Annotated in this window: 99 protein-coding genes, 2 tRNA genes, 2 pseudogenes and 1 riboswitch (2 of these 104 cut by a window edge); of the genes and pseudogenes, 55 read left to right on the plus strand and 48 right to left on the minus strand. The window is 68.1% G+C overall.

The window, feature by feature from the left end; genetic code table 11:
* Positions 1-465, minus strand: partial view of a 16S rRNA (uracil(1498)-N(3))-methyltransferase gene (locus DA69_RS00325; protein ID WP_025977736.1) — the 5' portion only. Its footprint begins 255 nt before the window's first position; the window shows 465 of its 720 coding nt (coding positions 1-465); its start codon is at positions 463-465; its stop codon lies off the left edge, out of view.
* A gap of 95 nt (positions 466-560) precedes the next feature.
* Here DA69_RS00325 and DA69_RS00330 point away from each other — a divergent pair, with 95 nt between their 5' ends.
* Positions 561-2,075 (plus strand): ABC1 kinase family protein, encoded by a 1,515-nt coding sequence (locus tag DA69_RS00330; protein WP_025977735.1) that lies wholly within the window; start codon positions 561-563, stop codon positions 2,073-2,075.
* On the opposite strand, the gene DA69_RS00335 is transcribed toward DA69_RS00330, so the two are convergent.
* The 5 genes from DA69_RS00335 to DA69_RS00355 all read right to left on the minus strand — a co-directional run bounded on the left by DA69_RS00335 (position 2,076) and on the right by DA69_RS00355 (position 8,098).
* Positions 2,076-3,206, minus strand: coding sequence for an acyl-CoA dehydrogenase family protein (locus DA69_RS00335; RefSeq protein ID WP_064108259.1), 1,131 nt, complete (start codon positions 3,204-3,206; stop codon positions 2,076-2,078). It abuts the gene before it with no gap.
* 203 nt (positions 3,207-3,409) lie between these two features.
* On the minus strand, positions 3,410-5,191 hold the full coding sequence (locus DA69_RS00340; protein WP_025977733.1) for an acyl-CoA dehydrogenase C-terminal domain-containing protein: 1,782 nt from the start codon (positions 5,189-5,191) through the stop codon (positions 3,410-3,412).
* A 4-nt stretch (positions 5,192-5,195) separates the two neighbouring features.
* Positions 5,196-5,684, minus strand: a complete 489-nt coding sequence (locus DA69_RS00345) for a MerR family transcriptional regulator (RefSeq protein ID WP_025977732.1) — start codon at positions 5,682-5,684, stop codon at positions 5,196-5,198.
* 180 nt (positions 5,685-5,864) lie between these two features.
* A complete protein-coding gene (locus DA69_RS00350; protein WP_025977731.1) occupies positions 5,865-6,278 on the minus strand; it encodes a DoxX family protein in 414 nt (137 codons plus the stop codon).
* 353 nt (positions 6,279-6,631) lie between these two features.
* Positions 6,632-8,098 carry a protein adenylyltransferase SelO family protein gene (locus DA69_RS00355; protein ID WP_025977730.1) on the minus strand — a complete coding sequence of 489 codons (1,467 nt, stop codon included), beginning with the start codon at positions 8,096-8,098 and terminating at the stop codon, positions 6,632-6,634.
* Between the two features lie 222 nt (positions 8,099-8,320).
* Between DA69_RS00355 and nhaA the strand changes: the two genes are divergently transcribed.
* Together nhaA and DA69_RS00365 are read left to right on the plus strand one after the other, a co-directional pair.
* The gene (gene nhaA / locus DA69_RS00360) at positions 8,321-9,532 is read left to right on the plus strand and encodes a Na+/H+ antiporter NhaA (RefSeq protein WP_025977729.1); all 1,212 of its coding nucleotides are present in this window, start codon (positions 8,321-8,323) and stop codon (positions 9,530-9,532) included.
* A 232-nt stretch (positions 9,533-9,764) separates the two neighbouring features.
* Positions 9,765-12,413, plus strand: a complete 2,649-nt coding sequence (locus DA69_RS00365; RefSeq protein WP_025977728.1) for a TonB-dependent receptor — start codon at positions 9,765-9,767, stop codon at positions 12,411-12,413.
* A 336-nt stretch (positions 12,414-12,749) separates the two neighbouring features.
* On the opposite strand, the gene DA69_RS00370 is transcribed toward DA69_RS00365, so the two are convergent.
* The 10 genes and pseudogenes from DA69_RS00370 to DA69_RS15080 all read right to left on the minus strand — a co-directional run bounded on the left by DA69_RS00370 (position 12,750) and on the right by DA69_RS15080 (position 25,562).
* Complete coding sequence (locus DA69_RS00370; RefSeq protein WP_025977727.1) at positions 12,750-15,839, minus strand: efflux RND transporter permease subunit; 3,090 nt, start codon at positions 15,837-15,839, stop codon at positions 12,750-12,752.
* Positions 15,840-15,848: 9 nt separating this feature from the next.
* On the minus strand, positions 15,849-17,012 hold the full coding sequence (locus DA69_RS00375; RefSeq protein WP_025977726.1) for an efflux RND transporter periplasmic adaptor subunit: 1,164 nt from the start codon (positions 17,010-17,012) through the stop codon (positions 15,849-15,851).
* A gap of 181 nt (positions 17,013-17,193) precedes the next feature.
* Positions 17,194-17,694: a DUF6491 family protein gene (locus DA69_RS00380; RefSeq protein WP_025977725.1), complete on the minus strand. Its 501-nt coding sequence runs from the start codon at positions 17,692-17,694 to the stop codon at positions 17,194-17,196.
* Between the two features lie 30 nt (positions 17,695-17,724).
* Positions 17,725-19,551 carry an FAD-dependent 5-carboxymethylaminomethyl-2-thiouridine(34) oxidoreductase MnmC gene (mnmC, locus tag DA69_RS00385; RefSeq protein WP_051582110.1) on the minus strand — a complete coding sequence of 609 codons (1,827 nt, stop codon included), beginning with the start codon at positions 19,549-19,551 and terminating at the stop codon, positions 17,725-17,727.
* Positions 19,552-19,682: 131 nt separating this feature from the next.
* The gene (locus DA69_RS00390; RefSeq protein WP_025977723.1) at positions 19,683-19,958 is read right to left on the minus strand and encodes a hypothetical protein; all 276 of its coding nucleotides are present in this window, start codon (positions 19,956-19,958) and stop codon (positions 19,683-19,685) included.
* Between the two features lie 157 nt (positions 19,959-20,115).
* Positions 20,116-20,418 (minus strand): hypothetical protein, encoded by a 303-nt coding sequence (locus tag DA69_RS00395; RefSeq protein WP_025977722.1) that lies wholly within the window; start codon positions 20,416-20,418, stop codon positions 20,116-20,118.
* A 96-nt stretch (positions 20,419-20,514) separates the two neighbouring features.
* Entirely contained in the window at positions 20,515-21,384 is an 870-nt protein-coding gene (gene motA / locus DA69_RS00400) for a flagellar motor stator protein MotA (protein WP_003170169.1), read from the minus strand.
* 331 nt (positions 21,385-21,715) lie between these two features.
* On the minus strand, positions 21,716-23,515 hold the full coding sequence (locus tag DA69_RS00405; RefSeq protein WP_025977721.1) for a long-chain-acyl-CoA synthetase: 1,800 nt from the start codon (positions 23,513-23,515) through the stop codon (positions 21,716-21,718).
* A gap of 152 nt (positions 23,516-23,667) precedes the next feature.
* Entirely contained in the window at positions 23,668-24,981 is a 1,314-nt protein-coding gene (locus tag DA69_RS00410; RefSeq protein ID WP_025977720.1) for a PQQ-dependent sugar dehydrogenase, read from the minus strand.
* Positions 24,982-24,991: 10 nt separating this feature from the next.
* Positions 24,992-25,562, minus strand: a pseudogene (locus DA69_RS15080) (lipocalin family protein).
* 137 nt (positions 25,563-25,699) lie between these two features.
* On the opposite strand from DA69_RS15080, the gene DA69_RS00420 reads away from it, so the two are divergent.
* The 3 genes from DA69_RS00420 (at position 25,700) to DA69_RS14475 (ending at position 28,577) form a co-directional block, all read left to right on the plus strand.
* Positions 25,700-26,641, plus strand: a complete 942-nt coding sequence (locus tag DA69_RS00420; protein WP_025977719.1) for an ABC transporter ATP-binding protein — start codon at positions 25,700-25,702, stop codon at positions 26,639-26,641.
* Positions 26,641-27,408 carry an ABC transporter permease gene (locus DA69_RS00425; protein ID WP_025977718.1) on the plus strand — a complete coding sequence of 256 codons (768 nt, stop codon included), beginning with the start codon at positions 26,641-26,643 and terminating at the stop codon, positions 27,406-27,408. Before DA69_RS00420 ends, DA69_RS00425 begins: the two co-directional genes overlap by 1 nt.
* A gap of 92 nt (positions 27,409-27,500) precedes the next feature.
* Positions 27,501-28,577 (plus strand): hypothetical protein, encoded by a 1,077-nt coding sequence (locus DA69_RS14475; protein ID WP_064108260.1) that lies wholly within the window; start codon positions 27,501-27,503, stop codon positions 28,575-28,577.
* Here the strand turns inward: DA69_RS14475 and DA69_RS00435 are convergent, their stop codons facing one another.
* The 3 genes from DA69_RS00435 to DA69_RS00445 are packed head-to-tail and all read right to left on the minus strand — an operon-like array spanning position 28,578 to position 30,345.
* A complete protein-coding gene (locus tag DA69_RS00435; protein ID WP_025976862.1) occupies positions 28,578-29,123 on the minus strand; it encodes a hypothetical protein in 546 nt (181 codons plus the stop codon).
* Between the two features lie 21 nt (positions 29,124-29,144).
* Positions 29,145-29,528 carry a hypothetical protein gene (locus tag DA69_RS00440; RefSeq protein ID WP_024354541.1) on the minus strand — a complete coding sequence of 128 codons (384 nt, stop codon included), beginning with the start codon at positions 29,526-29,528 and terminating at the stop codon, positions 29,145-29,147.
* A gap of 46 nt (positions 29,529-29,574) precedes the next feature.
* A complete protein-coding gene (locus tag DA69_RS00445; protein WP_025976861.1) occupies positions 29,575-30,345 on the minus strand; it encodes a ribonuclease T2 family protein in 771 nt (256 codons plus the stop codon).
* Between the two features lie 93 nt (positions 30,346-30,438).
* On the opposite strand from DA69_RS00445, the gene DA69_RS00450 reads away from it, so the two are divergent.
* Positions 30,439-30,723: a hypothetical protein gene (locus DA69_RS00450; protein ID WP_025976860.1), complete on the plus strand. Its 285-nt coding sequence runs from the start codon at positions 30,439-30,441 to the stop codon at positions 30,721-30,723.
* Between the two features lie 117 nt (positions 30,724-30,840).
* On the opposite strand, the gene DA69_RS00455 is transcribed toward DA69_RS00450, so the two are convergent.
* On the minus strand, positions 30,841-31,503 hold the full coding sequence (locus DA69_RS00455) for an aspartate/glutamate racemase family protein (protein ID WP_025976859.1): 663 nt from the start codon (positions 31,501-31,503) through the stop codon (positions 30,841-30,843).
* Positions 31,504-31,668: 165 nt separating this feature from the next.
* Here DA69_RS00455 and DA69_RS00460 point away from each other — a divergent pair, with 165 nt between their 5' ends.
* From DA69_RS00460 to thiC, 3 genes are all read left to right on the plus strand, one after another.
* Positions 31,669-32,229: a DUF11 domain-containing protein gene (locus tag DA69_RS00460; RefSeq protein ID WP_025976858.1), complete on the plus strand. Its 561-nt coding sequence runs from the start codon at positions 31,669-31,671 to the stop codon at positions 32,227-32,229.
* Between the two features lie 339 nt (positions 32,230-32,568).
* Positions 32,569-33,132, plus strand: coding sequence for an IPTL-CTERM sorting domain-containing protein (locus DA69_RS14175; RefSeq protein WP_167349620.1), 564 nt, complete (start codon positions 32,569-32,571; stop codon positions 33,130-33,132).
* Between the two features lie 44 nt (positions 33,133-33,176).
* Positions 33,177-33,285: riboswitch (TPP riboswitch) on the plus strand.
* Positions 33,286-33,355: 70 nt separating this feature from the next.
* Positions 33,356-35,290 carry a phosphomethylpyrimidine synthase ThiC gene (gene thiC / locus DA69_RS00470; RefSeq protein ID WP_235599182.1) on the plus strand — a complete coding sequence of 645 codons (1,935 nt, stop codon included), beginning with the start codon at positions 33,356-33,358 and terminating at the stop codon, positions 35,288-35,290.
* Positions 35,291-35,374: 84 nt separating this feature from the next.
* Here thiC and DA69_RS14180 read toward each other — a convergent pair whose 3' ends face one another.
* Entirely contained in the window at positions 35,375-36,421 is a 1,047-nt protein-coding gene (locus tag DA69_RS14180) for a hypothetical protein (protein WP_201105625.1), read from the minus strand.
* 461 nt (positions 36,422-36,882) lie between these two features.
* Here DA69_RS14180 and DA69_RS00475 point away from each other — a divergent pair, with 461 nt between their 5' ends.
* On the plus strand, positions 36,883-37,740 hold the full coding sequence (locus tag DA69_RS00475; RefSeq protein WP_025976868.1) for a hypothetical protein: 858 nt from the start codon (positions 36,883-36,885) through the stop codon (positions 37,738-37,740).
* A gap of 110 nt (positions 37,741-37,850) precedes the next feature.
* On the opposite strand, the gene DA69_RS00480 is transcribed toward DA69_RS00475, so the two are convergent.
* Entirely contained in the window at positions 37,851-38,519 is a 669-nt protein-coding gene (locus tag DA69_RS00480) for a DsbA family oxidoreductase (protein WP_025976867.1), read from the minus strand.
* Positions 38,520-38,623: 104 nt separating this feature from the next.
* Here DA69_RS00480 and DA69_RS00485 point away from each other — a divergent pair, with 104 nt between their 5' ends.
* Together DA69_RS00485 and DA69_RS00490 are read left to right on the plus strand one after the other, a co-directional pair.
* Positions 38,624-39,406, plus strand: coding sequence for an RNA methyltransferase (locus DA69_RS00485; RefSeq protein ID WP_025976866.1), 783 nt, complete (start codon positions 38,624-38,626; stop codon positions 39,404-39,406).
* On the plus strand, positions 39,403-39,726 hold the full coding sequence (locus DA69_RS00490; protein ID WP_025976865.1) for a YnfA family protein: 324 nt from the start codon (positions 39,403-39,405) through the stop codon (positions 39,724-39,726). The genes DA69_RS00485 and DA69_RS00490 overlap by 4 nt, the downstream gene beginning before the upstream one ends.
* A 134-nt stretch (positions 39,727-39,860) precedes the next feature.
* Here DA69_RS00490 and DA69_RS00495 read toward each other — a convergent pair whose 3' ends face one another.
* Positions 39,861-40,562 carry an NAD-dependent deacylase gene (locus tag DA69_RS00495; RefSeq protein ID WP_025976864.1) on the minus strand — a complete coding sequence of 234 codons (702 nt, stop codon included), beginning with the start codon at positions 40,560-40,562 and terminating at the stop codon, positions 39,861-39,863.
* Positions 40,559-41,443, minus strand: coding sequence for a LysR family transcriptional regulator (locus DA69_RS00500; RefSeq protein WP_064108261.1), 885 nt, complete (start codon positions 41,441-41,443; stop codon positions 40,559-40,561). Before DA69_RS00500 ends, DA69_RS00495 begins: the two co-directional genes overlap by 4 nt.
* Before the next feature lie 173 nt (positions 41,444-41,616).
* On the opposite strand from DA69_RS00500, the gene DA69_RS00505 reads away from it, so the two are divergent.
* From DA69_RS00505 to DA69_RS00535, 7 genes are all read left to right on the plus strand, one after another.
* Positions 41,617-42,723, plus strand: coding sequence for an S-(hydroxymethyl)glutathione dehydrogenase/class III alcohol dehydrogenase (locus tag DA69_RS00505; RefSeq protein WP_025977977.1), 1,107 nt, complete (start codon positions 41,617-41,619; stop codon positions 42,721-42,723).
* An 81-nt stretch (positions 42,724-42,804) separates the two neighbouring features.
* Complete coding sequence (locus tag DA69_RS00510; RefSeq protein ID WP_025977976.1) at positions 42,805-43,191, plus strand: VOC family protein; 387 nt, start codon at positions 42,805-42,807, stop codon at positions 43,189-43,191.
* 11 nt (positions 43,192-43,202) lie between these two features.
* Complete coding sequence (locus DA69_RS00515) at positions 43,203-43,760, plus strand: hypothetical protein (RefSeq protein WP_025977975.1); 558 nt, start codon at positions 43,203-43,205, stop codon at positions 43,758-43,760.
* An 18-nt stretch (positions 43,761-43,778) separates the two neighbouring features.
* Entirely contained in the window at positions 43,779-44,627 is an 849-nt protein-coding gene (fghA, locus tag DA69_RS00520) for an S-formylglutathione hydrolase (protein ID WP_025977974.1), read from the plus strand.
* A gap of 5 nt (positions 44,628-44,632) precedes the next feature.
* Positions 44,633-44,860: a hypothetical protein gene (locus DA69_RS00525; protein ID WP_025977973.1), complete on the plus strand. Its 228-nt coding sequence runs from the start codon at positions 44,633-44,635 to the stop codon at positions 44,858-44,860.
* A 113-nt stretch (positions 44,861-44,973) separates the two neighbouring features.
* Positions 44,974-46,797: a DUF885 domain-containing protein gene (locus DA69_RS00530; RefSeq protein WP_025977972.1), complete on the plus strand. Its 1,824-nt coding sequence runs from the start codon at positions 44,974-44,976 to the stop codon at positions 46,795-46,797.
* A gap of 95 nt (positions 46,798-46,892) precedes the next feature.
* Entirely contained in the window at positions 46,893-48,692 is a 1,800-nt protein-coding gene (locus DA69_RS00535) for a DUF885 domain-containing protein (RefSeq protein ID WP_025977971.1), read from the plus strand.
* 70 nt (positions 48,693-48,762) lie between these two features.
* Here the strand turns inward: DA69_RS00535 and DA69_RS00540 are convergent, their stop codons facing one another.
* Positions 48,763-49,326 carry a DUF4189 domain-containing protein gene (locus tag DA69_RS00540; RefSeq protein WP_082891397.1) on the minus strand — a complete coding sequence of 188 codons (564 nt, stop codon included), beginning with the start codon at positions 49,324-49,326 and terminating at the stop codon, positions 48,763-48,765.
* A 3-nt stretch (positions 49,327-49,329) separates the two neighbouring features.
* Positions 49,330-50,451: a DUF1176 domain-containing protein gene (locus tag DA69_RS00545; protein WP_029972631.1), complete on the minus strand. Its 1,122-nt coding sequence runs from the start codon at positions 50,449-50,451 to the stop codon at positions 49,330-49,332.
* Positions 50,452-50,644: 193 nt separating this feature from the next.
* Between DA69_RS00545 and DA69_RS00550 the strand changes: the two genes are divergently transcribed.
* Together DA69_RS00550 and DA69_RS00555 are read left to right on the plus strand one after the other, a co-directional pair.
* Complete coding sequence (locus tag DA69_RS00550; protein WP_025977968.1) at positions 50,645-51,865, plus strand: NADP-dependent isocitrate dehydrogenase; 1,221 nt, start codon at positions 50,645-50,647, stop codon at positions 51,863-51,865.
* A 404-nt stretch (positions 51,866-52,269) separates the two neighbouring features.
* A complete protein-coding gene (locus DA69_RS00555; RefSeq protein WP_025977967.1) occupies positions 52,270-52,821 on the plus strand; it encodes a DUF2939 domain-containing protein in 552 nt (183 codons plus the stop codon).
* A 187-nt stretch (positions 52,822-53,008) separates the two neighbouring features.
* Here the strand turns inward: DA69_RS00555 and alaS are convergent, their stop codons facing one another.
* The 3 genes from alaS to recA all read right to left on the minus strand — a co-directional run bounded on the left by alaS (position 53,009) and on the right by recA (position 57,975).
* A complete protein-coding gene (alaS, locus tag DA69_RS00560) occupies positions 53,009-55,654 on the minus strand; it encodes an alanine--tRNA ligase (protein WP_025977966.1) in 2,646 nt (881 codons plus the stop codon).
* A gap of 131 nt (positions 55,655-55,785) precedes the next feature.
* Positions 55,786-56,268, minus strand: coding sequence for a ribonuclease E activity regulator RraA (gene rraA / locus DA69_RS00565; protein WP_025977965.1), 483 nt, complete (start codon positions 56,266-56,268; stop codon positions 55,786-55,788).
* 627 nt (positions 56,269-56,895) lie between these two features.
* Positions 56,896-57,975: a recombinase RecA gene (gene recA / locus DA69_RS00570; RefSeq protein WP_025977964.1), complete on the minus strand. Its 1,080-nt coding sequence runs from the start codon at positions 57,973-57,975 to the stop codon at positions 56,896-56,898.
* A gap of 221 nt (positions 57,976-58,196) precedes the next feature.
* Here recA and DA69_RS00575 point away from each other — a divergent pair, with 221 nt between their 5' ends.
* Positions 58,197-59,768: a bifunctional GNAT family N-acetyltransferase/carbon-nitrogen hydrolase family protein gene (locus DA69_RS00575; protein ID WP_025977963.1), complete on the plus strand. Its 1,572-nt coding sequence runs from the start codon at positions 58,197-58,199 to the stop codon at positions 59,766-59,768.
* Between the two features lie 143 nt (positions 59,769-59,911).
* Here DA69_RS00575 and DA69_RS00580 read toward each other — a convergent pair whose 3' ends face one another.
* From DA69_RS00580 to DA69_RS00590, 3 genes are all read right to left on the minus strand, one after another.
* Positions 59,912-60,970, minus strand: coding sequence for a CaiB/BaiF CoA transferase family protein (locus tag DA69_RS00580; RefSeq protein ID WP_025977962.1), 1,059 nt, complete (start codon positions 60,968-60,970; stop codon positions 59,912-59,914).
* 196 nt (positions 60,971-61,166) lie between these two features.
* Complete coding sequence (gene acs, locus DA69_RS00585; protein WP_025977961.1) at positions 61,167-63,104, minus strand: acetate--CoA ligase; 1,938 nt, start codon at positions 63,102-63,104, stop codon at positions 61,167-61,169.
* Between the two features lie 36 nt (positions 63,105-63,140).
* Positions 63,141-64,493, minus strand: coding sequence for a DcaP family trimeric outer membrane transporter (locus DA69_RS00590; protein WP_025977960.1), 1,353 nt, complete (start codon positions 64,491-64,493; stop codon positions 63,141-63,143).
* Positions 64,494-64,675: 182 nt separating this feature from the next.
* Here DA69_RS00590 and DA69_RS00595 point away from each other — a divergent pair, with 182 nt between their 5' ends.
* On the plus strand, positions 64,676-65,290 hold the full coding sequence (locus DA69_RS00595; protein WP_025977959.1) for a response regulator transcription factor: 615 nt from the start codon (positions 64,676-64,678) through the stop codon (positions 65,288-65,290).
* A 170-nt stretch (positions 65,291-65,460) separates the two neighbouring features.
* Here the strand turns inward: DA69_RS00595 and DA69_RS00600 are convergent, their stop codons facing one another.
* From DA69_RS00600 to DA69_RS00620, 5 genes are all read right to left on the minus strand, one after another.
* A complete protein-coding gene (locus tag DA69_RS00600) occupies positions 65,461-68,835 on the minus strand; it encodes a PAS-domain containing protein (RefSeq protein WP_025977958.1) in 3,375 nt (1,124 codons plus the stop codon).
* A 289-nt stretch (positions 68,836-69,124) separates the two neighbouring features.
* Complete coding sequence (locus tag DA69_RS00605) at positions 69,125-70,780, minus strand: MFS transporter (protein ID WP_419177562.1); 1,656 nt, start codon at positions 70,778-70,780, stop codon at positions 69,125-69,127.
* Positions 70,781-70,957: 177 nt separating this feature from the next.
* Positions 70,958-72,403 (minus strand): NAD-dependent succinate-semialdehyde dehydrogenase, encoded by a 1,446-nt coding sequence (locus tag DA69_RS00610; RefSeq protein ID WP_025977956.1) that lies wholly within the window; start codon positions 72,401-72,403, stop codon positions 70,958-70,960.
* Positions 72,404-72,494: 91 nt separating this feature from the next.
* Entirely contained in the window at positions 72,495-73,097 is a 603-nt protein-coding gene (locus DA69_RS00615) for a response regulator transcription factor (protein ID WP_025977955.1), read from the minus strand.
* Positions 73,094-74,416, minus strand: a complete 1,323-nt coding sequence (locus DA69_RS00620) for a two-component system sensor histidine kinase NtrB (protein WP_025977954.1) — start codon at positions 74,414-74,416, stop codon at positions 73,094-73,096. Before DA69_RS00620 ends, DA69_RS00615 begins: the two co-directional genes overlap by 4 nt.
* A 361-nt stretch (positions 74,417-74,777) precedes the next feature.
* Between DA69_RS00620 and DA69_RS00625 the strand changes: the two genes are divergently transcribed.
* Genes DA69_RS00625 through DA69_RS00685 form a run of 13 tightly spaced genes read left to right on the plus strand, consistent with a single transcriptional unit; the run spans position 74,778 to position 85,265 of the window.
* On the plus strand, positions 74,778-75,497 hold the full coding sequence (locus DA69_RS00625; protein ID WP_025977953.1) for a TorF family putative porin: 720 nt from the start codon (positions 74,778-74,780) through the stop codon (positions 75,495-75,497).
* A gap of 50 nt (positions 75,498-75,547) precedes the next feature.
* A complete protein-coding gene (locus DA69_RS00630) occupies positions 75,548-77,548 on the plus strand; it encodes a methyl-accepting chemotaxis protein (RefSeq protein ID WP_025977952.1) in 2,001 nt (666 codons plus the stop codon).
* On the plus strand, positions 77,548-77,829 hold the full coding sequence (locus DA69_RS00635) for an STAS domain-containing protein (RefSeq protein WP_025977951.1): 282 nt from the start codon (positions 77,548-77,550) through the stop codon (positions 77,827-77,829). The genes DA69_RS00630 and DA69_RS00635 overlap by 1 nt, the downstream gene beginning before the upstream one ends.
* Complete coding sequence (locus DA69_RS00640; RefSeq protein ID WP_003169188.1) at positions 77,826-78,191, plus strand: response regulator; 366 nt, start codon at positions 77,826-77,828, stop codon at positions 78,189-78,191. The genes DA69_RS00635 and DA69_RS00640 overlap by 4 nt, the downstream gene beginning before the upstream one ends.
* A gap of 20 nt (positions 78,192-78,211) precedes the next feature.
* Complete coding sequence (locus tag DA69_RS00645; RefSeq protein WP_025977950.1) at positions 78,212-80,524, plus strand: chemotaxis protein CheA; 2,313 nt, start codon at positions 78,212-78,214, stop codon at positions 80,522-80,524.
* Between the two features lie 28 nt (positions 80,525-80,552).
* Positions 80,553-81,014 (plus strand): chemotaxis protein CheW, encoded by a 462-nt coding sequence (locus tag DA69_RS00650; protein ID WP_369822400.1) that lies wholly within the window; start codon positions 80,553-80,555, stop codon positions 81,012-81,014.
* Entirely contained in the window at positions 81,011-81,877 is an 867-nt protein-coding gene (locus DA69_RS00655; protein WP_025977949.1) for a CheR family methyltransferase, read from the plus strand. Before DA69_RS00650 ends, DA69_RS00655 begins: the two co-directional genes overlap by 4 nt.
* Complete coding sequence (locus DA69_RS00660; RefSeq protein WP_025977948.1) at positions 81,874-82,911, plus strand: protein-glutamate methylesterase/protein-glutamine glutaminase; 1,038 nt, start codon at positions 81,874-81,876, stop codon at positions 82,909-82,911. The genes DA69_RS00655 and DA69_RS00660 overlap by 4 nt, the downstream gene beginning before the upstream one ends.
* 8 nt (positions 82,912-82,919) lie before the next feature.
* Positions 82,920-83,309, plus strand: a complete 390-nt coding sequence (locus DA69_RS00665) for a response regulator (RefSeq protein WP_025977947.1) — start codon at positions 82,920-82,922, stop codon at positions 83,307-83,309.
* Positions 83,306-83,851, plus strand: coding sequence for a chemotaxis protein CheD (locus DA69_RS00670; RefSeq protein ID WP_025977946.1), 546 nt, complete (start codon positions 83,306-83,308; stop codon positions 83,849-83,851). Before DA69_RS00665 ends, DA69_RS00670 begins: the two co-directional genes overlap by 4 nt.
* Positions 83,851-84,225, plus strand: coding sequence for a hypothetical protein (locus DA69_RS00675; protein WP_025977945.1), 375 nt, complete (start codon positions 83,851-83,853; stop codon positions 84,223-84,225). Before DA69_RS00670 ends, DA69_RS00675 begins: the two co-directional genes overlap by 1 nt.
* 3 nt (positions 84,226-84,228) lie before the next feature.
* Entirely contained in the window at positions 84,229-84,816 is a 588-nt protein-coding gene (locus DA69_RS00680) for a response regulator (protein WP_025977944.1), read from the plus strand.
* On the plus strand, positions 84,813-85,265 hold the full coding sequence (locus DA69_RS00685) for a hypothetical protein (protein WP_025977943.1): 453 nt from the start codon (positions 84,813-84,815) through the stop codon (positions 85,263-85,265). Before DA69_RS00680 ends, DA69_RS00685 begins: the two co-directional genes overlap by 4 nt.
* Before the next feature lie 201 nt (positions 85,266-85,466).
* Here DA69_RS00685 and DA69_RS00690 read toward each other — a convergent pair whose 3' ends face one another.
* Together DA69_RS00690 and DA69_RS00695 are read right to left on the minus strand one after the other, a co-directional pair.
* Positions 85,467-86,750 (minus strand): D-amino acid dehydrogenase, encoded by a 1,284-nt coding sequence (locus DA69_RS00690; RefSeq protein WP_419177563.1) that lies wholly within the window; start codon positions 86,748-86,750, stop codon positions 85,467-85,469.
* 153 nt (positions 86,751-86,903) lie between these two features.
* Positions 86,904-88,607 (minus strand): MFS transporter, encoded by a 1,704-nt coding sequence (locus DA69_RS00695; RefSeq protein WP_025977941.1) that lies wholly within the window; start codon positions 88,605-88,607, stop codon positions 86,904-86,906.
* Positions 88,608-88,816: 209 nt separating this feature from the next.
* Here DA69_RS00695 and DA69_RS00700 point away from each other — a divergent pair, with 209 nt between their 5' ends.
* Entirely contained in the window at positions 88,817-89,830 is a 1,014-nt protein-coding gene (locus tag DA69_RS00700) for a rhodanese-related sulfurtransferase (protein ID WP_025977940.1), read from the plus strand.
* 195 nt (positions 89,831-90,025) lie between these two features.
* Complete coding sequence (locus DA69_RS00705; RefSeq protein ID WP_025977939.1) at positions 90,026-91,642, plus strand: acyl-CoA dehydrogenase family protein; 1,617 nt, start codon at positions 90,026-90,028, stop codon at positions 91,640-91,642.
* A gap of 61 nt (positions 91,643-91,703) precedes the next feature.
* Here DA69_RS00705 and DA69_RS00710 read toward each other — a convergent pair.
* From DA69_RS00710 to DA69_RS00720, 3 genes are all read right to left on the minus strand, one after another.
* A tRNA-Ala gene (locus DA69_RS00710) sits at positions 91,704-91,779 on the minus strand.
* Positions 91,780-91,870: 91 nt separating this feature from the next.
* A tRNA-Ala gene (locus DA69_RS00715) sits at positions 91,871-91,946 on the minus strand.
* Positions 91,947-92,079: 133 nt separating this feature from the next.
* Positions 92,080-92,544 carry a TIGR02300 family protein gene (locus DA69_RS00720; RefSeq protein ID WP_025977938.1) on the minus strand — a complete coding sequence of 155 codons (465 nt, stop codon included), beginning with the start codon at positions 92,542-92,544 and terminating at the stop codon, positions 92,080-92,082.
* A 136-nt stretch (positions 92,545-92,680) separates the two neighbouring features.
* On the opposite strand from DA69_RS00720, the gene aroA reads away from it, so the two are divergent.
* The 5 genes from aroA (at position 92,681) to mscL (ending at position 97,504) form a co-directional block, all read left to right on the plus strand.
* Entirely contained in the window at positions 92,681-94,021 is a 1,341-nt protein-coding gene (gene aroA / locus DA69_RS00725; protein ID WP_025977937.1) for a 3-phosphoshikimate 1-carboxyvinyltransferase, read from the plus strand.
* Positions 94,018-94,662, plus strand: coding sequence for a (d)CMP kinase (cmk, locus tag DA69_RS00730; RefSeq protein WP_025977936.1), 645 nt, complete (start codon positions 94,018-94,020; stop codon positions 94,660-94,662). Before aroA ends, cmk begins: the two co-directional genes overlap by 4 nt.
* A 184-nt stretch (positions 94,663-94,846) precedes the next feature.
* Positions 94,847-96,544: a 30S ribosomal protein S1 gene (rpsA, locus tag DA69_RS00735; protein WP_025977935.1), complete on the plus strand. Its 1,698-nt coding sequence runs from the start codon at positions 94,847-94,849 to the stop codon at positions 96,542-96,544.
* 233 nt (positions 96,545-96,777) lie between these two features.
* A complete protein-coding gene (locus tag DA69_RS00740; RefSeq protein WP_025977934.1) occupies positions 96,778-97,068 on the plus strand; it encodes an integration host factor subunit beta in 291 nt (96 codons plus the stop codon).
* A 22-nt stretch (positions 97,069-97,090) separates the two neighbouring features.
* Complete coding sequence (gene mscL / locus DA69_RS00745; protein WP_025977933.1) at positions 97,091-97,504, plus strand: large-conductance mechanosensitive channel protein MscL; 414 nt, start codon at positions 97,091-97,093, stop codon at positions 97,502-97,504.
* 43 nt (positions 97,505-97,547) lie between these two features.
* Here mscL and DA69_RS00750 read toward each other — a convergent pair whose 3' ends face one another.
* Complete coding sequence (locus tag DA69_RS00750; RefSeq protein ID WP_025977932.1) at positions 97,548-98,714, minus strand: GNAT family N-acetyltransferase; 1,167 nt, start codon at positions 98,712-98,714, stop codon at positions 97,548-97,550.
* Positions 98,715-99,064: 350 nt separating this feature from the next.
* Between DA69_RS00750 and DA69_RS00755 the strand changes: the two genes are divergently transcribed.
* Positions 99,065-100,915, plus strand: coding sequence for a peptide MFS transporter (locus DA69_RS00755; protein WP_025977931.1), 1,851 nt, complete (start codon positions 99,065-99,067; stop codon positions 100,913-100,915).
* Positions 100,916-101,054: 139 nt separating this feature from the next.
* Here the strand turns inward: DA69_RS00755 and DA69_RS00760 are convergent, their stop codons facing one another.
* Positions 101,055-103,118: a TonB-dependent receptor plug domain-containing protein gene (locus DA69_RS00760; RefSeq protein WP_025977930.1), complete on the minus strand. Its 2,064-nt coding sequence runs from the start codon at positions 103,116-103,118 to the stop codon at positions 101,055-101,057.
* A 170-nt stretch (positions 103,119-103,288) separates the two neighbouring features.
* Here DA69_RS00760 and DA69_RS00765 point away from each other — a divergent pair, with 170 nt between their 5' ends.
* Positions 103,289-104,206, plus strand: coding sequence for a TraB/GumN family protein (locus tag DA69_RS00765; RefSeq protein ID WP_235599183.1), 918 nt, complete (start codon positions 103,289-103,291; stop codon positions 104,204-104,206).
* A 16-nt stretch (positions 104,207-104,222) separates the two neighbouring features.
* Here the strand turns inward: DA69_RS00765 and tldD are convergent, their stop codons facing one another.
* The 4 genes and pseudogenes from tldD to DA69_RS00785 form a co-directional block, all read right to left on the minus strand.
* Positions 104,223-105,653 (minus strand): metalloprotease TldD, encoded by a 1,431-nt coding sequence (gene tldD / locus DA69_RS00770; RefSeq protein ID WP_025977928.1) that lies wholly within the window; start codon positions 105,651-105,653, stop codon positions 104,223-104,225.
* Positions 105,654-105,759: 106 nt separating this feature from the next.
* Positions 105,760-106,539, minus strand: coding sequence for a GIN domain-containing protein (locus DA69_RS00775; RefSeq protein WP_025977927.1), 780 nt, complete (start codon positions 106,537-106,539; stop codon positions 105,760-105,762).
* A 22-nt stretch (positions 106,540-106,561) separates the two neighbouring features.
* Positions 106,562-107,128, minus strand: coding sequence for a DUF1700 domain-containing protein (locus tag DA69_RS00780; protein ID WP_025977926.1), 567 nt, complete (start codon positions 107,126-107,128; stop codon positions 106,562-106,564).
* Between the two features lie 116 nt (positions 107,129-107,244).
* A pseudogene (locus tag DA69_RS00785) lies at positions 107,245-107,556 on the minus strand (PadR family transcriptional regulator); the annotation flags it as partial.
* 275 nt (positions 107,557-107,831) lie between these two features.
* On the opposite strand from DA69_RS00785, the gene coxB reads away from it, so the two are divergent.
* From coxB to DA69_RS00830, 9 genes are all read left to right on the plus strand, one after another.
* The gene (gene coxB, locus DA69_RS00790; protein WP_025977924.1) at positions 107,832-108,791 is read left to right on the plus strand and encodes a cytochrome c oxidase subunit II; all 960 of its coding nucleotides are present in this window, start codon (positions 107,832-107,834) and stop codon (positions 108,789-108,791) included.
* Positions 108,792-108,814: 23 nt separating this feature from the next.
* Complete coding sequence (gene ctaD / locus DA69_RS00795; RefSeq protein ID WP_025977923.1) at positions 108,815-110,461, plus strand: cytochrome c oxidase subunit I; 1,647 nt, start codon at positions 108,815-108,817, stop codon at positions 110,459-110,461.
* Positions 110,462-110,524: 63 nt separating this feature from the next.
* Complete coding sequence (cyoE, locus tag DA69_RS00800; RefSeq protein ID WP_082891398.1) at positions 110,525-111,502, plus strand: heme o synthase; 978 nt, start codon at positions 110,525-110,527, stop codon at positions 111,500-111,502.
* Between the two features lie 6 nt (positions 111,503-111,508).
* On the plus strand, positions 111,509-111,766 hold the full coding sequence (locus DA69_RS00805) for a hypothetical protein (RefSeq protein ID WP_025977921.1): 258 nt from the start codon (positions 111,509-111,511) through the stop codon (positions 111,764-111,766).
* Positions 111,763-112,326: a cytochrome c oxidase assembly protein gene (locus DA69_RS00810; RefSeq protein ID WP_025977920.1), complete on the plus strand. Its 564-nt coding sequence runs from the start codon at positions 111,763-111,765 to the stop codon at positions 112,324-112,326. The genes DA69_RS00805 and DA69_RS00810 overlap by 4 nt, the downstream gene beginning before the upstream one ends.
* Before the next feature lie 54 nt (positions 112,327-112,380).
* Positions 112,381-113,259 (plus strand): cytochrome c oxidase subunit 3, encoded by an 879-nt coding sequence (locus DA69_RS00815; protein ID WP_025977919.1) that lies wholly within the window; start codon positions 112,381-112,383, stop codon positions 113,257-113,259.
* 59 nt (positions 113,260-113,318) lie between these two features.
* Complete coding sequence (locus DA69_RS00820) at positions 113,319-113,684, plus strand: DUF983 domain-containing protein (RefSeq protein ID WP_051582113.1); 366 nt, start codon at positions 113,319-113,321, stop codon at positions 113,682-113,684.
* The gene (locus DA69_RS00825) at positions 113,681-114,391 is read left to right on the plus strand and encodes an SURF1 family protein (protein ID WP_025977917.1); all 711 of its coding nucleotides are present in this window, start codon (positions 113,681-113,683) and stop codon (positions 114,389-114,391) included. The genes DA69_RS00820 and DA69_RS00825 overlap by 4 nt, the downstream gene beginning before the upstream one ends.
* Before the next feature lie 65 nt (positions 114,392-114,456).
* Positions 114,457-114,551: the beginning of a M16 family metallopeptidase gene (locus DA69_RS00830; protein ID WP_145915937.1), read on the plus strand. Its footprint extends 1,126 nt past the window's final position; only the first 95 of its 1,221 coding nucleotides appear in the window; its start codon is at positions 114,457-114,459; its stop codon lies beyond the right edge, outside the window.

Genomic DNA, 114,551 nt, shown 5'->3' on the forward strand with positions numbered 1-114,551 from the left:
CTCCCACCCGTCCAGCAGGGCGTCCAGCTTGACCGGATCATCCACCACCGGCACGTCCAGACGACCCGTCTGCTCGGCGGCCTCCTCGGCGATGGCGTCCAGCCGGTCCAGCCGCAGCCGGTCGGCGTTGGTGCGATGGGTCAGCGCCAGCCGCACCCGCTTGGCACCCAGTTCGGCGGCCTTCTCGACAATGGTCTCGACGCGGGCCTTCTTCACCACGGCGACGATCAGCTCCAGATCGGGACCATAGGTCTGGGGCCGCATCTGCTCCTCGGCGCGCAGGATGACGCCCTTCTTCAGCACCTCGGCGACGCTGACGCGCCACTCGCCGTCGCGACCGTTGAAGACCAGCAGTTCGTCGCCCGCCTTCAACCGCATCACCTGCGTCAGATAGCGCGACTGGTCGAGCGTGGGCGCCACGGCGGCGCCGGGGGCGAGGTCGCCCTGAACGTAAAGACGGATCATGGCGCCTGCATATCGCGCTTTCACGGCGACGACCAACCTCGGCGATCGACTGAGCTTGGCGGGAACGCCGGGTGTTCGGTCCGCGTTCGTCTGTCATGTTCACAACCTTGGCCGTTGCGGCGCGCGATCGAAAACGTCTGGCCGAGATTTCCGGCGTCGCCGCCCGCTTTGGCCTTGAGGCCGTGCTGCTGCGTCTCGGCCTGGGCGGCGGCGAGGCCGAGGCGGGCGGGCCTGAGCCCCTGCCGCGCCGCACCCGTCAGGCGCTGGAGGCGCTGGGCCCCACCTTCGTCAAGCTGGGCCAGATCCTGTCCACCCGCTCGGACCTGCTGCCCGCCGACTGGATCGCCGAGTTCGAACAGCTCCAGAGCGCTGGACCGACCCTCGACTTCGAGACGCTGCGGCCCGAGGTCGAAGCCGCCCTGGGCGGGCCGCCGGAACAGGTCTTCGCCCGTTTCGATGCGACGCCGCTGGCCGCCGCCTCCATCGCCCAGGTGCACCGCGCCGCCCTGCACGACGGGACCGAGGTGGTGGTCAAGATCCGCCGCCCCGGCGTGCGCCCGCGCGTCGAGGCCGACCTGCGCCTGATCGCCGAACTGGCCCGCCGCGCCGAACAGTCCAGCGCCGAGATCGCCCGTTATCGCCCGCGCGCCCTGATCGCACAGCTGACCGAGGCCATGCTGGACGAGCTGGATTTCACGACCGAGGGCCGCAACGTCGACCGCTTCGCCGCCGACTTCGCCAAAAATCGCGACGTGGTCATCCCCGCCGTCTATTGGCAGCACACGACCGACCGCGTGCTGGTGCAGGACTATCTCGACGGCGTGGCGCCCATAGACGCCGCACGGCTGAGGGCGGCGGGCGTCGATCCGCACCGACTGGCCCGCGTCGGCGCCGAGGCGGTGCTGGACATGGTGCTGGTCAATGGCCGCTTCCACGCCGACCCGCATCCCGGCAACCTGCGCGGCCTGCCCGGCGACCGGGTGGGACTGCTGGACTTCGGCATGGTCGGGACCGTCACCCCGCGCCGCCGCGCCGAACTGATCAGTTTCGTCCAGTCGCTGGCCGCCGGCGACGGCGCGCGCATGGCCGAGGTTCTGGCCGACTGGACCGAGGGGACGGACGTCTCGCGCACCAGCCTGACCGCCGGGGCCGAGCGGCTGATCGCCCGCCACGGTCAGGGCGTGGTCGACCTGCCCGCCATCGTCGCCGACCTGATGGGGCTGATGCGGCAGGAGCGGGTGGCCGCCCCGCCCGATCTGGTGCTGATCCTCAAGGCGCTGGTGACGATCGAGGGGGTGTTGTCGCGCGTCGACCCAGACTTCGATCTGGTCAAAACGATGAAGGGCGCCTGGAGCCGCGCCCTCTTCTCCAGCCGCAGCCCGGAAGACCTGCGCAACCGTCTGATCGGCGCCCTTTTGGACCTGTCGGCGGCCAGCGACGACCTGCCCCGCCTGATCCGCGCCGCCTCGCGCCGCCTGACGGCCGAGCCCGCCGCGACGGCGACTGCGGACAAGGAAACCGCCCGGTCGATCCTCTCGGCCGGGCGGTGGATCGCCGCTTCGATTGTCGTTTCAGGCGCCCTGATCGCAGGCGCCCTGCTGCTGCGCTGATTACAGCGTCCGCGCGATCAGCAGCTTCATGATCTCGTTCGTCCCGCCGTAGATGCGCTGGACGCGGGCGTCCTTGTACAGCTGGGCGATCGGGTATTCGGTCATGTAGCCGTAGCCGCCGAACAGCTGCAGCATCTCGTCGATGGTCTCGCCCTGGATGTCCGTGACCCAGTATTTGGCCATCGAGGCCGTGGCGGCGTCCAGCTGGCCCTTCAGGTGCAAGCCGATGCAGTGGTCGACGAAGACCTTGGCCACGGTCAGCTTGGTCTTGATCTCGGCCAGTTTGAACTGGGTGTTCTGGAAATCGATGACCCGCTTGCCGAAGGCCTTGCGCTCCTTGACGTAGGCCAGCGTCGCCTCCAGCCCGCGCTCGGCGGCGGCGACGCCCTGAACGGCGATGTTCAGCCGTTCCTGCGGCAGCTGCTGCATCAGCTGGACGAAGCCCTGGCCCTCGGTGTCGCCGATGACGTTCTCCAGCGGCACCTTCACATCGTTGAAGAACAGCTCGGAGGTGTCGTTCGCCTCCATGCCGATCTTGTGCAGGTTGCGGCCGCGCTCGAAGCCTTCTGCGCCGTCCGTTTCGAGGCAGATCAGGCTGGTGCCCTTGGCGCCCTCGGCCGGGTCGGTCTTGGCGACGACGATGATGAAGTTGGCCAGCTGACCGTTGGTGATGAAGGTCTTGGAGCCGTTCAGGACATAGTGGTCGCCCTGCTTCACGGCGGTGGTCTTGACGCCTTGCAGGTCGGAGCCTGCGCCCGGCTCGGTCATGGCGATGGCGCCGACCAGTTCGCCCGACTGCAGGCGCGGCAGCCAGCGCGCCTTCTGCTCGGCCGTGCCGTAGTGCCAGATGTAGGGCATGACGATGGCGTTGTGCAGGCTGATGCCGAAGTGGTCCGCGCCCTTCCAGCCCAGCTGGCGCATCAGCACCACTTCGTGCCGGTAGTCGCCGCCGAAGCCGCCGTCCTCTTCCGGCAGCGACAGGCCCAGCAGGCCTGCGTCTCCGGCCGCGTTCCACAGCTCGCGCGGCACCGAGGAGGCGGCGATCCACTGCTGGAACTTCTCTTGCGGGGCGTGCTCGTCGATCCATTTGGCGACGGAGTCGGAGAAGAGGACGATCTCCTCCTCGCGCATGAAATCGGGTCGGGGCTGCCTAGGACGTTCATCTCATCTCTCCTCCCCACTCCGTGGGGAGGGGGACCGCGAAGCGGTGGAGGGGCTGCATCCATCGCAAGGGGTTACTGTCGCGCGACGGAAAAAGAGCCCCTCCGTCTCGTCGGCTGCGCCGACGATCCACCTCCCCATCAGGGATGGGGAGGAGATCGAAAGCCTCGCGCTTAAAACGCCTCGGCGGGCATCTGCATCAGCACCTCGGCGCCGGACTTCAGCTTCTTCAGGTGCGCCCCGGCGTCGGGCAGAATGCGCTCGACGAAGTAGCGGCCGGTCATCAGCTTGTTGGCGTAATAGGGATCGGCGTCCCCAGCGGCGATCTTGGCTTGCGCCGCCTTGGCCATCTGCGCCCACAGGAAGGCGTAGGCCGTCAGGCCGAAGATGTGCAGGTAGTCGGTCGAGGCCGCCGCCGCGTTGTCCGGGTTGGCCATGCCGTTCTGCATCAGCCACATGGTGGCCTCCTGCAGCTTCTTCTTGGCGTCGGCCAGCCCCTCGACGAAGGGCTTGATCGCCTCGGCATCGCCGTTCTCGCTGACGAAGGCGTCGATGTCGGCGAACCAGCTCATGATGGCGCGGCCGCCGTTGGCCGGCAGCTTGCGGCCGACCAGATCCAGCGCCTGAATGCCGTTGGTGCCTTCATAGATCATGGTGATCCGCGCATCGCGCAGATACTGCGAGGCGGGGAAGTGCTCGGTATAGCCCGAACCGCCGTGGACCTGCATCGCCAGCGAGGCGACGTGGAATCCCTTGTCGGTCAGGTAGGCCTTCAGCACCGGCGTGATCAGGCCCATGTAGTCCTTCGCCTTGGTGGCGACGGCTTCATCGGCGGCCTTCTGCAGGTCGGCCTGCAGCGCCGTCCACAGGATGAAGGCGCGGCCGCCTTCGACGAAGGCCTTGGCCTCCAGAAGCATGCGGCGCACGTCGGGGTGGACCATGATCGGGTCGGCCGGGCCGTCCGGGTTCTTCGGTCCGGTCAGGCTGCGGCCCTGCAGGCGGTCGTTGGCGAACTCGACGGCGGCCTGATAGGCGGCGTCGCCGATGGCCAGCCCTTGCAGGCCGGTGCCCAGGCGCGCCTCGTTCATGACCACGAACATATTGTTCATGCCCCGGCCTTCTTCGCCGATCAGCCAGCCCTTGGCGTTTTCATAGGCCATGACGCAGGTGGCGTTGCCGTGGATGCCCATCTTGTGCTCGAGGCCGGCGCAGGACACGCCGTTGCGCTCGCCCAGCGAGCCGTCTTCGTTCACCAGGAACTTCGGCACCACGAACAGGCTCAGGCCCTTGATGCCCGGAACCGCGCCTTCGACGCGGGCCAGCACCGTGTGGATGATATTGTCGGCGAAGTCGTGCTCGCCCGCCGAGATCCAGATCTTCTGGCCGGTGATCGAATAGGAGCCGTCGTCGTTCTTGACCGCCTTGGTGCGGACCATGCCCAGATCGGTGCCGCACTGGGGCTCGGTCAGGTTCATGGTGCCGGTCCATTCGCCCGACGCCATCTTGGGCAGATACTTCTGCTTGATCTCGTCCGAGGCGCTGGCCTCGATGCCGTGGAAGGCGCCGCTGGTCAGGCCCGGATACATGGAGAAGGCGGCGCTGGCGGCGGCGGTGAACTGGCCCACCGCGCTGGACACCACCGACGGCATGCCCTGACCGCCGAACTCGGTGCTGAAGCCCAACGAGGGCCAGCCCGCCTCGACCATCTGATGATAGGCTTCCTTCCACCCCTTGGGCGTGGTCACCACGTCGCCGTCGATGTGACAGCCTTCCAGATCGCCGGGACGGTTGATCGGGGCGATGACCTCTTCGGCGAACTTGCCGCCTTCCTCGATGATCTGGTCGATCAGGTCGCGCGACAGATCAGCGTCGGGCAGCTGGTTGCCGTAGGTCTCGACCTGCAGAACGTCATGCAGGACGAAGGACAGGTCGCGGACGGGCGCCTTATAGGTCATGGGATCACGCTCTCGCTTTGAAGGTCAGGAAATGGTCGTCGGGGTCGTTGAGCCGCTCGCTCAGCAGGCTGGCGTAGGCCTCGGCGCCCGGCAGAAGGTCGGGTCGGTGTTCGCCCAGGGTTTTTTCCATCCAGGCGCAGGCGGCCTCGGCCGTCTCGATGGCGCCTTCGATGTCTTCCAGCTGCTGCTTCAGCGCCTCGATGCGGGCGCGATGGCGCGGCAGGGCGATGGCCATCTGATGGACGTTGTGGTCTTTCTGATCATACAGATCCAGCATCTCCTGGATCTCGACCAGGGTGAAGCCGATGCGCCGACCGCGCATGATCAGCTTCAGCCGAGCCCGGTCGCGCGGCCCATAGACCCGCGTCTGCCCTTTACGCGACGGCGTCAGCAGGCCCTTGTCCTCATAGAAGCGAAGGGCGCGCGCGGTCGCGCCGAACTCACGGCATAGCTGCCGTATGGAATAGGTGCGATGTTCGTCTGCGATCGACATGCCGCCTTGATAACTTGACGCGGACGTAAAGGGAAGCTTTCGGCGCGCCCGGCTACGAAGTTGTGAACGGCTCAAAAGAAAAGGCCGCGACCGGGGTGGGGTCGCGGCCTTCATATTCGCAGGCCCTCTGGGGGAGGGGGAGAAGCGGGCCTGCAAATCGGATCGGGAAGGGGCGTCGGCTCAGCGGCGACGCAGCCACAACACCGGCGCCGTGATGGCGATCAGGACGACGTTGGTCAGGCTCAGGCCCATGTCGAGGTTGAAGGCGTGGACGCCCAGGGCGACGACCTCGAGGATCAGCAGGCCCGCTGTCGCCGTCAGCAGCAGCGGACGGCCGAACCGCCATGAGATCAGCGGCGTCAGCACCATCAGGGCCAGCGCCATCTCGGCGACGCCGACGCCGCGCACAAAGGTCTCGCTGACGAGGGCCGGCCACTGCATCAGCACAATGAGGTTCTGCATCGGCTCGGACAGCTTGGCGTAGCCGGCGGCGAGGAAGAACATGGCGATCCAGCCCTGGAAGGTCCAAAGCGTGATGTTCAGATAATCGGCGCGGGCGCGCGCCTGATGGGGCGTCAAGGTGGTCGTCGTCATGGCCGTAACCGTTAATTCGCAACAGCCACAAAATCAGTTACTGTGTGCTGACTTGCAAGCGGCTGAAACAATCTGTGATCAGGCTGGCGGAAGGTCGTGGCGACAGCGAGGCTGAAACCACAATTCCCCGTAACCCAGCCGAGATCATCCGCCTCTAAGCCGAGCCGTATTTCGAGTCAACGGGCGATGACATCAATTGATGACTTAGGGCGCAGCCTTGCAAAATTCCGTTCATCCCCGCGGAGGCGGGGACCCAGTTCGGTGGCCGCAAAGCGTGAGGTTGGGGAGAATGGTCTTCGGGCGCGCGCGCCGCCCTCACTGGGTCCCCGCCTCCGCGGGGATGAGCGGGACGATCACAAACTCCACGCTTCCCTTGCCATCTCCAGCCGGGCCAGTTTGGCCTTCAGCGGCGCCCAGTCGTCGGCCGCGTCAATGGCGCTCCACAGGGCCTCGACCTCGTCGATCAGCAGCTCTTCGGGCTCGGGCGCGGCGAACATCGGATGCTCCAGCCGCTCGGGCCGGTCGGGCTCATGCTCCATCAGGGCGAAGCGGAAGGCGTCGAAAGCCTCGCCCTGATAGGTCTTGCCGCGAACCCCGCCCAGCGCCCGCGCCGCCGAGCTGAACCCGCCGAACCAGTCGAAGAAGATCGGCTCCCAGCGCAGGGCCTCCTTCTTCTCGCGCGCCAGCGCCAGCGTCGCGTCCAGCAGCCGCTGGTCCGCCGCCTCGCCCAGGCTCTTGACGCCCAGCCGGTTCAGGAAGGCCGCCCGCAGATGGCGTATATAGGCCGGGCCGAAACCGTTCAGCGCCGCCGCCAAATCCGCGACTTGCGGCTCCGACTCGGCGATCAGCTTCAGACACCCGGCCAGCTGGGTCAGGTTCCAGAACACCGCCTCGGGCTGGCGCGCAAAGGCGTAGAGGCCGTTCTGGTCGAAATAGGCGGCGGTGAAGCCCGGCTCATAGTGCGGCAGGAAGCGCCACGGGCCGTAGTCGAAGCTCTCGCCCGCGACGTTCAGATTGTCGGTGTTCAGCACGCCGTGGACGAAGCCCGCCGCGATCCACTTCGCCGTCAGCGCCGCCGAGGCCTCGACCACCGCCGCCAGGAAGCCCGCCGCGTCGCCCGGCGCGACCGCCGGATGATACAGGCTGCGCGCGTGCTCCATCAGCGCCTCGATCTGGACCTTGCGCCCGTAGTAGGCGGCGCGCTGGAAGGTCCCGAAACGGATATGGCTGTGCGACAGCCGCACCATGACGGCGGATCGCGTCGGCGACGGCTCGTCGTGCCGCTCCAGATCCTCGCCCGTCTCGATCAGCGACAGGATGCGGCAGGTCGGCACGCCCAGGCTCTCCAGCATGGCCGCGGCCAGCGCCTCGCGCACCCCGCCCTTCAGCGTCAGCCGCCCGTCCGCATGACGCGACCACGGCGTCTGGCCCGAGCCTTTGGTGCCCAGGTCGAGAAGGCGAGTTGGAAGAGCGCTATCGCTCGCGACGCGGTCGCTCGCTGCTTGAGCGCCGCTCACCTCCCGCATCTGCGCCGCCAGAAAGCCGCGCCCGTCGCCGATCTCGGGGTTGTACACGCGGAACTGGTGGCCGTGGTAGCGCATGGCCACGGGGCCGGGCTGGCCGGGCAGGGGGTCGAACCGGCCGAAATGGGCGATCCATTCGGCGTCGCTCAGCGTCTCCAGCCCCACCGTCGCCGCCGCCCGGTCGTTGCGCAGGCGCAAGATCGTCTGCGGGAAGTCGGCCGGCTTCACGGCGTCGCCGTATTCGGCGCCCAGTTCAAAAAAGCGGGGGTCGGGGCGATAGGCGGGGGAGACGGGCATGGGCGGCAGATGCCCCTTCGCCGCGCATTTCGCAACCGCGAGGCCGATCCGGCGCGGCGGGGTTGAACCTTGCGGCCCGATCCGTATTTTCACCGGCAGAGATCAGGCCCCGCGCGGCATCGCCCAGGGGTCAGGCCGGCGCCGCCTTGCGCGCGAATCCGGTCCGGCGTCCGTCGATAACCTGACGCCACGACAGACCCTCTCGCTGTTTCGGAGACCTTCGTGGCCAGAAAACATACGCTCGCCTTTCTCAAGACCGAGGCCGGTTCCGGCGCCGTCCTGGGCTTCGCCGCCCTGGCGGCGCTGATCGTCGCCAACTCGCCCTGGTCGGCGGATTATTTCGCCTGGCTCAAGAGCGTTCACGCCGTTCAGATCGGCCCCCTGCGGCTGGAGGAGACGATCTCCGACTGGATCAAGGAAGGCCTGATGGCGGTCTTCTTCCTAATCGTCGGCCTTGAAATCAAATATGAGGTCCTGAAGGGCGAACTCAGCAATCCCAAGAAGCTGGCCCTGCCCATTCTGGCGGCGCTGGGCGGCATGGCGGTCCCGGGCCTGGTCTATCTGGCCGTCGCCGGAACGCTGGGCGGCCCCACGCAGGGATGGCCCATTCCGCTGGCCACCGACATCGCCTTCGCCCTGGCCGTTTTCGCCATGGTGGGGCGCAGCCTGCCCGCGTCGCTGCGCGTCTTCCTGCTGACCCTGGCCATTGTCGACGACCTGGGCGCCATCGCCCTGATCGCCATCCTGTTCAGCCAGGGCGTGCAGTGGGTTCCCCTGCTGGCGGCGCTGGGCGTGATCGCCGTCTTCGCCGTGCTGGGCCGTCGCCGGATGGCCGCCGCCTTCTGGGTGCTGGGCTTCGCCGCCGTCTGGTATCTGACGGTGCTGTCCGGCCTGTCGACGTCGCTGACGGCCGTGGCCTTCGCCCTGATCGTGCCGGTCGACCCGCGCCGCGAGACGTCGCAGAGCCCGCTCAAGGACGCCATGCACGACCTGCACCCCTATGTGGCCTATCTGGTCCTGCCGCTGTTCGCCTTCGCCAAGGCGGGGGTCTCCTTCGCCGGCCTGTCGTTGGAGCAGGCTTTCGCTCCGCTCGTCGTCGCCATCGCCCTGGGCCTGTTCATCGGCAAGCAGATCGGCGTCTTCGGCGTGGCCTGGCTGGCGGTCAAGCTGGGGCTGGGCGACAAGCCGTCGGGCGCTGGCTGGATGCAGCTTTACGGCGTCAGCCTGCTGTGCGGAATCGGCTTCACCATGAGCCTGTTCATCGGCGTCCTGGCCTTCCCCGGCGCCGTGGACTCCGTCGAGCAGATCGAGGTCAAGCTGGGCGTCATCGGCGGCTCCCTGCTGTCGGGTCTGGCTGCGGCCGTGATTCTGTCGCTGGCCGATGCGGCGCAAAAGAAAAGACGCCATTTGAAATCAGTCGCTTCGGCTGAGTGATCGCCGATAACATTGACCTAACGTCAGTATATTTGTCGCTTTATCGCCACAGGTGGGGCGGGGGCGAGGGAATTTATCGTCCCTCACGTGGCCTTTGCTTGTCGGTGACTGGGGCATGGACTACCCCTTTGTGCTGAGAACCCGCGCCGTCCAATGAGCGCGGATCATCAGGGACAGGAATCGCGCGCGGCCGCGAAATGCGGCCGGGCCCACAGAGTCGGGGAGCCGCCTTATGCGTTTGAACCACATCCTTCGCTGCACCGCTTCGGTCGCCGTCGTCGGCGTCGCGGCCTTCGGCTTCGCAGGCGCCGCCGCGGCCCAGGAGGGGCCCACCACGGTCGACGACATCATCGTCACCGCCCAGAAGCGCGAACAGAGCCTGCAGGACGTGCCGATCGTGGTCACCACCCTGTCGCAGGCCGCGCTGGAAGGCGCCGGGGTGCGCGACATCAAGGATCTGCAGATCCTGACGCCGGGCATGACCGTCACCTCGACCCAGTCCGAGACCTCGACCACCGCCCGCATCCGCGGCGTCGGCACCGTGGGCGACAACCCCGGCCTGGAAAGCTCGGTCGGCGTGGTCATCGACGGCGTCTACCGCTCGCGCAACGGCGTCGGCTTCGGCGACCTGGGCGAACTGAGCCGCATCGAGGTGCTGAAGGGGCCGCAGGGCACCCTGTTCGGCAAGAATACCTCGGCCGGCGTCATCAACATCATCTCCGAGGCGCCGTCCTTCACGCCGGGCTTCGAGGCCGAGGCCACCTACGGCAACTTCGGCGCCTGGGGCATCGCCGGCTCGGTCACCGGCCCGCTCAGCGAAAAGGTCGCCGGCCGCCTCTACATGGCCAAGCGCGAGCGCGACGGCTTCTACGACGTGGTCACCGGCGCCGGTCCGCGTCAGGAGACCGACGACCAGAACCAGAACTTCTGGACCGCGCGCGGCCAGCTGCTGATCCTGCCCTCGGACGACGTCTCGATCCGGCTGATCGCCGACTATTCCAAGCGCGACGAATACTGCTGCGTCTCGACCCAGATCCGCACCGGCCCCACCGTCGCCTTCATCAACGCGGTCGGCGGTCAGCAGGCCGCCCCGGCGCCGGGCTTCGGCGAACTGCCCTTCTCGCGCACGGCCTACGCCAACCGCGGCACCGGCCAGACCATGGAAGACATGGGCTTCTCGGCCGAGGCCAACATCGACATTCCGTCGTGGAACGCCACCTTCACCTCGCTCAGCTCCTGGCGGAACTGGTCGGGCGTCAACGGCATGGACCTCGACTACACCACCGCCGACCTGCTCTATCGCGTGGATGACGGCGGCTACGGCTTCGAGCTGGAGAACCTGACCCAGGAGTTCCGGCTGGCCGGCGCGACCGACCGCCTCGACTGGCTGGTCGGCGCCTTCATGACCCGCGAAAACATCGACCGCGCCGACAGCTACTGGTACGGGGCGGGCTACACGCCCTTCCTGTCGCTGCTGATCTCCAGCCAGTTGAACGCCGGTTCGAGCGCCATCCCGATCAGCCCGAATATCATCGGCTGCATAACCCGTCCGGGGACGACGGCGCAGTTCCTGGCCGGTTGTCTGGCCACCGGCGGCATGGCGCCCTCGGGCCCGACGGCGCCCACCGGCCCCGGGTTCGGCACGGGTCATGGCGTCCAGGATCACTACAGCCAGACGACCGAATCCATCGCCTTCTTCACCAACAACACCCTGCATCTGACCGACAAGTTCGACGTCACCCTCGGGCTGCGTTACACCCTGGACGACAAACGCCTGCTCGGCGTCCAGGACAATCTGGGAGCCAATGGCGCGGCCTGCGGCGGCGCCCTGGGCAATGTCGCGGCGATGACCGGAGCGCTGATGGGCGCGGGCCTGCCTGCGGCCGCCGCCCAGACCACCGCCGGGCGCCTGGCGTCCAACCTCTGCCTGCCGTGGGCCAACCCGCTGTTCGACAACCGTCGCATTTCGGAAAATCACGACAACGGCGAGCTGAGCGGCACCCTCAAGGGCAGCTATCGCTTCAACGACAGCGTGATGGCCTACGCCTCCTACGCGCGCGGCTACAAGTCGTTCGGCTACAACATGGACCGGGTGCAGGGGCCGACGGCGACCAATCCGCTGCCGGTCAACCCCAGCAGCTCCCTGCTGTTCCCGTCCGAGACGGTCGACAGCTATGAAATCGGGCTGAAGAACACCCTGTTCAACCGTTCGGTGCTGTTCAACATCACCTACTTCAACCAGAAGTTCGAGGACTTCCAGCTCAACACCTTCCTGGGCACGGCCTTCGTGGTCGAATCCATTCCTGAGCTGACGTCCGAGGGCGTCGACGCCGACTTCGTCTGGTTCACCCCGGTCGAGGGCCTGTCGTTCTCGGGCGGCGTGACCTACACGGACACCAAATACGGCGACTTCACCGCCGCCGACCTGGCCAACCCCGGCAACTTCCCGCAGCTGTCGCTGCTGCCGGGCGCCCGCGCCTCCTTCGCGCCGGAATGGTCGGCCACGGCGGCCATGTCGTTCGACCGCTCGATCGGCTCGGGCATGAAGGTGGGTCTGAACCTGTCGGCGAAGTATTCGACCGAGTTCAACACCGGTTCGGACCTGCTGCCGTACAAGATGCAGGACGCCATGACCCTGCTGAACGGCCGCGTCACCCTGGGTTCGGAAGACGACCGCTGGGCGCTGGACCTGTGGGCCCAGAACCTGACAGACGAAGAATATAAGCAGGTGGCCATCAACGCCCCGCTGCAAGGCTCGGCCTTCCAGACCACGGTCCAGCCGAACGGCACCTACTACAACCCGGCGCTGGACACCCAGACCTACAACGCCTTCATGGGCCAGCCGCGCACCTACGGCGTGACCCTGCGCGTCCGCTACTGATCTCAGCGGAGCGTCTGAAGAAAATAGGGGCGGGCCGGAGCGATCCGGCCCGCCTTTTTTCTTATGTGTTCTTCCCTCTCCCGGCGGGAGAGGGCTTAAGCGCACGAGAGCGCAGCGATCGTTCTTGCGCGAAAGGGTGAGGGGCTTGTCCTGTCAGTCGGCGTCAGCCGTCGCAGCGGCGGGTGGTCGGCCGCGAACCCTCACCCTTTCGCCTTCGCCAATCGCTGACGCTCTTGGGGGCTCAAACCCTCTCCCATCGGGAGAGGGGACGCCCATAGAAAAAGCCCCCGGCCATGCGACCGGGGGCTTTCCTGTTTTCAGCGCCTGAGCTTCGCCTCACTCCGCCGGCGTGTGGCTCTCTCCCGCCATCCGCCGCTGCCCGGCGAACATCCGGTTCAGCGTCCGCCGTCCGAAGCCGGCGATGTCGTCGATGATGGTGAACACCGCCGGGATGTAGAGCAGCGACAGGAAGGTCGAGGAGATCAGCCCCCCGAGGACCGCCACGGCCATCGGCGAGCGGAACTCCACGTCGGCGCCCCAGCCGATGGCGATGGGCACCATGCCCGCCCCCATCGCGAAGGTGGTCATCAGGATCGGCCGGGCCCGCTTGTGGGCGGCGTCCATGATGGCGTCGAAACGGCTCAGACCGCTCTTCTCGGCCATGATGATGTAGTCGACCAGCAGGATGGAGTTCTTGGCCGCGATCCCCATCAGCATCAGCACCCCGATCAGGGCCGACATCGAGAAGCTCTTGCCGGCGATCACCAGGGCGATGAAGGCGCCGCCGATGGCCAGGGGCAGGGCCGCCATGATGGTGACCGGATAGGCGAAGCTTTTGAACAGCAGGGTCAGCACCGCATACATCAGCAGAATGCCCGACAGGAAGGCGATGCCGAAGCCGATCAGCATCTCCTGGATGAACTCGGCGTCCCCGGCCGGGACCTGTCGCACGCCGTTGGGCAGGCTCTTGACCGAGGGCAGGCGGTTGACCGCCTGACCGGCGGCGCCGGTGGTGATGCCGTCCAGCTCGGCCGTGATCGAGGCGATGCGCGAACGGTCCTGACGGCTGACCGTGGCCGGCCCGGCGCCGAACTCGATGTCGGCCACCGCGCTCAGCGGCACCGAGGCGCCCGAGGCGGTCGGCACGCGCAGGCTTTCCAGCACATTCAGGTCCTCGCGCGCCGCCTCGGTCAGCTGCAGGCGAATGGGGATCTGACGGTCGCCCAGGTTGTACTTCGGCAGGTTCTGATCGACGTCACCGATCGTGGCGACGCGCACCGCCTGCGAGATGGCCCCCGCCGAGACGCCCAGCAGCGCCGCCTCGTCCGGGCGCGGCGTGACCAGGATTTCCGGGCGAGCGATGGCGGCCGTATTGACCACATTGGCCAGGCCCGGCACGCCGCGCATCTCGTCTTCCACCTTGCGGGCGGCCGCTTCCAGCGTCGCCGGGTCGTCGCCTAGGATGGAGAAGGTGTAGCTGGTGCCGTCGCCGGGGCCGCCGCCCTGCTGGGCGATGCCGGCGCGGATGCGGGCGCCGGGGATCTGCTTCAGCTCATCGACCATGACGCGCGCGAAAGCCTGCTGGCTCAGGTCGCGCTGACCCTTGGGCACCATGTCGGCGTAGACATTGGCCTGGTTGACCGCCTGGCCGCCGACGGCGGCGTAGACCGAGGTGACCTCGGGCCGGGCGTTCAGCGTCTGGGTCACCTGCCGCACCACGGCGTCGGTCTGGCGCAGGGTGGCGCCCGGCGGCAGCTCGATCTGGAAGGCCGCGCGGCCCTCGTCGGCGGGCGACATGAACTCGAACGACATCTTGGCGACCACGGACAGGCCGATCGAGCCGAACAGGAAGGCCGCCCCCATGACGAAGACGATCCAGCGATGGCGCAGGCACCACTTCAGCGCCCGCAGATAGCCCGCCATCCAGAAGGGATCCTTGTCCTCATGGTGGGTGTGCTTGAGCATATAGGCCGCCATCAGCGGCGTCAGCAGACGCGCCACCACCAGGGAGAAGAAGACGCTGATGCAGGCGGCCAGCGCAAAGGCCTTGAAGAACTGGCCGATGATGCCGGGCATGAAGCCGACGGGCGCGAACACGGCGATGATGGTGCCGGTCGTCGCCACGACCGCCAGGCCGATCTCGTCGGCGGCCTCGAAGGCGGCGTCATAGGGCGGCTTGCCGTCGCGCATGTGGCGCACGATGTTCTCGATCTCGACGATGGCGTCGTCGACCAGGATGCCGATCGTCAACGACAGGGCCAGCAGCGTCACCACGTTCAGCGACTGGTCCATCGGCCCCAGGATGGCGAAGGTGGGGATCAGCGACATCGGCATGGCCGTCGCCGCGATCAGGGTCGCGCGCCAGTCGCGCAGGAAGATCCACACCACGATGACGGCCAGCACGGCGCCCAGGATCAGCGCCTCCAGCGAGGCGAGGTAGGATTCCTCGATGTATTTCACGCTGGAGGTGACCTGTTCGATGGTCAGGTCCGGGTGGCGCTCGTCGATCTTCTCGACCTCGGCGCGCACCTTTTCGGAGACCTTGACCTCGCTGGCCTCGCGCGAGCGCAGGAAGTTGAAGGTCACGGCCTCCTGGCCGTTGTAGCGGGCCAGACGGCGCGGCTCGCTCCACTTGTCGACCACCACGCCCAGGTCGCCCAGGCGCACGTTCTTGCCGTCGCCGACCGGCACCAGGGTCTCGCGCAGCTGTTCGACCGAACCGGCGGCGCCCAGCGTGCGCACCGCGCGCTCCGACCCGGCGATGGTGACGCGCCCGCCCGGCAGGTTGTTGTTGACGTTGGTCAGGGCCTGGCTGACCTGCGCCGCCGTGACGCCGTAGGCGCTCAGACGCTGCGGATCCAGCTCGACGCGGATCTCGCGGTCCACCCCGCCCGAACGGTTGACCTCGCCGACGCCGCCCAGCGCCAGCAGTGCGCGGCTGACCTCATTGTCGATGAACCAGCTGATCTGTTCCGGCGTCATCGTTTCCGAGCGCACCACATAGGTGATCAGGGCGTCGCCGGTGATGTCGATGCGCTGGACCGTCGGTTCCTGCATGTCCTGCGGCAGGCTGGCGCGCACGCCGCTCATGGCGTTGCGGACGTCGTTGGTGGCCCGCTCGGTGTCGGTGCCCAGCTCGAACTCGATGGTGGTCGAGGACACCCCGTCCGAGACGTTGGAATAGATGTGGCGCACGCCCGACAGGCCGGCGATCGAATCCTCGATCACCCGCGTGACCTGCACCTCCATCTCGGTCGGGGCGGCGCCCGGGCGCGCGGCCGTGACCGCCACCAGGGGGAAGTCGATGTCGGGGTTGTTGTTGATCCGCATCCCGGCGAAGCCGGTCACCCCGCCCAGCGTCAGCAGCAGGAACAGCAGGATGACGGGGATGGGGTTCTTGATCGCCCAGGCGGAAATCTGGTTCATGGCCGGGCCTTACTTCTTGGCGGGCGCTTGGGCGGCGGGAGCCGGGCTGGCGGCGGCGGCGGGTGCCGGCGCCTTGGGCGCCGCCACCGTCACCTTGTCGCCGTCGTTCAGGAAGCCGGCGCCGGCCACCACGACCCGCACCCCGGCCTCCACCCCCTCGACCGAAGTCTGGTCGTCGTTGCGCGACAGCACCGTCACCGGGGCGAAGCGCACCGAGGAGTCGGCGTTCAGCACGAAGACGCCGGATTTGTTGCTGCGGTACAGGACCGCGTCGGTCGGCACCACCGTGGCCGGACGGGCGCCCGCCTCGATGGCGGCGCGGGCGAACATGCCCGGCTTCAGCGCGCTGCCGGGCGACAGGCTGATGCGCGCCAGGCCCAGGCGGGTCTGAGGATTGACCTCAGGCGTGACGATGCGGACCGTGCCGGTCGTCGATCCGGCCTGGCTGGAGGTGATGGCCGCGCTCTGCCCGGCCTGGATCAGCGGCAGTTCGGTCTCGGGCACCTGGGCGTCCAGCTCCAGGCGGCCGTCGCGCACCATGCGGAACAGTTCGGTTCCGGCGTCGATGATCTGGCCCTTGGTGACGCTGCGGCTGATGATCAGCCCGCTGACCGGCGCGCGGATGGTGGCCTGCGACAGGCGGGTCTGGGTCTCGGACAGCGAGGCGCGCGCCGCAGCCAGATTGGCCGTCGAGGCGCGCTGGTTGGCCAGGGCCGTATCCAGCGCCGCCTGGCTGAGGAAGCCGCGCTCCTTCAGCTCCTGCGCGCGGGCCAGGGCGGCGTCGTCGCGCGCGGCGTTGGCCTCGGCCGTCTGCACCGCCGCCTGCTGCTGGCGCACCTGGGCCCGCAGCAGCACGTCGTTCATCTGCACCAGCGGCTGGCCCTGTCGCACGTAAGAGCCTTCATCGACATAGACGGTCGTCGCCGTCAGCCCGCCGGTCTCGGCGCCGACCGGCACCTCTTCCCAGGCGGTGACGGTGCCCGAGGCGACCACCGTGCGGGGCAGGGCGACCGTCGTGGCCGTCGCCGCGCTGACGGTCTGGCGCGAGGCGCCGGCTTCCTTTTCCTTGGGGGCCTCGCCGTGTCCGCCGCAGGCGGCCAGGGTCAGGCTCGCGCACAGCGCCGCGGCCAGGGCGCCGGTCAGTGGGGCCGAAAAGCGTCGAGAGGTCGCCACGTGCGGATATCCTGGGAGGTTGAGCATTCAGTCAGGCGCGCGCCAACCTTCTGTCCGACGGCGCGGGCATAGCAACGCTGTTTAACCCTTCGGCGATCCCCGCTCAAACGACTCGATCGCAATTACAGAGAAGTAATCTGCGGGCGGGCCGTCGAGAGACGCTTCAAATAGGCGACAGGGGTCAGGGCCGATCCCGCGCCGGCAGGGCGGCGACTTCGGCGTCGGTCAGGCCTTTGACCATACGAACGCTGCACGGCGTGTTGTCAAAGTCCCGAGGCGCCGAGACGATGCGGGTCCAGTCGCCCACGCACAGGCGGGTAAGCCCGCCGTTCGGCTTGAAGCCGATGGCCAGCGCATTCTCCAGGTCCGGACAGACGCCCAGGGTCTCCAACTGATAGACCGACTTCGACCCCGTGCGCACATAGACGTTGCGCCCGTCGTTCGAGACGCGGAAATTGCGAATGTCGCGCTGGAAGATGCACTGGCGCGCCGTCGCGTTCGCGGCGGTCTGGCCGCTGCTGCCGCCATTGGGCCCGCCGTTGACCGGCGCGCAAGCGGCGATGGTGAAGGTCGCGGCCAGAAGAGCCGGAGCCATAGCGAGACGAAGGGTCATGACGCTGCCTCGGTTGACGTCGATCAGGGCGGTGCGCCCGGTCTGAACCAGGCCAGTGGCGTTATGCACGACAACGCCGGGCGCGCGCGCTGGTTTCGCTTAAACGGCGTTATCGCCTTCGGTCAGCCAACGGGTCGCCGACAGCCGGCGCGCCGCCTCGGCGCTCAGGGGCGAGGGCCGCCCCATGGCCAGGGCCGCCAGATGCTCGCCCAGCAGGGGGGCGACGCAGAAGCCGCGCGAGCCCAGACCGGTCAGGACGAACAGGCCGGGGCGCCATCGGCCGCACAGGGGCAGGCGGTCAGGCGTCGTGGCGCGCACGGCCGCGCGGCGCCCCCGCGCCTGAGCAGGCGCGGCCTCGACGCGCGCAGCGCATTGGGGCAGGGCGGCGCCGAGGGTCGCCCGGTTGCGGGCGCTGGCCTCGTCGGACGCCTCGGGCGTTTCGACGCCCCGGTCGTGGGTGGCGCCGTAGAGCATCCCCCGCCCGGTCGGCGCCGCATAGCCGCCCCAGGCCGCCGGGACGCTCGGGCCGGGCGCCGCTTCGTCCTCGATCCAGTCCGCCTGCCCGGCCACGGGCGACAGCGGCAGGTCGGGCGCCAGCCGCGCCGTCCCCCAGCCCGCCGCCAGCACCACGACGTCCGCCTCGATCAGCACGGCGTCGTCCTCGCCCGACAGGCGCCATCCGTCCGTCATCGGCTCCAGCCGCGCCACGCGCCCGGCGATCCGCTCGGCCCCCTCCAGCCACGGCTCCAGTATGGCGTCGGAGCGCACGGCCAACGCCTGCGCCATCATCAGCCCGCCGCGAGGCGTCGTCTCGCCCAGACGCATCGAGCACGCCGCCGCGTCCAGGCGCTGCATCGCCCCTTCGGCCCACAGCTCCTGAGCGGCGATCTTGTCGAACCGGACGGCGTCGCGCGGCGCCTGCTCCAGTTGCAGCACGCCCTCGGCGACCACGGCGCCGCGCAGGGCGCGATAGAGGTCGCCCGCCCGCTCCAGCGCCTGGGCGTGAAGACCGGCGATCAGGGCGTCGCCCGCATCCAGCCGGGGCGTGACCAGCGACGCGGGAAAGCCCGAGGCCCCCGCGCCCGCCCGCTCGGCCTCGATGACGGTGACGCGCGCGCCCTCGGCGATCAGGGCCCGCGCCACGGCCGCCCCGGCGATCCCGGCGCCGACGACGGCGACGTGGACCGGCCGCTCCGGCCGCGGCTCGCCCGCCATCCGCGCTTCCAGCCGTTCGCGCTTGCGGCCGTGGCCGGGCTTTTTCTCGACCGTAAAGCCGTGCTCGGCCAGGCCCCGCCGCACGGCCCCCGCGACGGTGAAGGTGGCCAGCCGCGCGCCGGGCGCCGAGCGCGCCGCGACCAGCGCCATAATCTCGGGCGACCACATGCCGGGGTTCAGCGCCGGCGAAAATCCATCCAGAAACCAGGCGTCGGCCGCGCCCGACCATTGCTCCAGCGCCCATCGCGCGTCGCCGACGGCCAGGTCGATCGTCGCCCCCCACTGCGGCAGGTCCAGCCGATGAAACCCGGGCGTCCCGGCCGGCCAGACCGCCAGCAGCCCGGCGGCCGTCTCGGCCAGCTCGGGCCAGGCCGCCAGCGCCCGCGCCGCCTCTTCGCGCGTCAGGGGGAAGCCTTCGATGGAGAAGACCTTGAGCCGCCCGTTCTCGGGCCGCGTCCGTCGCCACAGGTCCAGCAGGGCGACGATGTTCAGCCCGGTGCCGAAGCCCAGCTCGCCCACGCTGAAGGCGGATCGCCCGCTCCACGCCTCCGGCAGGCCGCAGCCCTGCAGGAAGACCGCCCGCGTCTCGGCCAGGCCGTCGTCCTTGGAGAAGTATACGTCGCCGAATCGGCCCGAGCGCGGCGAGCCGTCCTCGGCCCACACGAGAAGCGGAGAGGCGTCGTCAGGCGCGATGTCGGCGGGATGGGTCATGACGGCCGGTCTATCGACCTGGGCGACCGGACGAAAGCTGGCTGGAACTATGGGCAAGAAAAAAGGGACCGTCCGAAGACGATCCCTTTCTCCATCACGGTCCGAAGACCGCGATTTAAGACTGTGAAGTCTTAGGCAGCCGGGGCGGCCGGAGCAGCAGCCGGAGCGGCGGCGGCGTCGGCGGCCGGAGCAGCGGCGTCAGCCTTGGCGGCTTCGCCAGCGGCTTCGCCAGCAGCGGCGGCGGCGTCGGTGGCGGCGGCGTCGGCCGTAGCAGCGGCGTCGGCAGCGGTGTCGGCGGCGGCGGTGGCGTCGGCAGCGGCGTCTTCAGCCTTGTCGGTGGCGGCGGGTTGGCAAGCAGCCAGGGCCAGAGCGGCGGCCGAAGCGGCGATCAGAGCGGTGATGCGCATAGTTTTCTTCCTTCAGAAGGTAAATGCGAGACCATGAACCTCGCTGAGGGAGTGATAACGGCTTCGTGAGCACAAGCGCAAGCGATTTCTCACGCGTTCGTGAAGACGCCGCGAGCGCATCTCGTTTGTCGATGCGCCGACGCGCCTCGCCGCGCCTCTAGTGGGGCGGAATCGGCGGCGTGGCCGGGTCGGTCGGATCGGCCGGCAGCGGCGTCGGCGGCGAATCCGGGTCCGGCGGCAGGGTCGGCGGGGTCGGCGCCGGAACGGCGTCGCCCGGCGGCGGGTTGGCGGGCGTCATGGCGCCGGGCGCAGCCCTCGAATCCGGCGTGCTCGAGGGTTGGGCGGCCGGGGCGGTCACGCCGTCCGGCCGCTGCGGCGCGCGTTCGCTGCACGCGGACAACAGCAGAACGGCGCCCACGGCGGTCAGGCTCGGCAGAAGGAATCTTGAGGACGGTCGCATCGGACGGCTCCTTTCAGAAACGGCCGCGCACGCGGCCGTGATCTTCAGAGAACCGTCGTGAACGCTCCGTGTTCCGAAAGTCGGATTGACCGCCCGTCAGGCGTCCATCGGCGCGGCGGCCAGGGCTTCTTCCATTTCGGTGAAGGACGGCTGGGCGGTCGAAGGGATGTCGCCGCGCCCGATCTCGACCGAGATCTGGGCCGCATTGCCGTGCAGGTGGGCCACCAGCACCGACTGGATGATCTTGTAGTAGGCGCCTTCCTCTTCGACGATGGCGTTCAGGCGCGAGGCGAACGGCCCGACCAGCCCATAGGCCAGGAAGACGCCCAGGAAGGTGCCGACCAGGGCGCCGCCGATCATGCCGCCCAGCACCTCGGGCGGTTCGGTGATCGAGCCCATCGTCTTGATGATGCCCAGCACCGCCGCGACGATGCCCAGCGCCGGCAGGCCGTCGGCCAGGGTCTGCAGCGCATGGGCGGGGGCCAGGGCCTCGTGGTGGTGCTTCTCCAGCTGCTTTTCCATGGCGTCCTCGATCTGGTGCGGATCTTCGAGGTTCATGGTCATCATCCGCAGGGTGTCGCAGATGAAGTCGGTGGCGAAGTGGTCCTTCAGCACCTTGGGATATTTCTGGAAGATGGTGCTTTCGGCCGGCTTTTCGATGTGGCTTTCCAGGGCGATCACGCCCTTGGACTTCATCGTCTTGGTCAGCTGGAACAGCAGGCTCAGCAGGTCCTTGTAGTCCTGCTTCTTCCACTTCGGCCCGGCGAAGCATTTGCCCAGCCCGCCCAGGGTGGCCTTGATCACCGGCAGGCTGTTGGAGATCAGGAAGGCCGCGATCCCCGCCCCGAAGATCGCCATCAGCTCATAGGGCAGCGAATAGAGGATGGTCGCCATCTTGCCGCCGTGCAGCAGGAAGCTGCCGAACACCATGGCGAACAGCATGACGATGCCGATGATCTGGAACATGGGGCGAGCGGGCGTCCTGCAGCCGAAGGGTCAGACGCCTTATCGCCGTTAATGCTTAAGGGCGCGTTTCGCGAATCCCGGTTCGGCACAAAAAGAAGAAGACCCTCTCCCTCCCCTTCATGGGGAGGGTGGTCGCGCAGCGACCGGGTGGGGAGGGCCGGGCGATGCTAGCCTCAACGTCATCGTGGTCCACGCCGTCATCGCGGCCAACGTCATCCCGGTCTCGACGCTTGCCGGTCCCGGCGTCTGAATAGCCTCGCCGCCCCCACCCGGCTTCGGCTTCGCCTCAGCCACCCTCCCCGGGCCGGGGAGGGAGAAGGGCGGCGCTGCCTTAAAGCCGCGTCTCGCCGCTCAGGATCGCCTCGCGCGCCTGGGCGGTCAGCACCTGATATCCCGCCTCGCCGCCGCGCACCCAGACGGGGCCGTCGACCTTGGCCGGGTCGAAGCCGTCGGCGACCAGGTCGACCTTGCGGTATTTGAAGGTGCCGGTGGTGTCGGCCGACTTCAGCATCCGCACGAACACCGGCCGCGCATAGGACGGCAGCTGCTCATCGGTCCAGGCGGCGAAGGCGGCGGGGTCGAACACGCCGTCCATCACCAGGCCGACCATGCCCGCCTTGCCCTCCTGGCCCGGCACGGCGACGCCATAGGCGATGACCTCCTGTACGCCGGGCGCCTCGGACAGGCGCTGCTCGACCTCGGCGGTCGAGACGTTCTCGCCCTTCCAGCGGAAGGTGTCGCCCAGCCGGTCCATGAAGTAGAAATAGCCCTGCCGGTCCTGGCGCATCAGGTCGCCGGTGCGGAACCAGCGGTCGCCCTTCTTGAACACATCGGTCAGGATCTTCTTCTGCGACGCCTTCTTGTCGGCGTAGCCCGAGAAGTCGTGGCGGATGTCGCTGCCGATCTGGCCGATGGCCTCGCCGGTCTCGCCGACGGCGACGGGCACGCACTGGCCGTTAGGGCCGCGCAGGGGCTCGCCCGTCTCCGGGTCCAGGGCGATCAGGCGGATGTTGATCTGCGACTTCAGATAGCTGGGCACCCGGCCGATGGCGCCCGCCTTGCCGTCGAAGTTGAACAGGGAGACGTTGCCCTCGGTCGAGCCGTAGAACTCCAGAATGTCCTTGATGCGGAACCGGCTCTGGAACTCGGGCCAGACATCGGGGCGCAGGCCGTTGCCGAAGGCCAGCCGCAGCTTGTGGGCCTTCTCGTCCGGATGCGCCGGGCTGTTGACCAGATAGCGGCACAGCTCGCCGATATAGACGAACATCGTCGCGCCCGTCGCCTTCACGTCGGGCCAGAAATGGGTGGCCGAGAAGCGCCGCCGCGTCACCATCCGCCCGCCGTTCAACAGCACCGAACCGACGCCGACCAGCCCGCCGGTCGAGTGATACAGCGGCAGGACGTTGAACAGCACGTCCTTGGGCGTCGAGGCCGTGGCCCCGGCGAAGGCGCGCATATAGGTCCGCACCCGCGAATGCGGCATCCGCGCCGCCTTGGGCAGGCCCGTGGTGCCCGAGGTGTAGATATAGAGGGCGGTGTCGCGGTTGGTCATGCCCTGGCGCAGCGCGCGGTCGGGCCGCACCGAGGAGGCGCTGCGCACGGCGTTGTCCAGGTCGCGGCGGCCGTTCGTCTCGTTCTCCTCGCCCAGGCCGTGGACCCAGATCATCAGATTGCGGTCGACCAGGCCGCGCGCGTCCTCGACCGCCTGCCAGCAGTCCTCGTCCGTCACCACGTTGAAGGCGGTCGAAATGGTCAGGCAGTGGGCCAGGGCCGCGCCGGTCAGATTGTTGTTGATCAGGGCGGTGGCCACCCCGACCTTGGAGAAACCGAACCAGGCCGCCACGTATTCCACGCGGTTATGCATCACCAGGGCGATGACGTCGCTGCGCTTCAGATTGCGGCTCTTGGCCCAGTTGGCGTAGCGGTTCGCCATCGCCTCGAACTCGCGATAGGTCAGCTTGCGGGTCTCGTCCTCGACGGCGACGTTGGGGCCGAACTTGTCGACGGCCTCTTCGATGTCGTCACAGGCCAGGACGTCGCCGTCCAGGGTGATGGGCTTGATGCGCTTCAGAAGCCGGAACAGCCCGCTCGCGAACTTGATGTCACGCCGGATGTTTGCCGCCAGTCCCATAGGTGCGCCGCCTCTTCCCGATTTGCCTTTGCCAAAGGTGATGAACGGCGCGGGGCGGCGGGTCAACCGGGGGCGGGGACGCAGGCGGAGCCGCCGGACGAAAAGGCAAGCTTCCGCGCCGTTTTCAATGACGTAGCGTCAAGCCTGGCCTCTCAGCGCGCGGCGGGCGCCACGCGCCAGACGGCGTCGCCCACGTCATCGGCGACCAGCAGGGCGCCGCGCCGGTCCACGGCGACCCCGACCGGCCGTCCCATCGCCTCGCCCTTTTCATTGCGGAAGCCGGTCAGCACGTCCTGCGGCGGCCCGTCCGGGCGCCCATCGCGGAAGGGCACGAAGATGACCTTGTAGCCGGACGGCGGGTTGCGGTTCCACGAGCCGTGCTGGCCGATGATCGCCCCGTTGCGCCACTGCGGCAGCAGGTCGCCCGTATAGAAGGTCAGACCCAGCGAGGCCGTGTGCGACCCCAGGGCGTAGTCGGGCCGGATCGCCCTGGCGACCATCTCGGGCCGGGCGGGCTGCACCCGCTCGTCGACGTTCTGGCCGTAATAGCTCCACGGCCAGCCGTAGAAGCCCCCCGCCGTGACCGAGGTCATGTAGTCGGGGACCAGATCGTTCCCCAGGGCGTCGCGCTCATTGACCGAGGTCCACAACCGCCCGTCCTGCGGGTTCCAGGCCAGACCGACCGGGTTTCTCAGGCCCGAGGCGAAGACGCGCCGCGCCCCCGTCGCCGCGTCGATCTCCAAAATGGCGGCGCGGTCGACCTCCTCATCCAGCCCGTTTTCGCCGATGTTGGAGTTGGAGCCGACCCCGACATACAGTTTCGTCCCGTCGGCCGAGGCGACCAGGCTCTTGGTCCAGTGGTGATTGCGCCCGGCCGGCAGGTCCGCGACCTTGACCGGCGTGGCGTCGATGCGCGTCTGTCCCGTCCGATAGGGGACTTTGACCAGGGCGTCGGCGTTGGCGACGTAGAGCGTCTCTCCAACCAGAGCCATGCCGAAGGGCGAGGTCAGGCCGCTGAGGAAGACGCTCTTCGTCTCGGCGGTCCCGTCGCCGTCGGCGTCGCGCAACAGGCTGATGCGGTCGGCGCTGGGCCGGTCGCCCGACCCGGCGCGCGCCATCACCAGTCCCTCGATCCAGCCGCGCAGGCCGCCCTTCTTCTCCTTCGGCTTGGCCGGTCCCTGGGACTCGGCGACCAGCACGTCGCCGTTGGGCAGGACATAGAGCCAGCGCGGATGATCCAGCCCCGTGGCGAAGGCGTTGACCGCCAGCCCCGCCGCCGCAACGGGCGCGCGGCCTTGGGGCCAGCCGACGGCCGGGGCGATCTTCACCATCGGCACGCCTTGCGGCTTGGGCGCGGGCAGGTTGGGCGCCGCGCCGAACCCGTCGGTTTCCGGCAGCACGCTTTCGGTGCCGCAGGCCGCAAGCACCATCATCAGGGGCAGTATCAACAGGCGGCGGCGACCCATGGAACGATCCTCAGCGTGCAGGTAGAGCGGGGTATTCGAGTCGACTGACGTCATAGCCCAGTTCTCCGGCCCGCCGCGTCAGGCGGGCGAGCTGGTCGGCGCTCGGGACGTCCCGCGTATAGATGAAGAGCCGATCGAACGTCGGATCGGCCGAGATGAACCAGCTGTAGTCTTCGGCGCGATCCAGCACCCAGTAATCCCAGGTGACGAAGCCCCAGAAGTATCTGACCCGCAGCTTGGCGTTCACGCCCGGATCCAGGATTTGGCCGCCCTTCGATGGCCTTCTCCCGGCCTTCGGGCGTGTCCACCTGGCAGGTGTCGCGCACCGCGACCTGGGCGGGCGGCGAAAAGACGTAGGCGCTGGCGCCGGCGACGCAGCCGTCGGTGATCTTCATCGGCAGACGCGCCACCTCATGCCAACGTCCCGACCAAAGGCGCTCCGCGTCGATGGTCTTGAGCGGCTGAGGCGCGCGCACCGCGCTCATCGGCGGGGCCGTGACGCACGCGGCCAGGCTTGCGGCCAGGGCGATAAGGGGCGTCGCGGCGGCGAGACGGCGGGAAATCGGGGCGGCGAGGGGCATGGCTGTCTCCGTGGAACGAACACAGGTTTACGCGCGCGGTTCCCTGGCGGATGACTTAAGCTCGGCGCGACAGTCGGGAGGGCCTTGAGCGCCTCGCGGGTCACGCCTATCTGCGAAACCACGCCCAGGGAGGTTCCATGCCGCCAGTCATCGCCATCCAGGGCCTGACCAAGACCTATAAGACCGGGCGCCAGGCGCTGAAGCAGCTGGACCTCGAAATCCGCAAGGGCGAGATCTTCGCCCTGCTGGGGCCGAACGGGGCGGGCAAGACGACGATGATCTCCATCGTCTGCGGCATCGTCACCCCGACCAGCGGGACCATCCTGGCCGACGGCCATGACATCCAGTCCGACTACCGCGCCGCCCGGGCCAAGATCGGCCTGGTGCCGCAGGAGCTGACCACCGACGCCTTCGAGACCGTCTGGGCCACCGTCACCTTCAGCCGCGGCCTGTTCGGCAAGCCGCCGAACCCGGCCCACATCGAGCGCATCCTTCGCGACCTCTCCCTGTGGGACAAGAAGGACGCCAAGATCATGACCCTGTCCGGCGGGATGAAGCGCCGCGTCATGATCGCCAAGGCCCTGAGCCATGAGCCCGACATCCTGTTTCTGGACGAGCCCACGGCGGGCGTGGACGTCGAGCTGCGCCGCGACATGTGGGCCCTGGTGCGCCGGCTGCGCGATCGCGGCGTGACCATCATCCTGACCACCCACTACATCGAGGAAGCCGAGGAGATGGCCGATCGCGTCGGCGTCATCCTCGAGGGCGAACTGATCCTGGTCGAGACGACCGCCGACCTGATGCGAAAGCTGGGCCGCAAGACCCTGACCCTGAACCTGCAGGAGCCGCTGGCCGCCCTGCCGGCCGAGCTGGCCGAGTGGCCGCTGGAGCTGAAGAACGGCGGCTGCGAACTGGAATACGTCTTCGATTCGCACGCCGAGAAGACGGGCGTGCCTTCCCTGCTGCGCCGCCTGTCGGACCTCGGCGTCGGCTTCAAGGACCTGAACACCCGCCAGAGGTCGCTGGAGGACATCTTCGTCAGCCTGGTCCACCGCGATCGCGAGGAGGAGGCGGCGTGATGCGTTTCAACGGCCACGGAGTCTGGGCCATCTACCGCTTCGAGATGGCCCGGTCGCTGCGCACCCTGTGGCAGTCGCTGGTGACGCCGGTCATCACGACCTCGCTCTATTTCGTCGTCTTCGGCGGGGCCATCGGCAGCCGCATGACCGAGGTGGACGGCGTCCCCTACGGCGCCTTCATCGTGCCGGGGCTGATCATGCTCAGCCTGTTCACCCAGTCGATCTTCAACGCCAGTTTCGGCATCTATTTTCCGAAGTTCACCGGCACCATCTACGAAATCCTGTCCGCCCCGGTGTCGTCGCTCGAGATCGTGCTCGCCTATGTCGGGGCGGCGGCGACCAAGTCGGCGGTCCTGGGGCTGATCATCCTGGCCACGGCGGCGCTGTTCGTGCCGCTGCACATCCTGCACCCCTTCTGGATGCTGGCTTTCCTGATCCTGATCTCGACCACCTTCGCCCTGTTCGGCTTCATCATCGGCGTCTGGGCGCAGAATTTCGAGCAGCTGCAGCTCGTGCCCATGCTGATCGTCACGCCCCTGACCTTCCTGGGCGGCGCCTTCTATTCGATCGAGATGCTGCCGGAGGGCTGGCGCACGGTCGCCCTGTTCAATCCGGTGGTCTATCTGATCTCGGGCTTCCGCTGGGCCTTCTACGGCGTGGGCGACGTCAGCGTTCAGGCCAGCCTTCTGGCCACGCTGGGCTTCTTCTTCGCCTGTCTGGCGGCGGTGGGCTGGATCTTCAAGACCGGCTATCGTCTGAAGAACTGAAGGCCACGAAAGCGCCGAACTCGGCGCTCACCGTCCTGGCCCTCAAACGCCTTTTCGACCTGATGCGCGCTCGCCTGAGCGCCGGAGACCGAATGTCCGACGCCGACGACAAGACCCCATCGACCGACAACCCGGCGCCGGACGCCGCGCCGCGCGCTTCAGCCCCGTTCCGGCGGGGGCAGATCACCTGGGGCCGCCCGCCCCAGGCCGCCTTCCACGTCGGCCCCCTGCCGCGCGACGAAGGCCTGGCCCGCCTGACCGCCATGCCGCCGCATCCCAAACCGGCGCAACCGAAGCCCGCCCAGGCCCAGCCCGCCCAGCCCCAGCCTGCCCAGCCTCAGCCCGCAAAGCCGACGCCCCCGCTGTCCGCGCCGCGCCCATCGGGCGTCTTCGGCGGCTCGATGGTGCCGCGTCGCCAGCCCGCCCCGACCCCCGCTCCCCAGCCTGCCGCGCCCCAACCCCCCGTGTCCCAGCCGAGCGTCGCCGCCCGCCCGACCCCGCCGCCCGCGCCGCGTCCGGCGGCTGAGGCGGCCGCTCGACCGACGCCCGCCGCCCCGATGTCTGCTGTTGCGCCGTCTTCCGCGCCGCAGCCCGCTACGCGCGCGCCCCAACCGGTCGAGCCTGTCGCTGCGCCGCTGGCCCCGTCTTCAACCAAGCCCCGCTCTCGCTGGCCGCTCTATGTCGGCGTCGCGGCTGCGGCCGTTCTGGTTCCCGTGGCGGTCTGGCTGCTGGCCCGCTCCGGCGCGCAGGACGCCGCCGTGGAGGCGCCCGCCGCCGCGCCTGCCCCGGTGATCGAAGCCCCCGCCGCGCCGGTTGAAACGCCTGCGCCCGCACCGACCGTCGCCGAGGCGCCCGCCGCCGTTGCGGCCGCTCCCACGCCCTCACGCAACGTCAGCCCCGCGTCCGCGCGCCCGGCGCCGATCCCGGCTCGCCCGACGACAAGGGCGCCCGCGCCTTCTGCTCCGTCGCCCGCCATCCCTGCGCCGACGGCTCAGCCGCCCGCCGCCACCCCTGCGCCGATCGTGGTGACGCCGCCTGCCGCGCCAGCGCCGTCTGCGGCGCAGCCGGACGCTCCGGTCCGGTCAGAGGGCCCGCCGCCGACCCAGGCCCGCCCGGCCCAGACCGACCCCAACGCCCCGATCGTCACCCGGCCCCAAAAGCTGGACTGATCAGCGCGCCAGCGGCGGCGCCGTCTGTTCGGCCAGCGGCGGCACGCGGGTGTCGCGCCGCACGCTGTCGGGCATGAAGTCGGGATCAAAGGCGCCGCGCGTCGTCTCAGCGCCCATCTGAATGTACTGGGTGCCATAGATCTGCGGCCGTCCGATGCCCTGCAGATAGCGGTCCAGGCTGGCCGCCGCGATCCAGGCGGCGTCCTGATGACCTTGCGCCAGGGCGGCGGTCGCCAGCACATGGGCCTTCAGGATGTCGTCCGCCTCGCGGCTGTGGTGGAAGATGAAGGCCGCGCGATAGTAGTCAGCGGCCGACCGGATCTCGCCGCGTTCCAGCATGGCCTTGGTCTCGGCCAGACGTTCGGCGTCGGCCATGCCCTCAAGCAGGTCGAGATGATGGTCCTGACGCGCCTTCTGATCGGCGTCGAACAGGGCGGTCAGCGCCGGATTGTCGGCCCGGACCGCTGGCGGATCCTCAGCGCGACCCTGAGGACCGCAGCCGGACAGAAGCAGCGCCGCCGCTGCGAGGGGGATCAGGCGTTTCATGCCCCTCGATAAGGGGAACGGTCACGCTTGGCGCAAGGGCAGATACCCGCGTTCCACCATCCGGCGCAGGCCGTCATAGGCCTCGCTCAGTTCGTCATAGGCGGTGCGGGCGGCGGTCAGGCGGGCGACCTGATCGGGCGTCGCCGGCGCGCCGGATTCCGCCAGGCGCACGGCCTCGGCCCCCCACCGCGCCCGCGCCTGGGCCGTCAGCACCGCCAGCTTCTGAAAGGCGGCCACGTCGACCTGGCTCAGCGCGTGGCCGATCAGTTCGCGGTTGGCGACATAGGCGGCGTAGTCGATCTGATCCAGCAGGCCGCGCAGGCGGCGTTGCTCCTGCGGCTCCATGTCCTCGGGCATGAAGTGGTCGCTGGAACGGCGGCGGGACTGGGTCAGCATGGTCGACATGACGGCCTCGGACGAAACAGCGATCCGCAGCCTGACCCTGTTCTGGTTAACCGGTCGTTTGCACGCCCCGTTGCGCGTCCTGCTGAACGCCCTTGGGCGCCAGCTTCAGCCGCTCGCGGTCCGGCGCGCCCAGCCCGCGCGGGCAGCGCATCGGCCGATAGTCCCTGGAATAGCAGAGCCGCGCCTCGCGGAACCAGCCGTCGGTGGTGGCGATGAACACCCCGTCGCGCGGGAAGCCCGGATTGGCCGCGACAAAGGCGTCGCGGATGGCCCCGGCGGTCAGGCGCTGGGTCGGAATGGCCTCCAGATCCGGCTTGTTCAGCCCGTCCCACATCTTCGCGGCCTGCGCGAAATAGGCCTCGGGACTGTCCCAGCCGCAGGTGCCGTGCGCCGCCCACTCATGCTGTTGCAGGCTGGGCGAGGGGATCATGCAGAAGTGCCGCCGCACCGTCTCGACCGCAATGGCCGGGCCGGGCGCGGCGCAATAGCGCGGGTGCTTGTTGTCCGCCCCATTGGGCCACAGGCCGTGCAGGGTCAGGCCGAACTGATTGGCGGCGCACTGATAGCGGGCGTCGGGATAGTCCTTGCCGCTGCGGCAGGCCTGCGGCGACCAGCTGACCGCCAGCATGTTGAAGGCGACCGCCACGTCGGCGGCGACCTCGTCCTGCGGAATGCGATAGGGGCGCGCCGGGCGCAGGTCGTCCGGCACGTCGCAGACGGCGCCCGCGACCTGGGTCGGTTCAGGCTCGGCTCCGGTCGAGACGGTGCAGGCGCCCAGCAGGAGCGTCAGGGCGGCTAAGGCGAAGGGAATGCGCATGGCTCACCCGTAAACCCTGCGTGATCCTCGGCCAAGGCGGAACCCGCGCACGGCCCCGGCCATTGATAAGCGTAAGCATAAGAGGATGAGTCCATGCCCGATCAAGACGCCTTTGAAGTCGCTCTGGAAGAGGCCATCGCCCTGTTTGAGCAAGGCGAAAACATGAATCAGGCGCGGTTCGACGAACTGATCGCCGAACTGGAGGCGCGCCGCCCCGCCCTTCACGCCGTGGCCGAGGACGACCCCCGCGCCGAACGCGCCCGCGAGCTGGAGCGCCGCGCCGCCGAGCTTGAGCATCGCGCCGCCCAGGGCCACGGCCAGATGGACGAGGTCAACAGCCTGCTGTCGCCCCTGATGGGCAAGAAGTCGGAGACCTGAGCCTGCCGAAGACGCCGTCATCCCGGCCTTGAGCCGGGACCGCCCAAAGCGCCGCCGTCAGAGCGTGCGGCGGTTCGGTACAGCCCTCGGGGCTTCGGGGATGACGGCGAGACCGCCTTATCGACAGGCCGCGACGCAAGCCTGCGCCAACACCTCGGCGGAATCGATCAGCCGCGCGCTGACATCGGCCTGATCCAGCAGCAGCGGCACCTCGGTGCAGCCGCCGATCACCGCCTCGGCGCCCGCCGCGATCAGGCCTTGCGCCAGATCACGCATGGCCGCCCGCTGTCCGGGGCCGACGTCGCCCGCCTTCACCGCGAACACCACCTGCATGAACCGTTCGCCCTCGGCGGGGGAGGGGGCGACCATCGCCAGCCCCTCGGCCGCCAAAGCCTCGACGTAGAGCCGCATCCCGCCCGGCGTCGCCAGCACCCCGACCCGCCGCGCCCCGGTCCCGGCCGCCGCCCTGGCCGTTTCCGCCACCATGTCGATGAAGGGCAGGCCCGCCGCGCGGATGGCGCCCGCATGGGCGTGGGCCGTATTGCACGGCATGGCCAGCACCTGCGCCCCCGCAGTCTTCAGCGCCTGCGCCATTTCGCCCAGCGCCCGCCCCGCCGCCTCGGGCTGGGTGTGACGGTTCGGGACCTGAGGATTGATGTCGGCGATGACGCGGATGTGGTCTTCATCGACGCTGGCCGGCGTCAGCGCCTGCACCCGCGCCAGAAAAGCCACCGTCGCGGCCGGGCCCATGCCACCCAGCACCCCCAGAACCTTGCTCATCTTGATCTCCCGGCGGCGCGTCCGCTTCAGGCGGCTCTCATGCGGTCGGAAGGCGTGCAAGGTAAAGCCCGCCTGCGCGGAACAGTCTTTGAAAACCAACGATTATCATTGACTGATCATCGATTACCTTGTTCGACGCAGTCAGTTTGTTGAAAGTGGTGCGATATGAAATTTCTGGCCGGTCTTGCTCTCGGGCTCCTGTTCTCCCTGGGCGCAACCGCCGCGGCGGCGCAGAACCCCGATGTATCCGTCACATTGACGGCCAGCCCTCAGTCGCCAAAGCCGGGCGACAGGATCACGTTTCGAGCCGTGGTCACCAATAGCGGTCCGGGACCAGTCACTGATTTAGAGGCGGAGATATGGCTGCCCGCCGGGCTGACGCCGAGTTCAGTCAGCACCAACGCCGGAACGATCATTACTTCGAACACGACGGGCGGGCTTGTCGACAATGTCACCCTTGGCGACGGGGAGGGGTTTACCCTGATTACGGAGGCAGTGCTGCCGTCCGGCGCCGTGCCGGGAACCGTCTTGACGGGAGTGGCGGAGGTCAGGCCCAGCGCGCCGGATCCTGATCCGACCGACAACCGCGCCACGGCGACGGCGACGGTCGGCAGCGTCGCGCCTGCGCCCGTTCCGACCCTGACCGAATGGGCCATGATCCTGCTGGGCGTCCTCTTGGCGGGCGGCGCTGTGCTGCAACTGGAGCGCCGTCGACGCGCCGCCTGAAGGGATGGGCGGGCGAAAATGATTATTGTTCGATAAAGAGCGTTAACAGGCGACCGGCGGCGGAACCAACCTCGCAGCCGGGGGTTCAGCAATCGGACACGTCGGACGCCCCCCCAACCCGACGAAGTCTGTGGCGGCCCGGCCTTAACGCCCCCCCGACTGAGAAGCCGGGCCGCCCCCTCTCTCCCTCTTGCCGCTGCTTCGCCGCCTTCAGGCCGCCTCACCGCGCGACACCGAAAACTCAGGGTTCGTCATTTTTCTTGTCGCCGAACCTAGCTTGGCCGTTGACCCTGCTGCACCTGCATGAGACCCGTTCGGCGTTGTTGTTGGGTGGGGCGTATGCGTTGTTCTGGACTGCTTTTTGCGGGCCTGCTTTCTGTGGCTGCGACGACCGCCGCCGCCCAGAGCGCTGATCTGGCCGTCACCATAACCGATTTCCGAAGCCAGAGATTAAGCGGCGGATTCTCGGAATACAGCATCCCAGTCAGCAATTTGGGCCCTGATGCCGCGAGCAATGTCGTCCTGACCAACGCCCTGCCGAGCACCCTAGCGCGGCTGAATTTAGACTCGCCCGCGTACGGGACCTGTTCTGCAGGCGCGTATAACGTTCCAGGCGAGACAATCGTCTGCAACATACCCACCTTAGCGGCTGGGCGAACAGCCTACTTCAGATTTGAAACCGTCCTGTCCGGTTCGGCGACCGGTACGGTGTCCAATACCGTGACGGTGTCTTCGGACACGCCTGATCCCAACCCTGCCGACAACGCGGCCACTGACACCGACATCATTGTCGGCGCCCCTGCCGCAGTCCCCACCCTGACCGAATGGGCGCTGATCCTGTTCGGCAGTCTCCTGGCGGGCGGAGCGGCCCTGCACCTGCGCCGCGGCCGTCAGGCCGCGTAAGAATTCCCTCCGGTTGCCCTTGTCGCTGGGGCAGGCTAACCTGCGGATGTTCTCCGGGGGGTCGCGATCGAGCGGCTGAGATTGGCGTAGGCGCCTGACCCGTCGAACCTGATCCGGGTCATGCCGGCGAAGGGACGAGTTCACCGCTTTCGACGCCCGAAGTCCGGCGCCCGAAGGCGCTCATACCGCGCCGGCGGACCTCTTCTCGCAGGAGGCCGCCACAATGAATATCCACGTCACCGACACCCAAACGCCGACCGAGGCTCAAGCAGCGAGCGACCGCGTCGCGAGCGATAGCCTCCCTCTCAGCGAAGCGCGCCAACAAGTCGCCGCCGAGCACGGCACCATCCCCACCGGCCCTCGCGCGGGCGGCCGCAAGGTCTATGTCGCGGGCGAGCTCTTCCCCGACATCCGCGTCCCCTTCCGCGAGGTCGCCGTCCACCCCTCGGCCAATGAGCCGCCGGTGACGATGTATGACTCGTCGGGCCCCTACACCGACCCGGCCGTGACGATCGACATCAAGAAGGGCCTGCCCAAGGTCAAATCCAGCTGGCAGCTGGATCGCGGCGACATCGCCCCCGTCGCCAACCCTCGCGAGGTCAAACCCGAAGACAACGGCCACGCCAGCGGCAAACACCTCGCCCCCCGCTTCGACACCTCCAACCATCAGGTGTTCAAGGGCGTCCCCGGCCGCCCCGTCACCCAGTACGAATACGCCAAGGCGGGCGTCATCACGCCCGAGATGGAATACGTCGCCATCCGCGAGAACCTGCGCCGCGAGCAGAACGCGCCCTGCATCCGCGACGGCGAGGACTTCGGCGCCTCGATCCCCGACTTCGTCACGCCCGAGTTCGTGCGTCAGGAAATCGCCCGCGGCCGCGCCATCATCCCGCACAACATCAACCACCCCGAAGTCGAGCCGATGATCATCGGCCGCAACTTCCTGGTGAAGATCAACGCCAACATCGGCAACTCGGCCGTCCTGTCCAGCGTCGACGACGAGGTGGACAAGCTGGTCTGGGCCACCCGCTGGGGCGCCGACAACGTCATGGACCTGTCGACGGGCCGCAACATCCACAACATCCGCGACTGGATCATCCGCAACTCGTCCGTCCCCATCGGCACCGTCCCCATCTATCAGGCGCTGGAGAAGGTGAACGGCGTCGCCGAGGACCTGACCTGGGAAGTCTTCCGCGACACCCTGATCGAACAGGCGGAACAGGGCGTGGACTACTTCACCATCCACGCGGGCGTGCGCCTGCCCTTCGTGCCGATGACGGCCAAGCGCGTGACGGGCATCGTCAGCAGAGGCGGCTCCATCATGGCCAAGTGGTGCCTGGCCCACCACAAGGAGAGCTTCCTCTACGAGCATTTCGAGGACATCTGCGACATCATGCGCGCCTATGATGTCAGCTTCTCATTAGGCGACGGCCTGCGCCCCGGCTCCATCGCCGACGCCAACGACGAGGCCCAGTTCGCCGAACTGCGCACCCTCGGCGAACTGACCAAGATCGCCTGGGCCAAGGGCTGTCAGGTCATGATCGAAGGCCCCGGCCATGTGCCGATGCACAAGATCAAGGCCAACATGGACGAGCAGCTCAAGCACTGCCACGAGGCGCCCTTCTATACGCTTGGCCCGCTGACCACCGACATCGCCCCCGGCTACGACCACATCACGTCCGCTATCGGCGCGGCCATGATCGGCTGGTTCGGCACGGCCATGCTCTGCTACGTCACGCCCAAGGAGCACCTGGGCCTGCCCGACCGTCAGGACGTCAAGGACGGCGTCATCACCTACAAGATCGCCGCCCACGCCGCCGACCTGGCCAAGGGCCACCCCGGCGCCCGCGCCCACGACGACGCCCTCTCCAGAGCCCGCTTCGAGTTCCGCTGGGAAGACCAGTTCAACCTCTCCCTGGACCCCGAGACCGCCCGCAAATTCCACGACGAGACCCTGCCGAAGGAGGCGCACAAGACCGCCCACTTCTGCTCCATGTGCGGCCCCAAGTTCTGCAGCATGAAGATCAGCCAGGACATCCGCGACGCCGCCAAGGCTCAGAACGACGCGGGCGCCAGCCTGACGGACGCCGAGGCGGGCATGGCCGAGATGAGCGCGAAGTTCCGGGCCGGGGGCGGGGAGATTGAGGTGAAGGTGTAAGAACTGGCAGCTTTTTACGCGTAGTTCACCGTGACGGCAGTAGCGGCCCGACTGAAGGTGGCCGGGCCGCTACACCCTAGTTCCCTACTTTAACCGCGGCGCCGGCTTGGCGGCGGTCACTAGCTTCGGGCTTAACGCTGCTATCGCCTGTTGCGCCTTCAACCCGCCCACAGATCCATCGGCAACCTTCGTGCTCAGATACTTAGGCATCTTGTCCGGCAGGTAGGTTTTTCGAACCCAAGAACGGAATTCAGGCAAAGCTTCATCCGGATACACCCACGCATCCTGCGGATTTGAAAGCGCTTGGGGGAAGTTCGATGGGTAGTAATGCGGCACCTTCGTGCGCGACCCGTACACGTTATCCAGGTTGCCGCTCGACCAGTGCCTACCCCAGTGCTGGCCTATGCTGAGGTCCGGAATAAACTTATCTCCAAGCTCAATGCCTTGCTTTATAAGCGTGACGATAATGTCAGATATCTCTTTGAAGACACTGAAATAACCATCTGGAACCTGGTGATAGTTTAGCGTGACGCGGTCATGAAATTGTTTCCACGCTACCTTTGACGTTCCATCGGGATTGTATCCGACTTGGGCGTAAACGAAATCGTTGAAACCCTTTCGAGCTAATACGCGGTAGCTTTTGGCAGCTTGGTCATTTTCGCCTCGCGCCTCGAATGCGTAATATTCAAGGACGGCCATACAAACAGGGCCGGGGACGATGTGGTGGATCGTGCCAGCGCGTAGCACAGCCTGAAATGCAACGCTGTCGTCTACTCCCTGCACTCGAACCAATTCTCGAATCTTGGCTTCGCGAGGCTTGATCGGGACGGCATCCCAGTCGTTTGTAATTCTTACGATTTGTGAGTGATCGACGCCGCACATGGATGCGAGGCCGCGCAAGTTCAAATAGGGAGTGCCGTCAGAGAGGACGCCCATTCCGACGCCATTAATTTCCTGCTCAACCGCTACTTCCAAGCTCAATTCGAGCTGCGCCTCTTTGGTGCCGAGAGTTACTTCGTTCATAGATTTTTCTTTCCAATTCAGTTTGTTAAGGCGGTGCTGAACTGGACTGGAAAGCGACGCATCCCCCATGTAGAAATGAGGTCGCTCGATACGGACTTCCCAGTCCACGGTGCCCTAGCTGCATAAGCGCAGCGAGGGCACTATTCTCATTATAGCACACCTCTTAAATATGGCCAAGGTTTGTGCTCTGAGCTCGTGAGAGCGGACCTATGCCCACCCCCGTCCTCCTCGCAGGGCCGAACGGCACCGGGAAGACCACCTTCATCAACGGTTTCCTGCGCGAACGCGCCGAGAAGTTTCACTTCGTCAATCCTGACGAGGTGTCCCGCCCCTTCCTTTCGTCATCCTCCGGCAAGCCGCGACTTCGCGGCGCAGACCGGGGGACCCAGCGGCGCGCGAGAGCGCGAAACGGCCACGCGCCGCGCCCGCCACGAAGATCGCCTACGGCGCCGCTGGGTCCCCCGATCTCGCTCCGCTCGTCGGAGGATGACGAAAGGAAGAGGCGGCTCCCCGTCCGATCCTGACGCACCCGTCCTGCATCCTCCGCCTTTCAGGCAGGAGGCGGCGCGATGGACGATCAGGCTTCGGGCGGGCGGGAGAAGGACTGGTCCGAGAAGGATTGGCCCGAGAAACACTGGCATGAGGAGGCGCCGCGCATCATCGCCTCCGGCCGGTGGGAGCAGGACGAGTACGGCGACACCACCTACATCCCCGACCATGTGCGGCCCTCGACCGCCGAGCGGGCCGAGACGCCCCCTCCAAACTATGATGACGCCCTGCGCGGCCATGACGACGAAGACCCGGCGCCGCGGGACGGCTATCGCGTGCGCTCCGAGGCGACCTGGGCGGCGGCGCGGCGCGACTATCTGGCCGGGGATACGGCCGAGGCCGTCTGCGACCGCTATGGGCTGAAGCTGGGGACGCTGCGGTCCCGCGCCGCGCGCGAGGGCTGGCGCCGCTGCGACGCGGGCGACCCCGACACCTGGCCTGACGAGGACGATCCGGTCGAGGATGCGGCGTCGGACGCCCCCGATCTGGCGGCGATGGCGGCTCAGGCCCTGATGCGGCTGAACCGGGCGGTGCGGCGCGGCCGGGCGGCCGAGGCGGCGTCGTGGCTGCGCACCTGGCGGGCGCTGACCGACCCGGCCCTGCTGGCCGCCGCCGAGCCGGGAAGCCCGCCGCCTGCGCCCGAACCGGACCCGCTCGACACGCTGGAAGCCGACATGAAGGCGGTCGCCGCCGTCGCTCGCGACGCCGCCCGCCTGGCCCCCGACGACCTGCTGGGCCGCCGCGCCGTCGAGGCCCGCCTCGCCGCCCTCAGCGCCCGCCTGACGCCGGAAGGGCGGGCGGTGATTTCAGACGATTCAGACGAATTGGACTCTGTTTTTCCCGATCCTTCTCCCCTTGTGGGAGAAGGTGGCCCGTAAGGGCCGGATGAGGGGTCGCTCACCGGCCGATACATGGGGCGGACACGGCGTCGCCACCCCTCATCCGTCCGGCTTCGCCGTCCACCTTCTCCCACAAGGGGAGAAGGAAACTAGGCCTTGCCCGCGATCTCGCGCAGGGCGTTGACGAACACCTGCGTCGGCTGGCCGCCGGAGATCAGATATTTGTCCTCCACCACCACGGCGGGGACGGAGGTGATGCCTCGCGCGCGCCACAAGGCCTGCGCCGTGCGCACCTCCTGCATGTAGCGGCCCGAGGCCAGCACCTCGGCCGCCTCGGCGCGGTCCAGCCCGGCGGCCTCGGCGGCTTCGGTCAGGACGCCGGCGTCCGAGACGTTGCGGCCTTGCGTGAAGTGGGCGGCGAACAGGGCGTGCTTCAGCGCCGCCTGCTTGTCCGGCGCGGTCAGACCGGCCCAGTGCAGCAGGCGGTGGGCGTCGAAGGTGTTCCACATGCGGCTGTCGTCGCGGAAGTTCATCTCGACCCCGACCTCGGCGGCGCGGGCGGTGATGGCGGCGCGGTTGGCGGCCGACTGTTCGGGGGTGGAGCCGTATTTGCGGGCCAGGTGCTCGCCCATGTTCTCGCCTTCGGGGGCGATGTCGGGGTTCAGCTCGAACGGCTGGAAGGCGATGTCGGCGGCGATCCCTTCGCCCTCCAGACGCTCCAAAGCCTGTTCGAGCCCGCCCAGCCCCACGGCGCACCACGGGCACATGACGTCGGAGACGAAGTCGATCTTCAGCGGCTTGGAGGCGGGCGCGGTCATGGCGGCGGCTTTCGGAAACAGGAGGTGTCCCCGGGGATATGGGCGCGGCGAAGAAGGAGGCAAGCGCGCTTCTCGCGCCGGGGCAGAAGGATTACACAGCGCGCATGAGCGAACTCACCCCTCCCGTCGTCGTCCTCGACAAGTCCCAGATGGCCGACAATATCGGCGCGGTCGCCCGCGTCATGGCCAATTTCGGCCTGTCCGAGCTGCGCCTGGTCAGCCCGCGCGACGGCTGGCCCCAGGAGCGCGCCTGGGCCACGGCGTCCGGCGCCGACTGGGTGCTGGACGGGGTCAAGGTGTTCGACAGCGTGGCTGAGGCCATCGCCGATCTGCACACCGTCTTCGCCACCACCGCCCGCCCGCGCGAGACGCGCCAGCCGGTGCGCACCCCGCGTGAGAGCGCCCGCATCCTCTATGACGACACGGCTTCGGGCCTGAAGACCGGTCTGCTGTTCGGCGGCGAGCGGGCGGGGCTGGAGACCGGCGACATCGCCCTGTGCGCCGGGATCACGACGATTCCGATCGACCCGAAGCACCACTCGCTGAACCTGGCGCAGGCGGTGGCGATCAACGCCTATGAGTGGCGCACCCTGATCCTGGACGCCCCGCCGCCGCGTTTCCGCGAGGGCGAGCCGCCCGCGTCGAACGACCTGCTGCTGGGGATGTACGAGCATCTGGAGGCGGAGCTGGACAACGGCGGCTTCTTCTATCCGCCCGAGAAGAAGCGCTCGATGAGCCAGAACCTGCGCGTCATGCTGGGCCGCGCCGCCTTCACCGAGCAGGAGGTCGCCACCATGCGCGGCGCCATCCACGCCCTTTCTAAAGGGCGGGGGCGGGTGCTGGCCAAGCTGGCGGCCGAGAAGGCGGCGGCGAAGAAGGGGGAGTGAAGCTCGCCCTCGTCTATCCCCTGGCGGCCCTGGCCGAGATCGGCGGCTGCTTCGCCTTCTGGGCGTGGCTGAAGCTGGATCGTTCGCCGTGGTGGCTGGCGCCGGGCGTGCTCAGCCTGATCGCCTTTGCGTGGCTGCTGACGCTGGTCCCGGCCGAGGCGGCGGGGCGGGCGTTCGCGGCCTATGGCGGGGTCTATATCGTCGCGTCGCTGGCGTGGATGGCGCTGGTCGAGAAGACGACGCCGGACCGCTGGGACCTCATCGGCGGCGCGGTCTGCCTGATCGGCGCCGCGATCATCCTGTTCGGGCCGAGGGGGTAGTGTTCTCTTATCCGCCGTCATCCTCGGGCTTGACCCGAGGATCGGGTTGTCCGCCTGCGGCCGGTTGGAAAGCATGAGCGCACCGCTTCCCTTGATCCTCGGGTCAAGCCCGAGGATGACGGTGAGGGGGAGCCTTACAGCGTCCCGAAGAACCCCGGCACGGTCTCGCTGGCGGGGCCGTAGACGCCCTCGTCGAACAGGCGCGCGCCCTGCGTCGGCTCCAGGTTGATCTCCACCGTCCGCGCCCCGGCCATACGCGCCAGCTGGACGAAGCCCGCCGCCGGATAGACCGCGCCCGAGGTGCCGATCGAGACGAACAGGTCGCATCGCGCCAGCGCCGCTTCGATCCGCTCCATCTCCAGCGGGATCTCGCCGAACCAGACGATGTGCGGGCGCAAGGTGCCGCGCGGGTGATGCGGCGAGGCGTGGGCGGGCGCCAGGTCGCCGGCCCAGTCGCAGACGACGCCCGAGGCGGTGCAGCGCGCCTTCTTCAGCTCGCCGTGCATGTGGATCAGCTCGAAGCCCGGTGCGGGCGGCGTGTCCGCGTGCGCGCGGTCGTGCAGGTCGTCGACGTTCTGGGTCACCAGCAGGAACTCGCCCGTCCAGCGCGCCGCCAGATCGGCCAAGGCTCGGTGCGCGGCATTGGGGTGGACGGTGGCCAGTTGTCGCCGTCGCTGATTGTAGAAGTCCTGCACCAGGGCCGGGTTGGCCGCGAAGCCTTCGGGCGTCGCCACCGCCTCGACGCGGTGTCCCTCCCACAGACCGTCCGAGGCGCGGAAGGTCGGCACGCCGCTCTCGGCCGAGACGCCGGCGCCGGTCAGGACGACAAGGTTCATGCGGGGCTCCTTTGGGCGAGACTTTCGTGCAGCCAGTCGATCATGGCGTGGACCTTGGGCGGGACGTGGCGGGGGTGGGGGTGGACGGCCCAGACGCCTTCGTCGGGCGGGCGGGCTTCGTCCAGCAGGGAGAAGAGGGCGCCGCTGGCCACCGCCTCGGCGACGTAGAAGTCGGGCAGCTGGCACAGGCCCAGCCCTTGCAGCGCCGCGTCCAGCACCGCCGCGCCGGAGTTGCAGCGCCAGCGGCCGGTGGGGCGAAGGCTGACCTCGCGTCCGGCCTCGGTGAAGCGCCAGTGCTCGGCCGAGCCGATCAGGCCGTCGTGGCTGGCGATCTCGGACAGGTCGCGCGGGGCGCCGCGCCGCGCCAGATAGTCGGGGCTGGCGCACAGGATCAGCCGCCGCGAGGCCAGCCGCCGCGCCATCAGCCGGGAGTCGGTCAGGTGGCCGAAGCGCACCGCCAGATCATAGCCGTCGCCGACCAGGTCGCGCAGGCGGTTGTCCAGATCCAGCTCGATGCGCAGTTCCGGGTTCTGGCGTGCGAAGGCGTTGACGGCGGGGGCGATGAACCGCTCGCCATAGGAGACCGAACAGGTCATGCGCAGCAGGCCGCGCGGGGCCTGATCGTCGGGCTGGACGGCGGCCAGGGCCTCGTCGCGTTCGTCGATCAGGCGGCGGCAGCGGGCCAGGAAGTCGCGGCCTGCGTCGGTCAGCTCGACCCGGCGGGTGGTGCGGTGAAGCAGGCGCGTCTGCAGCCGATCCTCCAGCCGCGCGATCTCGCGGCTGACGGCGGATGTGGACAGGCCCAGCCGCTTGGCGGCGGCCGAGAAGCTGGCCTGTTCGGCGACAGCGGTGAATTCGTCGATCCCGTCCCATCGGCTCATGGGGACGTTCGATCATGATTGTTGCAGTAGGGCAATAATGTTTTGCGGTTGTCGCCATATCCGCCCCGCCGCGACGGGCGTAGAACGGACGCAAATCACTACTCAAGCCTTCTGTCCCTCAAGCAGCGAGCCGCCGTGCGGCGAGCGTTAGGGACCTCCCAAGGATCAAGATCATGAAAACCCGCGCCGCCGTCGCCTTCGAAGCCAAACGCCCGCTTGAGATCGTCGAGGTTGATTTGGAAGGGCCGCGCGCCGGCGAGGTGCTGGTCGAGATCAAGGCGACCGGGGTGTGCCACACCGACGCCTATACGCTGGACGGCCTGGATTCCGAGGGCATCTTCCCGTCGATCCTCGGCCACGAGGGCGCGGGCGTGGTGGTGGAAGTCGGGCCCGGCGTAACCTCGGTCGAGGTCGGCGATCACGTGATCCCGCTGTACACGCCGGAATGCCGCCAGTGTAAGTCGTGCCTGTCGCGCAAGACCAACCTGTGCACCTCGATCCGCGCGACCCAGGGCAAGGGCCTCATGCCCGACGGCACCTCGCGCTTCAGCTACAAGGGCCAGGCGATCGCCCACTACATGGGCTGCTCGACCTTCTCGAACTATACGGTGCTGCCCGAGATCGCCCTGGCCAAGATCCGCAAGGACGCCCCGTTCGATAAGGCCTGCTACGTCGGCTGCGGCGTGACCACGGGCGTGGGCGCCGTGACCAACACGGCCAAGGTGACGCCGGGCTCCAACTGCGTGGTCTTCGGTCTGGGCGGCATCGGCCTGAACGTCATTCAGGGTCTGAAGATGGTCGGCGCCGACAAGATCATCGGCGTCGACATCAACAACGACAAGGAAGAGTGGGGCCGTCGCTTCGGCATGACGGACTTCATCAATCCGAAGAACGTCTCCGACGTGGTGGCCGAGGTGGTGCGCCTGACCGACGGCGGCGCCGATTACACCTTCGACTGCACCGGCAACACCGACGTCATGCGCCAGGCGCTGGAATCCTGCCACCGCGGCTGGGGCGAGAGCATCATCATCGGCGTGGCCGAGGCGGGCAAGGAGATCGCCACCCGTCCGTTCCAACTGGTCACCGGCCGCGTCTGGAAGGGCTCGGCCTTCGGCGGCGCGCGCGGCCGCACCGACACGCCCAAGATCGTCGACTGGTACATGGACGGCAAGATCGAGATCGACCCGATGATCACCCACACCTTCGCCCTGGAAGACATCAACAAGGCCTTCGACCTGATGCACGAAGGCAAGAGCATCCGTTCGGTTATCGTCTTCTAAAAGAGCGTTGCCAAACGAAACTAAGGCCGCCTAGCTTGCGGCTCCCGGCCAGCCGGCCGGGAGCACAATCGGGAGAAGACCATGTTCACGCACGTCACCCTGGGGGCCAACGATCTCGAGGCTTCGCACAAGTTCTATGACGCCGTGCTGGGCGCCTTGGGCCACCCGCCGGGCACGCTGAGCGAAGCGCCGATGCCGGGCGTCTGGTATATGACGCCGCGCGGAATGCTGGGCGTGGTCAAGCCGCGCGACGGTCAGGCGGCCTGTCACGCCAACGGCGGCACCATCGGCTTTGCGGCGGCCAGTCCCGAGGCGGTCGTCGCCTTCGCCGAGGCCGGAGTGGCGGCGGGCGGCGTGGCGATCGAGGATCCGGCCGGCCCGCGCAACAGCCCCTTCGGCGTGCTGCACCTGGCCTATCTGCGCGATCCGGCGGGCAACAAGATCTGCGCCGTTCACCGGCCGGGCTGAGGGCTGAAGCGATGAAGACCAGGGCGGCTATCGTGTCGATCATGAGCGTTGCGGCGGTCGCGGCGCTGGCCGCCTGCACGCCGCGCGGGGGCGAGACGCCGCCCCCGGCCGAAGCGTCCGCGCCGGCCTGGGTCCGCAAGCAGGTGGTGCTCTATCTGCCCGACCGCCTGATGAAGGCGCGGATCGAGGTTTCCGACCTCTCGCCCTATCTTCTGCGCGTTGAGGAGGCGGTCAGCGCCGCCGCCACGGCCCAGCCGACGCAAACGGGCGCCTCGGGCATGATGCTGCTGATGATCAAACCGGGCGAACGCTCCAGGGCCTGGGTCGTCACCGGCGAGCCGCCGATGCAGCCGGAGGTCGTCGCGGCTCTGACGGCCGCGGCCGAGGCCGTGAAGGCGCCGCCCGTGCGCCAAGGGCCGATCCTGGTGGGTCTGCAGTTCGACGCCTGGGGCGGCGGCGCCCCGCCCGAAGGCGCGGTCGCCCCGATCCCGCGCGACTGGTACGCGCATTTCTCCGAGGACGGCGGCGTCCTCGACGACGACTTCATGGCCAAGGTCTGGCCGGACTGATCTTCAGGAGTAGAGCTTATGGAAACGGTCAAGAGCCACGTCGTTCACGGCGGAACGCTGCGCTATCTGAAGCACGACAGCGCGACGACGGGCACGCCCATGACGCTGTCGGTCTTTGTGCCTGCTGGCGAGGGGCCGTTCCCGGTCCTGATCTGGCTGTCGGGGCTGACCTGCACCGAGGACAACTTCACCACCAAGGCGGGCGCCTATAAGGCCGCCGCCGAACACGGCGTCATCATCGTCGCGCCCGACACTTCGCCGCGCGGCGAAGGCGTGGCCGACGACGCCGCCTATGACCTGGGGCAGGGCGCGGGCTTCTATGTCGATGCGACGCAAGCGCCGTGGGCGCCGCATTTCCGCATGGAAAGCTATGTCACGGGCGAGCTGATCGAGCTGATCGACGCCCAGTTCCCGACGACGAAGACGCGCTCGATCTTCGGCCATTCGATGGGCGGGCACGGGGCGCTGACGCTGGCGCTGCGTCATCCGGAACTGTTCAAGTCGGTCTCGGCCTTTGCGCCGATCTCGTCACCGACGCGCTGTCCCTGGGGCGAGAAGGCCTTTACCGCCTATCTGGGCGAGGATCGGACGCAATGGGCCAAGCATGACGCGGCCCTGCTGATCGAGGGCGGGGCGGCCCAAGATGCAGATGGAAACCGCGTGTTCGACGACATTCTGGTGGATCAGGGCGACGCCGATACCTTCCTGACCGATCAGTTGAAGCCGGATCTGCTGACGGCGGCGGCGCAAAAGGCCGGTCAGGGGCTGACCCTGCGGATGCAGCCGGGCTATGACCACTCCTACTTCTTCATGGCCAGCTTCGTGGACGACCATGTGGCCTTCCACGCCAAGCGGCTGAAAGCCTGAGTAAAATGACCGACGCCGCCCCCGATTTCGATTCCATGTTCGCCGACCTGTGCAACCAGGTCGGCTTCTGCCTGCATGAAAAAGGGCAGAAGAAGGTTATCGCCGCCCTGCCCAAGGGGCTGGACGCCGCCGTGCGCGCCGTCTTCGCCGCCGAGGGCGTGGACGAGCCGAACGCGCCGGGCGACCTGAAGCGCGCCGTGCGCGACTGCATCAAGGCCCACGTGACGCGCTGAGCGCGCTTTTGCACGACGAATGACGCAGACTTAACCCGCAAGGCGACGATCAAGCCTTGCGGGCGGCCATCGCTTCGCTAGCATCCCGGCCCATCGCTTTTGGGAGGAAGCTCATGATGGATCGCCGCCGCCTGTTGATGTCGGTCGCCGCGGGGGGAGCGCTGGCCGCTGTCGGCCCGGTTCGCGCCCTTGCCCATGGCGCTGCGGCGCAGACCGCTTCGGCCGACTTCAACGCCCTGATGAACCGGATCGCGCAGGAGATGCTCCTGACGGATCCGGAATCCCTGACCATGCTGGGTATGGACCGGGGGCCGATGGCGGAGGCCCGCTTCAAGCTGAGCGACCGCAGCCAGGCCAAGGTCGAGGCCGACAAGGTCAAGTTCGTCGCCGCCATGAAGGACATGGCGGCCATCGACCGCAACGCCCTGCCGGCCAAGGAGCAGATCTATCACGACTCCCTGACCTTCTTCGGCGAGACGGTGATGGAAGGCTACGCCTTCCCCTATGGCGGCGGCATGTACCCCTCGCCCTATACGATCAGCCAGCTGGGCGGGTCCTATCAGCAGATCCCCGACTTCCTCGACAGCCAGCACCGCATTGAGGCGGCGGATGACGCCGAGGCCTATCTGTCGCGCCTGTCGGACTTCGCCCGCAGCCTGGACGACGAACGCGAGCGGATGCAGATCGACTACGCCGCCGGGGCCGTGCCGCCGGACTTCGTCATCGACCGCACCCTGACGCAGATGGGCGCCATCACCGGCACGGCCGTGGCCGACTCGGTCATGAGCCAGTCGATCGCGCGTCGCACGGCCGAGAAGAACATCCCCGGCGACTGGGCCGCACGGGCGCAGACGATCCTGACGCGAGAGGTCTATCCCGCCATCCAACGCCAGGCCGACGCCCTGAAGGCGGTGCGCGCGGGCGCGACGCACGACGGCGGCGTGTGGCGTCTGCCGGACGGCGAGGCCTACTATCGCTATGGGCTGAAGAACTACACCACTTCCTCGATGACGCCGGACGAGGTGCATCAGATGGGGCTGGACCAGGTGGCCGAGATCTCGGCCCGCGCCGACGGCCTGTTGAAGGCGCAAGGGTTGACGCAAGGCACGGTCGGCCAGCGCATCGCCGCCCTCGGCAAGGATCCGCGCTTCGTCTATCCGAACACGGACGAGGCCAAGGAAGAGCTGCTGAAGGAGTTGAACGTCCAGATGGCGGCCATGCAGGCCCGCATGCCGGACTATTTCGGCCGCCTGCCCAAGTCGCCCTGCGACATCCGTCGCGTGCCCAAGGCCATCGAGGCGGGCGCGCCGGGCGGCTATTATCAGGCCCCGGCGCTGGATGGGTCGCGGCCGGGCGCCTACTACATCAATCTGCGCGACACGGCGGAGTGGCCCAAGTGGACACTGCCGACCCTGACTTATCACGAGGCCGTGCCGGGCCATCACTTCCAGATCGCCCTGCAGATGGAGCAGCCGGACACCCCGCTGCTGATGAAGGTCATGGGCTTCTCGGCCTATTCCGAAGGCTGGGGCCTGTATTCGGAGCAGTTGGCGGACGAGATCGGCGCCTATGAGAACGATCCCTTTGGCCAGATCGGCTACATGCAATCCTTGATGTTCCGCGCCGCGCGTCTGGTCGTGGACTCGGGTCTGCACCACAAGCGCTGGAGCCGCGAACAGGGCATCCGCTACATGGTCGATACGCTGGGCGATCAGGAATCCAGCATCGCCACCGAGGTCGAGCGCTACTGCGTCTGGCCGGGGCAGGCCTCCAGCTACAAGGTCGGCCACACCACCTGGGTCAAGCTGCGCGAAGACGCCAAACGGCGCCTGGGACCGCGCTTCGACATCAAGGGCTTCCATGACACGGGGCTGGCTCTGGGCGGCGTGCCGCTGACGGTGCTGGAGCGGACCATGAACGCCTGGACCCCGGTCTGACGGCGACCGGATTTCGGGACGCGCCGGTCCTTCATTGAGCGTGAGTGTGGAGCAACGCCCGGCGCGGCGCGGCTTCTTTTGGGGGGAGTACCTGAATGATCAATCGCCGCAATCTCTTGCTGAGCGCCGCTGCGACCGCCGCCGCAGCGCCCATGCTGGCCCAGTGCGCCGCCGCCGCCGCCAGCGACGCCGACGCGCGCCTGAACGCCCTGCTGGACGGCTGGTTCGAGGCCGACATCGACGAGGCGCCCGAGCGCGCCACCAACCTGGGTCTGGACAAGGACGCCCGCGCGGGCTTGTCGTCCAAGCTCAGCGAGGCCGGACCGGACGCCATCCGCAAGGATCGCGAGAAGGCGATCAAACGCTGGGACGAACTGAAGGCGTTTGACCAGAAGGGCCTGTCCGAGGCCGGGGCATTGAACTACGCCATCGCCGCCTTCGGGCGCGAGACGTCGGCCCAGACGGCGCGCTTCGACTATGGCGCGGGGCCGGGCCGTCCGTCGCCCTATGTCGTGACCCAGCTGTCGGGCGCCTATTTCTCGACGCCCGACTTCATGGACAACCAGCACCGCATCGAGGACGCGGCCGGCGCCGACGCCTTCCTGTCGCGGCTGGAGGCCTTTGCCGGCGTGCTGGACGGCGAGACGGACAAGATCAAGGAAGACGCCGGTCTGGGCGTGATCGCGCCGGACTTCATCATCGACCGGATGCTGCCGCAGATCCGCACCCTGCGCGACACGCCCGCCGCCGACATGGCCATGATCCAGTCGCTGGTCCGCAAGGCCGGGGCGCTGAACCTGTCGGGCTATGACGCGCGCGCCGCCGCCCTGGTGGACGAGAAGGTCAAACCGGCCCTGGCCCGTCAGATCGAGGCGCTGGAAGCGGTCCGTCCCAAGGCCGTTCACGATGCGGGCGTGTGGCGCCTGCCGGACGGCGAGGCCTTCTACGCCGCCGGGCTGAAGTCGAACACCACGACAACCCTCTCGGCCAAGGAAATCCACGCCATGGGCGTCGAACAGGTGGCCGAGATCACCGCCGAGATCGACGCCATCCTGAAGTCTCAGGGCATGACCCAGGGCACGGTCGGCGAACGGGTTCAGGCGCTGAACAAGGACCCGGCCCAGCTGTTCCCCAACACCGACGCGGGCAAGGAAGAGCTGCTGAAGTGGCTGAACGAACAGGTCGCCGCGCTGGAGCCGAAACTGCCCGCCGTCTTCGGCCGCCTGCCCAAGACCCACGTGGAGGTGCGCCGCGTGCCGGTGTCGATCCAGTCGGGCGCGCCGGGCGGCTACTATCAGGGGCCGCCGCTGGATGGCTCGCGTCCGGGGGCCTACTACATCAACTTGCGCGACAGCGGGAACTGGCCGAAGTTCGCCCTGCCGACCCTGACCTATCACGAGGCCTCGCCGGGTCACCACCTGCAGGTGGCGCTGCAACGCGAGTCGGGCGAGCTGCCGCAATGGCGCCGCGCCGGCGGCTTCTCGGCCTTCAACGAGGGCTGGGCGCTGTACGCCGAGGCGGTGGCCGCCAACGATCTGGACGCCTATGCGACCGATCCGCTGGGTCGCGTCGGCTTCCTGATGTCCTATCTGTTCCGCGCGGTGCGTCTGGTGGTCGACACCGGCATCCACTCCGAGCGCTGGAGCCGTGAACGGGCGGTCGAATACATGGCGGCCTCCGGGGCCAAGCCGCTGGACGCCTCGAACAGCGAGATCAACCGCTACTGCGTCTGGCCGGGCCAGGCCTGCGCCTACAAGGTCGGTCACACCGTCATCGCCCGCCTGCGCGAGGAAGCCCAAGCCAAGGACGGCTTCGACCTGCGCGCCTTCCACGACAAGGTGCTGGGCGACGGCTCCATGCCGCTGGCGGTGCTGGAAGGACGGATGCGCGGCTAACCGCCTTCCAGAAACAAGAAGGGCCGGAGGATTATCCTCCGGCCCTTTTCCTTGGCGGTGGGCCGCCTTGTCAGTAACGCGTCACGCGGGTGGATCGCGAGGTGCAGACGGCGTCGTGGGCCATTGCGCAATCGGATCCGCCGTTGGCCTGGCACTGGCTGATGGCGTCGGCGCGGGCCGAGCGGGCGTTGCGCGCAGGCGTTGAGAAATAGCGGGTCACGCCGTCGACCTGACCAGAGGCCACGGCCGAGCAGGCGTTGCGCCAGGAGGCCACCGGCGCACAGTTGGCGTCGGGTTCGGTCGGCGCGCGCATGCTGACGCCCCAGGCATGGTCGGGCTGCTCGCATTTCCTCATGGCGTTGAACATGGCGGCGTCGATGTTGCGGCCCTGCAGGACATAGGCATAGACCGCGCCCGTGTCGGTGTTGAACGCAAAGGCCCCCAGACCCTCGACACGTTCGCGATAGCCCATGGTGCTGGTGTCCACGCCCTGCGGGGCGTCTGGCGCGCAGGTCGCCGCACCGGCCGCCGTGCCGACGGGGCATTGCGTCTGGGCTGAGGCCTTGCCGGAGGGCAGTCCCGCCATCAGCAGAAAGCCCACGGCCATAGCGCCTGAAAGTGCAATGAATTTCATGACTTAATCCTTGGTTGCGCGCCAAGTGGATGGCCACAGGTCCTGAGGCATGGCGGTGCAGGTCGGCATCGCCTTCTCCTCCAGCAGGGCGAAGCGTTCGCCGGTCCAGCCCCAGACTCCCATGTGGCCGCAGTCGCCTAGGCCGCGTCCCTTGGCGAAGGCGAACAGGGTGCGGGTTTTGGGATCATAACGGCTGTTGACCAGGGTCTGCTCGCTGCCCGCGGCCGTGGGGAAGGCGACCGGCTGAGGCGCGTTCCCGTCTGCCGTCGTGAGGAAATAGGCCTGGCTGAAGTTATAGGCGCCCTCGCCGCACGGCACGCTCCACAGCAGCTTGTCAGCGGCCAGCCGGGCGACCTCGACCTCCGCCTCGAACCGTTCGCCCCGGCGGGTTTCGGCCAGGCATTCCTTGACCCTGGCGTGCGCCAGCACCGCCGGCGACAGGTCATCCTGAGGCAGCCCGTTCTGAGCCACGGCGGGAGCCAGCGTCACGCGCGGCGCGGCGGGGGCGGCGGGCACGCCGGACGCGGGCTGGTCGCCGCGCCGGATCAGCGCCGTGGACGTGCCCAGTCGTCCCTGACGCTCGTCGATCCACAGGAAGGCGGCGGCGGCCCCGCCCAGGCTGACCTTCATCTTCTCGTCGCCGCGCCTCAGCGCCATGAAGGAGCCATTGCCCAGATCATGCAGAAGCTGGGCCGAGGGCGTCTGGAAGGCGATGACGTCGCCTTCTTCGTCCATCTTGGAATTCTTGCCGGCATAACGGCGGCCGTCGATCTCGGCGTAGACGTCGCCCTGTCCGTCCTCCAGCCCCCAGCCGCCCATGTGGACGACGGGCCGCGCCTGAGGGCCCGGCGCCAGGGAGACCATGACGAAGCCCATGTTTTCCTCGGCCGATCCGAAGGCGACGCAGTGGTTGGTGTTGTCGCATATCGCCGTCCAGTCGCGGAACTCGCGCGTCACGCTGGGCGGATGGGCGCCGCCCTGTACGGCGGGCGCGGCGACGGCGGCCTCGGCGGGCGGCTGAGCCGTCGGCGCCTCTGGCGCGCTTGCGGCCTCCTGTCCCTTGCAGGCGGCCAGCGCCAGAGGGACCAGGGCGACGGTGGCGGCGAACCGGAGGCGAGGCGTCATCAGGCGTTCCATGCGTTTTGACCGACCGGCGGCGTCAAGCGTAGCCGTGAAGAAGCCAAGCGGCCAAGCCGTCGTTTCGTTCCGGTCCGCCGTTCAGGCCGTGCGGCTTTCGTCCCCTTTGCGCCCGCGCGCGGGGGTCGCTATATCCCCTGCACCGAATTCCTTCCCTGATTTAAGAGACAGAGGCGTAAGCATGGCCAAGATCAAGGTCGCCAATCCCATCGTGGACATCGACGGCGACGAAATGACCCGGATCATCTGGCAGATGATCAAGGACAAGCTGGTCTTCCCGTACCTGGACCTCGAACTCGACTATTACGATCTCGGCATGGAAAGCCGTGACGCCACCGACGATCAGATCACGATCGACGCGGCCCACGCCATCCAGAAGCACGGCGTCGGCGTGAAGTGCGCCACCATCACCCCGGACGAGGCGCGCGTCGCCGAATTCGGCCTGAAGAAGATGTGGAAGTCGCCGAACGGCACCATCCGCAACATCCTGGGCGGCGTCGTCTTCCGCGAGCCGATCATCTGCTCGAACGTGCCGCGCCTGGTGCCGGGCTGGACCCAGCCGATCGTCGTCGGCCGTCACGCCTTCGGCGACCAGTACAAGGCCACCGACTTCCTGATGCCGGGACCGGGCACCCTGACCATCAAGTTCGTCGGCGACGACGGCGAAGTGATCGAGCACGAAGTGTACAAGTCGCCGGGCGCCGGCGTCGCCATGGGCATGTACAACCTGGACGCCTCGATCCGCGAGTTCGCCCACGCCTCCTTCGCCTATGGCCTGCAGCGCAACTACCCGGTCTATCTGTCGACCAAGAACACCATCCTGAAAGCCTACGACGGCCGCTTCAAGGACATCTTCCAGGAAGTGTTCGACGCCGACTACGCCGAGGAGTTCAAGAAGCGCGGCCTGACCTATGAGCACCGCCTGATCGACGACATGGTGGCCGCGGCCATCAAGTGGTCGGGCGGCTTCGTCTGGGCGTGCAAGAACTACGACGGCGACGTGCAGTCGGACATCGTGGCGCAGGGCTTCGGCTCGCTGGGCCTGATGACCTCGGTGCTGATGACGCCGGACGGCAAGGTCATGGAAACGGAAGCCGCCCACGGCACCGTGACCCGCCACTATCGCCAGCATCAGAAGGGCGAGGCCACCTCGACCAACTCGATCGCCTCGATCTTCGCCTGGACGCGCGGCTTCAAGCACCGCGCCAAGCTGGACGGCAACGCCCAGTTGGCCGAGTTCGCCGATACGCTGGAGCGCGTGGTCGTCGAAACCGTCGAGTCGGGCTTCATGACCAAGGACCTGGCCCTGCTGGTCGGCGATCAGCAGTCCTGGCTGACGACCGAAGGCTTCCTGGACAAGGTGTCCGAGAACCTGAAGAAGGCCCTGCCGGGTATTGGTTAAGGCTTTTTAGTCGGCCGCGGTCAGAAGGCTCCGCCCTTCTCGACCCGACGCGGCCTGAAGCCGCTAAGACATCAAGGCCCGCCGGAGCGATCCGGCGGGCCTTTTTGCTGGGCGGTATCGCTTCCCTATTCCGCTCATCCCGGCGGACGCCGGGATCCAGTGAGAGCGCCACGCTGCGCCTATCCGCCAATCCGGAATGCTTGAAGCCAAAGTACTGGGTCCCGGCGTCCGCCGGGATGAGCGGTGGTCGATGTTTGCCTCATCCCATCGTTAGGTTCGCTTGGAAACGAGAGCCCGTGAAAACACGCATTGAACCCGCCTGTGATCCATGTCCCTAATCCGCCTGGGGATTTTGGCGCCGTTTCGTCGTCGTCCCGTCGCGTTCGTAAGGCAGGGGAGGGCCGATGAACCGCAAACTGATCATACGTCTAGGATTGGCGGCGGGGGCCGTCTTCGTGGTCGCCTACGCCGCCTCGCCCCTGCTGGCGGCTCGGTCGCTGATCCAGGCGGCCAAGACGGGCGACGAAAGGGCGCTGGAGCGCCAGGTCGACTTTCCCGCCTTTCGCGTCAGCCTGAAAGACGAGCTGAACGCCCGCATGATGGTCGAGATGCGCAAGGACAAACGCCTCGGCGACAGCGGCCTGTCGGGGCTGGGGATGCTGTTGGCGCCCGCCCTGGTGGGCGGGGCGGTCGACGCCTTCGTCACCCCGCAGGCCATCGCCCTGATGGTGCAGGAGGGCCGCGCGCCCAAGCCGGAGATCAAACGCCCGGAGCCCCAGGAGCCGAAGTCCGAGAACAAGCGCGTGCGCCAGTCGTGGGGCTATCGCGACCTGGACACCTTCGCCGTTACCCTGACCCGCGACGACCAGCCGGACGAGCAGGTCTCCCTGCTGATGAAGCGCCGCAACCTGTTCGGCTGGAAGCTGGCGGCGATCGATCTGGGGGCGCCGGAATAGGCTTCTCCTCCCCATGCAATGGGGAGGTGGATCGGCGGCGCAGCCGACGAGACGGAGGGGCTGCTTGGTTCCGCTGGCGTAAAGCCCCTCCACCACTTCGTGGTCCTCCTCCCCATTGCATGGGGAGGAAAGAAAAAGGGCGGCGCATCGGATGCGCCGCCCTTTGTCGTTCAGCCTTTAAGGATGATCAGCCCTTCAGCGAGGCCCGGATGGCGTTCAGGCCGTCCTCGGCCTTGGACCCATCAGGCGCGCCGCCCTGGGCGAAGTCGGGCTTGCCGCCGGCGCCCTTGCCGCCCATGGCGATGACGGCGTCGCGGGCCAGGTCGGCCGCATTGACCTTGCCGGCCATGTCCGGCGTCGCGGCGACGGTGATGGCCGCCTTACCGTCGGTGACGCCGACCAGGGCGACGACGCCCGAGCCGAGCTGCTTCTTGAAGTCCTCGGCCACGCCGCGCAGGCCCTTGCCGTCCACGCCGTCCAGAACGCGGGCGATCAGCTTGACGCCGTTGATCTCTTCCGGGGCCGCATTGGCGCCCGCGCCGCCGCCGAGCGCCAGCTGCTTCTTCAGTTCGGCGACCTGCTTCTCCAGCGTCTTGACCGAGGCCTGCAGGCCCTCGACGCGGGCCGGGACCTCGGCGGGCTGGATCTTGAAGCCTTGCGCCAGATGACGGGCGACATTGGCCTGATCCAGCAGGAAGCGGCGGGCCGCGTCGCCGGTCAGGGCCTCGATGCGACGCACGCCGGCGGCGACGCCGCCTTCGGACACGATCTTGAACAGGGCGATGTCGCCGGTGCGATAGACGTGGGTGCCGCCGCACAGCTCGACCGAATAGGCGCCCGGACCCGACAGGGCGTGGCCCAGGGTGAGGACGCGGACCTCGTCGCCGTATTTCTCGCCGAACAGGGCCACGGCGCCCGCCGCGATGGCGGCGTCGGGCGTCATCAGCTCGGTCGTGGCCGGCGCGTTCTGGCGGATGACGGCGTTCACCTCGTCCTCGATGCGGGCGATCTCCTCGTCCGTCAGCGGGGCGTTGTGGCTGAAGTCGAAGCGCATGCGCTCGGCGTCGACCATCTGGCCCTTCTGGGCGACGTGGGGGCCCAGCACGTTCTTCAGGGCGGCGTGCACCAGGTGGGCGGCCGAGTGGTTGGCGCGAGTGGTCGGACGCGAGCCTTCCTCGACCGTGGCGGTCACGACCGCGCCGGTCGCCAGCGCGCCCTGAGTCACCTCGACGGTATGCACGTGCAGGTCGCCCGCGTGCTTCTTGGTGTCCAGGACGCGGCCTTCGCCGCCGCTCCAGATCAGGGCGCCCTTGTCGCCCGCCTGACCGCCGCCCTCGCCGTAGAAGGGGGTCTTGTCCAGCAGGACCTCGACCGTTTCGCCCGCCGCCGCTGAGGGGGCCTCGGCGCCGTCCTTGACGATGGCCAGGACCTTGCCCTCGCCGGTTTCGGACTCATAGCCGGTGAACTCGGTGCCGCCGTGCTGGTCGCGCAGGGCCAGCCACGCGCCGGCCGAGGCTGTCTGGCCCGAGCCCTTCCAGTGCTCGCGCGAACGATCGCGCTGCTCGGCCATGGCGGCCTCGAAGCCGTCGACGTTGACGCTGAAGCCGCGACGACGCGCCTCGTCCTGCGTCAGGTCCAGCGGGAAGCCGTAGGTGTCGTACAGGGTGAAGGCCGTCTGGCCGTCCAGCATGTCGCCCGCCTTGAAGTCGGCGGTCGCCTGGTCGAACAGGTTCATGCCGCGGCCGAGCGTGGTGCGGAAGCGGATCTCTTCCTGCTTCAGCGTGTCCTCGATGAAGGCCTGGGCGCGGCCCAGTTCCGGATAGGCCTCGCCCATCTCCTCGACCAGGGTCGGCACCAGACGGTGCATCAGCGGGTCCTGCGCGCCCAGCAGGTGAGCGTGACGCATGGCGCGGCGCATGATGCGGCGCAGGACATAGCCCCGGCCTTCGTTCGACGGGGTCACGCCGTCGGCGATCAGGAAGGCGGTCGAGCGCAGGTGGTCGGCGATGACCCGGTGCGACGGGGCGCGCTCGCCCTCGGCCTTGGTCGAGGTCAGCTCTTCCGAGGCGTTGATCAGGCTCTTGAACAGGTCGACTTCATAGTTGGAGTGGACGCCCTGCAGCACGGCGGCGATGCGCTCCAGACCCATGCCGGTGTCGACCGAGGGCTTGGGAAGGTCGCGAACGATCTGATCGTTCTCCTTCTCGTACTGCATGAAGACGTTGTTCCAGATCTCCACGAAGCGGTCGCCGTCCTCGTCCGGCGAACCGGGAGGGCCGCCGAAGATGTGGTCGCCGTGGTCGTAGAAGATTTCGGTGCACGGACCGCACGGGCCGCTGTCGCCCATGGCCCAGAAGTTGTCGGCCGTCGGGATGCGGATGATCTTCTCGTCCGCGAAGCCGGTGACCTTCTTCCAGATGTCGAAGGCTTCGTCGTCGGTGTGATAGACGGTGACCAGCAGGCGGGCGGGGTCAAGGCCGAACTCCTTGGTCAGCAGCCCCCAGGCGCTCTCGATGGCGTGGTCCTTGAAGTAGTCGCCGAACGAGAAATTGCCCAGCATTTCAAAGAAGGTGTGGTGGCGCGCGGTGTAGCCGACGTTGTCCAGGTCGTTGTGCTTGCCGCCGGCGCGCACGCATTTCTGCGAGCTGGTGGCGCGCTTGTAGGGCGGGACCGCGCCGCCGGTGAAATAGTCCTTGAACGGCACCATGCCCGCGTTGACGAACAGCAGGGTCGGGTCGTTCTGCGGCACGAGCGGAGCCGACTGCACCTTCTCGTGGCCGTCGGCGGCGAAGTAGTCGAGGAAGGTGGAACGGATCTGCTTCAGGCTGGTCATGGGCGTATCGCTCTGGAACTCGGGCGCGCGGAGGAAATAGCGGAACCGGCGTCATATAGGGATTTTGCACCGAACGCATCACTGGCGCGTGATCATGCGGGCGCGGGCGCGTTTTTAGGGCCAGGAGCGCTTTAATCGTGCAGGCGATGCGGCGAGACGATCAGGCCGTCCTCGTCGGCGTAGAGCCAGTCGCCGGGGGTGAAGATGACGCCGCCGAAGGCGGTGGGGATGTCGATCTCGCCGATGGCGTCGCGGTCCGCGCGCTGGGGAACGGTTCCAAGCGCTTTGACGCCGACGTTCATGGTGTTGATGACGGCTGTGTCGCGCACGGCGCCGTGGACGACGATCCCGGCCCAGCCGTTGTCGATGGCCAGTCTGGCCAGATTGTCGCCGACCAGGGCGCGTTTGAGCGAACCGCCGCCGTTGACGACCAGGACCGTGGCTTGGCCGGGGCGCTCCAAAGTCTGGCGGACCAGGGCGTTGTCGTCCAGCACGCTGAGGGTGCGGATCGGGCCGTGGAAGGCCGCCACCTGGCCAAAGCTGCGGAAGGGGGTCTGGCAGACCTTCACCGCGTCAGGATGGGCGTCGCAGAGGTCGGCGGTGGCGGGGGGCATGGCGTTCCTTCTCATTTATCAGGAATCGTTGTTATGTGACCTGGTCTGATGGATGTTTCAGACTCTAAATTTAGGGAGAATACGTGTGCGCACGCTAGCCAAATTGGCAATGTCCGGAATTCTTCTCGCCATGACCGCTTCGCCGGCGGTCGCGTTCAAATCATGGGAGTATGTGTACTATTATACATTCTATTCGGACGCATCCATGACGACCATCGTGGGGTATGGGAATGATGTTTGCATGGAATCGGGAGGCAATGTGACGGTAATCACGCCCCTGTTCCCTACGCCTTACTATACGGCCGAGCGGGGGCACGAGTGCCGTCCTGGGGGACCGCTTTGAGCTGAGGTCAATTTTTCAGCTTTAGGATAAAAAAGAGGCCCGCCCGACGCAGGTCGGGCGGGCCTGTCTCCGTCCGACCGGCCCCGCGGGGTCGGTAGGCGGGTCGCGAGGCGGCGAACGGAGAAGCTCTGGCCGTCAGGGTGCCCTTGCCTCCGGCCGTCATCGTCGGGCTTGACCCGAGGATCGGATCGTCAGCGCGATCACGGCTTGAAAGGAAGGGGACGCTGCCTGGCTGGATCCTCGGGTCAAGCCCGAGGATGACGGCGTTTAGATGATGGGGCGGATCAGCCCTCCAGGTCCTGGCCCTCGTCGGGTTCGGGGGCGCCCAGCATGTCGTCGGCGATCTTGGCCGTCGACTGGCGCACCGCCTTTTCGATCGAGGCGGCCATGTCGGGGTTGTTCTTGAGGAACTCCTTGGCGTTCTCGCGGCCCTGACCGATGCGGGTGGAGTCGTAGGAGAACCAGGAGCCCGACTTCTCGACGATGCCGGCCTTGACGCCCAGGTCGATGATCTCGCCGATCTTGGAGATGCCTTCGCCGTACATGATGTCGAAGATGACTTCGCGGAACGGCGGGGCGACCTTGTTCTTCACCACCTTGACGCGGGTGGTGTTGCCGACGACCTCGTCGCGGTTCTTGATCGCGCCGGTGCGGCGGATGTCCAGGCGCACCGAGGCGTAGAACTTCAGCGCATTGCCGCCCGTCGTCGTTTCCGGCGAGCCGTACATGACGCCGATCTTGTGACGGATCTGGTTGATGAACAGGACGATGCACTTCGACTTGGAGATCGAGGCCGTCAGCTTGCGCAGGGCCTGCGACATCAGACGCGCCTGAAGGCCGGGCAGGCTGTCGCCCATCTCGCCTTCGATTTCGGCGCGCGGCGTCAGGGCCGCGACGGAATCGATCACCACGATGTCCACGGCGCCGGAACGCACCAGGGTGTCGACGATCTCCAGCGCCTGTTCGCCCGTGTCGGGCTGCGACACCAGCAGGTCGTCCAGATTGACGCCCAGCTTTTGCGCATAGACGGGGTCTAGCGCGTGCTCGGCGTCGACGAAGGCGGCCACGCCGCCCTTTTTCTGGACCTCTGCCACGGTGTGCAGGGCCAGGGTCGTCTTGCCCGAGGATTCGGGACCGAACACCTCGATCACCCGCCCGACCGGCAGGCCGCCGATGCCGAGCGCCATGTCGAGGCCGAGCGAGCCGGTCGAGACGCTCTCGATCTCGGCCACCACGCCGGCCTTGCCCAGTTTCATGACCGAGCCCTTGCCGAAGGCGCGATCGATCTGCGCGATCGCCGCCTCTAGAGCGCGTTGTTTGTCGCTGTCTTCTTTACCCACGAGCTTCAGTGCCGCCTGTGACATTGGTTTTCTCTCCCTTGCCATGATTCCCATCTGACTTCGGGAGAGACCCGCCACGGACCCGCTCCCTTGGTGAAGCCGACTATGGACATGGTTTGTTCTTGTTCGCAAGATGTTCGCGTGAACTTAACGGGAACAAGCTTGCGGGACGCGACCGGAATTGACGCATGGTCTCTTTTGTCGGCCGGATTGATCCAACAGCCAAGCTCGCGCGTTAGGGCGGGATGACTGACATTGAGATCTCCCTTCCCGCCGAGCCGGCCAAGCCCGCCGTCCTGACCATCCGCAACGCCCGCATGGGCGATGTCGCCGGGATCAACGCCCTGGTGGCGCGGGTGTATAAGGATATGCCGCCCTATACGGCCGGGATGCTGCGCGGCCAGATCGCCACCTATCCGGACGGCCAGTTCGTGGTCGAGTTCGAGGGCGAGATCGTCGGCTACGCCGCCAGTTTCCGCATCGACGAAAAGTCGGCGATGGGGCCGCACACCTGGGACCAGATCACCGGCGGCGGCTATGGCGCGCGCCACGATCCGGCGGGCGAGTGGCTGTATGGGATGGAGGTCTGCGTCGACCCCGCCCGGCGCCGCCTGCGCATCGGCCAGCGCCTGTACGACGCGCGCCGCGACCTGTGCGAGGCCCAGAACCTGAAGGGCGTCGTGTTCGGCGGCCGGATGCCCGGCCTCGCGCGCCGCCGCTCGGCCTATCCCGACCCGAACGCCTATGTCGAGGCGGTGCGCGACCGCAAGGTGAAGGACCCGATCATGGCCTTTCACCAGCGTTCAGGGTTCGAGCCGGCGGGGGTGCTGCTGAACTATCTGCCGTCGGACAAGGCGTCGCTGGGTCACGCGGCGCGCTGGGTCTGGCGCAACCCCTACTATGTCGAGGCGACGGGCAAGGGGGCGGCCTTTGCGGTCAAGGAGACGGTGCGGGTCGCCACCGTCCAGCTGCAGATGCGCAAGGTCGACAGCTTCCAGGAGTTTATCGACAACGTCGAATATTTCGTCGACGTGGTGTCCGACTATCGCGCCGACTTCGTGGTCTTTCCCGAGCTGTTCACGCTTCAGCTGCTGTCGCTGGCGACCAAGAAGCTGACCCCGGCGGAATCGATCGAGGCGTTGACCCGCTACACGCCGCGCTTCGTCGAGGCGATGCGCGAGCTGGCGGTCGGCTACAATGTCAACATCATCGGCGGCTCGCACCCGACACGGACCGAGGACGGCGAGATCCAGAATGTCGCCTATGTCTTCCTGCGCGACGGTTCGGTGCATGAGCAGGAGAAGATCCACCCGACGCCGAACGAACGCCACTGGTGGAACATCAAGGGCGGCGACCGCGTCCACGCCATCCCTACCGACTGCGGGCCGATCGGGGTGATGATCTGCTACGATTCGGAGTTCCCCGAACTGGCGCGGCGCCTGGCGGACGAGGGGGCGCGCATCCTGTTCACCCCCTTCTGCACCGACAACCGGCAAGGGTATCTGCGCGTGCGCTACTGCTCGCAGGCGCGGGCCATCGAGAACCAGTGCTACGTCGTCCTGTCGGGCAATGTCGGCAACCTGCCGAACGTCGAGAACATGGACATCCAGTATGCGCAGTCGTGCATCCTGACGCCGTGCGACTTCCCGTTCGCGCGCGACGGGGTGGCGGCCGAGGCCAGCGAGAACGTCGAGACGGTGACGGTGGCGGACCTGGACCTGTCCGACCTGGCCTGGGCCAAGGCGCAGGGGACGGTGCGGAATCTGCGCGACCGCCGGTTCGATCTGTACAAGACGGTGTGGACGGACGGAGGGTGATCTTACCCCCGCTCATCCCGGCGGACGCCGGGACCCAGTAAGAGCCGCGCGCACGAGGCTTGGTTATCCATGCCCGCGCGTTTGGGGCCAAAGCACTGGGCCCCGGCGTCCGCCGGGGTGAGCGGGATTTTGTGACCTGCCTTCTATTTCGGCCGCTTCGCCGGGCTGTCCCTGAAGCGTGGCGCAGGGGCGGGCTGCACCACGCCCTGGGCCGTGACGAAGGCCTTGCGCGCCCGGTTGTGCGGGTGGTCGGGGGCCTCGGTCATGGACAGGACGGGGGCGACGCAGGCGGCTTGGGCGTAGGGATCGCTGCACCAGTCGTCGCGGGTGCGGGTGCGGAAGACGGCGGCCAGCGTGTCTTTCAGCCTCGGCCACTGGGCCGGATCGAAGGGCATGGCGAAGTCGGGGTCGTTGGCCAGCCCCGTCAGCCGCATCAGCGCGATGTAGAAGGCCGGTTCGATGGCGCCGACGGCGACGTATTTGCCGTCCTGCGTCTCATAGACTTCATAGAAGGGCGCGCCGGTGTCGAGCAGGTTGACGCCGCGCTCGTCGCGCCAGGCCAGGCTGGTCGGCAGGGGCGCGGGCATATTCTGGCGGAAGCCCCAGATCATGCTCATCAGCAGGGATGAGCCGTCGGTCATGGCGCAGTCGATGACGTCGCCGCGCCCGGTGCGCTGGGCCTTCAGCAGACCCGCGACCATGCCGAAGGCCAGCAGCATGCCGCCCCCGCCGAAGTCGCCGACCATGTTGATCGGCGGGGTCGGCTTCTCGCCCGCACGGCCGAAGGCGTGTAGCGCGCCCGAGACGGCGATGTAGTCGATGTCGTGGCCGGGCGCCGGAGCCAGCGGTCCGTCCTGACCCCAGCCGGTCATGCGGCCGTAGACCAGGCGAGGATTGTCGGCCAGCAGCACGTCGGGGCCGAGGCCGAGACGCTCCATGACGCCGGGACGAAAGCCCTCGATCAGGCCGTCGGCGTTGCGGGCCAAGTCGCGGACCAGGGCGGCGCCCTCTGGCGTCTTCAGGTCGGCCTCGAACAGACGGGCGCGGCTGCGGTTCAGGGGATCGCGCGCGTCGGGCGCCGCGCCGGGGCGGTGGACCAGCACCACCTCGGCGCCATGATCGGCCAGCATCATGCCGCAGAAGGGGGCGGGGCCGATGCCGCCGATTTCGATGATGGTCAGGCCGTCGAGGGTTCCGCTCATGCCCCGCACTGAAGCCGAGGCGGGCGGTCCCGTCCAGCGCCTGCGCCGTCCGGGACCGCCTCTTCGGGGAAGCTGAATGATGTACCCGCTCACCCCGGCGGACGCCGGGGCCCAGTGCTTTGGCCAAGGGCGCGACCCTGTGTGCGCGTGGCTCTTACTGGATCCCGGCGTCCGCCGGGATGAGCGGATATGAAACCTAGGCCGCCCGGTTCTTCACCAGATCGTCCACGACCGACGGATCCGCCAGCGTCGAGGTGTCGCCCAGGGCGCCCAGTTCGTTCTCGGCGATCTTGCGCAGGATGCGCCGCATGATTTTGCCCGAGCGGGTCTTGGGCAGGCCCGGCGCCCACTGGATCACGTCCGGGGCGGCGATGGGGCCGATCTCTTCGCGGACCTGGGCGACCAGGGCCTTGCGCAGGTCGTCGGTCGCCTCGACCCCCTTGTTCAGGGTGACATAGGCGTAGATGCCCTGACCCTTGATGTCGTGGGGGAAGCCGACGACGGCGGCCTCGGCCACGTCGTCGTGCAGGACCAGGGCGCTCTCGACCTCGGCGGTGCCCATGCGGTGGCCCGAGACGTTGATGACGTCATCGACCCGGCCGGTGATCCAGTAATAGCCGTCTTCGTCGCGGCGGCAGCCGTCGCCGGTGAAATACTTGCCCGGATAGGTCGAGAAATAGGTCTCGAAGAAGCGTTGGTCGTCGCCATAGACGGTGCGCATCTGGCCCGGCCAGCTGTCGGTGATGCACAGATTGCCCTCCGTCGCGCCGTCCAGCACGCCCCCTTCCGCGTCCACGATTTCAAGCTCGACGCCGGGCAGGGGCCGGGTCGCCGAGCCAGGCTTCAGGTCCGTCGCGCCGGGCAGGGGCGAGATCAGGGCGCCGCCCGTTTCGGTCTGCCACCAGGTGTCGACGATGGGCAGGCGGCCTTCGCCGACCACCTCATGATACCAGCGCCAGGCCTCGGGGTTGATCGGTTCGCCGACGGTGCCCAGCAGGCGCAAGGATTTGCGGCTGGACGCCTTCACCGGGGCGTCGCCGTCGCGCATCAGGGCGCGCAGGGCCGTGGGGGCGGTGTAGAAGATGTTGACCTGATGCTTGTCCACCACCTCCCAGAAGCGGCTGACGGTCGGATAGTTGGGCACGCCCTCGAACATCAGGGTCGTCGCCGCATTGGCCAGGGCGCCATAGACGACATAGGTGTGGCCCGTGACCCAGCCCACGTCGGCGGTGCACCAGAAGACCTCGCCGGGGCGGTAATCGAACACCAGCTCATGGGTATAGCTGGCCCAGAACAGATAGCCGCCGGTGGTGTGCAGCACGCCCTTGGGCTTTCCGGTCGAGCCCGAGGTGTAGAGGATGAACAGCGGATCCTCGGCGTTCATCGGCTCGGGCGCGCAGTCGGGCGAGGCCTTGGCCGCCTCGACGCCCCAGTCCAGATCACGGCCCTCGATGAAGGGAACCTCGGCGCCGGTGTGGCGCAGGATCACGACGGTCTTCACGCCCGCGACCTTTTCCAGCGCCTTGTCGACATTGGCCTTGAGCGGGACCTTCTTGCCGCCGCGGCAGCCTTCGTCGGCGGTGATGACGAAGGTGGATTCGCAGTCCTCGATCCGCCCGGCGATGCTGTCGGGCGAGAAGCCGCCGAAGATGACCGAATGCACCGCGCCGATGCGGGCGCAGGCCAGCATGGCGTAGGCCGCCTCGGGGATCATCGGCAGATAGATGGTGACGCGGTCGCCCTTCTGGACGCCGTTGGCCTTCAGCACATTGGCCAGGCGGCAGACGCGCTCGTGAAGCTGGCCGAAGGTGACGGCTTCGCTGTCGGTCGGTTCGTCGCCTTCCCAGATGATGGCGACCTCGTCCCTGCGGTGGGGTAGGTGGCGGTCGATGCAGTTGGCCGAGACGTTCAGCACGCCGTCCTCGAACCAGCGGATGCGGAAGTCTTCCTTGTTGAAGGAGACGTCCTTGATCTTGGTCGGGAAGGTCATCCAGTCCAGCCGCTCGGCCTGGGTGGCCCAGAAGGCCTCAGGGGTCTCACGCGCCTGCATCCGGGCCGCTTCATAGCCGGCGCGGTCCATGTGGGCGCGGGCGGCCAGTTCAGCGGGGACGGGATAGATTTCCGGATCAGACACGCGATTTTCCTCCAGCAGTCTTTTTCTTCTTCGGCCTTAGAAGCCGTATTTCACGAACAGGATCAGACGGGTCATGTCGCCGTCCAGTCCTGACTCGAGTTTGCGGTCAGCGAACATCACCTCGGCCCCGACATCAAACGCCGTGACCGGCGACCAGATCAGATTGGCGTGAAGGCTCTGGGCCGAGCGGTTGACGCCGGTCCCGGTCAGCAGCACGTCGTTGTCCACCCTCTGCGTCGACCAGATCAGGCTGGAGCGCCAGCCGGGCGCCCAGACGTGGCGATAGGCGGCGAAGCCTGCGATCACGCCGATGGCCTCAAGCTCGCCCGAGGCGTCCAGCACGGCGTCGTTGGAGAAGTTCAGCCCGACATAGCGGCCGACGCCTTCGCCGCCGGTCAGCATCAGGCGGATGTCGTCCTGCGCCCCGACCTTGACCTTGGCCGAGGCCGACAGGCCCCAGCCCACAGCGGTGGAATCCACGTTGGTCGCCGGGTTCTGATACTTCAGCTGGCGCACCAGGCCGGACAGCTGCACGTCGCCCCACGGACGGCTGAGGCCATAGCGGGCGGTCAGGTCGGGCAGGCTGTTGTCGTCGGCGACGATGCGTGCGCCGCCGCCGAAGGGGGTGACGGTGGTCTCAGGGTTCTCCAGCGCGATGGAGAAGGGGCCGCGCGTATAGCGGACCTGGGCCTGACGGGCGAAGACCGTGCCCTCGGCTGCGCCGACGAAGTCCGCCGATTCCGGCAGGACGGCGGTGTTCTGGAAGTTGGTCCACTCCTGGCCGATCAGCCAGTTGTCGATGGTGACGAAGGCGCGGCGCAGGGCGGGGTTGGCGCCGCTGGTCGTGCGCTGGTCGCCGGAGCCGGGCAGGGTCTGGAAGTCCATCTCCAGCCGCGTGCCGATGTTGCGGCCCCCCACCACGCCGTCGGTGGTCAGCCAGAAGCGGGTCTGGCGGGCGTTGAAGTCGGTGGCCACATCTTCGTCCGCGCCCCCGACCGGAATGGCGCCGGGCAGGTGATAGTCGCGCAAGGGATCGCCGTTGGCCGGGTCGCCGCCGGAATATTTCGACGCCGTGAAGTCGGTCTTGATGAAGCCGCCGAACTTCACCGTGTGGTCGCCGATGCGGAAGCCTTCCTCGCGCGGGGCGTCAGAGACGGGCTTCGGTACCGGGACGGGCGCGGGCCGCGCTTCGAGGCGGACGATGTCCTGCGTCTGCGAGGCCTGCTGCGTTCTGGCAGCGGCGACTTCGGATTTCAGACTGTTCAGCTCGGCTTCGAGCTGGGCGATACGGGCTTCCAGTGCGGCGCTGGCGTCCTGAGCCAGTGCGGCGCCGGGCGCGAGCAGCAGCGCGGCGGCAGCCACGCCGCCGAACAGACGGCAGCTTCCCATGCGAGGTCCTCCCAGACCGTTGTTCCGGGCCCGTCTGTCGCAGGCCTCAGGACGGCAGCATTCCGCGTGCTCCGGGTTTGCGGCCATTAGCCATTCGTCTAGTTTCGACCAAAGTCGAGGCGCGGCATGGTGTCGTCGCGACGCGGCCCGATGAACAAGAACCGCGCGTGGGAAGGACCTTCATGGATCGCATCGTCGTCGCCGACGACCATCCCCTGTTTCGCGCGGCCTTGAGGTCGGCCGTCGAAAAGGCATCCGAGGGCGCGCAGATCGTCGAATGCGCCAGTCTGGCCGAGGCGCAGGCCGCCCTGTCCGAGGGGGCGGTCGATCTGCTGCTGCTGGACCTGAAGCTGTCGGACGTGGACGGCATGACGGGCCTGACCCTGATCCGCGCCGATCATCCGGCCGTGCCGGTCGCCGTCGTCTCGGCCAGCGAAGAGGCGCCGACCATCCGCCGCGCCCTGTCGCTGGGGGCGGCGGGCTTTATTCCGAAATCGGCGGCCCTGCCTGAAATGGTCGAGGCGATCCGGGCTATTCTCGACGGCGAGACCTGGGCGCCCGAGGTCGAGGCGGCGGGCGAGGAGGAGGCCGACCTGCAAGCCCGCATCGCCAGCCTGACGCCGTCGCAGTTGCGGATTCTGGAGGGGCTGAAGGTCGGGCGGCTGAACAAGCAGATCGCCTTCGACCTGGGCGTCACCGAGGCGACGATCAAGGCGCACCTGACCAGCGTCTTCCGCAAGCTGGGCGTGCAGAACCGGACCCAGGCGGTGATCCTGGCGCAGTCGCTGGATATCTAAATCCTTCCCCCTTGTGGGAGAAGGTGGCAGGCGAAGCCTGACGGATGAGGGGTGTGAACGCCATGGCGTCCGAGTAGGCGCAGCCCGTCCTGAATGACTTTTGAGCGCTGCGCCGACACCCCTCATCCGAGCGCCTCCGGCGCCCACCTTCTCCCACAAGGGGAGAAGGGTCAGCTGCGCAGAAACGCCTTCAACGCCGCGGGCTTGACCGGCTTCGGCAGCAGCACCGCCCCCGCCGCGGCCGCCTTCTCCTTCAGCCCGTCGCGGGTGTCGGCGGTGACAAGGGCGATGCGTCGGACCCCCCGCGCGCGCAGCCAATCGACGGCGGCTAGCCCGTCCGGCTCGTCGTCGCCTAGGTGCAGATCGACCAGGGCCGCGTCGAACGGCCCCGCCGCCGCCCGCGCCTCTGCGACCGAGCGCGCGGTCACGGCCTGCGCTCCCCAGCGGTCCAGCAGGGCCGTCAGGGCGTCGAGGATGGCGGGTTCGTTGTCCACGCACAGCACCCGCAGACCGATCAAGGGCAGGCGCAGGTCGTCGGGCGTGATCTCCGGCTCTGGCCGGGGGGCGGCGCGCGGGACGGCGACGCGGAAGGTCGTGCCGCGCCCGACGTGCGAGGCCAGCGACAGCGGGTGGCTTAGCAGGTCCGACAGCTTCTGCACGATGGCCAGGCCCAGGCCCGCGCCCGGCTCGTCCACCGGGGCGCCGGGCAGGCGCACGAACTCGCCGAAGACCGCCTGCCGGTCGGCTTCGGCGATGCCGCGCCCGGTGTCGCTGACCAGAATCTGCACCCGCTCGCCGTCGCGCCGGGCCCCGATCAGCACCCGCCCGTGGTCGGTGTAGCGGATGGCGTTGGCGATCAGGTTCTGCAGCATGGAGCGCAGCAGGTCGCGGTCCGAGGCGATCCACAGGCTGGACGGCGCCGCCGTCAGCGTCAGCCCCTTGGCGCGGGCGACCGGGGCGAACTCGCGCGCCAGTTCGTCGAACAGGCCGCCCAGGGCCAACGGCGCCACGGCGGGCCGGACTCCGCCCGCCTCCAGCTTGGACAGGTTCAGCAGGGCGGTCAGCAGGCGGTGGGCGCTGTCGATGGCGCGGTCGGCGTTGGTCGCCAGGCCGCGCGCGGGCGATCCGGCCAGATCCGCGTCCTCCCTCAGGGCGGCGATGAACAGACGCGCGGCGTGCAGCGGCTGCAGCAGGTCGTGGCTGGCGGCGGCCAGAAAGCGGGTCTTGGAGGCGGTGGCGTCCTCGGCTGTGCGGCGGGCCTCCTCCAGTCGTTCGGTGCGGTCGGCGACGCGGGCCTCCAGCCGTTCGTTGGCCTCCTCCAGCTCGCGCGCGGCGCGGCGCAGGGCGGTGATGTCGGTATAGCTGGTGGCGTATCCGCCGCCGGGGATGGGCGCCCCGGACGAGCGCAGGATGCGGCCGTCGGGCTGTTCGCGCTCATGGTCGTGGGGGATGCGGCGGGCCAGGGCCTCCAGCCGCCGCTCGACCCAGGCGTCGATCTCGTGAGCCGGCACGCCCGCCTCGCCGCGCTCGGCGTTCAGGCGATAGACGGCGGCGATGGGCAGGCCGACGTGGACGAAGCCGGCGGGCAGGTCGAACATCTCCACATAGCGGCGGTTCCAGGCGGTCAGGCGCAGGTCTTCGTCGACGACGCTGACGCCCTGGTCGATGTTGTCCAGCGTGGTCTGCAGCAGGTCGCGGTTGAACTGGACGGCCTGGGACGCCTCGTCGAGCATCCGCACCACGTCCTCGGGCGCGCGGCCTCCGGCGGCCAGGGCGGCGGCCAGGACGCGGCGGGCGGCGGCGGCGCCGACGGCCCCGGCCAGCATCCGCTCGGCGGCGCGAGCCAGCGTCGCGTCGGCCGGGTCGGCGTCCTTCAGCTTGATATCCGTCTCGCGCGCCCAGGCGGCGAAGGCGCGCTCGGCCCGCTCGTCGCCGATGAAGCGGGCGACCAGGGCGCGCAGGTCGCCGACCGAGGCCCCGGCCGAGCCGCCGCGCCCCTCCATCCAGTCCGGGCCGAGCCGGTCGACGAAGGCGCGGGCCTGGACCCGGTCGATCAGGCGCGGCGGCCGCGCCCGCGACACCAGGACGAAGACGCCCAGGTTCAGCGCCAGGCTGAGGAAGACGCCCGCTGCAAACGGGTCTTCCAGCCCCAGCATGGCGGGCACGTTCAGGCCGAAACCGGGGGCCAGCTGCGGCGCGGCCAGCATGACGGCCCAGACCGCCATCCCCGCCGCCAGCCCCGCGAGCGCCCCGCTGGCCCGTCCGCCGCGCCACAGCACCGCTCCGAACAGCGACGGCGCCAGCTGGGCCAGGGCGGCGAAGGACACCAGGCCGATGGCCGCCAGACCGCTGGATCGATCCATCGCCAGATAATAGAGCCAGGCCAGCAGCAGCAGGCCGACGATGGCCAGGCGGCGGATGTTCAGCAGGGTCCGGGCCATGTCCGGCGGGGCCGCGCCGCGCCGCCGTCCCGCAGCCATCAACGGCAGCACCAGGTTGTTGGACACCATGGCCGACAGGGCCACGGCCTCGACGATGACCATGGCGGTGGCGGCCGAGAAGCCGCCGACGAAGACCACGGCGGTCAGCAGGCTCTGCCGCGCGCCCAGCGGCAGGGCCAGCACCAGCAGGTCGGGGTTGGTCTGCGGCGTGAACAGCCCGCCGGCCGCCACCAGCGGCAGGACCGCCAGCGTGGTCAGGATCAGATACAGGGGGAAGATCCAGCGCGCGCGGCGCACCTGTGCCGGATCGCCGCCCTCGACGAAGGCGACATGGAACTGACGCGGCAGACAGAAGATGGCCAGGGTCGCCACCAGGGTGATGGCCATGAAGCGGGCGTCGATGTGCGGCCATGTTCCCAACTGTCCCAAGCTGTCGGCGACGGCGTGGCGCGACGGCGAGGCGGCCAGCAGAAGGACGGCGAAGACGGCCACGGCCAGCAGGGCGGCCAGTTTGACGATGGACTCGATGCCGATGGCCTGGATCAGGCCGCGGTTGTGCTCGGTCAGGTCGGGCCTTCGTGCGCCGAACAGGATGGCGAACCCGGCCAGAACCGCCGCCATGACCAGAACGGTCAGGCTCTCGGACCCGGCGACCGGGGTGCCCGCCGTGATCAGCTCGCCCGCCATCGACAGCGACTTGAGCTGCAGCGCGATGTAGGGGACCGAGCCCAGGATGGCGACGCCCGCCACCGCCGCGCCCAGCGCCGGGCTCTTGCCGTAGCGCGACGAGATGAAGTCGGCCATCGAGCCGACGTTCTCGCGCCGGGCGGCCGAGGCGATGCGCCGCCACAGCGGCAGCAGCAGGGTCAGCCCCAGGATCGGCCCGACGTAGATGGGCAGATACTCCCACCCGTCGCGCGCCGCCGTGCCGACCGCGCCGTAATAGGTCCAGGACGTGCAGTAGATGGCCAGGGACAGCGCATAGAGCGAGGGCCCCAGCATCCCGCGCCGCGCCTTGATCTGAGGCCGCTCGTACCACCAGGCGATGCCGAACAGGGCGGCCATGTAGAAGGCCGTCAGGGCCAGGGTGGCGAGGCTGAACATGGGCGTCATCTGGGCCGGGCGCGATCTCGCGGGCAAGTGAAAAAGAGGGCGGTCAGGCCGAAGCCAGACCGCCCGCAGGTTGGCGAAAAGTTCGCGACTCCGGTCCCTTCTCCCCTTGTGGGAGAAGGTGGGCGCCGGAGGCGCTCGGATGAGGGGTGGCGACGCAACGCTCTTGAAGTTGTTTTCCGACAGTCCTGCGCGCGCCGGGACAAGGGAGCGTTTACCCTCCTCATCCGTCTCGCTCCGCGAGCCACCTTCTCCCTCAAGGGGAGAAGGAAGCCGTCGCGCCTTAGTCGTGGATGTTCACGTCCTTGCCTTCCTTCACGAAGAGGACGCCGATGATCAGGGTCAGCACGGCGATGGCGATGGGGTACCACAGGCCGTAGTAGATGTTGCCCGTGGCCGCGACCATGGCGAACGCCGTGGTCGGCAGGAAGCCCCCGAACCAGCCGTTGCCGATGTGATAGGGCAGCGACATGGAGGTGTAGCGCACCTTGGTCGGGAACATCTCGACCAGGGCGGCGGCGATCGGGCCGTAGACCATGGTCACATACAGCACCAGCAAGAACAGGATGCCGATCACCCGCGGCTTGTTGACCAGGGCGCTGTCGGCCTTGGCCGGATAGCCGGCCTCGGCGAGGGCGGCGGTCAGGCCGGCGTCCCAGGTCTTCTTCTGCGCGTCGAAGTCGGCCTTGGCCATGGTCTTGCCGTTGAAGCTGTCGACCACGCGGTCGCCGATGCGCACCTGGGCCACGGTTCCGGCCGGGGCGGCCTCATTAACGTAGGTGACGCCCGCCTTGGCCAGATGGGTCTTGGCGACATCGCACGAGCTGTTGAAGACGGTCTTGCCGACGGGGTCGAACTGGAAGTGGCAGTCGGCCGGGTCGGCGACGACGGTCACCGGCGACGAGGCCGCCGCAGCGGCCAGACGCGGGTTGGCCGCCTCGGTCAGGGCGCCGAACAGCGGGAAGTAGGTCACGGCGGCCAGCAGGCAGCCCGCCATGATGATGGGCTTGCGGCCGATCTTGTCCGACAGCCAGCCGAAGATGATGAAGAAGGGCGTCGCCAGCGCCAGGGCGGCGGCGATCAGGATGTTGGCCAGGGTGGGGTCGACCCTCAGCGTCTTCTCCAGGAAGAACAGGGCGTAGAACTGACCCGTGTACCAGACCACGGCCTGACCGGCGGCCAGGCCGAACAGGGCGATCAGCACCAGCTTCAGGTTCGGCCACTTCATGAAGCTGTCCTTCAGCGGGGTGGTCGAGCCCTTGCCCTCGGCCTTCATGCGCTTGAACGCCGGGCTTTCCGACAGCTTCAGGCGGATCCACAGCGACACGCCCAGCAGCAGGATCGAGACCAGGAAGGGGATGCGCCAGCCCCATGCGACGAAGGCCTCTTCGCCGACGCTGAAACGGACGCCCAGGATCACGGCCAAGCTGAGCAGCAGGCCCACGGTGGCGGTGATCTGGATGAAGGAGGTGTAGAAGCCGCGCTTGCCCTCCGGGGCGTGCTCGGCGACGTAGGTGGCGGCGCCGCCGTATTCCCCGCCCAGCGCCAGGCCCTGGATCAGGCGCATCAGCACCAGGATGATCGGCGCGGCGATGCCGATGGCCGCATAGGGGGGCAGCAGGCCGACCACGAAGGTCGAGACGCCCATCAGCAGCATGGTGACCAGGAAGGTGTTCTTCCGTCCCCACAGGTCGCCCATGCGGCCGAAGACGATGGCCCCGAACGGACGCACCGCAAAACCCGCGGCGAAGGCCATCAGGGCGAAGATGAAGCCGGTGGTCTCATTCACGCCCGAGAAGAACTGGGCGGAAATGATCGCGGCCAGAGAGCCGTAGAGATAGAAGTCGTACCATTCGATGACGGTGCCGACGGAGGAGGCGAGAATCACCAGCCGGTCGTTCTTGTCGACCGTGTGCTCCGCGCCGTCCGCCGCATCCATGGTGCGGTCGGTCATGGGCAGTTCCCTTCCTGTGCGGCCGCGATGCGCGGCGCGTTTCCCTCGCGCCCGGCGTGCTTTGCGCCCGGCGTCGGAAGGGAGAGTGACAGCAGGAACGGCGGTTTGCGCAGACCGACCTTGGTCGAATAATTATGCTTCCCTCTCCCGATGGGAGAGGGATCAGATGCCCATGCAGAGGTATTTGATCTCCAGGTAATCCTCGATGCCGTGGCTGGAGCCCTCGCGGCCCAGGCCGGACTGCTTGATGCCGCCGAAGGGGGCGACCTCGGTGGAGATCAGGCCGGTGTTGACGCCGATCATGCCGGTCTGCATCGCCTCGGCCACGCGCCAGACGCGGCTCAGATCGCGGGCGTAGAAGTAGCCTGCCAGGCCGAAGATGGTGTCGTTGGCCAGCGCAACGCCGTCCTCTTCCGTCTCGAAGCGAACGACGCCGGAGACGGGACCGAAGGTCTCCTCGCGGCACATCTGCATGTCCTGGGTCACGCCCGACAGGACGGTCGGCTGGAAGAAGGTGCGCCCCAGCTTGTGGCGTTCGCCGCCGGTCAAAAGGGTCGCCCCCTTGGCCAGGGCGTCGGCGACGTGTTCTTCGACCTTCTTCACCGCCTTGTCGTCGATCAGGGGGCCGATCTGGACGCCGTCGTCCAGGCCGTTTCCGACCTTCAACGCTTCGGTGGCCTGGGTCAGCTTGGCGACGAATTCGTCGTAGACGGCGGCCTGGACATAGAAGCGGTTGGTGCAGACGCAGGTCTGGCCCGCGTTGCGGTACTTCGAGGCCACGGCGCCCGCCACGGCCGCGTCCACGTCGGCGTCGTCGAAGACCAGGAAGGGGGCGTTGCCGCCCAGCTCCAGGCTCATCTTCTTGATGGTCTGCGACGACTGCTCCATCAGCAGACGGCCGATCTCGGTCGAGCCGGTGAAGCTGATCTTGCGCACCGTTTCATTCGACGTCAGCTCGCCGCCGATGGCCGAGGCCGAGCCGGTGACGACGTTGAACAGGCCAGGCGGCAGGCCCGCTTCTTCCGCCAGCACGGCCAGCGCCAGCGCCGACAGCGGCGTCTGGCTGGCGGGCTTCAGCACCACGGCGCAGCCGGCGGCCAGGGCCGGGCCGAACTTGCGGGTGATCATGGCGGCGGGGAAGTTCCACGGGGTGATGGCCCCGACGACGCCCACCGGCTGGCGCAGCGTCACCAACCGCTTGGAGGCGTCGTGGCTGGGGATGACCTCGCCATAGGTGCGTTTGCCCTCCTCAGCGAACCATTCGATGAAGCTGGCGGCATAGGCGATCTCGCCCTTGGCCTCGGTCAGGCTCTTGCCCTGTTCGCGGGTCAACAGGCGGCCCAGCGCGTCCTGCTCGCTCATCATCAGGTCGAACCAGCGGCGCAGGATGCGGGCGCGCTCGCCGGCCGTCTTGGCGGCCCAAGGCTTCATGGCGGCCTCGGCGGCGGCGATGGCGCGGCGGGTCTCAGATGCGCCCATGTCGGGGACGGTAGCCAGCACCTCGCCCGTGGCCGGGTTGGTCACTTCGAGGGTTCCGCCGCCGTCGGCGTCGATCCAGCGGCCGTCGACATAGGCCTGATGACGCAGCAGACGGGCGGGATCGGACATGGGGCGGACTCCTTGGACGCAAGACACGGGACGGGGCGGGGAGCCGTCATAACGCCTCGGCGCGGACGAGGCTGCACGCCCGCGCGAAAGTCTAGACGAGCATCAGCCCCATGCGCACCAGGGCCGACAGGCTGTCGGCTTCCATCTTGGCCATGACCTTGGCGCGGAAGACCTCGACGGTGCGCGGGCTGATCTTCAGCTGCAGCGCGATCTCCTTGTTGGACAGGCCCGCGATCAGGGCGTCGAAGACCTGGCGCTCGCGCGGGGTCAGCCGTCCCAGACGCATCTGCGCCGCCTGACGGGCCTGCTGGCGCTGGTCCAGATCGTCCATCCGGTTCAGACAGGCGCGGACGGTCTCGATCAGGCGCTCGGGGTCGAACGGCTTTTCGATGAAGTCGACGATGCCGGACTTCATCATCTGCACCGCCATGGTGACGTCGGCGTGGCCGGTGATGACGATGATGGGCCAGGCGTTGCCGCGCAGCTCGATCAGACGGCGCACCAGCTCGGCGCCGTCCATGCCGGGCATCCGCACATCGGTGATGACGCAGGCGGCGGCGTCACCGGGCAGGGCGGCGAAGAAGTCGGCGCCTCCGGCGAAGCCGCGCGCCCGCACGCCGTCGGCCCGCAGCAGGGCCAGCAGGGAATCCCGGACGGCGTCATCATCGTCGATGACGAAGACGGAACGGCTCATCGCGAACCTCCCTCGTGACGGCGCAGGGCGAAGGCGAAGGCGGCGCCGCCCAGCGACGGACTGCGGCGCGCCGACAGAGCGCCGCCGTGACGCTCGACGATGGTGCGGGTGACCGATAGCCCCAGCCCCATGCCTGCCGACTTGGTGGTGGTCAGGGGCTGGAAGATGCGTTCGATATCCGCCTCGGCGATGCCGGGCCCGTTGTCCTCGACGCTGATGCGATAGACGGGCCCCTCGACCCGGCCGGTGACGCTGACGACCGCGCCGTCGGGGCGCTCCGCCGCCGCCTCGACCGCATTGCGCACCAGATTGACCAGAGCCTGCTGGAACTGGATGCGATCGGCGCGGACGTCGTCGTCCTCGGCCTCGGCGTCGAGGCGGACCTCGACCTTCTTGTCCTGGCCGATCATCTGCAGAATGGGCGCCAGATCCTCGATCATCGAAGAGACGCGCTCGCGCCCCAACACGCTGGTTTCAATGGTCAGAAGCTCGCGCATGCGGTGGATCAGCTTGCCGGCGCGAAGCAGTTGACCCTTGGCCAGGTCCAGCGGGGGCCGGGCGGGCTCGGCGACGGGGCCGGCCTTGAGCATTTCCGCCTGGCTGGCGTGCATATAGGCGGTGGCGGCGCTGAGCGGCTGGTTCAGCTCGTGAGCCAGGGTGGCGGCCATCTCGCCCAGGGAGTTCAGCCGCCAGACCTTGTTGAGCTGGGCGTGCAGTTCGCGCGCCTGCGCCTCGGCGGCGTGCGAACGGGTCAGGTCGGTCAGGGCCAGGGCGACGTGCTCCACGCCCGATCCGCCGGGGCCGGGGGTGGGCGGTATCAGGCCGAAGCGCAGGCTGAGCGGAAAGGTCGAGCCGTCGGCGCGGCGGCCGGTCCAGTAGCCGCGACGGGCTTCCAGCTGGCCCGCCTGGTCGTTGGCTTGGTGGACGGCGTCCATGTCGAACTCGGCCGTCAGATCGGAAAAGGGGCGTCCCATCGCCGCCTCGCGCGGCAGGCCGAACAGGGCCACCGCGGCGCCGTTCATCCGCTGGATCAGGCCGTCCCGGCTGAGGGTGAGGGCGGGGGTCGACAGGAAGGCGGCGTGCAGCATGGCGTCGCGCGCGGTCAGCTGGCGCGCCATGTCGCGGTCCTGACGCCAGGCGGCGATCAGGCTCAGAATCGACAGCAGGGTTAAGGCCAGCGCGATCACGAGCGCGGGTCGCGTCGGGGTCCACGCAAACGCCAGGGCCAAAACCAGACCGGCGCCCGTCAGCGTCGAGAACGCCAGAGCCGCGGCCCAGGCGTGGGGTTTGCGATGCGCGGCGACGGGGCGGCGGTCCAATGCGGAATAAATCGAAAGTCCTCCTCGCGCCCCCCGACCAAGGCCGGGATCCTTCATAACAGCGTTGTCAGAATCGAGACGTTCGGGCGTTCTAAATATTCGTTGAGAATGTTGCAATTAGCGCCCGTGATCAGCGCGATCATAGAAACCGCCGTTTCTCAGAATAACGATGATATCAGCCGTCTTGTTAACGCTATTGCTTAACTCTACAGTCTCGACGCTGGAGCGTCATGTCGTCTGCAGATGTCGATCTTGCGGTTGCAGCGTCCCTTGTTGGGACATGCGGACTTATACGTAGGCGGCAGTTTACGATTCCATACGGAAATGCCGGGCAAGACGGTCTCGCTTAAAAGAGGTCCGAATGCCCTTTCATGTTTCAGCCCCCCGCCAGAACGGCGTGCGCGGGCTTTGTACGGCGGCTCTGGTCGCGGTCGCCTGTGCTGCTGGCCCGGCGACGGCGCAGTCCGTCGATGGCCGCTGGAGCGGCCAGCGGGGCCTCGCCAGCGAATACGTCGGCAAGGGATTGGGCAAGAGCGCGGGCGATCCCAGCCTGAACGGAACGCTGGAGGCGTCTTACGGCGATCTCTACGGCAGCGTCTTCGCCTCGACCGCCCGCCTGTCTCAGGGTGCGGACGCCGAGATCGTCGCGGCTCTGGGCTGGCGGCCCAGGGCGGCGGGCTTCGCCTTTGACCTGTCGGTGATGAACCGCGACCTGCCTGGGACGCGGGCCGGCGTCGACGCCAACTATTGGGAATATCAGGCGGACGTCTCGCGCAGGATCGGGCGCGTGTCCGGGCGGCTGCGCGTCAACTACACGCCCGACGGCTTCGCCGCGACGCGGCAGGCCTGGTGGATCGAGGCTCAGGCCGCCGCGCCGCTGGGCCCGCGCGCCCGGGCCTCGGCGGCCTTCGCCGTTCGTTCGGCCGACGGCGGGGCCGACTACAACGCCTGGAACATGGGCGTGAAATACAACCTGAGCGAGCGATGGGCGATCGACGCCCGCTGGTACGACACCGACAGCCACGCCCTGGGCGAGAACTACGACGGGCGCCTGGTGGGGGCGCTCAGCTTCAACTTCTGATCGAAAGCCGGTTTCGGCTCTCAAGAGAATCTTCACGGGGGAAGAGTTAGATGGACGCCATGTTGAGCGACCTGAAGATCGAAAAGAAACTGATGGCGGCCTTTGCGGTCGTGATCCTGGCCATCGTCGCCATGGGGCTGACGGTGTTTTTGCAGATCAATGCGCTTGATGCGGCGCGGACGGATCGTTCGCGCGCGGGCGTGGTCCAGCGCGAGGCCGAGGCGGCGCAATTCTATCTGGCGCGTCAGGAAGCCAGCTACCGCGGCTTCCTGGTGTCGCGCGACCCCTATTATCTTCAGCGTGTCGAAGAGCATCGCAAGAGCTTCAACCAGAGCCTGGACCGGCTGGTCCAACTGGACCGCTCCAGCGCGGCGCAGGCGCGCGCGGCCCGCACGGCTGCGGACGAGTGGAACAAGCAGGTGGTTCAGCGCGGCCGGGTCATGGTCGCCGATCAGGCGGGCTGGATGCAGGCCATCGCCATGGTCGGCCGCGACGGTCAGGCCGACAAATTCATCGATCCGGCGGAAAGCGCGCTGGACGGACTGATCGAGAAGAAGGTTCAGGAAAGCCGCCTCTATGGCGACAAGCAGGTGTCGGCCGCCAAGACGGCCCGCATGGTGCTGATCGGCGGCCTGCTGCTGGCGCTGGGGCTGGCTGGCGGCATGGCGGTGATGCTGACCAATGTCCTGGCCAAGCCGCTGACGGCGATGACGACGGCCATGCGCCGTCTGGCGTCGGGCGACACCTCCGTTCCGGTGCCGGCCGCCGGCCGCAAGGACGAGGTCGGCCAGATGGCCGCCGCCGTCCAGACCTTCAAGGACGCTGCCATCGCCAAGGACGCCCTTGAAGCCGAGACGGCCGCTCAGCGTCGCGCGGTCGAGGAAGAGCGCGCCCGCGTCGAAGCCGAAAAGGCCAGGGCGGCCGAAGAGGACCGCATCGCCATCACCGCCCTGGCTGAGGGCCTGAATGCAATGGCTGCCGGCGATCTGACCTACCGCATCGACGTCCCCTTCGCCCCCAAGGCGGAACAGCTGAAGGCTGACTTCAACGCGGCCATTTCGCAGCTGGAGCAGGCGGTGGCCGTGGTGGTCGACAACGTGGCCGCCATCCGCTCGGGCTCGGGCGAGATCAGCCAGGCGTCGGATGACCTGTCGCGTCGCACCGAACAGCAGGCCGCCAGCCTGGAAGAGACCGCAGCGGCTCTGGATGAAATCACCGCCACGGTGAACCGGACCGCCGACGGCGCCCGTCAGGCCTCCCGCGTCGTCCAGACGGCGCGCAATGAGGCCGAGGCGTCGGGCGCAGTGGTCAGCGACGCCGTCGCCGCCATGACCGCCATCGAACAGTCTTCCAACCAGATCGGCGCCATCATCGGCGTGATCGACGAAATCGCCTTCCAGACCAACCTGCTGGCCCTGAACGCGGGCGTCGAGGCGGCGCGTGCGGGCGACGCCGGGCGCGGCTTCGCCGTGGTGGCTTCGGAGGTGCGGGCGCTGGCCCAGCGTTCGGCCGACGCGGCCAAGGAGATCAAGACCCTGATCACCGCCTCGGGCCGTCAGGTCGAGCAGGGGGTGGCTCTGGTCGGCCAGACCGGCCAGGCCCTGGGCCGCATCGTCGCCGAGGTCGCCGAGATCGACGGGCTGATGTCGGAAATCTCGGCCTCGGCCCAGGAGCAGGCGACGGGCCTGCAACAGGTCAATACCGCCGTGAACCAGATGGATCAGGTCACCCAGCAGAACGCCGCAATGGTCGAGGAATCGACCGCCGCCAGCCATTCTCTGGCTCAGGAAGCCGACGTCCTGGCCGCCTCGGTGGCGCGTTTCAAGGTCGCTCAGGGCGCCAACGGGGTCGCGGCCCCGGCGCGCGTTTCGGCCCCTCCGTCGCAAGGCCAGCCGTCGTTCAAGGCGAAGCCGGCGCCGGTCGCGGCGGACGCTGCGCCGGCCCGCACGCCCCAGCCGGTGGCCGAGACGGTCGCCGCCCTGAAGACGATGGGACGCGGCGGCGCGGCCCTGAAGGCTGAAATCATCGAAGACGGCTGGGAGGAGTTCTGATGGCGGCTGTGGTCGTTCTGGCACCGGTTCTGGACCTGCGCGCGGCCGAGCCGCTGAAGGGCGAACTGCTGGCGGCGCGCGGTCAGGCCCTGACGCTGGACGGTTCGGCCGTCGAGCGGCTGGGCGGGCTGTGCCTTCAGCTGCTGTTGTCGGCGATCCGCACCTGGCGGGCCGACGGCCAGGCTTTGACCTTCGTCAATGCCTCCGAGGCCATGACGACCCAATGGAGCGCCTTCGGCGCTTCGCTCTCCGACCTTTCCACACAGGACGCCCTGCAATGACCAAGACCGTTCTGACCGTCGACGATTCACGCACCATGCGCGACATGCTGATGCTGGCGCTCAAGGACGCGGGCTATCGCGTGGTCCAGGCCGAGGACGGCGTCCATGGCTTGGAGGTGCTTCAGGCCGAAAGCCCCGACATCGTCATCACCGACATCAACATGCCGCGCATGGACGGCTTCGGCTTCATCGAGGGGATGCGGGCGGACCCGGCGTTCAGCGCCGTTCCCGTGCTGGTCCTGACGACCGAAAGCGACGCCGCTAAGAAGCAGCGCGCCCGCGAGGCCGGGGCCACCGGCTGGATCGTCAAGCCGTTTGATCCCGTACGTCTGGTCGACGCCGTGCGCCGCGTGGCGGCGTAAGAAAAGAGGGGCGTGGGGCGATGAGCGACGATCCGTTCGAGGCGATCAAGGCGACCTTCTTTCAGGAGTGCGAGGAGCTGCTCGCCGATCTGGAAGGCAATCTGCTGACGCTGGAGTCCGGTTCGACGGACATCGAGGTCATCAACGCCGTCTTTCGCGCCGTTCACTCGGTCAAGGGCGGGGCGGGGGCCTTCGGGCTGGAGGACCTGGTCCGTTTCGCCCACGTCTTCGAGACGCTGATGGACGAGCTGCGCTCGGGCCGCAAACCGTGCGACGATGCGACCGTGAAGACCCTGCTGCGCGCCGCCGACGTGCTGGCCGACCACGTCGCCGCTGCGCGCGGCGCGGGCGCGCCCGTCGACCCGGCGCGTTCGGCCGGACTGGTCGCCGAGCTTGAGGCCCTGACCTATGGCGGGGCCGCGCCGGTTGCGGCGGCCGAGTCGGAAGAGGACGACTTCGGCTTCACGCCCGTCGCCATGGACCTTGGGGCGTTCGAGGCTCCGGCGGGCCTGCCGGATCTTCCCGACCTGCCGCCCTTGTCGGACCTGGCCGCCCTGGCGCCGCTGCCCGACCTGTCGGCGCCGAGCGCATCGCAGGGGTGGAGGGTCGTCTTCCGTCCGCATCCGCGCCTCTACGCCAGCGCCAATGAGGCGGGTCTGCTGCTGCGCGAACTGGGCCGCCTGGGCCCGACGCGGGTGCAGATGGACGACAGCGGCCTGCCGCTGCTGGATGCGCTGGAGCCGACCGACAGCCATCTGATCTGGACCATCGAACTGGACGCCGACGTCAGCGAGGCCGAGGTGCGCGAGGTCTTCGACTTCGTGGAGATGGACTGCGACCTGAGCGTCACGCCGCTGGGCGATGCGGCGCCGGTCGATGCCGCGCCCGCCGCCGCGGTCGACGAGGACGGCAGCGACGCTTCGGCCCTGGCCCGCGCGGCTGCGCCGGAACTGGACATCGCCGCCCTGCTGGCCTCGGTCGGCGCCGCGCCGACGGAGGCGCCCGCGCCTGTCGCCGTCGCGCCCGTGACCCCTCCGCCTGCCGCGCCGGTCGCGCCGTCTCCGGTCAAGCCTGCGCCCGCGCCGGCCGCTCCGGCGCCTGTGCAGGCGACGGCCCCCGCCGCTGCGGCGCCCGTGACCATCCGTGTCGATCTGGAGCGGGTGGACCGCCTGATCAATGCGGTCGGCGAACTGGTCATCCAGCAGGCCATGCTGGCCCAGCGCGTGACCGAAAGCGGCCTGGCCCGCTCGTCCGACATCGGCCTGGGTCTGGAAGACCTCGAACTGCTGACGCGCGAGATTCAGGACAGCGTCATGGCCATCCGGGCCCAGCCGGTGAAGTCGGTGTTCCAGCGGATGCCGCGCCTGGTGCGGGAGGCGGCCGAGGCCACGGGCAAGAAGGTGAAGCTGGTCACGTCCGGCGAGGACACCGAGGTCGACAAGACCGTGGTCGAACGTCTGGCCGAGCCGATCACCCACATGCTGCGCAACGCCATCGACCACGGGCTGGAAAGCCCGGCGGACCGTCTGGCGGCGGGCAAGCCGGAAGAGGGGACGGTGCGTCTGGCGGCCCTGCACCGCTCGGGCCGGATCGTCATCGAGATCTCGGACGACGGCAAGGGCATCAACCGCCCGCGCGTGAAGGGCATCGCCGTCGAGCGCGGCCTGATCGCCGAGGATGCGGTGCTGTCGGACGACGAGATCGACAACCTGATCTTCCTGCCGGGCTTCTCGACCGCCACCGAGGTGTCGGACCTGTCGGGCCGGGGCGTCGGCATGGACGTGGTGCGCCGCTCGATCCAGTCGCTGGGCGGGCGCATCTCCATCACCTCCAATCCGGGCAAGGGCTCGACCTTCACCCTCAGCCTGCCGCTGACGCTGGCGGTGCTGGACGGCATGGTGGTCGGCGCCGCCGATCAGACCCTGGTCGCGCCGCTCGCCGCCATCGTCGAGAGCCTGACCCCGAACGAGGGCGACATCCACTACGTCGGCGGCGTCGATCCCGTGCTGCGCTTCCGCGAGGCTTTCGTGCCGCTGGTGGACGTCGGCCTGGTCATGGGCTTCCGCGACGCCCCGACCGAGCTGAAGGGCGGGGTGGTGATGATCGTCGAGACCGAAAGCCGCCAGCGCGCGGCCCTGCTGGTCGACGCCATCCACGGCCAGCGCCAGGTCGTCATCAAGAGCCTGGAAACCCATTACCGCCACGTCGAGGGCGTAGCCGCCGCCACCATTCTGGGCGACGGCCGCGTGGCCCTGATCCTCGACATCGACGCCCTTGTGACCGCCAAGCGTTCCCGAACTCCGTCGCGTTCCGACCTGCAAATGGCGAGCTGAGACCATGACCCCGACTGAACACCAGACCCTGACCCCCAATGTCGCCGGGACCGACCGCGAGCTGATCGCCTTCCGCATCGGCGAGCAGGAATTCTGCGTCGACATCATGAGCGTGCGCGAGATCCGCGGCTGGACCCCGGCCACGCCCTTGCCGCGCTCGCCCGCCTATATGAAGGGCGTCATCAACCTGCGCGGCGTGGTGCTGCCGATCATCGACCTGGGCGCGCGCTTCGGCCTGGTCACGAACGAGCCGACCGAGCGGCACGTCATCATGGTGGCCCATGTCGGTTCGCGCCTGGTCGGCCTGCTGGTCGATGCGGTGTCGGACATCGTGCAGCTGTCGGACGCGGCCATCCAGCCGACGCCGGACGTGGCCAGCGAACAGGTGAAGTCCTTCGTGAAGGGCATCTTCGCCGTCGAGGGCGGCCGCATGATCAGCCTGATCGACCTCAACAACGTCCTGCCGGAAGGCGAGGCCGAAGCCGCATGACGACCGTCGCCGGGCGCGAAGCCCTGGTCGAAGGCGAGTTCGTCTTCACGGCCGAGGATTTCCGCCACATCGCCCAGACCCTGCACGCTCACGCAGGCATCGCCCTCAGCGAAGGCAAGGCGGCGCTGGTCTATTCGCGCCTGGCCAAGCGGCTGCGCGTGCTGGGGCTGCGCAGCTTCCGCGACTACTGCGCCCTGATCGACGGGGCGCAGGGCGTGGACGAGCGCCAGGCGATGATGGCGGCCCTGACCACCAACGTCACCCGCTTCTACCGCGAGCCGCACCACTTCGATCACCTGCGCGACAAGGTGATGCCGGAACTGGCCGCCAAGGCGCGGGCGGGCGGGCGGGTGCGCCTGTGGTCCGCCGCCTGTTCGAACGGGCAGGAGCCCTATTCGATGGCGATGACGGTGCTGGACGTCCTGCCGGAAGCGGCGGAACTGGACGTGCGCATCCTGGCCACCGACATCGACCCCAACATGGTCGCCGAGGGCGCGGCGGGCGTCTATTCCGACGATCTTCTGGCCCCGGTCCCGGCCGCGTCGCGCAAGCATTTCACGCCGGTCGCGGGCGCGCCGGGCCGGTTCAGCGCCGATGCGACGCTGCGCCGTCTGGTGGCGTTCAAGGAGCTGAACCTGATCGGCGACTGGCCGATGCGCGGCCGCTTCGACGTCATCTTCTGCCGCAACGTGGTCATCTATTTCGACGACGCGACCCAGGAGCGGGTCTGGGGCCGGTTCACGCCGATCCTGAACCCCGGCGGCGTCCTCTACATCGGTCACTCCGAGCGGGTGACGGGACCGGCGGCGCAACAGCTGCAACCCGCCGGCCTGACCACCTACGTCAAGGGCGCGGGGGCATGAGCGCGGTCTCGGTCCTGGTGGTGGACGACAGCGCCACCATGCGCAGCCTGATTAGCGCCGTCCTGCGCCGCGATCCGGAGATCAACGTGGTCGGCACGGCCGCCGATCCGCTGGAGGCGCGCACCAAGATCAAGGAGCTGAACCCCGACGTCATCACCCTGGACGTCGAGATGCCCAATATGAACGGGCTGGAGTTCCTTGAGAAGATCATGCGGCTGCGGCCCATGCCGGTGGTCATGGTCTCGACCCTGACCCAGGCGGGGACCGACGTGACCCTGGCGGCGCTGGAGGTCGGCGCCGTCGACGCCGTGGCCAAGCCCGCGCCCGGCGTGCCCGCCGCCGAAGCCTTCGCCGACCTGGCCGAGAAGGTGAAGGTCGCCGCGCGGTCTCGTGTTCGTCCGCTGGAGGACCGCGCGGTTCGGGGGCACGAGGGCGTCTATCACGCGGACCCCAATCATGTGCTGGCCATCGGTTCGTCCACGGGCGGGGTCGAGGCCTTGCTGACCATTCTGTCGGCCTTTCCGGCGGACTGCCCGGCGACGGTCGTCACCCAGCACATGCCCGCCAGCTTCACCAGGAGCTTCGCCGCCCGCCTGAACAAGGTCTCGGCCGCTACGGTCAGCGAGGCCGAGGACGGGGCGCCGCTGAAGCCGGGCCATGTCTACATCGCGCCGGGCGGCGAGGCCCATCTGGCCGTGTCGGGCGGGCGTTGCCGCCTGGTCGCCGCCGATCCGGTCAACGGCCACCGCCCCTCGGTCGACGTGCTGTTCGGCTCGATCGCCCAGCTGGGGCGGCCGATGACGGGCGTCATCCTGACCGGCATGGGCAAGGACGGGGCCAAGGGCCTGCTGGCCATGCGTCAGGCCGGCGCCCGCACCCTGGGCCAGGACGAGGCGTCCTGCGTCGTCTACGGCATGCCCCGCGCCGCCTTTGAGCTGGGCGCCGTCGAGCGTCAGCTGCCGCTGTCCCGCATGGCTTCGGCCATTCTCGAATCCTGCGCCGCCCGTTCGGGCGCGCCCCAGTCTGTTGCGTAAGGACGTTCATGCCCGCCGCCTCCGCCATCCGCACCCTCGTCGTCGATGATCAGCTGACGATGCGCTCGCTTGTCCGCGCCAGTCTGCAGCAGATCGGCGTGCGCGACATCGAGGAAGCGCCCGACGGCGAGGCGGCCCTGCGTTCCCTGCTGGTGCAGCCGGTCCATCTGGTGATCTCCGACTTCAACATGCCGAATCTGGACGGGCTGAGCCTGCTGCGCGCCATCCGGGCGCATCCGCCGCTCTCCAAGACGGCCTTCATCATGCTGACCGGCCGGGCCGACCGCGAGCTGGTCCAGCGCGCCGTCCAGTTCGGGGTGAACAACTATCTGGTGAAGCCCTTCACCACCGCCCAGCTGAAAGAGAAGCTGGAAGCGGTCTTCGGCCCGCTGACGTGACCGGCGCGGCGGTCCAGGAGCCGGTCGAGCGGCGCGTGCACGTGGGGCAGGGCGATCACTATGTGTCGTCCGATCCCGACGTCGTGCTCACGACCGTCCTGGGCAGCTGCGTGGCCCTGTGCCTGCGCGACCCGCAGGCGGGGGTCGGGGGAATGAACCACTTCCTGCTGCCAGAAGGCGCTGGGGCCGACCGTGGAGCCAGTCGCCGCTATGGCGCCTATCTGATGGAAGTCCTGATCAACGATGTGCTGAAGGCGGGCGGTCGCCGCGACCGGCTGGAGGCCAAGCTGTTCGGCGGCGGCCGGATGTTCGACGCCCTGACCGACATCGGGTCGGCCAACGCCGACTTCGCCGAGAAATTCCTGGCGGACGAGGGCATTCCCGTCGTCAGCCGCAGTCTGAGGGGCGCCGGCGGGCGCCGTATTCACTATTGGCCGGTCAGCGGTCGGGCGCGTCAGCGCGTGGTGACGGACGGCGCCAGCCTGCCGCCCGCGACGCCGCCGCCGACGCCTGTCGCTGCCGGGGATCTGGAGCTGTTCTGATGGCTGAAACAGACAATCGCGACCTGCTGGCCGCCATGGCGGCGGAGCTGTCGGACATCCGCGCCGAGATCGAGGCGGCAGGCGGGCTGGTGTCCGAGGTGCTGCGCCAGCTGCCGGCCGAGACGCGGCTGGGCTATCTGACGCGCAGCCAGAGCTTCGACGTTCTGTCTCAGCGCATCGAGGCCTTGGCCGGACTGGCGCAGGCCGTGGCCGAGGAGCAGCCGATGGACACCGCCCTGGCGGCCCTGCCTCTGGCCGAGATGGCCGAGCGGATGCAGGAAACGGCCCACCGCGCCCGCCCCTCGGCGGCGCCCGCTGACGATCCGGACGCGGCGTCCGGCGCCTCGGCGCCGGGCGTGCTGCACCTGTTCTGAATCATGGCCGACGACCGCATCAATCTGGAGCAGTCGACGGTGCTGCTGGTCGACGACACGCCGCAGGCGTTGGACATGCTTGGCTCGATCTTTCAGGGCTTCGGCGTCAAGGAGCAGATCAAACGCCCCTCGGCCGTCGAGGCGGTGAAGCTCCTGCAACAGCGTCCGGTCGATCTGATCGTCATCGACTGCGGCGACCCGGAGATGGACGGCTACGCCTTCACCCGCTGGCTGCGGCGCGAGACGCCTGCGCCGATGCGCTATACGCCGGTCATCCTGGTCACCGGCCACGCCTCCCAGTCCAAGGTGCAGGAAGGCCGCGACTGCGGCGTCAGCTTCGTCATCACCAAGCCTCTGACGCCGGCCGTGCTGTTGAAACGCATCCTGTGGCTGGCGGGCGATGAGCGCGAATTCGTCGAGTGCGCCACCTATGTCGGTCCCGATCGGCGCGTCCGTAATTTCGGCCCGCCCGTGGGCATGACCGGGCGCCGCAAGGGCGACCTTTCGGCCCACGTCGGCCACGCCGTCGAGGAGAATATGGATCAGGCCGATATCGACATGCTGCTGAAACCGCAGAGGGTGTCGCTGTGACCGAGCCTGTGATCACCCGGATCAAGACCTCTCTGGCGCAGCAGATGGCCCAGCCGGGCGGCCGGACCCTAAGCGAGGTTCAGCGCCGCGCTGACGAACGACTGGGCCGCCACAAGGCTGAGGTCATGGCCGAGATCGAAGCCGCCGTTGCGGGGCTGGAAAGCCTGTGCGCAGCGCGGCCGCAGGCGTCCGGCGCCGAAGTCTATCGCCTGGCCTCGCGCGTGGTGGACCTGGCGGGCTTCTTCGACACCGGGCCGCTGTTCGACGCGGGCTACAGCCTGGCCGATACAGCCGATCGCATGACGTCGGCGGACGCCTGGGACTGGCCGCCGGTGCAGGTGCACGTCCAGGCGCTGCGGCTGATCCTCAACGCCGGCTGCGAACGCAATGCGGCGACGCAGCAACTTCTGAGCGGCCTGAAGGCCGTGGCGGCGAAGGCAAGAAGCTAGGCCCTTCTCCCCTTGTGGGAGAAGGTGGCTCGCGGAGCGAGACGGATGAGGGGTGTCGACGCGAAGCCTGGCCATTGTTGACTGAGGCCGACGTCTTGTTCGGATAATGAGGCGCTAGCACCCCTCATCCGAGCGCCTTGCGGCGCCCACCTTCTCCCACAAGGGGAGAAGGATTTGTGCGTGTTATCGCCTCAGAATGAATCAGCGGCCGTATCGCGCGATGCCCAGGTCGGCCGTCTCGATATCCGGGGTCTGGCCGCTGATCAGATCGGCGATGACGCGGGCCGAGCCGCACGCCATGGTCCAGCCCAGCGTGCCGTGGCCGGTGTTCAGGAACAGATTGTCGATCTTGGTCTTGCCGATGACCGGGGTGCCGTCCGGCGTCATGGGGCGCAGGCCCGACCAGTAGCTGGCCGCCTTCAGGTCGCCCGCGCCGGGGAAGAGCGAGCCGACCGAGTGTTCCAGCGTATTGCGGCGGCGCTCGGGCAGGGCGTCCGAGAAGCCGGCGATCTCGGCCATGCCGCCGACGCGGATGCGATCGCCCAGGCGGGTGATGGCCACCTTGTAGCTCTCGTCCATGATGGTCGAGACCGGGGCGGCGGGCTCATTGATGATCGGGGCGGTGATCGAATAGCCCTTCACCGGGTAGACCGGCAGGGTCATGCCCAGCGGCTTGACCAGCATCGGCGAATAGGACCCCAGCGCCAGCACATAGGCGTCGGCCGTGACCAGCCCCTTGTCGGTCTTGACCCCGGTGACGCGGCCGCCCTCGGCGATCAGGCCCTGAATGGTCGTGCCGTACTGGAAGGTCACGCCCTGCGTCGCGGCGGCGTGGTCGGCCAGGGCGACGGTGAACTTGAAGCAGTCGCCCGTCTCGTCGCGCGGCAGGCGCAGGCCGCCGACGAACAGATCGCGCGTCGCCTTCAGGCCCGGCTCGGCGGCGATGCAGCCGTCCTGGTCCAGCACTTCGAACGGCACGCCGCCTTCGCGCAGGACCTCGGTGTCCTTGTAGATGCCGTCCAGCTGCTTTTGCGTGCGGAACAGCTGCAGCGTGCCCTGGGTGCGGTGGTCGTACTGAAGGCCCAGTTCCTCGTTCAGCGCCGTCTGCACCACCTGGCTGTAGTCGGCCAGACGCACCATGCGGGCCTTGTTCAGCGCATAGCGGGCCGAGGTGCAGTTGCGCAGCAGCGACAGCAGCCAGGCCACGGTCGGGGCGTTGATCTGGGGGTGCAGGATCAGCGGCGCGTGGCGCATGAACAGCCACTTCACCGCCTTGGCGGGAATGCCGGGCGCGGCCCAGGGCGAGGAATAGCCGGGCGAGATCTCGCCAGCGTTGGCGAAGCTGGTCTCCAGCGCCGGACCGCTCTGGCGGTCGATGACGGTGACCTCATGGCCCTGGCGGGCCAGGTAGTGGGCGGTCGTCACGCCGATCACGCCGGCGCCGAGGATTGCGATCTTCATGGGTCTTGACCTTGCGCGAACCAGACGCGTGGCTCCCTAGACCAGATTTTGCGCCCTTCGCGCAAGCCGCAGTTTGTGTGCGCCGCAATATCGACAGGCTTGATAAGGACTGCCTGTGTTCGGCCAATCACGGTCGATTATTTGCTCAGCATATTGAGCAAGCGCGTCGGGTCGTCGTCAGGAGGATCGGGTCGGGTCCGTCAGGGGCTCTCCATAGTGGCGGTCGCCGTGCAGATTGGCGGCCAGGGGGACGGTGGTGCGCTCGATCATGCGGTGCACAACGGGCTTGTCCGGTCCCTGGTGCAGGGCGCGGATGCCCTCGTTGATCGCGGCGTCGGCGTGGGTGATGCGCTGGTTGTGCCGGATGTAATCCAGCCAGGTCGGCGTCTGATACTTCTCGACCCAGATCTCAGGCTCGGCCAGGTCCCGCATCACCCGCCATTGGCGCGCGCCGTCGCGGCGGCGGATGCGGCGCCGCTCGTCCATCAGCGCCAGGAAGGCGTCGATGTCCTGCTCGCGGATGCGATAGGCGATGGAGACGATGATCGGCCCGCTGCGGGGCTCTATCGCCAGGGTGGTCTGCGGCTCGGTCCAGCGGCGCAGCAGGTCCATGTTCAGATTGGCGGTCGAGGGCAGGGGCACCCTCAGGCCGATCAGCACGCAGAGCACCAGCACCCCGGCCGAGACCGCCAGGGCGATATCGACGCCATAGGCCTGGGCCAGCGCCCCCCACAGCCAGCTGCCGCCGGCCATGCCGCCGAAGGCCGCCATCTGGTAGAGCGACAGCGCCCGCGCCACGACCCAGCGCGGCACCGACATCTGCACGGTGACGTTGAAGCTGGACAGCACCAGCACCCAGCCCGCCCCGGCCAGCATCAGCGCCGGCAAGGTGACCGCCAGCCAGGGGATGTAGCCCAGGCCGAGCGCAGCCGCTGCAAAGACCAGGGCGGCGACGCGGACGATGGTCTCCGTCTCGTATTTGGCGCGCAGCCGGCCGACGAACAGGGCGCCGCCGACCGCGCCCACGCCGAACGAACCCAGCAGCAGGCCGAAGGCCAGCGGACCGCCGCCGTTCTCGCGCGCGACCACGGGCATCAGCGCCTGGACCGCGCTGGCGCCCACGCCGAACACCACGGCGCGCAGCAGCACCGCCGTCACGCGCGGGGACAGGAAGGCGTAGCGCACCCCGCCCGCCATGGCCGCCAGCAGGCCTTCGCGCGGCAGGGTCTGCTTGGGCCGCTCGGGCTTCCAGCGGAACAGCACGAACAGCAGGCCCAGATAGCTGACGGCGTTGACGGCGAAGGCCGCCGCCGCGCCCGCCGCCGCCACAATCAGGCCGCCCAGCGCCGGGCCGACGCTGCGGGCCATGTTGAAGCCCATGGAGTTGATGGTCACGGCCCCGGCCAGGTCCTCGCGCGGGACCATGTCGCCGACCGAAGCCTGCCACGCCGGGCCGTTGAAGGCGACGCCGCAGCCGATCAGGAAGGTGAAGGTCAGCAGCACCCAGGGCGTGATCCAGCCCATCCAGGTCATCGCCGCCAGCCCCGCCGAGACCAGCAGCATGAAGGTCTGGGCCGCCAGCATGATCTTGCGCCGGTCCACCGTGTCGGCCAGCGCCCCGGCCGCCAGCGACAGCAGCATGATCGGCAGGGTGACCGAGGCCTGCACCAGGGCGACCATCTGGGCCGAGGCGATGGAGGTCATCATCCATGCGGCGCCGACCGACTGGATCAGCCCGCCGAAATTGGTCACCAGGCTGGTGATCCACACCGCCCGGAAGATCGGGTGCCGCAGCGGCGCTAAGGCCGAGGGCCGGCCGGGCGGGACGGGCGCGGGGCCAGAGGGGGGGGCGGAGGAGGATGCGTCGGCGGTTGAACTCATGCCTGACGGCTCCTCGCATCGGCGACCGGGGCATCGGCCACCGGGGCAGCGGCAACCGGGGCATGGGCGATAGAGAGCAGGCGAGAACCAACGACGACCATGCGGTCAATCCACACGGCTTCGGCGGGGGAAGCAAGCCGGTAAGCGGTCACTTGGGGTTCCGGATTATTGGCGTCGCGGGGGCCGCGACGGGACGCTATAGGAAGGCCGTGACCGACCCAGCCGTTCCCTCTCCGTCGCCTTCGGCCCCCTTCACCGTGGCGGCCCTGTATCGTTTCGCGCCCGTCGCCGATCCGGCGGCCCTGCGCCTGCACCTGCTCGACCTGTGCGGGAGCCAGGTGCGCGGCACCCTGCTGGTGGCGCATGAGGGCATCAACGGCACCATTGCGGGGCCGCAGGCCGCTATCGCCCGCGTCATCGACGGCGTGCGCGCCTTGCCCGGGTTCGACCGGCTGGAGCTGAAATATTCGACCGCCTCGGTCATGCCCTTCCACCGCATGAAGGTGCGGGTGAAGGCCGAGATCGTCACCATGGGCCAGCCTGACATCGACCCGGTCGAGGGCGTCGGGACCTATGTCTCGCCCCAGGACTGGAACGCCCTGATCGCCGATCCCGACACCGTCGTCATCGACACCCGCAACGACTACGAGGGCGAGATCGGGGCCTTCGAGGGCGCGGTTCAGCCCAACACCCGCACCTTCCGCGAGTTCGCCGCCTGGTTCCGCACAGAGGGCCGCGCCCTGCTCGACCGGCCGACCCCGCCCAAGGTGGCCATGTACTGCACCGGCGGCATCCGCTGCGAAAAGGCCACCGCCTTCCTCAAGGCCGAGGGGGTGCGCGACGTGCATCATCTGGAAGGCGGCATCCTCAAATATCTGGAGACGGTGCCCGAGCCGGAAAGCCTGTGGCGCGGCGAATGCTTCGTCTTCGACGAGCGGGTGGCCGTGGGGCACGGACTGGTCGAGGGCGAGCACAGCCTGTGCCGCGCATGCCGCATGCCGGTCAGCCCCGAGGGGCGGCTCTCGACGCGCTATGTCGAGGGCGTGTCCTGCGACCGCTGCTGGGACGACCGCAACGCGGCTCAGCGCGAAGGCTACGCCGAACGGCATAAGCAGGTGGAGATCGCCCGCGCCCGGGGCGTGGCGCACGTGGGGGCGACCTTAGCCAACCCTCTCACGGCGGGAGAGGGCTTGAGCCTCCAAGAGCCAAAGGCGATTGGCTAAGGCGAAAGGGTGAGGGGCTTGTCACGTCAGTCGGCGCAAGCCGTGGCGCGACTGCATCACCCGCGAACCCTCCCCCTTTCGCGCAAGAAAGATCGCCGCGCTCTCGTGCGCTCAAGCCCTCTCCCATCGGGATAGGGTCGCCGCCGTAGCCCGCCCGTGCCATCCTCCCCGTCTCGCTGAATACGGAGGCCGGCCATGTCCCCCTTGCGTCCCGTCGAGCGGCTCGACACCCATGAGGTGACCAACCAGCCCCCGCCGCTGGAGGGCGTCGACCTGTTCACCGGCGACCGGGCCCTGCACGACGCCGTGCGCCATTGGGGCGGGGCCGGGCACGTCGAGCGGCTGAGCGACCTGGGCCGTCGCTGCGGTTCGGCCGAGCTGATCGACTGGGGCGTGCAAGCCAACCGCGTGCCGCCGGTGCTGGACACCCACGACCGCTACGGCCGCCGGATCGACGAGGTGACGTTCCATCCCGCCTATCACCAGCTGATGGATCTGGGGCTGGGCGCGGGGTTGGCCGCCAGCGCCTGGGACGGGACGCCGAACGGCCATCTGCTGCACGCGGCCATCCTGTTCCTGACCGGGCAGGCGGATTCGGGGACCAGTTGTCCCATGACCATGACCTACGCCTCGGTCGCGGCGCTTCAGGCCGATCCGGCCGTGGGCGAGCCGTGGATCAAGGGCGTGCTGTCCGGCCGTTACGACCCGGCCGTGCGCCCGGCGGGCGAGAAGGCGGGCGTGACCCTCGGCATGGCCATGACCGAGAAGCAGGGCGGCTCGGACGTGCGCGCCAACACCACCCGGGCCGAGCCGGTCGGCGAGGACGGCTGGTATGCGCTGACCGGGCACAAATGGTTCTGTTCGGCGCCGATGTGCGACGCCTTTCTGACGCTGGCCCAGGCGCCGGGCGGGCTGACCTGCTTCGTCCTGCCGCGCTGGCTGCCGGACGGGACGCGCAATGCGGGGTTCCGCGTCATGCGGCTGAAGGACAAGATGGGCGACCGCTCCAACGCCTCGTCCGAAGTGGAGTATCACGGCGCGCTGGCTCAGCGGCTCGGCGAGGAGGGGCGGGGCGTGGCGACCATCATCCGCATGGTCCAGCACACGCGGCTGGACTGCGTGGTCGGCTCGGCCCTGCAGATGCGCGGGGCGCTGGCGCAGGCGGTGTGGCACACCGCCCACCGCACGGCCTTCCAGAAGCGGCTGATCGACCAGCCGATGATGGCCGCCGTCCTGACCGACCTGGCGGTTGAAAGCGAGGCGGCGACGGCCCTGTCGATGCGGCTGGCGGCGACTTTCGATACCGACGACGCCGTGGGCCGCCTGCTGACGCCGGTGGCCAAATACTGGGTCTGCAAGCGCGCGCCGAACTTGGTCTATGAGGCGATGGAGGCGCTGGGCGGCGCGGGATACGTCGAGACGGGGCCGATGCCGCGCCTGTTCCGCCAGTCGCCGCTGAACGCCATCTGGGAAGGCTCGGGCAACGTCATCGCACTGGATGTCTTGCGCGCGGCGGGGCGCGAGCCGGAGGCCGTGCAGGCCCTGCGCGACTGGCTGGCGTCGCAGGCGGGCAAGTCCGCCGACTACGACCGCTTCATCGCCGGGCTGGACGTGACCGCGCACGAGGCCGGGGCGCGGCTGGCGGTCGAGCGGCTGGCGCTGGCGGCCCAGGCGGCGGCCCTGCTGGAGATGGACAGTCCCTCGGCCGAGGCCTTCATCGCCCTTCGCCTGCGCCCGCGCGGCATGGCCTATGGGGCCTATGAGGTCGAGGTGGACCAGCGGGCGGTGCTGGAACGGGCCATGCCGGCCTGAATGTCTGAAAAGGGGGGCCGGAAAGGACGAAGGCCTCGCGGGGGCTCCGCGAGGCCTTCGATGGTGGAGCTTAGCGGAGTCGAACCGCTGACCTCTTGCATGCCATGCAAGCGCTCTACCAACTGAGCTAAAGCCCCGTGCCGTATCGGCTGGGTTATGTGATCGACCGTCCCAGACGGAAAGTCTGGAAAGGACGAAGGCCCCGCGGGCGTTCCGCGAGGCCTTCGATGGTGGAGCTTAGCGGAGTCGAACCGCTGACCTCTTGCATGCCATGCAAGCGCTCTACCAACTGAGCTAAAGCCCCGAACCTTTCGGTCGGTCCCGCCGGGGAGTGACAATGTCGCCCCCCGGCGAGGCGCGGAAACTAGGTCAGGCCGTTTTGAAGATCAAGCGGGTCTGACACATTTTTTTCCGCTTATTTTTCCGACCTTTGCCGCTTAGTCGTCGTCGCGCGACGGCTTGGTCAGCTCTTCTTCGAGGTCGTCTTCGTCTTCGTCTTCGATGAAGGGCACGGAATCGTCGTCGTCATCGTCAAGAACGTCGTCGTCGTCGTCGCCGTCGGCCGTGCCCATGCCGGCGTCGTCGGCGCCGGGTTCGCCGTCGTCGTCGTCCGGCGTCAGGATCGGCTCGTGGCCTTCCTGGTCGATCTCGGGCGTGGAGCCTTCGACGTCCTCTTCATCCTCTTCGGCGTCGGCGGACTTGTCGGCGACCTGATCTTCGGCCTCCTCTTCGTCAGCGGCGAAGCCTGCGCCGCGGCGCGCGCGACGGCTGCGGACGGCTTCTTCCATCGGGTCGAACTCGGTGTCGCACTTGGGGCAACGGGCCGGGCGACGGTTCAGATCGTAGAATTTGGCCTGGCAGTTCGGGCAGACCTGCTTTTGGCCCAGTTCGGGATTGGCCACGTGATTAGACCTTCGGCGGGTTTAAGGGGAAAAATCGGAAATAGGGCGGCTCCCTTGCCACTGGCGGGGGCCGCTGTCAAAAGCCTTCTTTTCCGCGCGTTTCGCGGCCCTCCTGACAACCGGAGCCTGCATCAGGGTGAGCACTCCCCAGACCTTCACCGCGTCCCCCGTTTCAGGCGTCAATTCAGGGCTCAAGGGCGTGGTCCGCGCGCCCGGCGACAAGTCGATGTCGCACCGCGCCCTGATCTTCGGCGGCATGGCCGAGGGCGTGACCGAGATCGAGGGGCTCCTGGAGGGCGACGACATCCTGGCCACCGGCCGCGCCATGCAGGCGTTCGGCGCGTCGGTCGAGCGCCTCGGGCCGGGGCGCTGGCGGGTCGAGGGGCGCGGGCCGCTGCGCTCGCCGGACAGCATTATCGACTGCGGCAACGCCGGCACGGGCGTGCGCCTGCTGATGGGGGCGGTCGCGGGCTATGAGCTGACCGCGACGTTCGACGGCGACGCCTCCTTACGCAAACGGCCGATGAAGCGCGTCACCGGGCCGCTGGCCGACATGGGCGCGCGCTTCGCTTGGAACGCGGCCGAGGACCGGGTGCCGCTGACCCTGCACGGCGGCGGGCTGAAGGGGGTGACCTTCGTCCAGAGCGTCGCCTCGGCGCAGGTGAAGTCGGCCATCCTGCTGGCCGGGCTGAACGCGGCGGGCGAGACCGTCGTGGTCGAGCCGGAGAAGAGCCGCGACCATACCGAGCGGATGCTGCGCGCCTTCGGCGCCGAGATCGAGGTGACCGAAGAGGGCGAGGGCTGGCGCATCCGCCTGCCGGGCGGCCAGCAACTCAAGGGAACGCACGTCGCCGTGCCGGGCGACCCGTCCTCGGCCGCCTTTCCGCTGGCGGCGGCCCTGGTGGTTCCGGGCTCCGAAGTGACGGTCGAAGGGGTGATGCTGAATCCGCTGCGTACCGGCCTGTTCCAGACCTGGATCGACATGGGCGCGGACCTGACCATCGCCAACCGCCGCATGGCCGGGGGTGAAGAGGTCGGCGATGTCACCGCCCGCCACTCGGCGCTGAAGGGGGTCGTGGTTCCTGAAGACCGCGCCGCCTCCATGATCGACGAATATCCGATCCTGGCGGTGACCGCCGCCTTCGCGGAAGGCGCGACCGTCATGCGCGGCATCGGCGAGATGCGCGTCAAGGAAAGCGACCGCATCGCCCTGATGGCGGCGGGTCTGTCGGCCTGCGGAGTGCAGGTAGAAGAAGAGCCGGAGGGCTTCATCGTCACCGGAGGGGCTGTGAAGGGCGGCGCGACCGTCGACACCGCCCACGACCACCGCATCGCCATGAGCCACCTCGTGCTGGGCCTGGCCGCTGAACAGCCCGTCTCGGTCCGCGACCCCGAGATGATCGCCACCAGCTTCCCCGGCTTTGTCGAGATGATGAACGGGCTGGGCGGGACGATCGCCCAAGGAGACGCGGCATGAACCTCGTCATCGCCGTCGACGGCCCCGCCGCCTCGGGCAAGGGCACCATCGCCGCGCGTCTGGCCGCTCACTACGGCCTGCCGTATCTGGACACCGGCCTGCTGTATCGCGCCGTGGGCCTGGCGGTGCTGGATGCGGGCGGCGATCTCGGCGACGCCGAGACGGCGGCCAAGGCGGCGCGGGCGCTGGATCTGGCCAGCCTGAGCGACAACCCCCGCCTGACCGATCGCGGCGCGGGCGAGGCGGCCAGCCGCGTGGCCAGCCATCCGGGCGTGCGCGCGGCCCTGCTCAAGCTGCAGCAGGACTTCGCGGCGCAGGCGGGCGGCGCGGTGCTGGACGGGCGCGACATCGGCACGGTGATCGCGCCGGGCGCTCCGGCCAAGCTCTATATCACCGCCAGCCCCGAGGTGCGGGCCGAGCGGCGCTGGAAGCAGCTGACCGCGCGCGGCGAGGTCATCGCCTTCGACGACATGCTGGACGATATCCGCCGCCGCGACGCCCGCGACGCGGGCCGCGACGACGCCCCGATGGTCCAGGCGGACAACGCCGTCTTGCTGGACACGACCGATCTAGGTATAGAGGCCGCCTTCGATGCGGCCCGCCGTATCGTCGAGGCGGCGCGAGCCAGGGCCGGGATCTGATCCCGCCGGGCGAATCCAACGCTCCGATCTCCTCGACGGCCGCGGGCGTTCTGGCTTTCTGTCGTCGCGCTTTTCCAGCGCGTGTCGCCTCGCCTCGTGACGACCTGACTTCCCCTTTCTCACCCCCTTCGCGCGCGACCATCCGGCCGTGCGCGTTTCGCTTTCATCAACCTCAAGAGTTTCCATGACCGAAACCCTCAACCCCACTCGCGACGATTTCGCCGCGCTCCTCGACGAACAACTGCAAGGCCGCGACCTTGGCGAAGGCCAGGTCGTTCACGGCCGCGTCGTCGGCATTGAAAAAGACATCGTCATCATCGACGTCGGTCTGAAGACCGAAGGCCGCATCGCCATGCGCGAGTTCGGCCAGGGCGACGGCGCTGTCCTGCCCAAGGTCGGCGACAACGTCGAAGTCTATCTGGAGCGCGTCGAAAACGCCCTGGGTGAAGCGGTCATCAGCCGCGACAAGGCGCGCCGCGAAGAAGCCTGGACCCGTCTGGAAGCCGTGTTCGCCGAAGGCCAGCCGGTCAACGGCGCCATCGTCGGCCGCGTCAAGGGCGGCTTCACCGTCGACCTGGGCGGCGCCTCGGCCTTCCTGCCCGGCTCGCAAGTCGACATCCGTCCGGTCCGCGACGTCGGCCCGCTGATGGGCAAGGAACAGCCCTTCGCCATCCTTAAGATGGACCGTCCGCGCGGCAACATCGTCGTTTCGCGTCGCGCCATCCTGGAAGAAGCCCGCGCTGAACAGCGCACCGAGCTGGTCGGCCAGCTGCAAGAGGGCGAAGTCCGCGAAGGCGTCGTCAAGAACATCACCGACTACGGCGCGTTCGTCGACCTGGGCGGCATCGACGGCCTGCTGCACGTCACGGACATGTCGTGGAAGCGCGTGTCGCACCCGTCGCAGGTCCTGGCCGTCGGCGACACCGTCAAGGTCCAGATCGTCAAGATCAACCCGGACACCCAGCGCATCTCGCTCGGCATGAAGCAGCTGCAGTCGGATCCGTGGGACGGCGTCGAAGCCAAATACCCGGTCAACGCCAAGTACACCGGCCGCGTCACCAACATCACCGACTACGGCGCCTTCGTGGAGCTGGAGCCGGGCGTTGAAGGCCTCGTCCACGTGTCGGAAATGTCCTGGACCAAGAAGAACGTCCACCCGGGCAAGATCGTCTCCACCTCGCAGGAAGTGGACGTGGTCGTCCTGGACGTCGACAGCGCCAAGCGTCGTATCTCGCTGGGCCTGAAGCAAGCCCAGAACAACCCGTGGGAGGCCTTCCTGGAGGCTCACCCGGTCGGTTCGACCGTCGAGGGCGAAGTCAAGAACGCCACCGAGTTCGGCCTGTTCGTCGGCCTGGACAACGACATCGACGGCATGGTCCACCTGTCGGACCTGGACTGGAACGTGTCGGGCGAAGAAGCCATCCAGCGTTACCGCAAGGGCGAGACGATCAAGGCCAAGGTCCTGGACGTCGACATCGACAAGGAGCGCGTCTCCCTGGGCGTCAAGCAGCTCGGCGGCGACCCGATGGAAGGCGACGTCTACAAGCGCGGCCAGCAGATCACCGTCACCGTAACGGCGATCGAGACCGGCGGCATCGAGGTCAAGTTCGGTGAAGACGACGCGCCGGTCACGGCCTTCGTCCGCAAGTCGGACCTGTCGCGCGACCGCAACGAGCAGCGCACCGAGCGCTTCGCCGTGGGCGACCGCGTCGACGCCATGATCACCGGCGTCGACAAGGCCACGCGCCGCGTCTCCGTCTCGATCAAGGCGCTGGAGATGAAGGACGAACAGGAAGCCATCGAGCAGTTCGGGTCGTCGGACTCGGGCGCCTCGCTGGGCGACATCCTGGGCGCCGCGCTCAAGAACGCAGCCAAGGACTAATCGTCCTCGGTGATCGGGAAACGGGGCGGCCGGAGCGATCCGGCCGCCCTTTTTCTTTGGCCGCGACCCTGGCTCTTTGCGACGTATTTTCTTCCTCACACGGCCCATCGGCGGCGAAACCTGCCACGCTGGAATGCAAGAAACCTTCACGACGATGCGTTTTGCCCTTTCTTCCTGTGGCGACAGGCGGTTAGGGTGTCTTCCCGGACGGTGAAACCATGGCGGGGGCCTGAATGATCAAGTCTGAACTGATCGAGAAGTTGGCGGCTGAGAACCTGCACCTCACCCATGCCGAGGTGGAGCGGGTCGTAAATGTGATCCTCGGCTGCATGACTGACACCCTGTCCGAAGGCGGACGGGTCGAGCTTCGAGGCTTCGGCGCCTTTTCGGTGCGCAGCCGACCGGCGCGGACGGGGCGCAACCCCCGCACCGGCGAAACGGTCGAGGTCCCGGCCAAGGCCGTGCCCTTCTTCAAGAGCGGCAAGGAGCTGCGCGAGCGGCTGAACGCCTCCGGCGACGCCTGATATCATCTGAAAGACTGATTCAATGAGCCTGCTGTCCGAGTTTCGGGAATTCGCCGCGCGCGGCAACGTCGTCGACCTGGCGGTCGGGGTCATCATCGGGGCCTCGTTCGGCAAGATCGTCACCAGCCTGGTCGATCAGGTGGTGATGCCGCCAATCGGCCTGCTGCTGGGCCGGGTGGACTTCTCCAAGCTGGAGTGGGTCCTGGTGCCGGAAGACCCGGCGACAGAGGCGGTCGAGAAGGTGGCCATTCAATACGGCGCCTTCATCAACACCCTGATCCAATTCCTGATCGTGGCCTTCGTGGTTTTCCTGATGGTCAAGATGGTCAACAAGCTGCGCCGCGAGCAGCCGGCCGGGCCTGAGGCGCCCGCTGCGCCGACGCCGACCGAAGCGCTGCTGGCCGAAATCCGCGACGAGCTGAAGGCGCGCTCCTAAACGGCGGCGCCGGACGAGGGCCGCAACCGGCCCTCGTTTCCCTTCATGCCCGCGCTTGCACCGCTTGAGCGCGCAGGGGCGTCGACGCCAGCCTCAGGGCGGCGCTGGCGCGCGCCGGCAGGGGGCGCAGACAGAAGGAATAGTCGCCGTCATAGGGCGTGGGCCGCCAGCCCGCGTCCTGCATCCCATCGTCGAAGGCGATGTGACAGTGGCCCCAGCCGCCCTCGCGCCAGGCCTTTTGGCCCAGTCGGCCCAGGGCGGCGAGCAGGTCGGGCGACACCACCTGCAGCCGCACCTTGGCGGCGCCCAGCGCCGGCGCCATGCGACGCAGGCCCTCGACCAGCGCCTGGACCGCCGTCGAATCATTGTCCAGCGCGACCAGGTCGATGATCTCCAGGATCGGCGGCTCCAGCGGCGTCTGCTTGTTCAGCATGGCCACCGCGAAACCCGTCAGGCGCCCGCCGTCGCGATAGGCCAGGCTCAGCGGCGGCACCGTCAGATCGGGGTCCGACAGACGCCAGCGCATGATGTCCGGGCTGCGGTCCGCCATCAGCCGCCCCTCGGCGCGCAGGGCCGTCCAGAACCGGGCGTAGTCCGAGCGCTGCGACAGGTCGGGGCTGAGGCTGACCCCGTCTGGCAGGCGGCTTTCGGCCTGACGCAGGCGGCGCTCGCCGTTGAGGCGGGGCAGGGGGGACAGCTGCTCGCCCAGCAGGCGCGCCAGCGTCGGAGCGCGGTCCACGACCTCGCGCAGGCCCCGTCCATACAGGCAGGCCGCCGGGTCGATCAGCCAGGACAGCTTCAGCGTATGGGTTTCGGGCGGCCAGGGAACCATGCCGTGCCGCTGGTACAGCGGACTGGAGCGGGCGTTGGCGTTCAGCGTGTAGCGGGCGAAACAGGCGGGTTGGTCGATGAAGGCGTTGATCAGGGCCCGGCTGCGGCCCCGCTGCGCCGGAGGCACGACGATGGAATAGCCCGTCGCGGCGTGCAGGCGTTGATCGTTGCGCCAGAAGCGCTGGATGAAGTTGCCGACGAAGGCTTCAGGCCCGGCGCCGTGGTCGATCACCCAGCCGTGCGGGGCGTCGATCTCGGCCGAGGCCGGGTTCGCCATCAACCAGCGCCAGCCCGCCGCCGACCGTTCCGGCCACCACACGCTGCTGTGCAGTCGATTGACGGCCTCGAGATCGCTTTCGTTGAACGGGCGCAACGACATGTCTGTTTGAGTCTCCCCAGCCCAGTTTCGGCGTTCGAGGAGCGTGCGCGAAATATGTGTAGAATGATCTAATCACCCTCAAAACGCGAACTTTGCGACGATCGGGCGCCCGTCGGCGGCCAAGATTTGGCCGTTAACGCTTGTTTGCAATCCGTGACCGTGCTGTTTCTGGACGCTTCCACGCCCGTCGGGGGCGTCAGACAATGGAGCTTGCCGTTGAGCACGACGGACGGAGGGGGCGCGCGACCTGCGCGCCGGCCCGGCACTCGAGGGGGCGACGCCCAGGCGATGGCCCAGACGGTGACTGTGAATAAGGCGAAGTCGATCATGATCTGCGCGGGGGCCCAGGCATGAATATCGTCATCGCCATCGGTCTGATCATCACCCTGGTCACGGGCGTGCCCGTGCTGATGCAGATCCTGAAACACCACCCGCGCGGACTGATCATCCTGTTCTTCGCGGAGATGTGGGAGCGCTTCTCCTACTATGGGATGCGCGGCATCCTGATCTTCTTCCTGACCCAGCACTTCCTGTTCAACGACGCCCAGGCCGGCTCGGCCTATGGCTCGTACACCTCGCTGGTCTATCTGCTGCCGCTGCTGGGCGGCATGATGGCGGACCGCTTCATCGGCACGCGCAAGGCCGTGGCCTTCGGCGCCCTGCTGCTGGTGGCCGGTCACGGCATGATGGCCTTCGAGGGCCGTCCCGCCACCGAAACCCTGACCTATCAGGGCGCGACTTATGAAATCTCGGCCGAAGGCCGGGGCGCCGCGCGCGACGTGGGCCTGATGGTCAACGGCCAGAAATACGCCTTCGCCCCGGTCGAGAACGGCCTGGCGATCCAGAACCTGCCGCAGGACGCGCCGATCCCGGCCGTGCTGCCGACCGGCGACTACAAGATCGAGGTGACCCGCGACCTGGCGGGCATCAACGTCTTCTACCTGGCCATCGCCCTGATCATCATGGGGGTGGGCTATCTGAAGCCGAACATCTCCACCATCGTGGGGCAGCTGTATCCTGACGGCGACCCGCGCCGGGATTCGGGCTTTACCCTCTACTATTACGGCATCAACCTGGGGGCCTTCTGGGCCGCGGTGCTGTGCGGCTATCTGGGCCAGACGGTCGGCTGGTGGGCGGGCTTCGGCCTGGCCGGGGTCGGCATGGCGCTGGGCTGGGTCGTCTTCGTCCTGGGCAAGCCGCTGCTGCAGGGCAAGGGCGAGCCGCCGGTCGAAGGCGAGCTCAACAAGCCCTTCCTGGGCCCGCTGAATCGCGAGTGGTCGATCTATCTGCTGAGCGTGCTGGGCGTCGGCGTGGTGTGGTTCATGGTTCAGCGCAACGCTCTGGTGGGCTGGGTGCTGGGCGCCGCCACCGTCGCGTCGCTGGCCTTCATCGCCTATATCATCGTCAAGGTCTGCGAGAACCGCATCCAGCGCGAACGCATGATGCTGGCGGTGGTGCTGATCTTCGGCTCGGTGGTCTTCTTCACCCTGTTCGAACAGGCCGGCACCTCGCTGAACCTGTTCGCTGACCGTAACGTCGACCTCAGCCTGACGCCGACGGCGGTTCAGTTCCTGGGCGTCACCGTCGGCACCCCGGCCCAACTGGCGGCGGCGGGCATCACGCCCACGGGCTTCTGGATCGACGCCACGGTGACGGCGGCGCAGACCCAGTCGTTCAACGCCGGCTTCATCCTGATCTTCGCGCCGATCATGGCGGCCCTGTGGGCCTTCCTGGGCCGACGCAACATGGACCCGAACCCGGTCCTGAAGTTCGGCCTCGGCCTGCTGCAGGTCGGCCTGGGCTTCATGATCGTGGTGTGGGGCGCCGGTCTGGCCGATTCGGCCTTCCAGATGCCGGTGCTGCTGCTGGGCCTGCTCTACATGTTCCACACCCTTGGCGAGCTGTTCCTGTCGCCGGTGGGCCTGTCGGAAATCACCAAGCTGTCGCTGGCCAAGGTCGTCAGCTTCATGATGGCCGTGTGGTTCCTGGCCTCGTCGATTGCTCAGTACGTCGGCGGCTGGATCGCCGGTCTGGCCGGGACCGAGACGGTCGGCGGCCAGGTGCTGGACCCGGGCGCCGCGCTGCGCACCTCGCTGGAGGTGTTCGGCATGCTGGGCGTGTGGGGCATGGGCATCGGCGTCGGTTTCATCGTCCTCAGCTTCTTCATCAAGGGCTGGTCGCACGAGAAGGCGCCGCACTAGAGCAAAAAGCCGGTCCGGCGTTCGCGCGCCGGACCGGCCGACCATCAAAGGAAAGGGCGGCGTCTCGCAGGAGGCGCCGCCCTTTTCAGTTGTCCGGGGAAAGGCCCCGGCTGGTTCCGGGGCGCGTGGTTTCAGTTCCTCAGAAGGTCTTGCGCAGCCGGATCTGATAGAAGGTGCGCGGGTCGATGAAGCGGTTCTCGACAAAGGCGATCGGCCGCGTCTCGCGATCCGCGAACTGGGTGAGCTGGACGTTGAAGTCGTCCCAGATGTTGATCTGGGCGCGGATCGACAGGGTCGGCGTCGGCTTATACTCGCCCCACAGCTCATAGTAGTCGTGACCGCGCCAGCCCGAGATCTGGTCCGGACGATAGTTCTTCTGGCCCAGCAGGGGGATCCAGGCGCCGCCCCACTGCATCTTCCAACGCGTGATGTCCTGCTGGAAGGTGATGGTCGCCTGACTGGCGCGGACGCCGGAGATGGGGCGGATCTCGCCGGTGGTCGGATCGGTGACTTCGGTGTGGTTCCAGGTGTTGCGGAAGCCGAACTTGCCGCCCGAGACGCCGAGTTTGTCGGTCGGCACGGTGACGTTCAGCACCAGCTGGTCAAGCGTCCCGTCGCCGATATTGCCCACGGCGGCGTAACCGCCTTCCAGGGGGATGACATCGATGGCGTCGGTGATCTCGTCATGGCGCAGGCCGATGCTGACGACGCCTTCGCCCCAGAAACGCTTCTCATAGGTCAGTTCTGCGACCCAGCGCGATTCGGGATGCAGGTTCACATTGCCGCCGAAGACATTGCCGTCGGCGAACTCGGCCGAGGCGGCGAAGTCGCTGAAGTCCAGCTGACCGACGGTGCGCTCCAGCCGCAGGCGCAGCTGGTTGTTGGCGGCCGGGGTCCAGGTGGCCAGCAGGCGCGGCTTGGCGAAGAAGAAGCTCTTTTCCTGATCCGCGTCGCCGGACTGGCTGATGGTCGAGGATTCCAGCCGCAGGCCGCTTTCCAGCGTCCATTTCGGGTTGATGCGCCAGGTCGCCTTGCCGAACAGTTCGCCGCGCGTCTCCTCGACCTTGACCGAGGCGGAGGGCAGGGGCTCCTCGACGCCGTCGATGGAATAGGCCTGGTCGCGCTGCATCATGTTGTAGGCGATTTCGCCGCCCGCCTCGAAATCCATCGCCGGGGTCCGCTCATAGCGCACCAGGCCGCGCAGAATGGTTTCGGATGACGTGCCGTCTGAGCTGAACAGCTGTTCCGAGCTTGGCGCATCGACAACGCGGCCGCGCGAGACAGACGCCGATTCATAGTCCCCGAACTCGTGGATGAAGCGGGTTTCCAGCTTCAGCTTCTCGGACAGGGGGCGGGTGTAGACGACGCCGAACTCGCCGCTGTTACCGTCTTCATCATACAGGCTTTCGCGCAGCACGCCGGGCGCGGTCTGGCGGTTGATGTTGTGCCAGTCGTTGATCCCATAACGCGCCGTCAGGTCGATCTTGCCGCCCAGGAAAGGACTGGAGAAGTTGCCCCGGATCGAGTTCCCGCCGCCGTAGCCGTCGTTGTAGTAATCTTCGGCGCGCAGGGTCTCTCCGTTCGGGCCGACGCGGCGCAGCGGGCCGGCCCCGTTGGAATCGCTCATGGAGATGCCGTCGCTTAAGGTCACGCCCCAGGTCTGGTCGCCCTTGCGCTCGGTGAACTGATAGGAGCCGCCGAACAGGTCCTGGCCGCCCTCGAACAGATTGGCGTTGAAGGTGGCGATATGCTCGCGGCTGACCGTGTTCTTCAGGATGACGTTGGCGACGACGGAATAGCCCTGCATCTCGATGCCCGGCGCCCCGCCGCGGATCAGTTCGATACGCTCGACCTGGCTGGCCACGGTGCGGCTCAGCACGTTGGAGCCGGTGTCGTTCTTGGAGGCCGGGCGCGAGCCGTTGATCAGGACGTTGCCGACCGCGCCTTCAAAGCCGCGCGCGCCGTCGCCGTCGTTGACCGAGAAGCCAGGCACCCGGTTGACCATGTCCAGCGCCGTGTTCGGGCGCGCGTCGACGAAGAAGTCGGGGGTGAAGATCAGCACGGCCTGGTCGCCGGGGACAGCGGACTGCCGGGCCGGGGCGTCGGCCCGATCAGCGGCCCGATCAGCGGCCAGGGCGGCGGCCGGCGCGGCGGCGGCCAGCAGCAGTGCGGTGGTCGCCAGCAGGGCGCTCTTGGTGTTCATCTGTCCTCTCCCTCGGTGTCGGCCGAGGTGTGGACGGGCCGTGTTGCGATCTCCAGTTACAAGCTGGACAGGTGGATTAAATCGCGGACAGCATTACGGAGATTTCATTACAGCCAGGAAAAAGGAATGAATATAACGCTGAAATGCATAGCCGCTCTTCTTCCCTAGTCTTGTCGTTAGTTTCGGCTTTCGCCCTGTCGGTCGGGACGGCGAAAGCGCAAGAGGCGGCGGCTCCCAACACGGTCGAGGACGTCGTGGTCACCGCCCGTCGTATCGAGGGGCCGATGTGGGAGGTCCGGCGCGGCGACAGCGTGCTGTTCCTGGTCGGGGCCATAGAAGGCCTGCCGCGCGACATGGAATGGCGCACCGACGCCCTGCTCTCGGCGGTCGAGCGGGCCGACCGGGTGCTGTTTCCCATTCAGGGGCAGGCGTCTCTGGCGGATGTCGGGCGCCTCGTCTGGCGCATCCGCACCCTGACGCGCCAGCCGGATGGACGGACCAGCGCCGACTACCTGTCGCCAGAACTGGAGGCGCGGGTCCAGCGGATCACGGGCGAGGGGCCCAGCCGCAAGAGTTTCATGATGCTGTCGGCGGACCTGATGGAGCACGGCGGCTACGCCCGCAGGGCGCGCCCCGTCTCCGAAATCGTGCGCCGCGCCGCCCGCGCCAACAAGAAGGCGGCTGAGCCGGTGGGCGTCTATCGCGGCGACGAGATGATCGACAAGGTGCTGACCACGCCGCCCGAAGCGTATCTGAACTGCATGGAGGCCGCGACGACGGCGGCCGAGGCCGGGCCGGGAAACGGCGCCCAGCGGGTCGAGGACTGGCGGCAGCGACGCGTCCCCGACGTCCTGGCCTCGACGCTGGATCAAGCGGTCGACGCCTGCTCCTACTGGTCGGTGATGGGGCAGGGCGAACGGCTGCGTGATGTCTGGCGTCAAGGCATGGCCCAGTCCCTGTCCGAGGCGGGGGTCACTGTCGCCATAGTGCCGCTCAGGCTGCTGGCCGAACCGAACGGTATGCTGGATCAACTGGCGCGAGAGGGGCTGGATCCGCTGGGTCCCGATTGGCGCGCGCCCCAGCCTTGATGCAAGACCGGGGCGGTCAGACCGCCGTGCCGCCGACGGTCAGGCCGCCGATCTTGAGGCTGGGCTGGCCGATGCCGACGGGGACGCCTTGCCCGGCCTTGCCGCAGGTGCCGACGCCGGGGTCGAAGGCGAAGTCGTCGCCGATCATCTGGATCTGGGTCAGGGCCGTGGCCCCGTCGCCGATCAGGGTGGCGCCGCGCACCGGCGCGGTGATCTTGCCGTCCTCGATCAGATAGGCCTCGGTGCACTGGAAGACGAATTTGCCGTTGGTGATGTCCACCTGGCCGCCGCCGAAGTTGGCGGCGTAGAGGCCGCGCTTGGTCGAGGCGATCATGTCCGCCTGCGAATCCTTGCCGCCTTCCATGAAGGTGTTGGTCATGCGCGGCATCGGCGTGTGGGCGAAGGACTGGCGACGACCGTTGCCGGTGGCGTTCGCGCCCAGCTGACGCGCCGACAGCCGGTCGTGCATCAGGCCGACCATGATGCCGTCCTCGATCAGCACGGTGCGCGAGGTCGGGGTGCCTTCGTCGTCGAACGACAGGGAGCCGCGACGCCCGGCGATGGAGCCGTCATCCACGACCGTCACGCCCGGCGCGGCCACGCGCTTGCCCATCATGCCGGTGAAGACCGACGAGCCCTTGCGGTGGAAGTCGCCCTCGAAGCCGTGGCCGACCGCCTCGTGCAGCAGGACGCCGGGCCAGCCCGCGCCCAGCACCACGTCCATCTCGCCCGCCGGGCAGTCGACGGCCTCCAGATTGACCAGGGCCTGACGCAGGGCCTCGTCTACCTGAGCCTGCCAGCGTTCGGGGGCGATCCATTCCTCGAAGCCCGCGCGGCCGCCGGCGCCCGACGAGGCGCTTTCGCGCTTGCCGTCCTTCTCGACGGTGACGGAGACGTTCAACCGCACCAGCGGGCGCAGGTCGCTGAGCAGCCGCCCGTCGCCGCGCAGGATGTCGATGGCGCGGCGCTCGCCGACCAGGGAGGCCGAGACCTGCACCACGCGCGGATCGCGGGCGCGGGCCCAGGCGTCGATCTCGGCCAGCAGGGCGATCTTGTCCGAGAAGGCCGGGGCCAGCAGCGGATCGACCGGATCATAGAGGCGTTGGTTGGTGGCGCGCGGCGCCTCGGCGGCGGTTCCGTCATAGCCGCGCTTGGCGAGCGCAGCGCTGTCGGCGGCGCGGCGGATGGCGGCGGCGGAGATTTCGTTGGCGTGGGCGTAACCGGCCGTCTCGCCCGCCACCACGCGCAGGCCGAAGCCCTCGACCGCGTCATAGGAGGCGCCCTTCAGCCGCCCGTCGTCGAAGACCAGGGATTCGCTCTCGGTCTTTTCGAGGAACAGCTCCCCGTCGTCGGCGCCCGCCAGGGCGGTCTGCAGGATCGACAGGGCCTCGTCCGGGGCTACGCCCGCGGCGTCGAGGATGGGGGAGGGGGAGGCGGCGTTGCTCATGGAGGCTAGATAGGGGCTGAGGAGCGCCGCGTCACGGCCCGCAAAGCAATCGGCCCCTCTCGCCGTGCGAAAGGGGCCGATCAGGCGGTCAGTCGGTGGGCGTGGATCAGTCCTGCGACACCTCGCCGGAGCCGCTGACCGACTGGCGCAGTTCGCCGGGGCGGCGGGTCAGGCGGACCTCGCCGCTGCCCGAGACGTCGACCTCGGCCTTGCCGCTGGGGCCGACGCGGACATCGCCCGAGCCGCTGACCTGGACCTTGGCGTCCTCGACGATCAGTTCGTCGAGGCGGGCGTCGCTGGAGCCCGAGGCGTCCACCGTTACGGCGCCGGTGCGGCCCTGAACGCGCACGTCCGACGCGCCGGTCAGGGTCAGGTCCAGCGTCGGCTGGTCATAGCCGCGGATCTTCAGCTCGGTCGGGCCGGACAGGTCGAAGGCCTTCACCGAGGGCGCCTTGATGATGATCTTCAGGGCGTCGGTCTCGCTCCAGCCGCGAATGCCGGTGCGGGTCCAGCGGACATAGCTGCGGTCGCCGCGCGGGGCTTCCTCGAGCGTCAGGCGGCCGTTGGCGAAGCGGACGCGGTTCACCACCGTCTCGGCGCCCGTGACGGTGATGCCCGGCGCGTCGGCCTGCTGGTCGTAGACGACGTCGGCGGGGATGTTGATGGCCAGACGCTCGTCGCCCGTCCATGCGATGGTGCGCGTGGCGTCCGGCGACACCTGGCCGCGCTCGACGGTGAAGCCGCTGTCGCCGGCCTCGTCGTCGGTGATCACCCAGGTCCAGTCGTGGCGGGCCAGGTCGCGGCCGCCCACGGCGAAGGCGCCGCCGAAGCCGACGATGGCCAGGATCAGGCCTGCGCCGGAGATGATGAGCAGATTGCGGATCATGACGTGTTCTCCCCTCTGTCGCTTAGGCCTGGGGTTCCAGGGCGGGTTTGATGACGCGGTAGTGCAGCCGGGCGTACCAGACGGTGGCGTCGATCAGCCACTTGGTCAGCAAGGCCATGGTTCCGACCATGAAGATGCCCAGACCCATCAGGCCGACGCCCAGCAGCGCGGCGGCCAGCGCCCCGCCCGGCAGGCCCATGAAGGCGCCCGCCACCATGACGAAGCCGCCGGCGATGAAGACGCCGACGCCGCCCAGCAGCAGGGACAGCACCGTGCCGAAGACGGGCAGGGCGATCGGCAGCAGGATCAGGATGTCGATGGCGCCCAGACCCAGGATGCCGAACACGGCCCCGGCGGCGGACGACGCCGACGGCTCCTGACGCCAGCGCTGGGCGCCGGCCTCGGCCTTCAGTTCGCGGGCCAGGCGATCGGGATCGCCCAGGGCCTCGGCCACCTCGGCCTCGCTGCGCCCAGCGGCGGCGCCGTCGGCGAAGTGGGCTTCATAGTCGGCGACGATCTCATTGGCGGCGGCGGCGGGCAGGCCCACCAGGCCGCGGCGCAGGCGCGCCAGAAATTCCGCGCGGTTCATTGGTCCTCTCCCCTGTCAGCTTGGGCGGTCGATTCGGTTTGGGCGCTCTGGTCGAGCAGGGCGGGCGTTTCCGCCGGGGCCTGGGCGACGATGACGGATTCGCCTTCATCGCCCGCGATCAGGGCCTCGACGGCGCGAGCGAAGGCCCGCCACTCGCCGGTCTGGCCGTCCAGGGCGCGGCGCCCCGCATCGGTCAGTCGATAATATTTCCGCGACGGGCCGCTGGATGATTCGACCATATAGGTCTCGACCAGGCCGTCGGTCTGCATCCGCCGCATCAGCGGATAGATGGTGCCTTCGCCCATGCCGATGGCGTCGGACAGGCGGCTGGCGATCTCATAGGCGTAGCTGTCGCGCCGGGCGAGCAGCGCCAGGACACACAGCCCCAGCACGCCTTTCTTCAGTTGAATGTCGATGGTGTCGCGCATGGCCTCCCTGCGGGCCTCCCTCTTGGGCATCCCTGTCTGGATGACGAAGAGGTATCGCAAGGTATCTTGTGGTGCAAGGTAGCTGTTCAAACATGACAGCGAATTAATCGATCGCATTTTGTCGAGACGGCGCCCTAGGTGCGCTTGATCGCTTGGCAAGGGCGATCCGAGCCGATAAGGACCGGCCCATGACACGCCGAGGTCCTCTGGGCCCGGCGACGCTTGCGAATTGCTCGCAAACGTCTGCTGCTGAACGGTTTATGAGGACTTCTCTAATGGGGATGGGCATGCGAGCCATGGCGCGGTTGGGAGGCGGTATCGCCGCGACCGCCCTTGCCGCCATTTTCGCCGCGCCGGCGATGGCGCAGGATGTGTTGGGTCAGCCGGTTCCGGCGGGCCTGGGCCTGCAGACGGCGGCCGCGCCGCTGGCGCATGAGGCTCACTTCTTCCACAACATCGTGCTGATGCCGGTGATCACCGCCATCTGCGTGCTGGTACTGGTGCTGCTGGTGTGGATCGCGATCCGCTACAACAAGCGCGCCAATCCGACCCCGGCCAAGTGGAGCCACAACACCCTGATCGAAGTGATCTGGACGGTGGTGCCGGTGCTGATCCTGGTCGGCATCTCCCTCTTCTCGTTCCGCCTGCTGTTCGCCTACCACGACTATCCGGATGCGGACGTCACGGTGAAGATCACCGGCAACCAGTGGAACTGGGGCTATGAATATCCGGACCAGGGCGTGGCCGAGTACATCTCGAACATGCTGCCGGAAGACAAGACGACCAAGCAACTGTACCGTCTGGCCGCCGATGAGCCGATGGTGGTGCCGGTCGGCGAGAACGTCCGCCTGCTGATCACCGCTTCGGACGTGATCCACGCCGTCGCCATTCCGGCCTTCGCCATCAAGGTCGACGCCGTTCCGGGCCGTATGAACGAGACCTGGTTCCGCGCCGAGAAGGAAGGCGACTACTACGGCCAGTGCTCTGAACTGTGCGGCGTCGACCACGCCTTCATGCCGATCCACGTCAAGGTGGTCAGCAAGCAGGCCTTCGCCGAATGGGTCGCCTCCAAGGGCGGCTCGATGACCAAGGCGGCTGACGAAGCCGCTGCTGCGGCCGCGCCCGCCGCCGCCGAAGCGCCCGCCGCTCCGGCTGCCGGCGCCGCCGCCCCGACCGACGCCGCGCCTGCGGCCCCCGCAACCGCCGCCGCGCCCGCCGCGCCGGCTGCTCAGTAAGAGAGACGCGAGAGCCCAGACCGATGGCCACCGCAGCTGTTCACGATCCGCACGACCACAAGCCGGGTTTCTTCACCCGCTGGTTCCTGTCGACCAACCATAAGGACATCGGGCTTCTGTACCTGATGTTCGCCATCTTCACCGGCCTCATCGGCGGCGCCCTGTCGGGCCTGATCCGGTGGGAGCTGGCGGAGCCGGGCATCCAGATCTTCAAGGAAGGCTCCTTCGTCCAGTATCTGGGCCTGGTTGAGGCTTCCAAGCACGGCTACAACGCCACCGTCACGGCGCACGCCCTGATCATGGTGTTCTTCGTCGTCATGCCGGCGACGATGGGCGGCTTCGGCAACTACTTCATCCCGATCATGATCGGGGCGCCGGACATGGCCTTCCCGCGTCTGAACAACATTTCGTTCTGGCTGATCTTCTTCGCCTTCGTGCTGCTGATCCTGTCGATGTTCGTCGACGGCGGGCCGGGGCGCGGGTTCGGCGGGGGCTGGACCTCCTATCCGCCGCTGTCGACCATGGGTCACGCAGGGCCGTCGTTCGACCTGGCGATCTTCTCGCTGCACGTCGCCGGCGCCTCGTCGATCCTGGGCGCGATCAACTTCATCACCACCATCTTCAACATGCGCGCGCCGGGCATGACCCTGCACCGCATGCCGCTGTTCGCCTGGGGCGTGCTGATCACCGCCTTCCTGCTGCTGATCTCGCTGCCGGTTCTGGCGGGCGCCATCACCATGCTGCTGTCTGACCGTAACTTCGGCACGTCGTTCTTCGACCCGGCCGGCGGCGGCGACCCGGTGATGTACCAGCACCTGTTCTGGTTCTTCGGCCACCCCGAAGTGTACATCATGATCCTGCCGGGCTTCGGCATGATCTCGCACATCGTCTCGACCTTCTCGAAGAAGCCGATCTTCGGCTACCTCGCGATGGCCTACGCCATGGTCGCCATCGGCTTCATCGGCTTCATCGTGTGGGCGCACCACATGTATACGGTCGGCATGAGCGTGAACCTGCGCGCCTATTTCGTGGCCGCGACCATGATCATCGCCGTGCCCACGGGCGTGAAGATCTTCAGCTGGATCGCCACCATGTGGGGCGGCTCGATCACCTTCAAGACGCCCATGCTGTGGGCGATGGGCTTCATCTTCCTGTTCACCGTCGGCGGCGTGACCGGCGTGGTCCTGTCGAACGCCGGTATCGACTACAGCCTGCACGACACCTACTACGTCGTGGCGCACTTCCACTACGTGCTGTCGCTGGGCGCCATCTTCTCGATCTTCGCCGCCTTCTACTACTGGTACGAAAAGATGTTCGGGGTGAAGTACAACGAGTTCCTGGGCCAGGCGCACTTCTGGATCATGTTCATCGGCGTGAACCTGATCTTCTTCCCGCAGCACTTCCTGGGCCTGCAGGGCATGCCGCGTCGTTACGTCGACTATCCGGAAGCCTTCACCTACTGGAACTACGTGTCCTCGGTGGGCTACGTCATCACCATCGTCGGCGTCGGCGTCTTCCTGGTGATGCTGCTGGAGTCGGCCATCCGTCGCCGCAAGGCCGAGGCCAACCCGTGGGGCGAAGGCGCCACCACCCTGGAGTGGACCCTGTCCTCGCCGCCGCCGCACCACCAGTTCAACGAACTGCCGGTGGTCAAGGCGGACAACCACTGATCCTTATCGGATAGACCCGGAGAGGCCGCCCTTCCGCAACCGGAAGGGCGGCCTTTGCTCTTTATGACCATGACCGATCACCCCGCCCGCGAAACCCCGCTTGTCACCAGCGCCCAGCCGGAAGATTTCTTCCAGTTGCTGAAGCCGCGCGTCATGTCGCTGGTGGTGTTCACCGCGGTCACCGGACTGATCGTCGCGCCGGGACGGCTGGACTGGATCAACGCCGTCGTCGCCATCCTGTGCATCGCCATGGGGGCGGGGGCCGCCGGCGCGCTCAACATGGCGATCGAGGGCGAGACCGACGCCCTGATGCGCCGCACGCGCGGCCGGCCCGTCGCCGCCGGACGGGTGCGCAAGAACGACGCCATGGCCTTCGGCATGGTGTTGTCGGTCTTCTCGGTCATGCTGCTGGGCATGACCACCAACTGGCTGGCGGGCGGACTGCTGGCCCTGACCATCGTCTACTACGCCTGGCTCTACACCCTGGTGCTGAAGCGCCGCACGCCGCAGAACATCGTCATCGGCGGGGCGGCGGGCGCCTTTCCGCCGGTGATCGGCTGGGCGGCCGTGACGGGCGACGCCCCGTGGCAGGCCTGGCTGCTGTTCCTGATCATCTTCACCTGGACGCCGCCGCACACCTGGGCCCTGGCCCTCTATTCGGCCGGCGACTACGCCAAGGCCGGCATTCCGATGATGCCGGTGGCGCGCGGCGCCAAGTCCACCCGCCTGCAGATCCTACTCTACACCCTGGTCTTCGTGCCGGTGGCGATCGCCCCGGCGCTGACGGGGCTGGGCGGGCCCATCTATCTGGTGGTGTCGATCGTCGGCGGCGTGGCCTTCCTGGGCCTGGCGCTGCGGCTCTATCGCTCGCGCGCGGGCGATCAGCCCGACAAGGCCGAGGCCGTGGGACGAGAGGCCGCATTGTATGACGTCCGGGCCGAGGCCAAACCGGCCCGCAACCTGTTCGCCTTTTCCATTCTGTATCTTATGGCGCTGTTCTCGGCCCTCCTGGTCGAGCATTTGCCCGGCGTTGGAGGCTAAACCCCTGTGTCCCAACTCAAATACATCAAGCTGACCGATGAGCAGGCCCGCGCGCGCAAGCGTCGCAATGTGGCCATCGCCCTGGGGCTGCTGGGGTTCATCGCCCTGGTCTACCTGGTCACCCTGTCGCGGATGAGCGCCAACAACGAGGCGCGCAAGGCGGCCGAGGCCGAGGCTCTGGCGACGCTGGAGCGCGCCGATCCGGCCCTGCCGCCTCCGGTTCAGCCGGACGCGCCCGCGTCCTCGGAGGCAGCCCGGCCGTGACCAAGCAGAACAAGGTCGCGATCCTGTGCGCGGCTCTGGTGCTGACGATGACCGGCGCGGCCTTTGCGGCGGTGCCCCTCTATCGCATCTTCTGTCAGGTGACGGGCTTTGACGGCACGGTGAAGCGGGCCGAGGCGGCCCCGACGCAGATCCTGGATCAGGAGGTGCTGATTCGGTTCGACACCAATGTGCGCGACCTGCCGATGACCTTCCGCGCCGAAACCCTGAGCCAGAAGGTGCGGATCGGCGAGACCGGCATGGCCTATTTCGAGGTGACCAACACTTCGAACCAGACCCTGCACGCCACGGCGGCCTATAATGTCGTGCCCGAGCGGGCGGGGCCTTATTTCCAGAAACTGCAGTGTTTCTGCTTCGAAGGTCAGGAAATCGCGCCGGGCGCGACGGTTTCCTTCCCGATTCAGTACTTCGTGGCGCCCGAACTGGCGACCGACGCCGAGGTGAAGGGCGTCCGCCAGATCACGCTGAGCTACACCTTCTTCCCGACCAAGGGCTTCCAGCAGGCGGCTGCGAACGACTCTGCTGTTGGCAAAGCCGGATAGCGAGGGCTATAGCCCTCTTCAAACATTCTCGCCTTGATTACAGAGACTCCAGGAATGGCCGACGCGCACGCGAAACCGCAACACGACTACCACCTGGTCGACCCCAGCCCTTGGCCGCTGGTCGGCTCCTTCTCCGCCTGCGTCATGTTCATCGGCGCCGTCGTGTGGATGAAGGGGCTGTTCGGCCTCGAGGCCGGCACCAAGTGGATGTTCTTCGTCGGCCTGGCCGGCGTCCTGTTCACCATGTTCTCGTGGTGGTCGGACGTGGTGAAGGAAAGCCGCAAGGGCGACCACACCCCCGTCGTCGGCATCGGCCTGCGTTACGGCATGGTGCTGTTCATCGCTTCGGAAGTGATGTTCTTCGTCTCCTTCTTCTGGATGTTCTTCGACATGGCGATCTTTAATGAATCGCGTGCGATCATCCCGGAAGTCGGCAACTGGATGGACACCGCCGCCGCCTGGAAGACCTGGCCGCCGACGGGCGTCGAGTTGCTGGATCCGTGGAGCCTGCCGCTCATGAACACGGTCATCCTGCTGCTGTCGGGCACGACCCTGACCTGGGCGCACCACGCCATCATCGCCGGCGACCGCAAGGCCGCCAAGATGGGCCTGCTGATCACCGTCCTGCTGGGCCTGCTGTTCACCGGCGTTCAGGCCTATGAGTATTACCACATCCTGCACGGCCACCTGTTCTTCAGCGAAGACGCGGCCCAGGCCAAGCTGTACGGTTCGATCTTCTTCATGACGACGGGCTTCCACGGCTTCCACGTCGCGGTCGGCACCATCTTCCTGGCCGTCTGCCTGCTGCGCCTGCAGGCTGGTCAGATGTCGCCGCAGAAGCACTTCGGCCTCGAAGCCGCCGCCTGGTACTGGCACTTCGTCGACGTGGTGTGGCTGTTCCTGTTCGTCTTCATGTACGTCGTCTTCGGTTGATCGAACACGACGGACAAGTCGAGCTTTCGTCGGCGCGGGGCCCCAGGTCCCGCGCCGATTTGCTTGTCTGGCCTGCTGTGCGCGCAGGGCTGACGGGGCGCTGTCCCGCCTGTGGTCGCGGGCCGCTGTTCGAGGGCTTCCTGAAGCGCCGTGCGTCCTGCGAGGCGTGCGGCTTTGATCTGGGCGCGGTCGAGACGGGCGACGGCGCGGCCACCTTCATCATGCAGATCGCCGGCTTCCTGGTCGGGTTTTCGGCGCTGGCGGTCGAGATCGCCTTCAGCCCGCCGATCTGGCTGCACCTGATCATCTGGCTGCCGCTGACGGCGGGTCTGGCCCTGGCCTTGATGCGGCCGGGAAAGGGGTTGATGACGGCGCTTCAGATGCTGCGTCAGCGCAGCGACGATTCACCCCGAGAGACCCGATGACCGACGCCGCCCGGCCTCGTTTTCCCTATGTCCTGACTGTCGTGACGGTGCTGGCGCTGGCCCTGCTGCTGACGCTGGGCGTGTGGCAGGCGCAGCGGCTGCAGTGGAAGCTGGACCTGATCGCCCGCTCCGAAGCGGCCGCCCGTCAGGCGCCGGTTCCTCTTGCGGATGCGCTGGCGCTGGAGGACCCCGAGTTCCGTCAGGCGATCGTCACCTGCCGCGGCCTGAACACGGCGCCCTTCGTCGAGTTGCAGACCATCGAGGACGGCGACGCCGGCGTGCGGCTGATCTCGGCCTGTCCGATCCAGGGACGGGGGACCATTCTGGTCGATCGCGGCTTCCTGCCTGCCGAGGTCGCCGAGCGTCCCGCCGTTCGCGCCGATGCGGCCATGCCGGTCGTGATCGCGGGCGTGGTGCGCCGGGCGACTGAGCCGAACGCCATGACGCCGCCGCCCTCGGGCCAGGTCTTCTACGGCCGCGACCAGACGGCGATGGCCAAGGCTCTGGGCGTGGCCGGGCCGGTGTCGCCCTACACCGTCTATGCGACGACCTCGGCCAATCCCGAGCTGACGGCGCTGCGGCCCGTGGCACCGCCCGCCGCCTTCAGCAACAATCACCTGGGCTACGCCCTGACCTGGTTCGGCCTGGCCGCTGTGCTGGTCGGCTTCTATGCGGCCGTGATGGTCCGCCGCTACCGTTCTTCCTGAGGACAATCGATCTGACTGCTCGCCTTCACACCCTGTCCAATGGCGTTCGCGTCGTGTGCGACCCCATGCCCGGCCTGCGCACCATCGCCGTGACCGTGGCCGTCAACGGCGGCGCCCGTATGGAGAACGAGGCGCAGTCCGGCTGGTCGCACCTGCTGGA

It is taken from the genome of Brevundimonas naejangsanensis, assembly GCF_000635915.2.
GTDB lineage: Bacteria > Pseudomonadota > Alphaproteobacteria > Caulobacterales > Caulobacteraceae > Brevundimonas > Brevundimonas sanguinis.

Bases quoted from the DNA above. Each gene is read 5' to 3' on its own strand.
- mnmC (WP_051582110.1), bottom strand. From the start codon at position 19,551: ATGACCCATCCCGCCGACATCGCGCCTGACGACGCCTCTCCGCTTCTC.
- mscL (WP_025977933.1), top strand. From the start codon at position 97,091: ATGAGCCTGCTGTCCGAGTTTCGGGAATTCGCCGCGCGCGGCAACGTC.
- DA69_RS00740 (WP_025977934.1), top strand. From the start codon at position 96,778: ATGATCAAGTCTGAACTGATCGAGAAGTTGGCGGCTGAGAACCTGCAC.
- DA69_RS00485 (WP_025976866.1), top strand. From the start codon at position 38,624: ATGAGCGAACTCACCCCTCCCGTCGTCGTCCTCGACAAGTCCCAGATG.
- alaS (WP_025977966.1), bottom strand. From the start codon at position 55,654: ATGACCAGCCTGAAGCAGATCCGTTCCACCTTCCTCGACTACTTCGCC.
- thiC (WP_235599182.1), top strand. From the start codon at position 33,356: ATGAATATCCACGTCACCGACACCCAAACGCCGACCGAGGCTCAAGCA.
- DA69_RS00610 (WP_025977956.1), bottom strand. From the start codon at position 72,403: ATGTCCGATCCCGCCCGTCTGCTGCGTCATCAGGCCTATGTCGACGGC.
- DA69_RS00780 (WP_025977926.1), bottom strand. From the start codon at position 107,128: ATGAACCGCGCGGAATTTCTGGCGCGCCTGCGCCGCGGCCTGGTGGGC.
- DA69_RS00595 (WP_025977959.1), top strand. From the start codon at position 64,676: ATGGATCGCATCGTCGTCGCCGACGACCATCCCCTGTTTCGCGCGGCC.
- DA69_RS00555 (WP_025977967.1), top strand. From the start codon at position 52,270: ATGAACCGCAAACTGATCATACGTCTAGGATTGGCGGCGGGGGCCGTC.
- ctaD (WP_025977923.1), top strand. From the start codon at position 108,815: ATGGCCACCGCAGCTGTTCACGATCCGCACGACCACAAGCCGGGTTTC.
- rraA (WP_025977965.1), bottom strand. From the start codon at position 56,268: ATGCCCCCCGCCACCGCCGACCTCTGCGACGCCCATCCTGACGCGGTG.
- DA69_RS00635 (WP_025977951.1), top strand. From the start codon at position 77,548: ATGGCGGCTGTGGTCGTTCTGGCACCGGTTCTGGACCTGCGCGCGGCC.
- DA69_RS00355 (WP_025977730.1), bottom strand. From the start codon at position 8,098: ATGCCCGTCTCCCCCGCCTATCGCCCCGACCCCCGCTTTTTTGAACTG.
- DA69_RS00480 (WP_025976867.1), bottom strand. From the start codon at position 38,519: ATGACCGCGCCCGCCTCCAAGCCGCTGAAGATCGACTTCGTCTCCGAC.
- DA69_RS00530 (WP_025977972.1), top strand. From the start codon at position 44,974: ATGATGGATCGCCGCCGCCTGTTGATGTCGGTCGCCGCGGGGGGAGCG.
- DA69_RS00575 (WP_025977963.1), top strand. From the start codon at position 58,197: ATGACTGACATTGAGATCTCCCTTCCCGCCGAGCCGGCCAAGCCCGCC.
- DA69_RS14475 (WP_064108260.1), top strand. From the start codon at position 27,501: ATGTCCGACGCCGACGACAAGACCCCATCGACCGACAACCCGGCGCCG.
- DA69_RS00475 (WP_025976868.1), top strand. From the start codon at position 36,883: ATGGACGATCAGGCTTCGGGCGGGCGGGAGAAGGACTGGTCCGAGAAG.
- DA69_RS00390 (WP_025977723.1), bottom strand. From the start codon at position 19,958: ATGCGCATCACCGCTCTGATCGCCGCTTCGGCCGCCGCTCTGGCCCTG.
- DA69_RS00655 (WP_025977949.1), top strand. From the start codon at position 81,011: ATGACGACCGTCGCCGGGCGCGAAGCCCTGGTCGAAGGCGAGTTCGTC.
- rpsA (WP_025977935.1), top strand. From the start codon at position 94,847: ATGACCGAAACCCTCAACCCCACTCGCGACGATTTCGCCGCGCTCCTC.
- DA69_RS00425 (WP_025977718.1), top strand. From the start codon at position 26,641: ATGCGTTTCAACGGCCACGGAGTCTGGGCCATCTACCGCTTCGAGATG.
- DA69_RS00405 (WP_025977721.1), bottom strand. From the start codon at position 23,515: ATGGGACTGGCGGCAAACATCCGGCGTGACATCAAGTTCGCGAGCGGG.
- DA69_RS00645 (WP_025977950.1), top strand. From the start codon at position 78,212: ATGAGCGACGATCCGTTCGAGGCGATCAAGGCGACCTTCTTTCAGGAG.
- DA69_RS00350 (WP_025977731.1), bottom strand. From the start codon at position 6,278: ATGACGACGACCACCTTGACGCCCCATCAGGCGCGCGCCCGCGCCGAT.
- DA69_RS00535 (WP_025977971.1), top strand. From the start codon at position 46,893: ATGATCAATCGCCGCAATCTCTTGCTGAGCGCCGCTGCGACCGCCGCC.
- DA69_RS00395 (WP_025977722.1), bottom strand. From the start codon at position 20,418: ATGCGACCGTCCTCAAGATTCCTTCTGCCGAGCCTGACCGCCGTGGGC.
- DA69_RS00815 (WP_025977919.1), top strand. From the start codon at position 112,381: ATGGCCGACGCGCACGCGAAACCGCAACACGACTACCACCTGGTCGAC.
- DA69_RS00665 (WP_025977947.1), top strand. From the start codon at position 82,920: ATGCCCGCCGCCTCCGCCATCCGCACCCTCGTCGTCGATGATCAGCTG.
- recA (WP_025977964.1), bottom strand. From the start codon at position 57,975: ATGTCACAGGCGGCACTGAAGCTCGTGGGTAAAGAAGACAGCGACAAA.
- DA69_RS00410 (WP_025977720.1), bottom strand. From the start codon at position 24,981: ATGGGTCGCCGCCGCCTGTTGATACTGCCCCTGATGATGGTGCTTGCG.
- DA69_RS00615 (WP_025977955.1), bottom strand. From the start codon at position 73,097: ATGAGCCGTTCCGTCTTCGTCATCGACGATGATGACGCCGTCCGGGAT.
- DA69_RS00510 (WP_025977976.1), top strand. From the start codon at position 42,805: ATGTTCACGCACGTCACCCTGGGGGCCAACGATCTCGAGGCTTCGCAC.
- DA69_RS00345 (WP_025977732.1), bottom strand. From the start codon at position 5,684: ATGTCGATCGCAGACGAACATCGCACCTATTCCATACGGCAGCTATGC.
- DA69_RS00680 (WP_025977944.1), top strand. From the start codon at position 84,229: ATGGCCGACGACCGCATCAATCTGGAGCAGTCGACGGTGCTGCTGGTC.
- DA69_RS00505 (WP_025977977.1), top strand. From the start codon at position 41,617: ATGAAAACCCGCGCCGCCGTCGCCTTCGAAGCCAAACGCCCGCTTGAG.
- DA69_RS00515 (WP_025977975.1), top strand. From the start codon at position 43,203: ATGAAGACCAGGGCGGCTATCGTGTCGATCATGAGCGTTGCGGCGGTC.
- DA69_RS00525 (WP_025977973.1), top strand. From the start codon at position 44,633: ATGACCGACGCCGCCCCCGATTTCGATTCCATGTTCGCCGACCTGTGC.
- DA69_RS00335 (WP_064108259.1), bottom strand. From the start codon at position 3,206: ATGCGCGAGGAGGAGATCGTCCTCTTCTCCGACTCCGTCGCCAAATGG.
- DA69_RS00340 (WP_025977733.1), bottom strand. From the start codon at position 5,191: ATGACCTATAAGGCGCCCGTCCGCGACCTGTCCTTCGTCCTGCATGAC.
- DA69_RS00330 (WP_025977735.1), top strand. From the start codon at position 561: ATGTTCACAACCTTGGCCGTTGCGGCGCGCGATCGAAAACGTCTGGCC.
- DA69_RS14175 (WP_167349620.1), top strand. From the start codon at position 32,569: ATGCGTTGTTCTGGACTGCTTTTTGCGGGCCTGCTTTCTGTGGCTGCG.
- DA69_RS00495 (WP_025976864.1), bottom strand. From the start codon at position 40,562: ATGAACCTTGTCGTCCTGACCGGCGCCGGCGTCTCGGCCGAGAGCGGC.
- DA69_RS00695 (WP_025977941.1), bottom strand. From the start codon at position 88,607: ATGAGTTCAACCGCCGACGCATCCTCCTCCGCCCCCCCCTCTGGCCCC.
- coxB (WP_025977924.1), top strand. From the start codon at position 107,832: ATGGGGATGGGCATGCGAGCCATGGCGCGGTTGGGAGGCGGTATCGCC.
- tldD (WP_025977928.1), bottom strand. From the start codon at position 105,653: ATGAGCAACGCCGCCTCCCCCTCCCCCATCCTCGACGCCGCGGGCGTA.
- DA69_RS00660 (WP_025977948.1), top strand. From the start codon at position 81,874: ATGAGCGCGGTCTCGGTCCTGGTGGTGGACGACAGCGCCACCATGCGC.
- DA69_RS00600 (WP_025977958.1), bottom strand. From the start codon at position 68,835: ATGTTCAGCCTCGCCACCCTGGCCCTGACGGCCTTCTACATGGCCGCC.
- DA69_RS00550 (WP_025977968.1), top strand. From the start codon at position 50,645: ATGGCCAAGATCAAGGTCGCCAATCCCATCGTGGACATCGACGGCGAC.
- DA69_RS00580 (WP_025977962.1), bottom strand. From the start codon at position 60,970: ATGAGCGGAACCCTCGACGGCCTGACCATCATCGAAATCGGCGGCATC.
- DA69_RS00675 (WP_025977945.1), top strand. From the start codon at position 83,851: ATGGCTGAAACAGACAATCGCGACCTGCTGGCCGCCATGGCGGCGGAG.
- DA69_RS00365 (WP_025977728.1), top strand. From the start codon at position 9,765: ATGCGTTTGAACCACATCCTTCGCTGCACCGCTTCGGTCGCCGTCGTC.
- cyoE (WP_082891398.1), top strand. From the start codon at position 110,525: ATGACCATGACCGATCACCCCGCCCGCGAAACCCCGCTTGTCACCAGC.
- DA69_RS00825 (WP_025977917.1), top strand. From the start codon at position 113,681: ATGACCGACGCCGCCCGGCCTCGTTTTCCCTATGTCCTGACTGTCGTG.
- DA69_RS00625 (WP_025977953.1), top strand. From the start codon at position 74,778: ATGCCCTTTCATGTTTCAGCCCCCCGCCAGAACGGCGTGCGCGGGCTT.
- DA69_RS00630 (WP_025977952.1), top strand. From the start codon at position 75,548: ATGGACGCCATGTTGAGCGACCTGAAGATCGAAAAGAAACTGATGGCG.
- DA69_RS00445 (WP_025976861.1), bottom strand. From the start codon at position 30,345: ATGCGCATTCCCTTCGCCTTAGCCGCCCTGACGCTCCTGCTGGGCGCC.
- DA69_RS00590 (WP_025977960.1), bottom strand. From the start codon at position 64,493: ATGGGAAGCTGCCGTCTGTTCGGCGGCGTGGCTGCCGCCGCGCTGCTG.
- DA69_RS00705 (WP_025977939.1), top strand. From the start codon at position 90,026: ATGTCCCCCTTGCGTCCCGTCGAGCGGCTCGACACCCATGAGGTGACC.
- DA69_RS00775 (WP_025977927.1), bottom strand. From the start codon at position 106,539: ATGATCCGCAATCTGCTCATCATCTCCGGCGCAGGCCTGATCCTGGCC.
- DA69_RS00605 (WP_419177562.1), bottom strand. From the start codon at position 70,780: ATGGATGCGGCGGACGGCGCGGAGCACACGGTCGACAAGAACGACCGG.
- DA69_RS00640 (WP_003169188.1), top strand. From the start codon at position 77,826: ATGACCAAGACCGTTCTGACCGTCGACGATTCACGCACCATGCGCGAC.
- DA69_RS00760 (WP_025977930.1), bottom strand. From the start codon at position 103,118: ATGAACACCAAGAGCGCCCTGCTGGCGACCACCGCACTGCTGCTGGCC.
- cmk (WP_025977936.1), top strand. From the start codon at position 94,018: ATGAACCTCGTCATCGCCGTCGACGGCCCCGCCGCCTCGGGCAAGGGC.
- DA69_RS00500 (WP_064108261.1), bottom strand. From the start codon at position 41,443: ATGAGCCGATGGGACGGGATCGACGAATTCACCGCTGTCGCCGAACAG.
- DA69_RS00545 (WP_029972631.1), bottom strand. From the start codon at position 50,451: ATGACGCCTCGCCTCCGGTTCGCCGCCACCGTCGCCCTGGTCCCTCTG.
- DA69_RS00450 (WP_025976860.1), top strand. From the start codon at position 30,439: ATGCCCGATCAAGACGCCTTTGAAGTCGCTCTGGAAGAGGCCATCGCC.
- DA69_RS00455 (WP_025976859.1), bottom strand. From the start codon at position 31,503: ATGAGCAAGGTTCTGGGGGTGCTGGGTGGCATGGGCCCGGCCGCGACG.
- fghA (WP_025977974.1), top strand. From the start codon at position 43,779: ATGGAAACGGTCAAGAGCCACGTCGTTCACGGCGGAACGCTGCGCTAT.
- DA69_RS00420 (WP_025977719.1), top strand. From the start codon at position 25,700: ATGCCGCCAGTCATCGCCATCCAGGGCCTGACCAAGACCTATAAGACC.
- DA69_RS00370 (WP_025977727.1), bottom strand. From the start codon at position 15,839: ATGAACCAGATTTCCGCCTGGGCGATCAAGAACCCCATCCCCGTCATC.
- DA69_RS00540 (WP_082891397.1), bottom strand. From the start codon at position 49,326: ATGAAATTCATTGCACTTTCAGGCGCTATGGCCGTGGGCTTTCTGCTG.
- DA69_RS00435 (WP_025976862.1), bottom strand. From the start codon at position 29,123: ATGAAACGCCTGATCCCCCTCGCAGCGGCGGCGCTGCTTCTGTCCGGC.
- DA69_RS00750 (WP_025977932.1), bottom strand. From the start codon at position 98,714: ATGTCGTTGCGCCCGTTCAACGAAAGCGATCTCGAGGCCGTCAATCGA.
- DA69_RS00440 (WP_024354541.1), bottom strand. From the start codon at position 29,528: ATGTCGACCATGCTGACCCAGTCCCGCCGCCGTTCCAGCGACCACTTC.
- DA69_RS00755 (WP_025977931.1), top strand. From the start codon at position 99,065: ATGAATATCGTCATCGCCATCGGTCTGATCATCACCCTGGTCACGGGC.
- DA69_RS00460 (WP_025976858.1), top strand. From the start codon at position 31,669: ATGAAATTTCTGGCCGGTCTTGCTCTCGGGCTCCTGTTCTCCCTGGGC.
- motA (WP_003170169.1), bottom strand. From the start codon at position 21,384: ATGTTCCAGATCATCGGCATCGTCATGCTGTTCGCCATGGTGTTCGGC.